The sequence below is a fragment of the Solibaculum intestinale genome, from assembly GCF_040096205.1.
GTDB classification, from domain to species: Bacteria; Bacillota; Clostridia; order Oscillospirales; family Acutalibacteraceae; genus Solibaculum_A; species Solibaculum_A intestinale.
Genome location: NZ_JBBMFD010000009.1, coordinates 1 through 103893, shown reverse-complemented (window position 1 = coordinate 103893; position 103893 = coordinate 1). Strand labels below are relative to the sequence as shown.

The following is a 103893-nucleotide window of genomic DNA, read 5'->3' as shown; positions in this document are numbered from 1 at the left end:
GATGAGGAGTCCGGCCTTTACTACCTCAACTCCAGGTACTACGATCCCGAAACTTGCCGGTTTATCAATGCGGATGGATATATCAGTACAGGAAAAGGTCTACATTGCTACAACATGTTTGCTTATTGCTCAAATAACCCTATCATGCTCTGCGATCCAACAGGAAATTGGCCGACATGGGGAGAATTTTTTACTGGTTTGGCAGTTGCAGCTGTAATTGTAGCAGGTGCAGCAGCAATTGTCGCAACGGCTGGTCTTGCAGCTCCTGCACTTATAACTACGGCCGGTATTACAATCAGTTCAGCTGCTGTAACCGCCACAGCAGCCGATATTGCTGTCTCTGCATTAGCTGTATCTGCAGCTGCTACCGTAGTTGCTAGAGAGACTTCTTCTATAAAAGCGAAAAGCGAGCCAAAAGACATTGTTATTGCAAAGCCCAAACAATCGGAAAAGAAAACGTATCATATACATCATATTGTAGCACAAAAACATGCAAGGCATAATAATGCGAGATTCATGTTAGAGAGAGCAGGTATAGATGTAAATGATCCGGATAATTTGGTTGCAATAGAAGCTTCTTACCATCAACACCTTCACACTTATGCATATCTTGACTACGTTACAATAGTTATTAGACGCGCCTATATTAGTGTTCCAATAAATTACGCAGAACAACCGATTCGTGAAGCCTTAAAATTTTTAAAAAACCAAATACGCTCCATGGCTGCTATGAATAAATATTTTTAAATTTTCCTAGAACGCAGAATGCAATACTGCATAAGCCTTTGCTTAGAACTTTTGGCTCATGTAACTAGGAACATCTGAAAAATTTATAACGGGCGATAAGGAACCGCATCTGTGATTTCTTCATTGGTAGCTGATAATTCAGAATGCGGTTCTTTTCGCCTGTCTAAAAGCAACGATCGTTTTCGTGTCACATTGCGTAATTACAGCAAATGGATGGTGAAATCAACATGCAAATGAAAAAAATCTATGAATTCGGGATGGCATACAGTATGTCTCACAATGAAGATTTCTTTTGTTCTTTAGGGGAATCTGTTGAAATTTACTCTCGGCAGTCCGGAAAGCTCGAACATAGATTCAGCGACTTGAACTATCCAAACCATAGTAAATTTTTAACCCAAAATCAGTTGATTGTAAAAAGCTGTTCCGGTTATTATCAGCTTTACGATTTAAATACCTGGGAAAAAACGAAAAGAATATCGATTCCAAATTGTAAGGAAGCTCAAGATGACCCGTTCCTTATCACTCCGGACGAAAAATTTCTTATCGGTTCTATTTTCTCTTTCCCCCCAAAAAAATTAGCCGCATACGATTTTTCTGCACAAAAATGGATTGATTTAAATTTTATAGATATCCGTATAAGCGGGCGGGGAATTTTATTTTATGATTCATTCCTGAAGAAAATTATATTTGTATATTCCGATGAATCAAAAATAAAAGAAATGGTTGCACTTATTCCTTATCCGTTTACGGGGGAATACCAATTTTGCACCTTTTATTGTTCACACGGAATCCTATCGTGTGACTATTGTCAACAAAAGCTTGCAATAAACGACTTTTTTTCTCTTACGATTATAGATGTCCTAACCGGCGATACCATTTACTCGATTCCCAAACCGAGCCTTACTTCTGGTGCAGTTTCTTGGTCTCCAACCGGTCGATTTTTAGCGTTTATTGAAAGCAGTCATACAATTGAACTATACCGAACAAGCAACTGGAATTGCATAAGTAAGTTTGAAGAGCCTGGGGTGCAGTCTATTCAGTTTGTCGATGATGATTATCATATCCTCGTTTCTAAACAGCGTAAAAGCTATTATGCCGAGATTATCGGAAATGACGGCATCTTCTGACTATCATTCCAAAATATAAATGATTGGTTTCTTTGGTTCAAAACTGCTACCGTAGTTACTACTATGATGAGGAATCCGGCCTCTACTACCTCAACTCCAGGTATTACGATTCTGAAACTTGCCGATTCATCAATGCGGATGGGTATGTTTCTACAGGACAAGGGCTTATGGCCACAAATATGTTCTCCTATTGTGGTAATAACCCTGTTATGAACATTGACGAAAGCGGTTTATTCTTCGACCAAATTGGTAAATTCTTTAGCGATATAGGTAATATAATGTCAAAAACTTTCGCAAAAATTTTTAATATAGGTCGGAAGTCTGTGGAAATAAATTATGGAGGAGGATATGGAGTTGGTGTAAAGACTAATGTATTCGGTGTTGCAAAAGTAGAAGCAACTGGAATTGCATATGGTCAATATTATAATCTTAGCGACGAGGGATGGAAATCCGTAGGACGTTCTTCCATATCGGGTTCAGTAGGAATTACTGACAATGTTCAATTATCAGCAGGTGCCTCCTATGAAGCGCCTTACGAGGAAGTTCAAAAAAAGGGACTTATGTTTGCTGAAAATGGTAATTCCTCTTATTGGGCCGAAGTTGATTTCTTTGGAATGTCGTACGGTGCAGTTAAAAATGAAGATAATTCAGACGCTATTTTTACTTTGGGAGCAGGAATATATGCAATTGTTGGCGTAGAAGGGGATATTACTGTAAATATCAGTGAAATCATACGAGAATGGGATAATCCGAAAAATGAGGAGTGGTAGTATGAAAACATATATCAAAAAATATTGGCTTGTAGCATTATCCATTATTTCCTTTATTCTATTTAATCTTATATCAGCCATATCTGGAATTTCTTTAAATGGAACTATAATTGGTATTATCTGTGTTGATTTTTTGCTAATCCCACTTTTTATTTTCGCCTGGCTCCAAACGAGTAAGCTAAAGAAAAAATATCTATTGATTTATATTTTTATAAGATTTTTCATTGTCGTTTTTATCTTATCATTAGTGATCGCCACAATTTCAATGCTTTTAAATCCGGAATCACTATAGCCTTTCTCCAAATAAAAATGTACAGTTATGATCCTGACCAAAAGAGGAGCAGAAGTTTTTGTATCTGCTCCTCGTTCTATACCGGAACAAATCCATACACATATACGATTACCTTGAAAGCAATTTGTTGGGATGGTGATAAATTATGAAAAATATAATAGAACAATTGAGTTGGAATGAACCATATGATGTTCAACGACAGGCTATTCAAACCATACTTTCCAATGATACATTTGACTTTACGCTTTTGTTCCAGCCAAGTAAAAGAAAGGACTGTTGGGAAAACTGCGCTAATATTTTAGTCCTTTTAGACGACGACAAGTTAGAAAATTTGTTGCCGGGACTGTTCGAGTGGCTGAAAGATCTAAATTGGCCTGGTGCGAAAACAATTTTAGGAAGGCTTAAAGAGATGCCGGCTGAAAAAAGGAATTTTCACTTAATACAAGCCAGGAATAAAGCCATTCAGGAAAATGATCAAGAATGGTTGGAAAATTTACAGGAATTTTAGGATTCGATTTATTTTGTATGTCAGCAAGTCCTACAAAAGTCTCAAGCAATTAAAAACGGAGCAGATGTTTTTAGCATTTGCTTCGTTTTTATATTAATGTAAACGATGGCGTCTGCTTTGAGGATGCGGTCTACGGGTACACAGATGCCAACTGGAAGGACAAGCTGACCAGTTACAATGGCCAGACCATCACCTACGACGAGATCGGCAACCCTCTCACCTATCGGGACGGCATAGCCTTCACCTGGCAGCATGGGCGGGAGCTGGCCACCTTCTCGAAGGCCGGGACAAATGCAACCTACCACTACAACGACTCGGGGATCCGGGTGAAGAAGGTGGTAAACGGGGTTGAGACGGAATACTATTTGAATGGCTCGACGATCCTGACCCAGATCACCGGGGACGACCGCTTGGATTTCCTGTATGACGACACGGAAAGCCTGCTGGGATTCCTTTATGATGGGGAAAGCTACTACTATGTGAAGAACCTGCAAGGGGACATCATCGGAATCCTGGACAGCAACGGCAGCCAAGTAGTAGAATATGCATATGACGCATGGGGCAAGGCGGAGCTTGTCTCCGGGACGATGTCCTCAACTCTGGGCCATCTCAACCCCTTCCGCTATCGGGGCTATTACTACGATGAGGAGTCCGGCCTTTACTATCTCAACTCCAGGTACTACGATCCCGAAACTTGCCGGTTTATCAATGCGGATGGGCTTATATATGCAAAAGAAGCGTTACCTACAAATCTATACAAGTACTGCGATAATAATCCTATAAATAATATTGATTTAGATGGGTATTGGACTTTTGGCTTCAACGCTAATATTAATGCACTATTTGGAATAGGTATTTCATATTCGATTGGTGTATATTGGGACGGCTACGGCAATCTGGTTGTCCAAACTTCCAACAGCGATTTTACAGACGATAGCGGAGGATTTGGATTATTTTCTATTGGCGCTGGCATAGCAACTCAAGCTACGGTAGTAGATACCGTTTATGACTTGGAAGGAACCGGACTTTCCATAGGGGGTTCAATTGGTGCTCCCGCATATCTTGGTGTTGATGTTCTATTTTTGGGGGATAATGCAAATATTGGGAGTAATCCGAATGCATATCCACAAGGTTTAGAATGTAATGTAGGTATTGGCGCCGGAATTGATGGCCATGCATTTAGAACACAAACTCATACAATATCAGGGCATTTGCGATCTCTAGTAGACCAAGTAGATGCTGAAATTGGTTTGACACCACAAGAAAATCAGATTTTATTAAATGCAGTTAAGACACACCCTAACTATACATATGCTGATGTAAAAAGAGCAGCAAATTACTACTTTCCATTAAAGATATGAGGTGAAACTATGAATACATTAAAAAAAAGAAACTTTTTTAAAACATGGATTTTATCATTGTTATGGATAGTAGGTGCAATTATTTTTATAATCATTCTTACTGTATTAATAAATTGTTCTATTATTCATTTAAACACTGCTTATTTGACCTTGATTGTTGGCCTTGGTTTTGGAGGAACTGGACTCCAACTAGCAATTGGGTATACAAAAATTAATGATTGGAGTTTTCCTTTGAATTTTGGAATACCAATAAAACCGGTGTATTGTGCTGGAATATTAATAACTTTTTTAATTAGTATTTTTTCTATAAGTCATTCAATTGTACATTTGCTGTAATAAATAAAAGATGGGAAAATTTTATGAAGGTTATGCGTTATCATTATATGGCCCTGATTTGGTTTGCAGTTTGGTTTGTCATAATTGTTTGTGTTGCCTTGCTTACACAACGGGATGGAAAAATATATCCTCCCCTCATAACAGGGCTTGCAATGGTAGATTCCGGAGGTATGACCGTGATCTATATCCGAGGTTTCTGGAGAATTACGGATTGGGGAAAAGATAAAGCAAGAGGACAATTAATCTATTTCCTTCTTATGTTGTCATTGGGCCTCTTCACCATATTGTATGGTTACAGCATTATTAAATATCTCATTGAACATGCTTAATGCCAAGGAACCAGCAAGGCTCGCCGTTTGGCAGGCCTTAGTCATGTAATGTCTATTACCACTTGGTGATAATCTTTACACATGCCCGCTTCTTCCTGGACAGCGACGGCAACCAAGTAGTAGAATATGCATATGAAGCATGGGGCAAGGTGGAGCTTGTCTCCGGGACGATGTCCTCTACTCTCGGCCATCTCAACCCCTTCCGTTATCGTTGTTACTACTATGACGAGGAGTCCGGGCTTTATTATTTAAATGGCAGATACTATGATCCCGAAATAGGCCGTATGGTCAATGCAGATAGTATTATCCTTTGCAAATTCAACAACAAATCTCTTCTCTTATTGCAGAAACAATCCCGTCAAATATATTGATCCATCGGGCCGAATGGTCGTTACGATTGGTACTGGTGTATCCGCCTATTGTGGGGCCGGTGGACAGGCATCCGGTTTTTACGCCTTTGATGGAGAAGGCAACTATGCCCATTTTGGATCTGCGGGCTTTTTAGGAGGCACTCTTTCTGCAGTGCAACATTAAATGTAGGAATTATATGGGGAGCGGATACCGTTTATGAACTAGAAGGTATGGGAATTAATGCCGGAGTAAACGGCTCTTATCGTTTCTTAACCGGAGGTGTCGATGTGTTGTGGGTAACAGATAATTATACTCCCGTTGGAGTTCAGATTGCAATTGGAGTTACAACTCCTGCTGGTTCCCCAGCCAACTTTCAAACAGGATTTAGTAATTCTGAAATGGTTATGGGAGCAAACATGTTTGAAAACTTTGATATACTATTCAATAGAAAAGATGAAATGCATCTAGTTTGGAATAGTACTCATTATTATATCTCTCACGGCTTTGTAATGAAAGGCTGTCAAAGCATATATTATAGTACAGTACTATCTGACGGAAGGTTTGTTGTTACCGACTGGTCACGAGATGTAATGTTCGGTCAGGAATATTACGTGTGGGTAAACGGCAAATATCAATACAATAAAGATTTATTCTTCTCCGTAATGACTCTTTTTGAAGGATAAAGAAAGAAGGGAATAGTATATGAAAAACGTAATTAAGGTTGGCCGAATTCTTTGCTCTCTTCTTGCTATTGTCATGTTCATATATGGCATGATAAGTTTTATGATAACTTCAATACAGTCGGTCCGTGACTATAAAAATGAAATATCGCAAGGAAGAGTAACAAGCAGCGGCATCATTGTTTATGATGCAGAAAGAATGAAAGCTCCTGCGGGCCCTGATGCTTCAAAGTATTGTGCAATTGGAATAGGAGGTATGATTCTATTGATACTGGTAAATTTGGATAAATTGATTCATTCTGGAATGGAACAATACTCCTATTTCAAAGAAGAAAGACAAAACCGCATTGCTGAAAAAGTGCATAAGGAAGATAAATGGAAGTGAAAGCCGTACATAAAACAGATACGGTAATATTTTATTTTCTTCGTTTTCTTCCTCCTTATGGTCTCTTTTTCAGATTATTCTACTGCATCAATGGTGATAGTGCCAGACATTTGGCCGATTCGTTCTTCTCCGGAGATAACTTGTCCCAATTCAAAGAGAGAGGAATTCTCATTGTAGTCGCCATAAAACATCACCACATCTCCCCAGGCAGCGTAATAGGCCAATGTCCCGGCTCCACCTTCCGCTAGGGGACAAGCGCTGATGTCCAGTTCCTCAGGCGGGTAAAAAATTTTCTCGTTGGTGCTGTAATCTTCTACTTCGACGGTAAGGGGCAGCTGCTCATAAAGGGAAACGGCTGCCGTACCGTCGTTGAGCTCATAGACGATCGTTCCTTCTCCAAACTGTACCGAAATCCGTCGCACTGTATTTTCCGGTTCTTCTGAAAGCGCAGGCTCTTCTTCCATGGCCGAAGCCGGATTGGCCGGTTCAGCAACGGAAGAATCTGGTGCTGAAGGTACCGACGATCCACAGCTTTCCGTTCCACAAGCGGAAAATCCCATTGCCAACAGGAACAATGCCGAAAGGCAACATAATTTTCTCATCTTTCCATCCTCCCATCATCAATATCCAAGTTCCGCCATCCAGCTTTGGATCTCTCCCTGTGAGGAGGAGGCATCCTCCTCGTAACAGTCGAAGATGTTATCCGAAATCGTGGCACCGGGCGCGGCCTGCGTAATAAGCTCTACACTGTTTGCCAAGCCACCGGTGCCGTGGGAGCAGAACAGATACACCTGCTTGCCGGAGAGATCATTTTGTTCCAGGAAAGTGAGCAAGGCCATGGGAACGCCATACCACCAGTTTGGATAACCGAGGAACACCGTGTCGTACTGATCCAGACGTTCTACCTCTCTTGTAAGCTCTGGACGGGCGTTATCGCCCCGTTCTTGGTTGGCCCGTGCTAAGCATTCGTCCCAATCACTGGGATAGGGATCCGTTACCTGGATGGAAAACAGATCGCCGCCGGTTTCCTCCTGCACCCAGCCCGCCAGCTGCTGCACATTTCCGGGCGGAATTACACTGGGAGAAGAAATTGCATCCACGTCGTCTGCTAATACGGCGTTGTCTGCCCAGGAGAAGTAGGCCACCAGGACATTGCTGCCGGGTTCTTCTTGGCCGATGCTCGTATGGCTTTCCTCTCCTCCTGCTTCCGTAGAACTTGCATTCGACGTTACCGGCCGGGATACGGTCTCGGACAGCTCAAAAGAGGTTGCCCCTGGATCATCCTTGTTATTGCAAGCGGCAAGAGAAAAAACCAAAGTAAATGCGAATAAAAGAGAACCGATTTTTTTCATTTGTACTGCCTCCTGTCTGACACCGCAGAGAAGCACGGGAAAACTGCGGTCTCAAATTTTATAGGGAAGGTACTCCCCATACAGCTTTATTTTTATTATAAGATGGGTTTATTTGAAGGTCTAATACCTATATTTCATCTTTTTATATGTGTTTTTTGCATGGATAAAAGCAAATGGCTCCAAGCAGATAAAGCTTGGAGCTGTTTTTCACAAGATTACCAGTTCTCTTCTTAGGAGGGCAGGAAACCATCAAAAAGCCCCCTCGGATTTTTACTTACACCGCCCGTTTGCTTTCCAGCCTTTCCTCCCCTACGATTCACATACAGATTCCTTCCTGCTCTTGCATTGCGTTGCCGATGCAGTCCCTATCCTAAGACATCCGCTTCATCGAAAAAACCAAACGCCCCGCACATGATGTACGGGGCGTTATCGTTCCTTTTACAAGGAATATCCGATTGTCACTTACTCTTATTTGGTAAGAGTGAAGGAAACGCTCAGATCAGAATCGATCCACTGGCCGTCAGCACCCTGGTACTTGAGATCCAGAGTACGCTTGCCGGTAGAACCCATCGAGATGGACAGCGTCCAGGTGCGGACTCCGTCATCATCCACATAGGAAGTGGTGGAGCACAGGCCAGCGCCGTTCTCGTTGAAGAACGCAACCTTGGTCACGTCATCATTGGTCTTGATCTCGAAGGTAATCGGTTCGTTAACCTTCATGGAACCGGAAACGATCTTAGCGGAGATCGCCTGCGGATCGTTGCCCTGAGAGGGAGCAAGAGGCTCTCTGCTGACGGTGAAGGCGATGGTCGTACCGGTGGAACCCAGCTGATAATCTTCGCCAGCCGTCAGGACCGTCATGACACGGTCGCCCGGAGTGCCAAGAGCGAAGGTAATGGTGAAGGTCTTGGTGCCGTCGCCATTGTCAACGCCGTCGTAAGAACCAGCAACCGCCAAGGGATCGCCGGACTCGTTGGCCAGGCCAACTCTCGTTACGGAATCATCCGTATTGACGGTAACCGTGATGGTCTCGTTGACATCGTAAACAGCCTTATCAGTAGAAGCCGTCACGTCGTTGAGCGGGTTGGTCGGGACATAGATATCGGTTCTCTGTGCCGGCAATTCCGCCTCGTCGCCGAGGTAGAAGCTGGCAAATCCACACTGGTTGTAGGAAATGTTCTGGTTGGCAACACCATTGCGGTACATCGGATCGTGCATCAGAGTACGGATACCATACTCAGTCGGGGCCAAAGTGGTCACGATGGCCAGCTGATCGCCAGCAGAATTGGTGTAGATCAGCTCTTCACGCCAGTCACCATAGAAATCCGCCTTCAAGGTCGGAGTGCTCTTGGAACCAGTAGAGCGCAGGCCGGTCTGCAGGTAATTGGATACTGCAAAGGTCTCATCGTCGATGTCATGGATATTCGCACCGTTGACCGCCATATGGGTCAAGCCGCTGCCAAACCAGACGGCGTTCTCACCCTGGCCAATGCCGCGGGCGGTATTGGTGGTGGTCAGCACTTCGCCGGTCACCATGCTTCTGACGTTCTTCGTAGCGCTGGAGTCGCCAGCCTGGGCGCCCGGCCACTTGTTGGAGAAGTTACCTGCCACAGAACCTTCGTCGTCGTTGCCGGTGAAGGAGCCGTAGAGGATGGCGTTCTCATAAACCAGTTCGCCGTCTTCGCCAATGCGCAGGCCCTTCTGCGGATCGAAGGTGTTCGGTCCAGGCAGCCAGCCGAGCTGCTTACCAGTGTTCTTGTCGTCCCAGATGTACTCTTCGATACCGGTGAACTGCATGATCTTGTTGGTCTTGTCGACCGGGAGCAAGGCGCTGCGGTCACCGTGGTTGAGCGGAGCCCATCTGTTGAGAGGATTGTTGCGGGTTTCGTCGCTGATGATTTCATAGCCAGCTTCCATCAGTTTGCCGTCCATGGCTTCCACGGTCATGAAGACGTCGCCGTTGATGACGTAAGGCAGGAGCAAGCCTTTCTCTTCGTCCAGCTTCAGCTTCATAGCCTTCAGCACGAACTCATCCTTGCCGTCGCCGTCAAGGTCGGCGCACTCAGCAAAGTGGTTGCCGCGGCTGTAGTAGAGCTCCTTGTCATCGCCGAGGACGCGGCAAGCCGGATCTTCGGTGTCAAAGTATGCCTTCTCAACGAGCTCGCCATCGACAATGTAGTAAGCGGAAGCAGTGGTTCTCTGATAGTAACCACGCTGAATGACAGCATAGTAGTTCTCGCCGTCGAGGGAACCAGTAGCACCCGCCCAGCGGTTCGGACGGTTACCCTGTGCATCGCCCCAGACAGAATGTTTCCACGGATTCTCCAGCCAGTACTGTTCTTTTTCAGCCATGATCTGGGTCTTATAGCTGTCAAGGGTATCGGTGCCAGGAGCCGGCTGCGTGATGTAGCAGAAGTTGCCGCGCTGGGTCATGGGATCCATCGCCCAGTCTTCCCCGTCAACGCTGCCCGCCGTGTAAGCAAAACGATACTCGTCGCTGTCAACGATAATACCTTCGCCGGATTCTGCATCCCACTCGAAAGCGGTGACATATTCCTTACCATCCTTCATCTCGCCCATGCGGCCGACATGATAGGATTTAATCCAGGCCTTCTGAGCCGGATCGTTCGGGCCGTCGTTACCGCCGCCAGCTGTGGGGCTGCGGTAGCAGATGTCGAAGCTATTGAGAACGCCCCAGTAGGTGTCCAGCGCTTCGTCGTTGCCCTCTGCAAAATACTGCTTGAATGCATCGGTGGTGGACTTCAGGCCGTCCTCGCCGCCGACTACAGTTTCAAGGGTGTTCGGATAAATAACATCCTGCGCTTCCTCGCTCCAGTTACCGATACGGGTACCGGGGTTGGTCTTCAGGATCAGTTCGCTCTTGCCATCGCCATCGAAATCCTGCACAAACAGGTTGGTTTCATGGTCGTTGGAAGCTGCAACGTTGTAACCCATGTCTACGCGGAACAGCAGGGTGCCGTCGAGCTTGTACACATCGATGTACTCGGTGCCCGCAGTCAGGTTCTTCGGGCTGTAGATCGGGTCGGAATACATCGGGTCTTGGCTGTTGGTACGCCATTTCACCACGATTTCATACTGGCCGTCGCCATCGAAATCACCCACGGACATATCCTGGGTCGTGAACTTGCCGCTCATGGTGGTCATGATGGAGCCGTCCTCGTTATGGGCATAGGGGAGGCTGGTGCCGCAGTCAAGCTCTTCCACGTACTGGATGAACTTGGCTTCCAGCTCATAATACAGCGCATCGCTGATGATGCCGTTGTTGAGCACGTTCCTCGGCTGCCAGTCTTCGCCATTGTACTCGTTGAGCTTGGCAATCCAGCCGTTCAAATCTTCCTGGGTGACTGCCGTCTTGTTGTCATGGGGCTCGCGGAACGCACGAAGCAGATCCATGTCAACACGGTACCAGCTCTCCTGATTGTCTTCCGAAATCGCCCAGGTCTTTGCATCGTTTCCACCAATGGTGCTGCCAGGGCCGACGATCTTGCCGCGGTACTCGAAGTTGACCAGCGGGATGGGATCGGGAGCGGGCTTCATCTGGATATACTGCACAGCGCCTCTGTTTTCCTGGCCGGATCTTCCCTCCAGGGAGGACAGCATCGGCACGCACAGGCCCTCTTTGCGGCCTTCTACGCCGTCGATAACCGGGGCAACTTCATACACGGAGCTGATGGTGCCGTCGGGATCGGTGTAGTTGGTCGGAGTGGTGTTCTCTTTGACGACGCCGGGGTTGGTGTCATAATCGCTCTCCGGCTGAACGTCATGGGGATTGATGGTGGCGATCAGCGCACCGTCACGGTAAACATTCCAAGAGATGCCGTCGGGCTCGTTGCCCAGGAAACGCCAACTCAGGAAGATGCCGTCAGCCGTCTCAGCTGCCACCAGGCCGCGATCCAAATACTCCATCGAGCGCAGCCCGTCCGAGCTCAGATCGGTTGACGCCGCATTGGTAGTCATCATCAAACCAGCCGAAGTCAGCATCGACATGGTCAGGACCAATGACCCAACGCGTTTTACGTGTTTGTTCATTCGTCTCCCTCCTAGAATTGTAGGTTTTTCATCCAGCGGATCCGCTTCCAAAATTACGCAGGGAAAACAAGAAACCGCATTGGATACAACAAAAAAGTCTCTCCCGGTCAATTGTCTTTTAAGCCGCCTGTATTTTGTCCCAATATGGATCAATGAACCGCTCATATGGATCAATTAACCGACAGCCCTATTATAATCTTGTCTTCTCATGAAGTTAAGCAAAATATATAATATTTTTGTTATTAAACATTGCTTTTTGAACACTATTCTACTCAAAATGTGAAATCACGCGAAAAAGTAACGTCGTCAGGCCACAAAACCAGCGATAATCTCAGCCTTTTTTATGCATTATCGTGATCTTCCGTCACCAATTGTGCCCAATTACTCGTTTTTTTGCTTCCACTTTTTGCCGTGCTTTTTTATAAATTGCGGTTATTGAGCCTCTGCGATTTGAATAACTTTTATGAAAGATATCGAAAAATTGTTTAGATAGTAGAATGCGCCAAAAATGATGGATAAAAATGGGGTTTTATGACGGTTATATGGTTAACATGTATCTTTCGTGCGTCTAATCGGTTAGATAGGTCCATATTTCCTCTATGACAGACGCTTTTTGTAGATCTAGGCCCGTGCTTTCATTTACCCACGGCTGCTGGTCGCTCGCCCCATTTTTGTCAACAGGCAAAGCAACAAAGGAAGCCATTGGGGGTCATTCCCAATGGCTTCGCAGAATCTGCGGTTTTGGCTTGCGTAAAAAGTAGGAGGCAAAGGGGATCGCCGGTAAAAATTAGATACCGCTTTTGATCGCCCAGCCCTGGCTTTCCGACTGCAGCGCGACCATACGCGAATAAATCCCGTCTGTCCTGAGCAGTTCTGCAGGGGGGCCTTCTTCCGCAACCCGTCCGTCCGCCAGCACCACGATCTTATCCGCGCCTGCCACTGTGCGCATGCGGTGGGCGATGACCAGTACCGTTTTCTTTTGGATTAGCCGGGAAAGGGCGGACTGGATCAGCGTCTCGTTTTCCACGTCCAGGGAGGCTGTGGCCTCGTCGAGAAGAATGATCGGCGCATCCTTTAAAAAAGCGCGGGCAATGGAAATGCGCTGGCGTTCCCCGCCGGACAGTTCGCAACCGTTCTCCCCGATGCGGCTGTTCCATTTGTCGGGCAGCTTCTGCGCAAACTCCTCACAATTGGCCAGGCGTGCCGCCGCCAAAACCTCTTCGTCCGACGCGTCCTTGCGCCCGATGCGGATGTTTTCCAGGATGGTATTGTCAAACAGGGTTACGTCCTGGAACACGATGGAATACAGCGAAAGAAGGGTTTCCGGGTCGATCTGGGAAATGTCCATCCCGCCTACAGTGATGGTTCCTTTGTTTACGTCCCAGAAGCGGGAGGCCAGGCGGGAGACTGTGGTCTTTCCACCGCCGGAGGGGCCTACCAGCGCCGTTACCTGCCCTTGTTTCGCGGTAAAGCTCACATCTTCAAGCACGGTTTCTTCCTGATTGTAGGAAAAACCCACGTGGTCGAAGACGATGTCGTACCCTTGGTTGGAAAGGGTGGTTTTGCCGGTTTGTACCGGATGGTCAAGAATTTCATTCATGCGAGCGATGTTCGTACGGGTGCTGATCACCGCCGCCAGGTTCTGCAACGCCCCCTGCAGCGGATCGTAAAACCGCGACACCACCAGCAGGAACAAAAAGAAGGTCAGCACGTCCAGCGACCCGTCTATGAGCAGCATCGAGCCTACCAGCGCTACCGTGGCAATGCCCAGCTTTAAAATGAGGGAAGCGGAAACGACGAATGCAGCCGTGCCGAACTCGCTGATCACCGCCCGGTGTTCCACCGCCTTGATTTTTCGGTCCAGCCCCTCCAGATATGCCTCTTCCGCGTTGCACGACTTAAGATCCCGTACGGTTTCGATGCACTCCTGAATCCCATCGGCACAGGCCATCTTTGCATCCATGGACTTGCGGTTGAGCATTTCCTGTACCTTTGCCGACAGCCAGACAATCGCAAAGGAGACCGGCAATACCCAAAGAGCTGCCAGGGCCATGCGCCAGTCAAAGAAAAGTATACCGATGGCAACCAGCACGGTGGATGCGACCGCGCCGAACAGCTCGGGGATAAAGTGAGAGAAGCTTTGCTCTAAAAAGGTGCAGTCAGCCATAATGGTACTGGTCAGATCCGCCAGATCCTTTTTCCCAAAGAAGGACAACGGGATCCTGCGCAACTGTTCGGCCAGGGAAATGCGCCGCACGCCGCTTTCTTTATAGGTGGCGAAATACGTGGCGTTGTACTGGAACCATGTAGTCAGCAGGATGATCCCCACACAGATAACACAGCCTACTATATAAAATACCGTTCTCTGCGCCGAAATCCCGCCGGCCATCAGGTCGCTGACCAAAAAGTACAGCAGCCCGACTGGGAACATGAAGGAAATGTTTTGCAGCGCGCAGGCGATGCATCCTTTAATCAGGTCCTTTGCGCCCTGTTCGGATAGTGCGTATTTCTTCTGTAGCTTTTCAATCATTGCCTCAGCCCTCCTTTGCTACTTTCCATTCGACGGAAGTCTGATAATCCTTCCACATCTTGCGAAACAGGCCGCCGGCCTCCATCAGTTCCCTGCAAGTGCCCGACTCGGTGATTTCCCCTTCTTTGAGGACGAAAATCCGATCCGCCCCCACCACGGTGGAAAGGCGGTGGGCAATCATAATGACCGTTTTTCCCTTCGACAGCTCTGTAAAGGCCCTCTGCACCCGGCTTTCATTGTCCGGATCGGCAAACGCCGTGGCCTCGTCTAAGATGACGATGGGGGAATCCTTAAGCATCACCCGCGCAATGGCAATGCGCTGCTGTTCCCCGCCGGAAAGGTATACCCCCTTTGTCCCGATTACCGTATTCACCCCATTGGGCAACTTTTCCACGATGTCCATACACTGAGCTGCTTTCAGCGCCCGCATCACCTCGTCCCGACCCGCATCCGGCTTGGCCAGGCGCACATTTTCCAGAATGGACGCCTTAATCAGCTTGCTGTCTTGGAATACGTAGGACACCGTATCCATCAGCTGCGTTTTGGAGATGTCCCGGATATCCACACCGCCGATGCGTACCCGGCCCTCCTGGGGGTCGAAAAAGCGGGCAATCAAATTGGCAAGGGTGGTTTTGCCTCCCCCGGAGGGGCCTACGAAGGCGACGGTCTGTCCGGGACGGATAGAGAGGGAAACGTGTTTGAGGGCGTCGGTTTTCCCGTCGTAGCTAAAGCGCACGTCCTCCAGGGTAACTGAGCTGTCCTTAGGGGATTGGGGAACGGCGGCTTGGGACAAGGGCGTAAGGGTAAGCACGCTGTCGATCCGTTCCAGCGCGTCGTTGACAATCATGGCGTTCTCGCTTTGGAACATGATTTTAGTCAGGGTCAGCGAGATAACGGGAGTAATAATAATGTAAAAAAGAAGGTTGAGCAAAAATTCGTTGGTCACCCCGTCACGGGTGAAAAGCAACCCGGCCGCAATCAGGAACACGAACACGCCGTTGATGGCCGCTGTGTAAAACAGCATCGGCGTCCGCAGCTGCTTGGTGTAGGCGATGACCCACACCCCATACCGGTCGATGGCGTCCTTGAACTTTTTAAAGGAAAACACCGTCTGCCCAAAGGTCTTGACCACCGGGATACCGCGGACGTATTCCACCGCTTCGTTGGACATGTCATCCAGGGCATCTTGGTATTCCTTCATCTTTTGCTGCATTTTCGAGCCGGTCATACTCATCATAATCAAAAAGCCCAGCGCCACCGGAATCAGGCTGAGCAGCCCCAACCGCCAGTCAAATGCAAGCAACAGCACCAAGAGGCCGCAAGGTGTTGCGATTGCGCCCGCTTTATCGGGCAGCTGGTGGGCCAGGTAGGTTTCCGTAGCCGCGCTGGACTCGTTGACAATTTTGCGCAGCTTGCCGCTGCCGAACTCCTGCACAAATCCTAGCGGCAGCTTGACAATGTGGCGCATGGCCTCGCAGCGGATGTTGGTGGCCACCCGGAACGCCGCCACGTGGGAGCACATTAGCCCTGCAATGTAAACCAGCACCGCTACCACAGCAAACAGAACCGCCATCCAGCCGTTGACGGCTAAGTTTTGCGCCTTGTCAAAGTCCGGCATCACCTGCAGCACCTCTTGGATCATTCTCCAGATGTACCAAAATGGCACCAGCGCAATGAGCGCGCTCAGCGCGGAAAGCACCCATGAGGCATAGGTAAAATAGCGATGCCCTCCCGCGTACTGCATCAGCCGCGAGAGATTGGATTGTTTTTTCATGCAAATCCCTCCTTATGGTTAGTTTAAGCTAACTATACGGCAAAAAAGCAGGGCTTTACAGCCCCATGATTTTTTGCCAGCCTGCCGTGTAAAATTCCCGGAGTTCCTTCACATAACCCAAAGCCTGCTCCTTTGGCATATCGTGAACCACCATCTCAAAAAAACCGGAAAAAAGCCCGCTGACTAGAATGTGCTCCAACTGCGGGTCGATGGCTTTTACCGGATGCCCCAGCCCTTTGAGGACCGACAAGAACCGGTGCGTCGCATCCACTTCAATTTTTACCAGATCGTGGATGAACCACTCGTACCGCGTCCCCTCCGCACAGCAAAGAAGCAACTTAAACGCATCGAAATGCTCGTAAATGTAGTCCACCATCCAGTCCATACAGTCCCCAGAAATTTCGCCCATGTGAGCAGGCTGCTCCTTGGGTGGAAGCGTGGCAAACGCATCCTGCGCTTGATTGAACCGTTCCATTAGGGCCTGGTATGGCTCGCAAACCAACGCGTCAAACAGCTCCTCCTTGCTTTTGTAATACCCATAAAAGGCGCCGGTCGTAACGCCTGCTTCCTTAACTATGTTTCGCAGGGACGCGTCACGAAACCCTTTGGCAAGGAATTCTTTTTTCCCAGCTTCTAAAATATGCGCACGGGTAGTCGGGGTAGGCTCGGGAAGGAACAAACACTCACCCCCTATATAACAGTGTTATGTGTTGCGGTTTTAGTATAATAGATCCTTTCCCTCTTGTCAAGGCGGAAATGCGGTTCCACCGTCATAGGCGCTTCGCCTTGCTTGTAGCGACATGAACGATTAATACACCTGAAAAAATAAAAGTAAAACCAGATAACCGGGAATCCAATTAGCGCCCACAAAAGGTGGTAGCGTTTTTCCTTCTTCTGATAAAGCAGGAGGCCGCATATAGAAAAAGCTGAGATAGCACAAAGCCGCGCACGCCGCCTCATTCCTCCACAATGCGATACAGCGTAAATTTCGAGTCGGTCAGCTGGCTGGTAAGCGATTCTTTGCCGGAGGTAACGGAGAAAAGAAAGCCTGCCACTAGGACCAGCAATCCTGTACATAACCATTTATTATCCCCTCCTTGATCCCAAAGGGATCGTCTCCGATTTTGCATTGCCATACCAGCTGCCGAATGGCCCACGAAGGATTGACGTCCACCCCTATATTTTATCACCGGGCAGCTTCCACTGTCTACATTTGAAAAAAGAGCCGGCGCTGGCCGCTTGAATCGCGGTTTCGAACAATATGGAAAAGGGCGTCCCTATTCCCTGCTATGACAAAGTAGAAAAACGAGGGTACCACATTGAAACGGTACCCTCGTCCAACTTCTTAAAATAGGGGAAGTTTAGATTTCGCTGTTGCGTTTTCTCCGCACAGCCAAGCCTGTCACAGCTAAGGCAGCTAACAGGAGAAGGGCTACTGTGGCTACCGGCATTGCAGAGACACCGGTGGAAGGATTCTCATCCGAAGGAGTGGTGTCCTCAGTCCCACCGGGCACATCCGGATCGGTGGCGGAAGGCTCGTCCGGATCGGGCGTAGCGGGTTCATCCGGGTCCGGAGTAGAAGGCGTTTCTTCCTCTACCTCCTGGATGGTAAGGCCAGCCATGGCGGTCAGGCCATTGTATTCGGCGGCAACCACTTCGGCACCTGCCTGGAGGAAGGTCAAAGTGCCGTCCTCATTCACACGGACCAACCCGTTGGTCACGGTGAAGGTGACATCCTGATTATCCAGCGTGCGCTGCACCCCGTAGGGATTGGTGGCACAGACAACCGGCTGTACCGTATCGCCTACCTTACCGGTGGGGATGGAGAGCTCGATGGAGACCACGTCTGCATCGGAACGGCCGATCTGTACGGTCGTCTCAGCGCTCCGGCCCTGATAGGTAACCTGGACGGTTTCTTCACCCGCCTGCAGAAGATGGATTTTGCCGTCTTGTGTCATCTCGGCCAGGCCGTTTTCAAACTGGAATTGTACGCTCTGGTTGTCCAGCGCAAAGGATACGCCATAGGGATCGGTGGCTGTTACCGTGGGAAGCACGGTCTGGTCGGCTTTCAGATCCTCCGGCAAGGTAATCTGCAGGCTTGCCACATCCGCAAGAGAGGGATCCAACACGTTCAGCTGCATCATTGCGGTTTCACCGCCGCAGACAGCCGTAATGGTAGCGGTGCCCTGGCCGGTGACGGTTACTTCGCCCTTTTCATCCACGGTAGCCACCGCGGGATCCGAAGAACTCCACTGGATGTTTACCAGTTCATGGCTGTTGAGCTGCGTGATGTAATTAGAAGGATATTCCCGGAAATCACCGTAAAGATTGAGCTGGAGTGTCGCGCCTTCAAAGGTGTTGAGGGTATCGCCGATCAGGGCGTCGTGCTGCAGATAGACGCGGGTCAGCAGGGGATTGTAGGTATATTCGGCGGAGCCGTCAGTTACCTGATAAATACCGCTGCCCAGCAGGTTGCCCTCTTCCGCAGTGACATAGCCTTTGCCGGCGGCGTTGCCGGTGATGATGTAGTCCACATCGCCTACATTCCAATTGTGCAGCGTGTGCAGGTGTCCAAACAGCACGTCCACATTTACGTCGGGGTTTTCCGCTTTGTACGCGGTGAGGATGCTCTCAAAGCGTTCGGCTTCAGAAGCACTCATGTTGTGTTCGGTGGCAAAGTCGTCCCGGGTTACCACATGGTTGAGCACCACCACGTTAGGAAGGGTGTTGGCCTGCAACAGCTGCTCAAGGTAATGATACTGGGTGGAATCGGTGTACTGGACGCTCTGGCCATAAGCGGAGTTGAGGAAGACAAACAGGGTGTTGCCGTATTCCAGGTGATAAGTGGGGGAACCAAAGGTCTGATAGAACAGCTCCAGGTTGCCGTTGACGCCTTCATGGTTGCCCGCCATGACAAAGTAGGGCTTGCCGGTGGCTTCGATGTAGTTCTTGCCGTCGGTGTATTCCTGCTGGGAAGCGCCGTCTACAATGTCGCCCATCTGGATGACAAAGTCGCTTTCCTCTTCGCCGGCACGGCTATAGATCCGGTCGGAATAGGTGTTGCCCTGGGTGTCGGGGATGATGGAAACCTTAAAGTTCTCCGGATCCTCCGGCTGGGCAATCGGATCGATGGTGATGGTGTCGGTATAGGTGGCCATGGCATTGCCGTCTACATCCTTGCCGTCGATGGTCAGCACGTAGCTGCCCTTTTGGAGCTTTTCAGCGGGCAGGGCATAGCCGTCACCGGTTTCCTCGTCATAGTACACCGGCGCTTCCTGGCCGTTTAGCGTCACACGGATGCTTTGGGGATCCACGCCGCTCTTAGCGTCCTCCATACAGAAGCTGATCCGCGGCTGAGGGATGCGGACTGTTACGCTGCCGATGGGGGTCACGTCGTGCACGGTGGGACCCTCGGTATCCGGGGTCAGGTCCACAGTGTAGGTATTGTCGATATAGGGCACGGATTCATTGCCCTGATTGTCCTTGGCTTTGACGATCACTCGGTAGGATTGGCCATCTTCCAGCCCGCTTAGGCCAAAGCTGAGCTTTCCGGTTTGAGCGTCATAGGTATAATCGGTTTTCGCTATGCCGTTGACGGTTACGGTGATGGAGGAAGCATCCACACCGGAACCGCTGTCGCTAATCCAGGTGGAGAACTCCATGGAATCTTGATAGTAGCCGCCGCCTTCGGGCGTGGTCTCGTTGAACACCGGGCCGGAAAGGTCGTTGGCCTCATCGGTGTAGATAAACTTCAAATCGTCGAACAAGAGGGTGGTGGTATAGTCCTGATCGGGAGTCAGGGCGCGGTTGGTGTTGGAGAACCAGAAATAGTTGAAGACCAGAGTCATAGGCCAATCCTGTGGGATCTCCGCCTCTACGTATTTCCAACCGATCCAGTCGATGGAGCCCACCAGGTTCAAGCTCTTGTCGGTGCCGGTGCCCGGGCCGGTGCAAGCGGATTTGAACACAGCGGTGAGCATGACATTGATGTTGTCACTGACACCGTCGTTGTTTTCATCGCCGCTGTAAATCCACATCCCGAACTTTTTCGGCATGGCTTTGGCGGTGTAGCGTTCTTCCATTTGCGCGCGCAGCTCCTCGTTCCACACGCCGGTGCCCGCATAATCACTGGTGTCGTCCCACAGAGGGATGAAGTTTGCCGTCCCATTGGTGGTGCGCTTCTGGTTGGCGGCATCCCAGGCCCACATGGAGGTATCGTAGGTGACCCGGAAGCTGTTCTCGCCGTTTTTCACGCGGCTGCCTTCCATCTCGGCGGTTTCAAACCCGAGCATGTCGCTCTTGCCACCGTACTGGGTCTGGCGGCCGTAAAGATAACTGCTCATGTAGTATCCTTCGATGGGGGAATCCTCAAAGTCGTCGATAATCTGTTCCTTGAGGCCGATGATGATATGGACGCTGTAGGTCTGCCCTAGGAAGGTTGCGGTGAGGTCCGCTTCCCCTTCCGAAGCGGTGACGGTGAGCACGCCGTCTTCCAGCGTACCAATGGCATCCCCGGTCAAAGCCCACTGGGCGGCGGAAGAATCAATGTAAATTTCCTTGTTGGCGCTGTCATACGCCTTAAGGCGAAACGCGCGGGTATCGCCCTGCTGCAGGGTGACCGTCCCGGTGGCGTCCAAGCCCACCGAGCCAAAGGTATCCACCACCTGGATGGTAGCCGTCCCCACTACGCCGTCCACGGTTGCGGTCACCGTATCGGTGGTGCAGGACGCCGGTGCGGTATAATGGCCGTTTTGGTCGATGGTTCCCTTTTCCGCGCCCCAAACAATTGTCTTCCCTTCCGAGGAAAGGCTGCTGCCGCTGGTGTCCGCTAGGCGCACAGAGAAATCGTAGGAAGAGCCGGGATACAGCTTGATGTTGTTCTCATCCACCACCACGTTGCCCACAGTGGAGCTCTTCGGTGCGGTGCTGACAAACAAAAGGGAGTTGGAAACCGAGCGGGAATTGCCGTCGCTGGGATAGCTGACGGTAACCAGCTCGTCACTGCCGGCACGGCGTGCCAGCATCTCAGTGGAGCCGCCGCCGTCCATATTCAGCACGTCTACGCAGCCCAGCTGGTTCATCATATAGTTGGTGATATCCTTAAAGCTGGTGCCGTCGCTCTCGGAGAAGTTGGTGCCCGGCTTTGCGACGCACAGCACATGCATGGTTCCGTCCGCCGTCATGCCGATGACGGTGCGGGAATTGTTATCGGTGCCGCTGTTGTTGACCATGTCCTCATTGACAACGCCGTCCTTGGCCAACAGATGGAAACCGTTGACCGCCGTGTAAACCTCGTTGCACAGGGTGCCGCGGTCGGTATACACGCCGTCTGCCTCCGCATAAGTGCCGGTGTAAAGGTTGCAGCTGTAGGTGACGGCCTCGCCCACTGCAAGTCCAGCAACCTCCTGCGCTTTCGTACCGTATCCGGCGTACACAATGCAGTCGGAAGGAATGGCAAAGCCGGACTCGGTATAGGTCTGCACCACTTCGCCGGTATACTGGGTACCAGCGTGAATGTAGCCGTCAAAATCGTTTAAGCGGATCAGCGCGTATGCCTGCTGGTCGGATACCCCGCCGGCACCGTAGCTCATCACATGGTCGCGGGTGAGATAATAGGTGAACACCCGGGTATCGTTGCCGGTGCAGTACTGGTTGCGGTTGATGTACTGGACCTCAGCTTTGTAGTCCTCGCCCACCTGGATATCGGCCACGCTGCGCAGAGGATCGATGTTCGCTTTGCCGGATTCATCCACAAAAAACACCGGCGTAGTGGTAGTGTGGCTGGAATTGGGCTGGCTAACCAGGATGTTCCCGTTTTGCACCTGGATGCCGCTGTTGATTCCCCAGTCCATGTCATAGGAATCGGCATTGATGGCGGCTACCACGTGGTTCCCCTTAAGGATCTCACGCTGGGCCTGGCCGCCTACCGTCTCCATTGCGTTGACGGTATCCTGTGCCTTGGCGGAGATGATCTGCAGATTTTCCGTCCCCGGCGTCACCGTCAGATGGTTGACGCGCAGGCGGTGACCTTCCTGCCCGAGATAGTTGACAATGTCCTCTTCGGAATAATGCACGCCGTTGATCAGGTTTTCATCCGCGAGGATATTGGTGACCTGTCCGGACGGTTCCGCCGCGGCAACGCCTATTGCTCCCGCTGACGACATCAGTGCCGTAGAGAGGAGAGCAACCGCCATAAAGGCGGTTAGAACGCGCCGCAGACGATTCTGCTTTGTCTTTCGCATAGGTATCTGTTCCACTCCTTTCATTTGTGAACCGTTACAATTTGCTGTAAGGTTCACTGGAACAAGTGTAACAGGGGACAGGCATTTCTTTGATCAAGGTCATGTAAGGGTTTGCTATTGTTCTTGTAAAATCTCACTACCGCTTTTTATACCTATTTATATAGTGCCCTTCTTTACCATCCTTTCTTCCAAGCCGGAGGGTTACTGCAAAGCCCCCGTTTGACCGTCAAAAGGGCGACTGTTTCCACTTGCAAAACAATACAGCACCGCCCCAGAAAAGCATCTGTACGTTTTCTGGGGCGATGCTGTGAGAGAGGAATATCCCTTTTCCCGGCCGCGTGCTATTGGTCCTTTCCTTTTGGCATTCGATCCGGATTTCGGGAGAGCACCTTTTTAAATTGAAAGGAAAAAAGAATCACAGTAAAGGTAACCGCCAGGAAATCCGCTACCGGTTCGGCCATATAGACCGCCATGGTTTTATCAGAAGGGAACAGTTGGGGCATAATATAAATGAGCGGAACAAGCAAAATAAATTTGCGCATGACGGCCACCATGATGGACGCTTTTGCATTTCCTAGCGACGTAAATGTCATTTGGCAGGCCATCTGGATACCCATCAGAAGCATGCAGGCCATATAGGTGCGCAAGGCGGTTTTGGTAAAGTCCAGAAGATCCGGGGACGAGGTAAACATAGCGGCGAACACCTGCGGAAAAAGCATAATGCAGGCCCACAGCAGGGTGGAATAGCAAAGGCTTGCCTTTAACAAAAGCCGGAATGCACCCTTGACCCGGTCTACCTTCCCAGCCCCGTAATTGTAACTGATAATGGGCTGCGCCCCTTGCCCAAGGCCTTGCAGAGGCAGCATGGCAAACTGCATGACACTGGTCAGAATCGTCATGGCTCCTACGGCAGTGTCGCCGCCGTACCGCAGCAGGGAGGAGTTGAAGCAGACGGAAATCACGCTTTCACTGGCCTGCATCACAAAGGAGGAAAGGCCGAGAGCTAGGCTCGGAAGCACAATGCTGGCTTTTAGTACCAGATTTGCTTTTTGAATTTTCAGGTGGGTCTTTTTCCCAAACAAAAAGGCTAGCACCCAGACACAGGACATGGCTTGGGAAAGGATAGTCGCTAGCGCCGCGCCCTCGACACCCATATCAAATCCAAAAATAAAAACCGGATCGAGGATGATGTTGGCAACCGCGCCAATGAGCACAGAAAGCATGCCGGTCCTCGCAAAACCCTGGGCCGTAATAAAAGCGTTCATTCCCAGAGTCAGTTGGACAAAAACTGTGCCGACAGCGTATATGTTCATATAGGAAACACCGTATTCAATGGTGTTCTCACTGGCGCCGAAGGCCATGAGAAAATCCCGGTTCCAAACCAGAAGGGCCGCCGTCAGCAAAACGGAAATAATGAGCTGCACTACAAAACAGTTGCCCAAGATTTTTTCGGCGGATTTGTGATCCCCTTTCCCCATAAAAATGGATGCCCGGGGCGCGCCGCCATAGCCGACAAATGCGGCAAACGCCGTGACAATCATAATCAAGGGCATGCACACGCCCACCCCCGTCAGCGCCGCCTCCCCTACCTCTGGAATATGGCCGATGTAAATACGGTCGACGATGTTGTAGAGCATGTTGATAACCTGGGCGGCTACAGTGGGCAGGGCCAATCTAAGCAATAGCCTGCCAAGCGGCTCCTTTCCTAAAAACTCCTTATCTTCATTCATACCTTTCCCCTCCTTATCAGTGCTCTTTTTGTGTTTTCCATCATCTTTTGGTTGACCCTGTCAAACAAGTCCTTTTCTTCCTGACTCAAGCCAAAAAACACTTCCTGGTTAAACTGGCTGCGGATGGCCTCCACTTCTTTGGTAACAGGCGCCGCGTCCGGCGTCAGAGAAAGGTGGATTTTCCTGCGGTCTTCCATATCCTGCCTGCGCCGAAGGAGAGATTTTTGAATCAATCCCTCCACCGCTTGGGATACGCTGCCCTTCGACAGCATCCGCAGCTCTACGATATCTGCGGCGGTATCTTTCCCGGGGTTATTAAAAAGGAAGCTGATGACAGTCGCTTCCACTAGGGTAAGCTGGTAGTCCTGGCAGACACGTTTGAGCATGCACTCATGCAGCTTAACCATGCGGCGGATGTTTGTCAGAAAGTCGGCCGGCCGGCTCATGCTTATGCCTCCTTTTTCACCTTTTTACAAAAAGTTTTTTAAAAAACAGTTTATTTAAAAACTATTATACCTATGATTCCAGGCATGTCAAGAAAAGCGACCCCTTGTAAATGAGACGGATCGCTGGGATCGGATGTACGATGGCCGCATAAAATTTAAGGCAACTGGTGACACTGATGGAAAGAAAGCAATGCGGCAGTCAATGTGCGGGAGGGTTGCGCTGCGTATGGAGAAGCACATTTTAATTGTAACCACCACCCACGATTTTCTCTGGAAGTTCGAGCGCGACAATGTAGACTTGCTCCAACGCATGGGGTATGTGGTTCATTACGCCGCCAACCTAAACGAGCCGGCCTACCGTTCGGATGAGGCCCGGTTCCAGGAAATGGGGGTTTGGGCACATCACATTGATATTGCCCGGTCGCCCTTTTTGTTTGCACAGAACAAACGGGCGCTGCGCCAGCTGCTGTGGCTGGTTCATCGGTTCCGCATCCAGGCTATCCACTGCCACACGCCGGTCGGTGGGGTGCTGGGGCGCTTGGCGGGAAGGCTTTGCGAGGGGCAGCGGCCGGTTGTCATGTACACGGCGCACGGCTTTCACTTTTATAAGGGCGCGCCGGTTTTCAACTGGCTGACCTATTACCAGGTGGAGCGGCTGCTGGCCCGCGACACCGACGTTTTGATCGTTATCAACGAGGAGGACTACCAGGCCGCCCGGCACTTTCGCCTTCGAAAAGGAGGACGGCTCTACAAAATCCCAGGCGTGGGGCTGGACACGGAGGTGTTCCGCCCCTTATCGGAAACCATGCGGAACGATCTGCGTGCCAGGCTGGGGTTGCAGACAAAAGATTTTTTCCTGGTCTCGGTGGGTGAACTCAACGAAAACAAAAATCAAGTGGTAGTGCTAAAAGCGTTGGAAAAACTCCGGCAGGAAGAAGCGGACGGGTTTTCCTATCGGTATGGGATTTGCGGAGACGGCTTTCTGCGAAAAAAAATGGAGCGATGGATTGAAGAACGAAAGATGCAGGATACGGTTACCTTGTACGGCTTTTGTCCAAACGTGGCGGAGGTCCTCGGCTGCGCGGATGCGGCGGTGTTCCCTTCCAAACGAGAAGGGTTGGGCATGGCTGGGTTGGAGGCACTGGCCATGGGGATTCCCGTTATTGCGGCGGACAACCGGGGAACGCGCGAGTACATGCAGGACGGAAAAAACGGGTTTGTCTGTCACAGCGGCGATGTGGACGGATTTGTGAGGGGGATCCGGGCGGTCAAAAGCCTGGATGAAGAGCGGAGAAGGCAGATGAAAGAGCAGTGCCTTCGTTCGGTGGAAGCGTTCGGCCTGGAACATGCACACCAGGTGATGCGCCGTATTTATCTGGACGTAGACGGGAGGATCGAGCCAAGTTCCTATGGGACAGCTTATCAAAGTCAGCATTATCATGGGGGTGTTTAACCCCAGCGACCGCGACCGGTTTCTCCGGGCAGTGGCCTCTTTAATCGGCCAAACCTTTTCCAGGTGGGAACTGATTTTATATGACGACGGATCCGACCCAGCCCATCAGCCGCTGATCCGGGAGGTAGCGGGGTTGGACCGGCGGATCCATCTGTTGCGCGGGGAGCGAAACCACGGCCTTGCCTTCGCTCTCAACGAGGGAATCCGGCTGGCAAAGGGCAAATTCATCGCCCGAATGGACGACGACGACATTGCAAGACCAGACCGGCTGCAAAAACAGGTGCTGTTTTTGCAGGAAAACCATCGGTACCAATGGGTGGGGTCCAACGCCCTGCTCATAGACGAGCAGGGCGTATGGGGGATGGAAACAAAACCGGAGTGCCCAGAGGCCCGGGACTTTTTGTTCAACTCCCCGTACATCCATCCTTCTGTTTTGTTTCGCAAAGAAACGCTGATGGCCTGCGGCGGTTACCGGACGTCCAGGGATGTTTTGCAGTGCGAAGATTACGAACTGTTCATGCGGCTGCACCAAAGGGGCTTTCGCGGGTTCAACCTACAGGAGCCGCTGCTATGGTATTGGGAAGGACGGGACTCTTTTCGTAAACGCACCTATTCCAGGCGCGTAAGGGAGATGAAGGTGCGCTACCGAGGGTTCCGGGAGCTTGGGGTGCTCAGCCCGGGTACGTTTCCTTACGTGCTCAAGCCCTTGGCGGTGGGAGCGATCCCGGCGTCCCTCCACCGGCGCATCCGCAGGCGGATGAAAGAAAAAAAGGAAACCTAAGGACAGCAGAAAGAGGGGAAACGGGGATGACGCAGCCAAACAGCGAAAAGCTTTCGCAGTACCAAGCCTATTTAAAGGAAAACCCACGGCTCTATGAGGCGGTCCTATCAACCAAAGCGGCAACGGACGACCTTGCGGCACAGGTCGCCCAGCATGTACTGGCCCCGGCGCTGGGAGGATTTGTCCAATGGCTGTTAACAAATGCCGTGCGCAACGGGATAAAGCGGCTGTACTTTCTCGCGCGGGACGGGTACTGGATGCATCAAATGGCCTTGCGCCTGTGCAAGGCGCTTCCATTGCCCATCGAGTGCCGGTATTTGTGCTGCTCGCGGTATTCCCTGCGTCTTCCCACCTATCATTTGGACAAGCAGGCAGCCCTTTCCTACGTGTGCCGCGGCGGGCTGCATGTAACCATGGGGACTATTTTACGGCGGGCGGGGCTGACGCAGGAAGAACAGGACGAGGTGGCGCATGCGCTGTCTGTCTCCTTAGGGGAGGAAGTCCCCCATGCAAGGCTGGGGCAAGTCCGCCGCCGGCTTTCCAGCTGTGCGCTTTTTCTTTCCTACATGCGGGCCCATTCAAAAAGGGCCTTTCCCGCTCTTACTGGTTATCTTCGGCAGGAAGGGCTGCTCGACGGGGAACCCTATGCTGTTGTGGACAGCGGATGGGTGGGATCCATGCAGAAAACCCTCGGCGATGCGCTGGCCCATTTGGGATGCAGCCGGCCGCTGGAAGGGTACTACTTCGGGCTGTACGAGCTGCCAAAGGGAACCGACCCAAACTGCTATCACAGCTATTGTTTCGGCCCTACCGGGCCGGTTGGGGAAAAGGTGTACTTTAACAACTGCTTATTTGAAGCGGTGTTCACCGCTCCCCATGGCATGACCCTTTCCTACCGGGAGGAAAACGGCCGATATGTCCCTTGTTTTGGATGCATTCAAGAAGAATATAAAAAGTTCTTAGAAAAAACCGGAGAAGTCTACACCGCGTACGCCCTCCAGCTTGCCAAAGCATCCGGCAGGGCGCTCCTTTCCCCTGCAGTAGTACAGGAGGACCGGGCGACTGTACGGCGTCTGCTGCGCGCCTTTATGGCGGCGCCTTCCAAGGAGGAAGCGGCGGTGTTCGGCAGCCTTCCGTTTTCCGACGACGTGCTCGATCAAAACGAGCGGCCTCTCGCCGCCCCTATGACGGAAGAGGAGCTGGCGTCCAGCCACCTGCTCGCAAAGCTGCTCTCCCGGGCGGGAAAGAGGAACGGCGCGCAACCGGATAGCGCCTGGTTTGAGGGAAGCGCAGCCGCCTATTCGGAGCATCCCGCCCGGCACCTGCGGCAGTACGCCTGGTTTCAGTACCTGCGGCACTGGCGCAAGCAGGCATTGTACCAAATGGAAAGGAGGAAGCGCCTGTGACCCGCGCCCAGCAAAGAAAGCAGCACGCTTTTGTCATCCGGCAGCTGACGGCCAGGGAACTCAAACGCAAATACGCCAGGTCTTATTTGGGGATCGTTTGGAGCGTGCTCAACCCGCTTTTGTCCATGGCGGTCCTTTCCTTGATTTTCTCCCAGCTGTTCCGCCGCTCCATCGACAATTACCCGATCTATTATCTGACCGGTTACATCCTCTGGCAAGCCTTTACCGGCGCTACCACCTCGGCAATGACGACGCTGGTGGACAACAAGGCGCTGCTGCTGAAGGTAAAGTTCCCCATGGAGCTGTTCGTTTTGACTAGGGCGTACACGGCGCTGATTAACCTGGGGTATTCCCTGGCGGCCTATGTGGTGATGCTGGCGGTTTTCCAGGTCACACCCAAATGGACAATGGCCTTCTCAGTGGTGATTATCGCCTGTTTGTTTTTGTTTGCTTTGGGGCTGTCGTACATCCTGGCGACGGCTTACGTGTTTTTCGGAGACGTCCGGCATCTTTACACGGTGGTGCTGACCCTTTGGATGTACTGCTCGGCCATCTTTTATCCGGTGGAGCAGCTGCAAGGCCCCATCCGCGCGGTCATAGACGCAAACCCGCTGTACGTATACATCCACTGCCTGCGAAAAGCGGTGATGTCAGGGGCTTTGCCCACCGGCTTCGAACTGGCGCAAATGCTGCTGTGGGGGGTTGGAACGGCCGCGGTGGGATACTGGGTGTTCCGGCGCAGCAAAAACCGGATCATGCAACGGGTCTAAAGGAGGCATACATGGGTATTTGGGAAGGGCACAGGCGGGCAAGCCGGCGGATGCCAAGAGACCCGGCGGTGGACATTGAGGTCAGAAACGTCACGATGGAATTCCGCCGAGCTAAGGATGAGGCGACCAGCTTAAAAGAGCTGGCGGTGCGCACCCTCCGCCGGCAGCATTCATACGAAACCTTCCGGGCGCTGGACCGGGTCAGCTTCTCCATCCGAAAAGGAGAGGTTGTGGGGATTGTGGGAACCAACGGCTCGGGAAAAAGCACGCTTTTGAAGATCATCTCCGGCGCGCTGGTCCCTACATGCGGCCAAGTGCTGGTAGACAAAAGCAAGGTACAGCTGCTTACCCTGGGCACTGGGTTCGACCTGGAGCTGACCGGGCGGGAGAACGTCTACCTCAACGGGGCGATCATCGGGTACACCAAACGCTACATTGACGAAAAGTACGACCAGATCGTAGCGTTCGCGGAGCTGGAAGGGTTTATGGAGGAGAAGGTGCGAAACTATTCCTCAGGAATGGTATCGCGGCTGGGGTTTGCCATTGCCACCGTCCGGGATACGCCAGAAATTTTGATTTTGGACGAGGTGCTGAGCGTGGGGGACTTGTTCTTCCGCAAAAAGAGCGAGGCGCGCATCCGGGAGATGATCCACGGGGGATCGACGGTGCTGATCGTCTCCCATTCCACCTCCGTCATCCGGGGGAACTGTTCCAAGGCCATCTGGATCGAAAAGGGAAAGCTGCGGGCGATGGGAGACCCGAAAAGCGTGTGCGACGCGTACGAAGGGATGAAAGGAGGGTAACCGTTTTGCGGGCATGTGTGTATAACCTGCTGGTCAACCGGGTGCCGGGCATCCGGGACCGTTACCAAAAGCGGCGAAACCAAAAGGGTACCAGCCGCTTGACGGCCCTTTTGTTCCTTTTATGGCTTAACGTGCAGTACTATCTGCTGTTTCGAAGGGAGCTGGCTTTTCCGGAGCGCTATCCGGTCTACGAAGAGCGGCGGCTGCCGGAGGGGGAAAGCGAGTCCTCCCGCTCTCAACGGGAAGATCCAGCTTCCTTTGCCGAGAAGCTGTCCCGCTGCGACGTGGTTTCCTTCGACGTATTCGACACCCTTTTATTACGGGTGGTGTCCGACCCCACCGACGTGTTCTTCTTTGTAGGGATGTCCCTCTCCTATCCAAACTTTCGGGCCATCCGGGTGGAAATGGAGAAAAAGGTGCGGGAGCAAAAGCGCAGGGATACGGGGAGCGGCGAAGTCACTCTTGCAGAAATTTGGGATGGGGTGGCGCCCGAAACCGGGATTGACAAGACGCTCGGCATGCAGACCGAGCTTTGGTGGGAAAAGGCATGCTGCATTGCCAACCCCTATATGAAGCAAGTCGTGGAGTGTCTTAGGGCAAAGGGCAAAAAAATCATTGCTGTTTCCGACATGTACCTCAGCAAAGGCCATATCCGTTCCCTGCTGTCATCCTGTGGATACCCGTCCGTTCTTGATTGCTTTATCTCCTGTGAATACGGCGTCTCCAAAGGAGAGGGAACCTTGTTCGACCGGGTGCAAGAACAGGTCGGGCGGTCGTACTCCTACGTCCATGTGGGCGACCACGAACATGCCGACTACCACCAGCCCCGGCGCCATCACATGCAGGCCTTCCTTTCCCTCAACGTTAATCATATCGGAAACCGATACCGCCCAAGCGATATGTCCGCCATAACCGGGGCTGTATACCGGGGCCTTGCCAACGCCCATCTCCACAACGGCCTGACCGCCTATTCCAAAGAATACGAATACGGGTATCTTTATGGGGGCCTGTTCGTTACGGGCTACTGCCGGTTTATCCACCGGTATGCAAAGGAGCACGGTATGCAAAGGCTGCTGTTCCTTTCCAGGGACGGTGCGGTGTTGCTTAAAGCATACCGGATGATGTACCCCCAGGAGGCCGACACTGCTGTATATGCGTATTGGTCGAGGCTGGCGGCGGTGAAGCTGGCGGCCCGGTATTACAAATGGGAGTATTTCCAACGGTTTTTGTATCACAAAGTGGATCAGCAGATCCCGTTAAGCCAAATTGTAAAAAGCATGGAGCTGTCCTGCATGCTCCCGGATTTATGCCGGCGGACTCACACAACCCCGGAAACGTTTTTGACGAATAAAAACGTCCATTCCGTTCAAAGCTATTTCCTAGAAGCCTTTGAAGACGTGCTCGCGCAGTACGAACCGCAGCGGGAAGCGGGAAAAGCCTACTACCAAAAGCTTTTACACGGCTGCGACCGGGCAGCGGCGATCGACGTCGGCTGGGCGGGCAGCGGCGCGGTCATGCTCGACTGTATGGTCAACCGCGTCTGGGGGCTGTCCTGCCCCATTACCGGTATCTTGGCGGGAGGCCCGTCCGCCCTCAGTCCCCAGGCGGACGGTGCAGAGCCCTTCTTTCTCAACGGGAAGCTTGTCAGCTACCTGTATTCCCAACGGGAAAACCGGGACCTTTGGAAGTTTCACGACCCGGCGCAGAGCCACAACCTTTACTGGGAGCTGCTGTTGGGTGCGCCCCATGGAAGCTTGAAGGGCTTTTATTGGGATGGGGACGGGAAGGCAACATGCCGGTTCCAAGCTTCGCCGAAAGAACCGCAGCGCATTGAGGAAATCCATCGGGGGGTGCTGGCGTTTGTAGAACAATTTCTCGAAGCAGAGCGCCGGCTTGCCATGGAAATCCCCATCAGCGGACGGGACGCTTACGCTCCGATGCTGCTCGCCTGCAGCCGAGGCAACCGGAAGTTTCGAAAAGGGTTGGAGGAGCTTTTGGATGATGTTCACATCGGATAAGGAAAAGGGCCGGCGGGCGGTGCTGTATCACGCGGTCAGCTCCTACCAGCTGCTGGAAGTCATGCTGCACCGGCTGATAAACCACGAAAAGGAAAAAGCGGTTTTGATTCTGCCGGACTTTATTACGCAAAAATATCCCAAGTACCAGAGGCTGGAAAGGCTCGGCCTGTTTGACGAGGTTTACCTCTTCCCCTACCTACGCATTCCTCATCGGGAGGAGGCAAGGATTTTAGAGGATGTCAGCCGGTGCTGCCAGCAGCGCATTCCCTATGAGATCACCGATTTTTCCGAAATTTACGTGGCCGGGGCGCACTTCTACTTCTCCCTTTACCTGATTGAAAACCACATCCCGTTCTCCTTTTTCGAAGACGCAGCGGGCATGCTCAGCCGGTGGAAGGAACACGATGAGGCTTTGAGCAAAACCTTTCCCATCCATGCGGCCATCGCTAGGAAATACGGGCTGTTCGACGGACGAAACCCCTATATCCGCCGGATTTACTGCCTGAAGCGGGCGCAGACGGTGAATGTTTCCGGAGAACGCTATGAGGATTTTTCTGTGGAAGAGGCTCTTCAAAATCTCTCCCGCCAAAAGCGCAAACAGGTGATCCGCTTTTTTATCAAGCGGCGCATCTGCACAAGGGCCGACGCCATCCTGCTCACCCAGCAGTACGCAAACCTGGGGATTATGACTCAAGAAGAGCAGCACCGTCTGTACGAAGGAATGCGAACGGCCATCCCGCCGAGTACTCGTCTGCTGATCAAGCGCCACCCGGACGACACGCTCCATTACCAGGACATCTTTCCCCATGCAAAAGAAATCAAGGAAGTATTCCCAGCCGAGCTGCTTCCCTACGTTTTTACACGAAAGCCGAAGGTGATCTACACCTTTGACTCCACCGGTTGCGAAAATCTCCATACACAGTTTCAAATTAGAAAGGTAAGAAGGGAACTATATGCCGAATAATCGAATTTTACTCCTTGTCAATTCTGTTTATCAATTACTGACGGCAGTGCATATGAAGTGTACTCTATTGCAAGAGGCAGCGATAGACCTGCTAGTATCCGACATTACCCCCGCGCTTAAAGGGTACATTCCTCGTCTGAGGGGGACGGGGCTGTTCGAACGCGTCCTCTTCGCAAACGTAAACGATCTTAATCGGTCGTATCCTCTAACGAAGCTGGACGCGTTAAACGAAGCGTTCGCAGATAGCAGACGCATCTTCCAATGGGTACTCAGCGACGACTTGGACGTATACGACGCGGTTTATTTTGCGAATTTTGACCTGTTTACCCGGATGCTGGCCAACTGGTACTATGCGCAGCTGTGCGAATTCGTATGGTTCGAGGACGGGTTTTCTTCTTACGTGATCGATTATCTAAAGGAGGACCGGGCCGCCGTTAACCGTCACAGGGAAGGGCGGCGGATCCAGGATAAGGTCAGGCGGGTGCTGCTGTACGAGCCGCGGCTGGCGATGCGGGGGGACGGGCTTCTCAACTGTCCGTTGCCCAAAATCTCGAGAAAAGACACCGCCTTTCGTTCCCTACTCAATGGGATTTTTGACTACCATAAGCCCGAAGACCCTGCAGATTTTATTTTTTTAGAACAGTCCTTCCGGGCGGAGGGGATCCAAAGCAACGACCTTGCTTTGATGAAGGAATGCCAAGAAACGGTGGGGCCGGGGCGGTTTGTTGTCAAACCCCATCCCAGAAATCCGGAAAACCTCCCCCTTCAAATGGGCCTAACCCGCCGGTATGACGGGGACGCGCCGTGGGAGCTGTTTTTGCTAAACGAGGGGGCGGCAGACAAAACCGTCCTGACCGTCTGCTCCAATGGGGCGCTGACGGCAAGCCTCGTCTTTGGAATGGACATGAACACGGTGATGCTGTATCGGCTGTTTGACGGGAAGGTGCTGTGGAAAGAGGACGAGATCCTCAAACGGTATTTGCAGACGTTCCAGCGGCAGTTCGCAGGGAAAAACTATTACGTCCCGCAGACTGTGTATGAGCTGCAGCATATTTTACGGTATTTGGGAGGGCAGCATGGAGAACAATCCCATTAAGGTTTCGATTATCATACCGGTGTACCAGGTGGAAAACTACCTGGAGCGAGCGGTGGACTCGGTTCTCGCCCAGACCCTGGAAGAAAAGGAGATTATCCTAGTGGACGACGGGAGCACAGACGCTTCCCCGCAGATCTGCGACCGGTATCAAGAACAGTATCCGGGCCTAGTACGGGTGCTACACAAGGAAAACGAAGGGCTTGGACTGACCCGCAACGCCGGAGTTCGCATGGCTAAGGGGGAATACGTGGCCTTTTTGGATTCCGACGACAGCGTGGAGCCGGACATGTATCAGGAACTGTACGACAAAGCGGTGGAGGGCGGTTACGACTATGTGATGTGCGACGTAAAGATCATCTACGTGGACGAAGGCCGAAGCTCCGTAGTGTCCTCTTACCCCAGGGAAACCATCGATCTCGCCGATTACATTGCCAACGGCAACAACATCACCTACAGCGTCAACAAGCTCTTTCGCAGAAGCATCTGGGAAGAAAACCAGTACGAAAAGATGCTGTTTGAGGACATTTCCCTCATTCCCTCTTTGGTCACCCGGTACCATCATGTGGGCTACATCCCCAAGCCTTTTTACAATTACTACCGCCGGTCCGACACCATTTCCACCACCTTTGCGGGAGAGATGGTGGACATCATTCAGGCGTTTAGCAACTTTCTCGACCGAAGCGACCCGGCCTACCGGGAAGAAGTCGTCTACTGCACGGCAAAGCAGCTTTACTGGAACATGCTGCAGTCCAGAGTGCTGTTCCAGGCGGACTTTATTGGGCTGCTTCAGAAATACAAAAAGGATTTCCTGTTAAACCCGTATCTTGCCAAGGACAAGCAGAGGAAAAAGCTGCTGGAATTCTTGGATTATGAGGTTATCCCGGAAACCTTCTTCTGTGTGCATTTGGGAAGGCCAATCCCCCTGGGCTACCTGGAGGAGATCCGCACCGATTTCCCAAAGGCGCGGCTGATTCAAGTGGACGAAATCAACTGCTCCGAAAAGGAGCTGCCCGGCTGTGTACTAAAAGCGCTGGAAGCGGGGAACCTTGGGTTTGTGGAGGAGTATTTGGCGCTTCGGCTGCTGTATAAGGAAGGCGGCATTGTGTTGAGCCCAGACATGCGGGCCAATCTCAACCTCAAGCGGCTGCGGCTCAACCGGGTCTTCTTCGGCTTTGACAGTGAAGAAGATCTGTTGGGCGGCTGCTTTGGGGCGCTGAAGGGGCACTACGTCATCCAGGCGCTGCTGGATTCCTACCGGGATGAGTCCATCTTCAACAAAGCCATGCTCCCTTTAAAAGACCGCATCCGGGATTTTCTGATGATACACTTTCAGCTGAAGGCAAACGGCCGCAACCAGCTGCTCAAGCACGAGGTCCAAGTGTATCTGCCAAGCGTGCTGGCGTACGACATGAAGGACGGGGACAACTGCTGCAAAAAAGCGCAGTACCCGGTTGCACAGGGGTACGAGGTGGTAAGCGATGCGGTGCTCAAGATGTGGTCCGACCGGCTGCTGGAAAACTGGAACCTATATAAGCAGGAGCGGGGCACAAAGGCGGCTGGGGGTGCAAGGCCGTCCCCGGCTGCGAAAGACCCGCCGACCCTTTCCCTGCAGGAGATGGACCGGCGTATTCAGGAAGTGGTGGACACGTACGAAAATTCAACCTGCTGGCGGCTGACAAAGCCGATTCGGGCCGTCGCCAGGCTGCTCGGAAAATAAGGAGGGAGTTTGGATGCATACGGTTGCAATCATTCCGGCGCGGTACCATTCCAGCCGTCTGGCCGGCAAGCCGTTGGAGGACATCTGTGGAAAACCGATGATTTGGTGGGTGTACCGCCAGGTAAAAAAAGCGAAGGGGATCGACGAGGTCTATGTGGCCACCGACCACGAACGCATCCGGCAGGCGTGCGGCCATTACGGCATCCCCTGCAAGATGACTTCGCCGGATCATCCCACCAGCACCCAGAGGATTTACGAGGTGGCCAGGCAGGTGAAGGCGGACGTATACGTCTGCGTCAACGGGGACGAGCCGTTGATACAGCCGGACTTGATCGAGCGGGTGCTCCCCCCGTCGACGGAGGGCTTCTTTGCCACCAACCTGATGGCCAAAATTCACCGGCCATCTCATGTGGTGGATGAGTCCAACATCAAGGTGGTGACCGATACGCAGGGCAATGCGCTGTTTATGTCCAGAAGCCCCATCCCCCACCCTAAGGCGGCCCTACAGTTTGACTACTATAAGCATCTGGGGGTGCTGGCCTATTCGCTGCAAGCCCTCGCGTTCTTTGCACAGACGGAAAAAGGGGAGCTGGAAAAAATCGAGGACGTCAACGAGCTCCGCTTCATCGAGCATGGGAAACCGCTGCGCATGATCCCGGTGGAGGCGGACACGCTGTCGGTGGATACGAAAAAGGATTTGGAATACGTTCGAAGCATCATTCGGGACCGGCTGGAGAGAGGAGAGGAAGAGGCATGAGCATTCAAGTTCTGGACTGCACGCTGCGCGACGGCGGGTATATCAACGACTGGCAGTTTGGAAAAAAGAACATCGCGTCCATTTTGGACAAGCTGGAACAGGCAAACATCGACATCATCGAGTGCGGGTTTTTAACCGGCATGGTGCAGGATGAGGAATGCTCGCTGTTTCACGACGTTGAGGGGATTGAAGCGGTGCTTCCCCGGCGGGAACGGACGTCCATGTATGTGGCGATGATCGCCATTGGGGAAAAAGAGCTGCACCCCTCCTCCCTGCCGCCTTACGACGGAAAGAGCATCGAAGGAATCCGGCTGACCTTTCACAAGGAGGAGGTGGGGCAGGCCGTCGAATGGGCGAAGATCATCATGGAAAAGGGATACCAGGTGTTCATGCAGCCGGTGGGGACGGTGTTCTACACCGATCTGGAGCTGCTGGAGCTGGTGGAAAAAATGAACCGCCTCAGACCCTACGCCTTCTATATTGTCGATACGCTGGGGAGTATGTACCGCAACGACGTGTCCCACCGGTTTTACCTGATCGACAAAAATATGGATCCGGGCATCCGTCTGGGGTTTCACGGGCACAACAACCTGCAGCTCGCCTTTTCCAACGCCCAGATTCTGGGAAAAATTCAGACCAAACGCACCCTGATCCTGGACGCCACCGTGTACGGGATGGGGCGGGGCGCAGGCAACCTGCCGACAGAGCTAATCACCCAGTATATCAACAAAAACATCGCGTCCCGGTACGATGTGACCATGGTGATGGACATTTACGACGAATACATCTGCGCGATCAGGAAACGGTACGAATGGGGGTATACGGTACCGTACCACATCGCGGCGAGCCACGTCTGCCATCCCAACTACGCCGCTTATCTGATCGACAAGCAGACGCTGACCATGAAGGACATTGAAAAAATCATCCAATCCATCCCGGGAAAGCACAAGGTATTGTACGACCGGGGGCTGATTGAACGGCTTTACACCCAGTTCCAAAGCAAAAAGATCGATGACAGCGCTTGTGTCGGGGAAATCACCGCGCTCATAAAAGGGCGACCTCTTCTCCTGCTGGCCCCGGGCAAAACCCTAACAACCCATGCCGACGCCATCCGGTCGTTTATCGAACAGGCGCATCCTTTTGTCATATCGGTCAACTTTGTCGATTCCCGCTACCAGGCGGACGCCTGCTTCGTAAGCAACCACAAGCGAATGGACGTGATTGAGCGGGATCTTCAGCCGCCGGCCCGGATGCGCGTCATCCTCACCTCCAACATCCCTTACCGTGCCGGGGAGGACGACTTGTTTGTCGATTACGATCAGTACACCAACGACGATGAGATGATTTCCGACAACGCGGGGCTGATGCTGCTAAAACTGCTGATCCGGTGCGGGGCGAAAGAGGTGTTTTTGGCGGGGTTCGACGGGTTCCTCCCCAGCGCGAAGGGGAATTATTACCGCCAGGAGCTGGACATTCCTCTCAAAGAAGAGGAGGCGCTGGAAAAGCAGCGCCGGATTCGAAAGCAGCTCAAAGAACTGTCCCGTTTCCTCAATCTTACGTTTTTGACCCCTTCGGTTTACGAGCAGGAGGAAGCGGATGTATAAGTGCGTTTTATTCGACATGGACGGTACCTTGGTCAATTCCTATGAGGGGATTTACCGGGCGTACCGGCAGGCATTTGCGTGTTTGGGCCTGCCCTTTCTGGGGGACGCCTTTGTTCAGACCGCTATCGGCGCACCTCTCCCCTTTGTGTTCGAGCATCTGTGCGGCATGAGCCGGGAGCGGGCTGTACAGGCCATCCGCTGCTACCGGGAATATTACGCAAAACAGGGGTGGCGCCAGGTGCAGGTTTACGACGGGATGCGGGAAACTCTGGGCGAACTAAAGGAGGCGGGCTGCTTTCTGGCGACCGCTACGCTAAAAAAGGAGACGTTTGCCAAGCAGATTCTGCAGGAAACGGGGCTGCTCTCCTTGTTCGACGCCGTGTGCGGGATGGACGAGGACGACCGGCTCACCAAGGCCGACCTCATACGCCGGGGCATGGAAGCGGCAGGCGCTCTGCCGGAGGAAACGGTCTTGGTGGGCGACAGCGAATTCGACCTGGCGGGGGCCGGACAAGCTGGAATCGATTTTTTGGCGGTCACCTACGGGTTCGGGTTTCGCACGCCCCAAGCCCGCGCACAGCTAAACGGCCGCATGCAGGCGGAAAGTCCCCGTAACATTGCCGCGCGGCTCAGGCAAGCGAGCGCGAGGGTATGAAAAGCGCCCGGGAAAATTTCTCCGGGCGTTTCTTTCTGCGCTTTTGATTTTTCAAAGAATCAAGTAAGCGGCTGGTTCCAATGGTTGCGATCCTTGAAGGCTTTCAGCTGGTCTTGGTAGGCGACAAAGCTTGTTAGGTCCATCGTGCCTGTGCTATCGTCATACGTACCGTCTGGATTAAAAAGCATCACAATTAGTTTAGAGTGTTTCCCAAATCCAGTATATATTGCTCTACCATAATCATCGGAAACGATATAAACTATGGGATTTCCCCTGCTTCTTGCATCGTCACCAAGATAAGAACGATATCGACGATACACCACTTCTTCATCCATCGGCCCTTTTGATTTTGCTCGTACAATCTCCACCTTTACGCATTTCTCTTCAGCAGTGGATTTTAGATGAAATCTCTGAACAGATCCGCTCGTCTGTGGAGTACAACAGCGACGGGAGCCTGGTTACCAAGGTAACCGACGCACGCGGCAACGGAACCACCTATTCTTATGGGGGCAACCCGGGGCTTGTCACCAAAGTAACCGACGCCAAGGGGAATGAAACCAGCTATACCTACGACTCCAACACCGATGCGGTGACCTCGGTATCCTCCGGGAGCACCGCCAACAGCTATACCTACGAGGACGACCAGCTCACCAAGATTACCCACAACGGGTTCGACTATTCCTTTACCTATGACGGCTTTGGCAACACCACTCAGACCAAGGTGGGGAGCCAAACGCTGATGGCCAACACCTACGGCCCCTACAACGGCCTGCTCCAGCTTGGCACCTACGGCAACGGCAAGACCGTGGGCTATACCTACGACGAGTTCGACCAGCTCATCGAGAAAAGCTATGACGGGACTGCTGCCTTCCGGTACAAGTACGACGCGAGAGGGGCTCTGTTCGAGCAGGAAGACCTGCTCAACAACATCACCACCCGGTATGAGTATGACCTGATCAACCGCCTGACCGGTGTGCGCACCAGCCACGGGCAGGAGCTGCTGGTCCGTTACGACGACAAGAACCGGGTGGACTTTAACCTCAGCAAGGTGCTGGGCGTTGCCACCAAGACCCAGTTCCTCTACGGGGACACCTCCCAGCAGCAGAAGCCCGGGCTCATCTATGGGGTGAAGGTCAACGGCAATCAGGTCCTCAGCTACGGCTATGACGGCCTGTCCCGTCTTTCCACCCGTACCCTGAACACCTCCACCCCCTTTGTCACCCGGTACGAATACCTAGAGGGAAGCGCCCCCAATTCCACCACTGCTCTTATTAAATCCGTGCAGAATGGGGACAAGACCCTCTATTATTCCTATGACGAGCTAGGCAACATCACCGAAATCCGGGACAACCTCTTCCCGAACCTTTACCCATTGGTGCGGTATGAGTATGACGAGTTGGGGCAGCTGGTAAAGGCATATGAGTACGACAGGGGTATGTGGGCCTACGGCTACACCTACGATGACGGCGGGAACATCCTGAAAAAGAGCGTCTATGACCTGACGGTGGATGACGAAGGGACCATTGTTGACCATGAGATCGTCTATGGGTACAACGATGCCAACTGGAAGGACAAGCTGACCAGTTACAACGGCCAGACCATCACCTACGACGAGATCGGCAACCCTCTCACCTACCGGGACGGCATGGCCTTCACCTGGCAGCATGGGCGGGAGCTGGCCACCTTCTCGAAAGCCGGGACAAATGCAGCCTACCACTACAACGACTCGGGGATCCGGGTGAAGAAGGTGGTAAACGGGGTTGAGACGGAATACTACTTGAATGGCTCGACGATCCTGACCCAGATCACCGGGGACGACCGGTTGGATTTCCTATATGACGACACAGGAAGCTTGCTGGGGTTCCTTTCCGATGGGGAAAGCTACTACTATGTGAAAAACCTGCAAGGGGATATCACCGGCATCCTGGACAGCAACGGCAGCCAAGTGGTAAACTATGTCTATGATGCATGGGGCAAGGTGGAACTTGTTTCCGGGACGATGTCCTCTACTCTGGGCCATCTCAACCCATTCCGTTATCGTGGTTACTACTATGATGAGGAATCCAGCCTTTACTACCTCAACTCCAGGTACTACGATCCCGAAACTTGCCGATTCATCAATGCGGATGGGTATGTAGACACAGCTCAAGGCATTCATTCCCAGAATATGTTTGCTTATTGTGCAAACAATCCTATTAATAGGTCTGATTTAAATGGGCAGTTTTGGGGTCTCGTAATTGGTATCACGTTTGTTGTTGGACTTGTAGCATCTTTGTCTGGTTGTTCCTCACAACCCGCACCAACTTCAAATACTGGGGCAGCACAGCCATATGTAAATATGCCTGGAAGTAGCGATAAAAACTCTCCAAATTGTTATGCATATGCAATTGGATCACCCGTCAATGAACAACCTGGTGGGAGAAGCGGGAAGTCACCCACTAAATGGAATGATGTAAATGATGTTGGAAAATCTGTTGAGGCAGACCTGAAATCTATGGGAAAAACAGTTCGAAAAATTGATGGACCTAATGCAAAGGTTTATGACAATGAGTTTAAGATTGCATTAAGAGTGGGGACACAGCCATATGCATACAATCCATATTCAGGCGAACTATATTACGACTATCATTTCATGCGTCAGACAGATACAGGCCAATGGGCTGAAAAACATGGTATCGGTGGTGCTTCAGTTTTGTGGGATGCTGGAATGACACCAGATACAATCCCATGGACACTGAATGGTGTTCCATATTATGACAGTCCTATTATTTATTATGCAGTTGGGAATTGAGGTTGATTATGAAATATTTTAAATGTTTTTTCTTATTTATGATGCTACTATGTACGTTATCTGCATGCAGTAAAGGAGAGAGTAATTTGAAAGGAAAAATGTACTCACCTGATCGAAATATAACGGATCTTGTATCAAAGACATATAGCAATTCACAATTATTGACTATAACTCAACTTGACGTGACTATGGATGAACTAAATAAACAATATCCGATTGAATGCTTAAGAAAAGTCGGAAACGCCTGTAGAGTGTCATATCTTGGAAACGATAGTGTTGCTGTGATTTTTTTTGATAGTAACGAAAATAAAATTTTAGGGAGGGTCTATAATTTAAATCTGACAAAAGCTGATTTTAATGAGTTAGCAATCGGACAATCCTTAGAAAGTGTACAAAAGATTGATCCACATGGAGAATACCTATTTTTATATACTGGCAGCAATGATGCTCCCAAAATTTCCACGCACTATACGAAAGATGGATATTGTATTACCGTAGAGTATAGCGAAGAAAACACTATTTTGAGCATTTCAACTAACTTAATCTAAAAATATTAAAAGCGTTATTAACAAGCAAGGCCCGCCAAATGGCGGGCCTTTGTCATGTAATATCTATTACCACTTGGCGATAATCTTAGCATATACCAGCTTCTTCTCATAACTGTACTTGCTGATCACAACCATCACCGGATCCCCAACATGGAAGTCCTCGTCGCATTGCCCCGCACTGTAGGTGCATAGGCAGTCCATGTTGTCGTCCAACCGGCAGAATACCCCTCCTTTGTATTTCCCGGTGATGAACGACGCCCGCCGGCTCCCAATGGGATGACGGATCTCCACCCCTTCGAATGGGTGCGGCTCCACCTCCTTCAAGGAAAAGGCCAGCTGATCCCTCTCCTTGTCGTACCCTTTGATGACAACCGGGCATTCATCCCCAGGCCGGTACCGTTCGTGCAAATCCATTACCGTGTAGGATACGTCCTTCATGGACAGGGTCATATCGTACCCATAGCATTCCGCTAGGATGTGGGAATACCCCACCGCCAGAATCCGGGCCGTCGCCTTGTCCCCCGCCTGTACCTGGTCGCGCTGGAAGGTGTACCTGCGGTAACGCATGGCCTGGCGGCGGGAGGCCACACAGCATTCTTCTTCCTTGTCAATGTCGGTGACCACATAATCCATCACGGCGCCGCCCATGGACCGCAGCACATGAGTAGGCTGGCTGCTCTTTTCATCAAACCAAATCTCCCGTTCCGGGATCAATACCTTCACCCGGTAATCAATCACCACCAAGCTGAAGACCTCCCGGTCGAATTGCCGGCCGTTCTCCGGGTCGGTCAAAGACACTACGTTGGAATCCATCCCGGTGATTTTCCCGGTTAAAATGGAACCGCTCCGGCAGGACGCATAGATGGCATTCCATTCCTTCTTCTGCGCTTCGGACAGTCCCCGGTCCCATGTCACATCCAATTGCCTAAAATCCATAGCTTTCCTCCTTTTCTTGCGGCTTTCCAATATAGAATCGAATTTTGCCGTCGGTTTGTATCACAAAACAATGGTCACAAAACACCTGGAGCGCTTCCTGCTGCCCGAAGTCTTCCAGTAGGAATACCAGCATGCGGTACTTGTGGTGGATCCCCTCCAGCATGGCGTTGACAATGGGTTCCCTCCCTGGCGCTACCGGGCAAATATCATACCGGATCAGTTTCCCAGCCTTTTTCTTAAAGAAGGTGATGAGGAATGGGGGCGTCCCCCGTTGCTGCATCTCAATCCCGTCCCCAGCCAGACGGAGCATCACGTCCACCGCCAACAACATCTCTTGGGAAACCGTGGTGTCCTCCGCCTGGAGCAGATCCTCCCCTTTTTGCACAATGCATCCCATTGCGATTAACTGCCGGATGGCTTTCCCTATGTAAGCCGGAACCTCCGACTCCATCCGCAGCAGCTGTTTCGCCTGGTCTACCCGTAACGTTCCATACATCCGCAAAAGCTTGAGCAGTTCTTTTTGAGGCTTGGTCAAATATTTGATAGCGCATCCTCCTTTCTTTTGGACGGAAGAAAGAAATCGGAATCCTCCAGGTATTCCGGAGGCAGGGACAAAATCAGCGAACTGTCTTTGGCACAGATGCCGTTGAAAATCACCGACATGAGGTAGGCCGTGGGGTTTGCCACCTTTGCTTTGTTTTCCTTCATGCAGTCCAGCGCCCCCATCAGGATTTCTGCGTCCAGAAGATGCAGGGCGCTTCGCACCTTGGCTTGGGGCAGCCTTGCATTCCCCACCTTCAAGAAATCTGAGTAATACATCCGTTCAATGGCGGCGCGGAACATAGTTTGAATGTTTTTCTGGAAGAGGCTAAGATCGCATTGCTCATAAATCCCTTCCAGCTCTTCCGCGTCCTCCTCCACCCCTCTTTGTTGGATGGATGGAAGATCCGTCTGGTTCCTTTCCTGCTTTCTAATCTCTTTCTTTTTAGGCTGCCGATCCGGCAGGTCTAGACCTTCCATTCCAACAGGTCCAGAAGTGCCGTTTTTACACATCAAGGCATGCGGTTTCGGCAGGTCTTGATGTGCCGGATCGGCAGATCTGTCCGCCTGGTCCTGGTTTTCCTGCATGACGTCCGGCTCTTCCAGCCGTCCTACCTGATTGAAATCCTCCACAAATTCCGACGCCTCCTGGTCGGACAGCTCCAGTTTCAACACATACAACAGATTCGGGTATCCGCGGCCTTGCCGCTGCTCATAGAGCAACCCTTGTTCCATCAGCTCTTTAAACGCCGCAATCGCTTTTTTGTAGCTGATATTCAGGGTGTTTGAGACCTCTTCCCGGGTATAGATCAGATACACTTCGCCGTCCTCGTTGACCCATCCATTCTTCTGGGACAACGACAACCGGTTGAGCAGCAATGCATACACAAATTTGGCTTCCAGCGACATGGCCGTGTATTTCGGGTTGGCAAGCAAGGCAAAAGGGAACCGCAAGAAATCTTCCTTGACCACATCGCGGATCCGATAGCTCCGTTCCATCCTTCTTTCACTCCTTCCTTAACAGGTTATACTTGTAAATATAATAATCTGAGGTATAATAATTCCATGGAGGTGTCTGCCATGAAGAAATTTGTCGACCGGGAAAAAGAACTGGCCACGTTGGAATCCGAGTATGCCAAGGACAGGGCGTCTTTCGTCGTCCTATACGGCCGCCGCCGCGTTGGGAAAACCGCCCTGTGTTCCGAGTTTATCAGGGGAAAACATGCTCTGTATTTTCTTGCGACAGAAGAGTCGGAGGCGCAAAACCGCAACCAGTTTAAAGAACTGGCCGCGGAATATTTGGCGAACCCCCTACTCAAAAGCGCATCCGTCGATAACTGGGGGATCCTGTTTGACACCATTTCCCAAACGCCGCTCCTTCAAAAGAAAGTGATTGTTCTGGATGAATTCCAGTATTTAGGCAAGGCCAATCCTGCCTTTCCGTCCATCTTTCAAAAGATCTGGGAAAAACTGAAGGATACCAACATCATGGTCATCCTGTGCGGTTCCCTCATCACCATGATGGAGGATCAAACCCTCAATTACGGCAGCCCTCTCTATGGCCGCCGAACCGCGCAAATTAAACTCAAACAGATCCCGTTTCAATACTACCAGGATTTTTACCCGGGTAAATCCCGTAAGGAATTGATCGAATATTACAGCATTACCGGAGGCGTTCCGAAATACATCGAGCTGTTTTATGACGATACCGACATTTATCAGGCCATTCAAAACAATGTCCTGAACCGTTCCAGTTTCCTGTATGACGAACCCACCTTCCTGCTTCAGAAGGAAGTGACGGAAATCGGGAGCTATTTCTCCGTGATCCGCACCATTGCGCAGGGGAACCATAAACTATCGAAGATCGCCGGCGCATTGGAGGTCAAACAGACCAGCTTGTCTAAATATCTGCGGACTTTGATCAATCTGGACATCCTGGAGAGAGAGGTCCCGGTTACGGAAAAGGATCCGGAAAAGAGCAAAAAAGGGTTATACAAGATCAAAGACAATTTCCTTCTGTTCTGGTTCCGGTTTGTCTACCCCAACATCGGTTTTTTGGAATCGGACCAGGAACAGATCGTCATGGATAAAATCCGAAAGAACCTAGTGGACAACCATATCGCCTTTGTCTATGAGGACATCTGCCGGCAGCGGATGTGGCAGTTGGCGGGGGAAGGCACCTGGGATTTTACCTTTGCCCGTGTAGGACGGTGGTGGGACAACAAAGGGGAAGAAATCGATGTAGTGGCCACCGACGACGATGGAAAAAACATCATTTTTGGGGAATGCAAATTCTGGAAAAACCCGGTTGGGATCAATATCTTAAACGCCTTGGAGAAGAAGGCCGCTTTGGTAGACTGGAATCGCACCGGGCGTAAGGAGTGGTATGTCCTGTTCAGCATCAGCGGATTTACCGATGAACTCAAACAACTGGTTGACAAGAGAAAGAACCTTCTCCTGATCGAAGGATGAGATTAAATCTCATCGGGAGAAACTTCGGTGAGGGTCTTACAGTCGATGCCTTTGGAAAGGTCAATCGGGGGATGCAGGTCCAGTTCCTCCGGTGTGGGGATGTATTCGCCGCTTTCCTCCGGCTTTGGGATATGGGCTTCAAAATCCTGCGAGGGACTTTGTGCAACGGTTGCACAAAGTCCTTCTTTTTTGCGCCAACCGGGGACGTAATCCACCGCCTTGACCGACCGTAACCTCTCAAAATCCGGATGCTCTTCCGGGACAATCTTAAAAAGCTTCAGCGGCAGTTCCCCGCGCATCAAAAAGAGCGCCTGATCCCGGGGCAGCCGCCTTACTTCATCGGCCATCATGAGGGGACGCCCGGTGGAGGTCTTGGCGTGTACATAAGGCCGGGTGGTGTTGAGTACCGGGGAAAAAAGCGGCGTCATCGGGACGTTTGCGTTATTCACTCGCACCGTCACATCCCCGCACTGGGCCGACCAGAAATCCGCCGTCATTTTGTCGTTGCAGCCAAGGAGCAATTGATAGTCGCAGTCGCCTACGATCTCCTCCCACTCGGTTTTGGGGTACCGGTCGGCCAGCTGCGCCACGCTCTGCACCACACACTGGATGTTGATGTTGCGGGACCGGGCGGTACTCAGGATCTTTTTAAAATCGATGACGTCGATGTTACAGAATTCATCCAGCAGGACATTGACGGTCACCGGCAGTTTGCGGGTGGGCTGTTTCCGCGCAGAATTGGACAGGCGGACAAACAGAAGCGAAAAGAACAAGGAGGACAAAAAACGCAGGGAAGAATCCTGATCGGAGATGATGCAGAAATAGGCGCAGGGTTGATTCCCCGGCAGTTCCAAATCGATTTCGTTGTATTTGGTGATGCTGTCCACCAGCTTGTTTTGGAAAACATTGAGACGGCTGCCTAAACCCACGAAAATATTTCCCCAGATGTTGTGAGGGGCTTGGCGGAAGATGCCGTAGGGAGGCAAAGCCGGATGCCCTCGGGGCAAGGACCGGAACCGTGCATCCAGTTCGTTGACACTGGTGGTTGCGAGGATCTGATAAATCGTCCCCAGGCTTCTCTGTTCTGGTGGAAGAAGCTCCCCGGTTCCCGGAACCGTCATGGTTTGGACATAGAGGATCAGCGCCATCAGGAGGTTTTTCTCCGCCGTCGCCCAAAAATCCTGACTTTCCTTTTCGGTGGAGGTGTTGCGGATGATGGTTTCCGCTATCTGCTGTACCAGGTTCACGTCGGCAGCCGAATCCATCAGGCAGTTCCAGGCGTCGGAAGCTTCTAAATCCAACAAATTGTATGCCCGCACCTGATACCCGAGGGCGCGGAAATGGTCGGAGAATGTTTCGTAGTATTCCGCCTTTGGGTCGGCAAAGATGATGCTTTCCCGCCGCCTGGCCGCCTGCAACGCAAATGGCATACAAAATCCCCGGCTTTTGCCGGAACCAGGAGCACCGTATACGATAATGTTGTTGTTTAACCCTCTCTGATCTTTCAGCCCCACGTAAGTACCCTTGTCTGTTTTTCCAAACAGCGGCGCCGTTACTTCCTTGAGTGGGCCGGCCTCCAACACTTCTTTGATATGGGATGGTTCCATCCAGCCGGAGGTCCCGTGGGTCCCTTCCGGCAGGATTTCAATTTTTCTCTGCTTGTCCAACTTGGTTTTGTACCCGGATATGAGGCTGTACCCTTTTTTGGTAAAGAGGCAATAGAGAATAACGAGGAAGGCCGTAATCCCTAACCCGGTAGGAGAAAAGAGAGCGCCTAAGTTTACAAATGGATCCCAGGTAAACAACGGCTCGTTTGAAGAATTCCAAGTGTTGTCGATCCCTGCTGAAATGGAATGGATAACGGCGCCGTAGAAATAGGCGGCGAGGAACCCGATCCCAATGGCTTTCGGAATATCCTTTTTGTGTTTCTGATAAAGCTCACTGCATTTGCTTTCCAGCTTTTCGAGCTTGGAAGAAAGCCGGAACATGCACATACCCTCCTTTCTGGGTAAGAAAAGGCGATTGATTTGGAGAAGGAAGGCTGGAAGGGATCTGAAGAAGCCCCTCCACCACCTCCAGCTCCAATGGGTGAAGGATCACATTCCTTCCTTGTAGGTATTTTCCCACCGCTGTAAGCTGGTTGGCGAGCAGGATAATATGAGCGGTAACCCCTTCGTTAACCACAGATTCAAATTGGTTGAAATCGCAGCCGATCCCAACGAGATACGGCTCTTTTGTGGTGCGATGGACAGCATCGCAGGGGCGATCAGCGGCGGGCATATATGCGGATCCAAGCAGCTTTTTTGCCAGCCGGGTGCGGTAATCCGGCTCCAGCAGGATACGCAGTTGCCGAAGCCCCCATTGAGTGAGAGGGACGTATCCCACACCGCAGGAAAACATCCGGCTTGCCTGCGCAAATGTTTGGGTAGTTGACTTCGTTTTCCTATCCCTGGAGTTTTGAGATACCGTTATGACTCCATCCAGGCTGGGTTTTCCCGTATATACGACAAAAGGTTTGCGCCCCATCAAAAGGCGGTCGGCCGTAAAAATGCGCTCCTCTGCCATAGGATACAGGCCGTCGTTGCCGTCGGATAGGTAATAAGGGATCAAGGCGATGTCTGCGCCATAACAGATCCCTGCAAACCGGGAACCGCCCAGAAGGTTGGATGCCGCCTTCCGGCGCAGGGCAAAGGACGGGAGAAAAGAGGGGATTTTGCTGCCTGCCTCTAGTGCATCCAGAAAAACGTTGGCGCCCATCCGGTAAAAGAACAGGACAAGCTCCGCCATCTGTAACCGTCGCGTCAATACTGCTCCCTGTCCCCGGTACTGCCTGTCCGGCTCATAGTGCAGGCCGATGGAATCCAGAAACGCGTAGCCTTGGAGGGTTACACGATAACTCTGCCCACACCGGCTTTGCCGCAGGTATCCAATGCTTCGCAGAAGAGCAACGGCCTCTTCTGCGAGGTATTTGCCGCACGCAACCGGCAAGTCTTTGCACCAGGCACACAACCGAAGCGCTTCGATTTCCTCTACTGAAAAAAGCATCATCCGCACCTCCCAACGTAAGCCTGCTTGTTTTGGACAAAATATATAGAGGAAAAACCTGATACGCAAAGCAAAACCGGTATGCTTTCCTGTGCTTGTTGCATCGGTCTCCCGGCCATCCAAAAGGGAGCCCTTTGGGGCCGGAAACAAACAGGGGTCAAACCTCGTTTGCCTGCATACAAAACAGGAAATCCCCCGCCTCTTCTACGGGCAACACATATATGTGGCAGCAGGCTTCCGGGCTTAAACGGGTAAACAGGCCAAGGGATAATTCAAATTGGTTGTCGTCCGGGAAAACCCGGCCTTTGAGTGCATTGATGACCGACTGGAAGGCTTTGTTGTCGTGGTCGAAAGCACGGCAGGTCTCCACATCGCAGTGTTCCACAATGGCAAGAAATGCTTGGTCGTAGAAAGGGACCGTGCCTCCGCCCGATTGAAAGCGGCGCAAAAGCCGGGTAATGCTGTCGGACAGATAAGCCGTCCCACCAAAAAAGTGGTCACGTGGAAGAAGGGTATTAAGCCGGATGTGCAGCCATCCGGTGTCCAAGACCGTTACATACCCATACACCTCCTTTTTGATGAATTCGCCGTCCGTGTACGAGGTGGAAACAGGGATGCGTGCCTGTTCCACCAGGCGCCTCATTTCAATGCAGGCCAGCTCCATTTGGTGAATACCGGCATCCAAAAAGGTATTGAATCTCTGCTGGGAAACTTGTTCTCGAAGCAGAGCCTCCACACATTTTTGGGCGGACAATATGCAGTTGTTCATCTTCAGGAGCGTCCCTTTATCCTTGTCCATCCGCCGTCCCCGCCTTTCGTTTTTCCAAGTCCGCCCGGTTGGTGGTAATCAGGTCATATTCCTTTTGAGATGCCCGGATCTCCACATGGACGCGGGTTTTCCCTGCACACAAAAGCCCTTGCCCTCGGCTGCACCGTACGATCTGCATGGTTTCTTCGTCCGAAAGCCCCAGCTTCTCTTGCAGCTTTACTGCTTCCGCCTCTTCCATTTGCAGCAACAATTTCAGACGGCTGTTGTTCAAAAGAGCGTCGCCGAATTTGCCGTTGCGCAGCGCAAAGTAGTCGATGGTATTCTGCGTGGCAGAAATGAAGACGCCGCCGTATCCACGTACTGTTTTAATCAGCTCGATCGCAAAATCCGCCGCCTGCTCGTTGCCCTCTTCTCCCGCGATCTTCCACAATTCATCCCCGATTATGGCGACTTTCCGAATACGTGAGCTGGTCAATTCGTCCCGGATAAAGGAAGTCGCTAGATAGGTACAGGCACTCACGTCCTCTTTTTGCGCCGAGCTGGTGTCCAGTACCACAAAAGAGGAATGAACATCTACGTTGGTCTGTCTTCCAAAGCCGAATTCCGTTAGCTTTTTCACCACAAGCGCGATGTTTTTCAAAGACGGGTACTTCAAGAGGACGGGATACAGGTGGGTAAAATCCGGCATATCCCGAAACGATCCATCCTCCTTGAGAAGGGAAGAATTGTCTTTTGTAATGCCGAACTCTTTGTAACATTCCAGAATGGCGGTATCCAGTTGATAGGATTCCTCCGGCGTCATGTTGGGATAGTGTAAGGCAAGATAGGTATGGATCACCTGTACTTTTTCCAAAAGGACCGAATCGTTCCGGGAAGCCCCGTCCCTCATATCGCTGTCGATATCCAAGGTCAGCTTTCGGATTTCCATGAGATTGATGCTGTCGTCCGATCCCGGTGAGATCTTTAGATATTGCCCGCCAATGGCTTCGCAGGCCGCACGGTATTCAAACCCTTTTTCCGGTACAATCATAAACACCTTAACGCCGCACATCCGCAGCCGCATAGCAAGCAACAAAAGGGTAAATGTTTTGCCTGCGCCGCTGGCTCCGAAGATTGCCAGGTTGCCATTGCTGTACCGGTCCGTGTTGTAGAGGTCCAGGATCGTAGTAGAATTGTTATACAGGTTGACGCCCAGCAAGACACCGGTATCGTCGCAAAGCTCAAACGAGGAAAATGGGAAAGCCGAAGCTGCCCCAAAGGTAAGGATGTTCCTTCGGGATAGCTTTGCAATCTCCGGGTCCAGCTGTGCCAGCGGCAGCATGGAACGGTAACAAGCTTCGTGCCGGTAGTCGGCCCTACGTATGATCAGGTCCATGGACTTACACTGGTTTTCCACATTGGACATACGCTTTTCCAGCGTTTCCTCATCGTCTGCAATGACTTCAATTAAGGTATGCATATAATAGAAATCCTCATTTTCCCGGTTCATCTGATTTTTGATATACATACCGCTGTCAATGGCGTCGTCCAATTCTTCGAAGTCGGTGCGGGTTTCTCCCACATCCCGCATCCGGGATCGGTTAATCATGGTGGTCTTAGACACCTTCGGGAGCATTTCCTCCTTGTTTTTCCGTTCCAGGAAAAAGCTGATGGAAACCCCGTCGCCCATCTCTATCAAAGGGGAAAGCCACGCGAGCCCTACCTGGGTAGGATAGCCATACCCGGCCACAAAGAAATAGGCGTGATAGACACCGTCGATCAGCACGTACTTTTTCGAGGTCAGGTCGCATTCGTTGGGCGATAGCAGGTCTTGTAAGGACATCCGGCCGGCTTCCTCTTCCTCCGTCCACTCCCCTGTATAGCCAGGCTCCCCGTAGACCGGGGAAAACATCCCGGCCAAAGCATCCAAATCCCTATGGCGCGCCTGCTTTTTATTGAGAATGGTGTAGAGGGTTTTCAACAGGAAATTATCGTAATCCTCGTGCCGAAGCACTTCCAGATTGCAGTAGTCCAGATATTGATAAGCTGTTTCCGCTTGGTCGGCCAGTTCCCCGGCAATGGCCTCAAAATCCTGCGCGCTTCCCTGGTAGGGGAAGGACATATAAAACTTATGTGTTACGGTCTCATGTTCGGCCATATAGTTGACCAGCTGGGCGTCCTCATAGATCATTTCCCGGCAATTCTCGTTGATTTCCATTTCATAATGCCGTTCCATCTGCTTACAATAAGCGTCGATGTCGGCACGCTGGGTACGTACAAGAATTTGGAGAAAGGAAGGGGAAATCTTGAGATAGGACGCTAGATAGTGAATGATGTTGAGCTGTTCCATGGCGCTTTTTAAATGGAAATTACAGGGCAGCACTTCCAACAGCTTTACATTCCGATTGTCTTCTGTGCGGATGACTCCTTTTTCAATATCCGTCACAGGCGCCAGCTTCTGCGTTCCATTTGGATACCGGGCATAGGAGCCGGATTCCATTTTTTTAGAACCCAACAACAGTGTTTTTAGATCCGGCAAGCGTTTTTTCTGGGGCATATAGCCGTTTCACCTCCGTAGATAAGAATTTTTCGGTTCCGTCTCCAGTTCCAATACACTCGCACAAAGGTAAGCAAGCTGTAATCCCGGATTCCCATCAGAGCAAAACCACACAAAGGGACGATCACGATCAAACATCCCACAAGGTTCCACACCAGGCCGAAGGGCAGGATGGACAGCAAAAGCATCAGGGTGGGAATGCCGAGAGCAACTGCTTCCACCGTATTGCGAATGGGGAACATCCCTAAGATTTTTCCGGCATCGGTAAAGTTGGTTGGAATATGTACAGGTTCCATGCTTTTCTCCTTTCTATGAAAGATAACCGGTAGGATCTACGTCCTCGCCGTCTAAGCGGACTTCAAAATGGCAATGGGGGCCGGTGGCCCGTCCGGTCTCTCCAACTTTTGCGATCAACTGCCCGCGCTGTACCTGCTGGCCTTCGCTGACAAGCAGTTCGCTGCAATGGGCATACAAGGTTTGCAGGCCGTTTCCATGGTCAATTATGACGTGGTATCCATAACCGGTCGTATTGTATTTAACGGTGATAACCGTGCCGGCCTCGGCTGCATAGATACCGGTTCCCGTGGGCCTGGCAAGATCAATTCCGGTATGGAAATTACCCGGTTCCCCGGTAATGGGATCGGTCCTGGAACCATAGCCGGAGGTCAGAACACTCCTCCAGTCTACATCCGGGAATGGGCTTGCCAGCTGCCCGGTTCCCGTATCCGGAAAAACCACAGAGCTGGAGCTTCCCTGTCCAGTCAGCGTCTTATACATCAATTCCGCCCAATTGCGGTCGGTCTCTGAAAAGCTCTCCAGAATTTGCTCCGGCGTCAGATAGGTAATGGTCAATAACATCTCCGAAGGAGAAGACCCTTCCGCCTCTGAACTGGACTCCCCTGCTTGCGAACTTGCTTCCTCCACCGTCTGAGCAGGATCGGAAGAAGCGGCTTCTTCCTCTTCTTCCTTTTCAGTAACGGTATACGGGATGGTGTCGGCCACATAGGATCGGATACTTTCCTCGTTCATGTTCCGAAGATCGTTCCCACAATGTACAGAGTAAAGGGCGATAAACCAATTCTGTTCCATAGGGCCGCCTTCTATGACCACTTCATAGTCCACGTTTTCCGACGTATCTTCTTCGGAATCTTCTGAGGAAGATACATCCGGGCTGCTCTGGGCTTCTTCCTCTCCATCGTTTATCACCGAATCTTGTATTTCCTCTACCCTTTGGGTGCAATACTGCTCATATTGGGCGTAATATCCGGCTATGGTCTCCGCCTGGGCCGTTAGGTCTCCAACCTCTTGATCAGAGGTGCTGTCATAACCGAACATCATGGACGGCAGGCAGCAAAAGATAATGACCGGCAGCATGATAATCACCAGCACAATCACCAGGATATACGGCCAGAAACGTTTGGCTGCTTCTAGTAGAGCGGCCTGCCATCCTCCCCTTAGGGCGGCAAGGATGATCCTTCGGATGGCGTCCGCAAGCTGGGCAACATCACCCAGTCTTTGTGCACCGCTTTTACTCATTGGAACCCTCCTCTTGCTTTTGAGGCTGTTCCGGCACACCTTTCGGTTCCGGTTTTTGTCCTTGAGGGATCGGCCGTGCCGAATGGAACCCGTTCGGGGTAAAGGATCGATTTATCGGCCTGGAGGCTCCTGATGTTCCTGCCCCTGGGTATGTAGAGGGACGGGAGGATGCGGGAGCGCTCGGACGGGAATTCTCCTGTGTGCGCCTAAATGCCGGTTGCCCAGAGGATGTGGGGTTTCGACTTCCTGGGAAGGCGCGGACATTCGGCTGCGCTGGGCTTGTTCCAGCGGCCCTGGTGGAATCGTTTCCAGGGCTATGGCTTCCCGATTCTGCTGCCGGTGCTGCGGCAGGCGCAGGCGACGGTGACATATTCCCTGTGTTTTGTGGACCCGGGCCGGGGCTGTGGAAGGCATTGTTTCCACTGCGGGAAGGCGGAACCGTCCCAAACCGGTTGGCATTTACGGTTGTCCCGCCGGCAAAATGGACGTTGGATTTTGATTGTGCATTGGAATGGCCGAAGGACTGGCTCCCATTCTGGCTGGACTGACGGGTGTTTGTATTTGTCGTCGTATTGGCGGCTCCAAACCGTGTATTCTGATTGTTTTGTGCGGACGTCTGATTTTGTGCAGAAGATTGATTGGAATGGGTTTGCGAATTCCCTCCGGTATAGCTGCTGCTCTGATTGCCGAAAGAGGTGCTGGAATCTCCAGCATAATGCTGTGTGTTGGCTCCACCGGTATAGTTGTTGGCGGAATGATAACCTGCAACCGCCGGACGGCCGCCACTGCTTGGCCGAGATGGAGATTTTGATCCAGACGCCTTGTGGATTACGGAGGAAAGGACGGTACGGGCTGCTGTCATAACCAGCATGCCCCCGGTCCCCCTGCCCAACGGATCTCCAGTGATGGCTGGATTGAGGCCGATTTTGCTGATGGTATTGTCCACCTTCCTGGCAACTCGCACCAATCCTACCAAAAGCACGCACCAAGGCAGCACCAGGTCACCAGAGGGCATGGTGGCTAGGCCGGATAAGATCAGCTGTAGAAAGAGGACGTTGAGAACCAGCATCAGGATCATGGAAGCAAAGCAGCGGATATATCCGGCGCAGATTTCCTTGGTGCTTTTGCTGCCGCCCATAGCAAGGCCCAACGGGGCCAGAAGCGTCAACACCGCTACAATGGCGTAGCGTTCCCCGATTTCCAGGAAGAGCTTAATGAGCTGCAATCCCAGGATAAAGCCGATGATTATGACCAGCACCCACGCCGCGCCTACGGCAAAGAAACTTTCGTCCGGCATAGTGACCGCGACATGTGTCGGGATACCGATTAAGTCAATGACTGATTTTCCGATGCCGAGCCCAATCGTGCAAATTTCTTTGGAAAAGATCAATAGGAACCCGAAGATGCCAGTCCGGCAGAGAAGGATGACCGGGGATTCCCCTTCAAACCCCAAACCGGAAAACATGGATTTCATACATTGAAACACGCAGTTCCCGATAAGCAGCCCCCAGCCCACCGCTACAAATACAGAATAGAGGTCGAGGACAATGGGGACGGATTGCTCAAAAAAAGTTAAGTCTGTATTAAGTACGCCCAGCAGGGCGTTGGCCACATAGGTAAGGAGGTCGATAAACAGGCTGTAGATCCACTGTACCAGCCCTTTTATAATGCCTTCCAGCATTTTGCCTCAACCTCCTTACGGCAAGGTGTTGTATCCGTCGAGTAAAGGACGCACGTAAGCGATGAATGCGCCGATGCCGTTGATAACCGCCCACGCAATCCACACGCGTTTTAGCCAATCCCATGCCTGATCCACTTTGTGCTGGTTGTTGGACATCTTCGCCCCAATAACCGCTACAGCCGACATCAATCCGGCCAGCGCCGTACTGATCCCGGCAATGCTGTTGTATACGGTCCGGATGATATCGTCGGCCACCGTAAACATGTCCCCACCTGCTGCATACACCGTCGATGTGCAATACAATGTTAAAATTGAAATGAAAACAACAAGGCGGGCGCATTTTTGAATTACCTTCTTCAAACGCTTCCCTCCTAATTGGTCAATGGGACCTTCTGTATCTGCGCCCCGCCGTTTGACAGGACAAATTGACGGATGCGTGCCATTTCCATGGCCCGGTTTATCGATCGGTTGTCCGACTTGATAAAACCATGCAGCAAAATGATGGATCCTTCCTCCGTCAAAGAAAAAACAATCCGGACCATCTGTTTCACCCGGCTGCGCAGTTCATACAATCCCTTGTATCTCCCATTTCGGATCGCCTTGACATGCGGCGGCTGCAATGGATGGTCATGAAGCTGTAAAAGCAAGGAGTGAATCTTCTCCTGCTGTTTCGGCGCAAGGGTTTCAATAAATTGGTCTACTGGGCGATGCCCATTGCAATCCACATAATGATAAATTTCACGGGACATTCTCCGTTTTCGCCTCCCTTTCCCGTAATGCATTGTCGAACAGCTCCAAAAAGGCTTCCATATAGCATTGGAGCGCAGGGGGATTGGCCGCCAGGAGCTGAAGATGGTCGGGTGTTTTCCACATGAGGAATCCATACATAACTACAAGATAAAGGTACATGCCTATGTAATCTTCCATGTCCATCAGCTTATGCAGCGTCTGATGGACACTTAAAATCCCTCCCTGCCAGTGTGCAATGCGGATGGATAGCTTATCAAAAAAGGATGGAAAAATCGATGCGGCAAAATTCCCGATTTGTATGCGATTGGGCTCATTTAGATTATCGATGAAATACGATTTCCGCAGTTGATCCAGTGCCCAGGAAATTTGATCTGGATTTGCCGTCACATTTATCACTTCAGACAAATCCACAAAAGATAAATAGTACTTTCTCATTCAGCCACCTCCTGATAGGAAAAAGAGCAAGGCCAAATTTGTTTGGCCTTGCTCTTCATCATTTTCAATGGTTATCCTATTCTTTGTTTCTGTTTGCGGATCACCAGCAACAAGACAAAGGCTGTTGCGGATACCACCAACAGGGCAATGGGCCAGGCCGGGAACTCCTCACCCGTGTCTGGCACTTCCGGTATGGGTTCGTTCTCCACCTCCAGTTCGATGGTCTGCCCATTCTCCGTTATTTGGACCGGCAAGGGTGCAGAAAGGTTCTGATATCCGTCTTTTGCAGCCAATTCCCGCAGCTCATAGGTCCCATAACGGATTCCTTCCAGAAGCAAAGCTCCATCCTCGCCAGTAACACCGCGGGCAACCTCGTTTCCAGCTTCGTCGTAAAGGCCGAATTCTACACCGGACAAAGGATTGCCGGTCAAACCATCTTTTTTGACAATGCGGATGTTTCCGGTAATCCAGTAATTTTCCTTGGTGTATTCCAAGACAGTATCTTCGGGTTTCAATTCAATTTCGGTGGCTGCTTCATCGAGAACATACCCTTGCGGTGCTTTGATTTCACGCAGATAGACCGTTTGGCCCCAAATGTTGTTTGTAAACCGGATGACGCCGGTTTCGTCGGTGATCCCGGACTGTAGAAGGGTTCCCTGTGCGTCAAACAGGCCAAACTCCGCGCCTGCCAACGGTAAGCCGGATTCGTCTATCTTGTGTACCACAATCTCCACCGGCCGGCGCTCATTCTCCCATTCAAAGGTAACGCTTTCGTCCCCTGCTTTGATCTCAAACTCTTCGATCTTGTCGTTGACCAGATATCCTTCCGGGGCCGAAATCTCCCGGATAAACACGGTTTGTCCCCATAGCTGCGGGCTGAATTGGATATATCCATTCTCATCGGTGGCCTTCTGCTCGATCAAATTCCCTTCTGCGTCGTATAAACCGAACACGGCTCCGGCCAAGGGCAGCTTGGTATACCCATCTGTTTTGTAAATCTGAATTTCACAAGGTATGCGGTCGTTTTCATACTGGAATTGCAGTTCGGTTTCTCCAGGCTGGATTTCTACCGTTTCCACATGATCGGACAGCTGGTATCCTACCGGGACTTCCAGCTCTTTGATCTGGAAGGTTTGTCCCCACACTTGCGGAGAGAATCGGGCATAACCATCCTCACCAGTGACGGCCTTTTCCACTAGGTTTCCCTCTAAGTCAAACAAGCCGAATGTGACGCCGGGCAAAGGCTCTCCTGTATGGCTGTCGGTTTTATACACGCGGATTTCACAGGGGATGCGGTCGTTGACAATGGGGATTTCTTGTGTCAGGCCATCGGTTTCTACGGTAATCTGCGGGCCGGCCTCCAAAGGATAATATCCCGTCTTCCCTTCCAGTTCCCGGACGGTATACTCGCCGTACCGAATGTTCTCAAATGTAAGGGTTCCGTTTGCATCGGTCCGGCCGCGGGTGACCTCATTGCCTTCTGAATCGTAAAGCCCGAACAAGATCCCCTCCATGGGCTGGTCGTTAAACCCGTCCCGTTTGACGATTTTGATGCTGTTTTCGATCAGTTTGTTAAAGAAGGTGACGGTACTGTCTTGCCCATAGGTCAGTTCCACTTCCTGGCTGCCGGGCTTAATGTATCCGACGGTTACGTCACTATCCAATTCCATGACGGAATAGTTTCCCACCAACAACCCTTCCACATAGATTTCTCCGTTTGCATCGGTATAAAACGTTTCGTCATAGGCAAAATCTTCCCCCGCATAAGGGATACCGACGATCCGGAAGGGGACACCTTCAATATTTTGCATGTCGGTGCTCTGTTTGACGATTTTGAGATTGGCTTTTTGGGACACATTTTCAAAATTGTTTTCAGAAGTCTCTGAATAGACAACCGTTACTTCCTGGGGATCCGGGGTCACAAAGAAGGCCGGGACATCGTCCTCATATAAGGTATAGCTCCCGATGGGGACGTCATGGAATACAGCGACACCGTCTTTGTCGGTGGTTGCCGTCCAATCAATTTCATCTCCGGCATAGGAAGTACCTTTCAGACGGAACACCATTCCTTCTACAAAATGGTTGTTTAGATCGTCGGTCTTTACCACCTTAACGTCGCCGGCCTTTTTGTCGTTATAAAAATGAAGTTCCGGCTGATCTCCGTATGTGAAAGTAACCTCTTGGCTGTCCGGCAGAAGATATCCAATGTTGACGCTGGATTCTACCTCCGACACGGTATAGGTACCGCAGGGCGGAGCGTCCGGATCGGTTTCTTTGACATCCACAACGCCTTGTGCGTTGGTCGTGTAGGTCTTCTCCCAAGGCTCGCCGGTGGAGGTAGTTCCTTTCACAAGGAATTGGATGCCCTCCAGATTCTTTCCATTGTACGATTCCTTGACAATTCGCAGAGGAATCTTATGGAGGGCGTTATAAAACTGCGTCTGTGTGGTTTCGTCCCCTTTGATGACCACCACTTGTGAGGCGGCAATCTGGTAATTGCCGTTGACCGTTTCTGCAACTTCTTCTACGGTGTAGGTTCCAATGGGCAAATCTTCCACATAGATTTCTCCGGAAGAATCGGTATAGAAGGTTTCATCGTAGAGAATCCCCGCGTCGGTGGTTCCAAAGATGTGAAAGCCGATGCCTTCTATAAAGTTGCCGTCTTCCGACGCTTTTGTGATCGAAAGGTTTCCCTTTTTAAGTTCGTTATAGATTTCAACCGTACTGGTTTCCCCGCCGTTGACACGGATATTTTCATCGGTGGGGGCGACGATCCAATCCGGGATGCCGGTCTCTGGATATCCTAATTCTGTGACGGTATACGTTCCGGTGTAGAGATCGGTCAGTTCAATGCGGCCCGAGGCATCTGTCTCATGGATTTGGTCGTATGATTTGCCGTTGTCGCATTGACCAACCACGCGGAATTGGACGTCCTGGGTCATAACATCCTGTTCGGAGGATTTTTCGATGACCAATCCGCCCTTCTGGTACTGGTTGAAGAATTCCACAACAGTGGTCTGGTTCGGTAGGACTTCTACCGTCTGGCTCTCCGGTTGGTGGTAATAGTCCGGGACATTGATTTCAGAAATGGTGTAGGTGCCGGCGGTAAGACCAGGAACGGAGATCCGGCCGTCTTCCCCGACGGTTACTTCCTGATTCACTCCGTTTCCTTCAATCCGAAACTGCCATCCTGCAACCGAAATATCCGGATCGGCTTTTTTGACAATATCCAAAGTACCGGTATTCTCAGTCTGGAAATTGACATAGAACTGAACCGGGTCTTTAACGCCGGTACACATGGTTTGATATCCGACATGTCCCCAGACCAGGAAGGGGTTGCCGTATACCGGAAGGTCTTTTCGGTAAAGGATGCTGACCGGCTCGGTGATGGGATTGGAAGTGGTAAAGGTATAGCTGTTTCCATTGCGCGTGACAGAGATACCGTGGGTGTCCTCGGACAAGGCTTGTAAATCCACATCCGACAAATTTTCATCGGTCAATGTCACGGAATACAGCCCGGACTGGGCATCATACTGCATCGTATGGGTTGGGGCTTCATAGGAGCTGACGTTTGCAAAGCTGGGGATCTTGGAATGCTGCTCCATTTGTGTGAGGATCCAGTTGTAGGCAGCTTCCGCCGGCCGGTCTTTCAGCTGATCGTAAAACTGAGTGGCTGGGATGGGGCCGTTGTCCTGCAATGTTGTGGGGGACGTGCGGAGGTTTTGCTGGTATTCCCAGATGATGGCTTGGGTGGCAAAATAATAGTCGTCCTCGTTAATGCCGGAAATAGGCAAAGGCTTTCCATGCTGGAAGCCATACACGGTTGCCAGCATAATGCCTTCCTGGGCAACCCGGGGAAGATTCATGAAAAACCGGCTGTTTTCCCCGTTGACGCTGGTGTATCCATTGTTGGACGAACCAAAGGATACGCCCACTTCAATGCAGTAGACCCACTGTTCGTCTACGTTGAGTTCCGTATACAGGTACATGTGGGGATGATCACGGTCGCCGGCCGACGTGGAATAACTGGTGTTGCCTTCCTCGTCATAGAGCATAACCGGATAGTTGGCCGGGCAATGGAACGGCAGCCCATCCGATCCCATGATTAGCCGGCCGAACCGGGAACTACACACGACGCCCTCGGTGGATTCCCATGCGGAGGCCACTGTCCCGCTGAAAACAAGGGTAAACAAAAGGATGATACTGATAACGGCGGATAAAATCCGGTGAGATAATGTTCTTTTCATAAAAAACCTTCTTTCTCAATAACAAAAGCTCCCTGCCGGAATATCCGGCAAGGAGCTTTTTCTGGTTTTTAGTGCAGCATATACACGAGATATTGACCGCCAGAACCCTCTATATAGATTGCAAAGTCCTGCAATCCCCATTTGTTTTTATCGTATTCCACCATCTCATACAGTTGCCGTCTCACAAGGGCAGGATTTTTGCTGCTGGCGGACAACGTATATGGATTCCACCAAGAACAATTATCCGGCGTCCGAAACGTGCCGTCCGGATGGGTAGGACGATGGACCATGCCGAGGGTTTCCCCATACCGGATCAGGTCGGATTGAATAGCGGCGATATCAAATGGATAAACATAGGGCTTCAAGTCGTCTGGAATGGGGTCTGGTTCTGGAGTCGCCGAGGAGGAAGGGGATGCTTCGGAGGATTCGGATGGGGCAGGCGGCGATGAAGAGGGGTCTGGAGCCGATGGAGACGAACCCCATCCCCCATGAGAATCGCTGCTTTCTGAGCTTGACGGGGGATTTGAAGAAGGAGGATGCATTTCACCGCCGCTCCCCTGGTCGGAGGATTGCCGGGAGGAAAGATGCGAAAGATCCTCCCGGTATCCTGGTTTGGAACCTTCTGAAATTTGGGAAGATTCCCTGCTGGTATCACTTCCTTTTGATGAGAATGTCGGGTCTGGGTTTCCCGCTGTCGATCTATCGTCAGATGATGCTGATTCACTGTCCTGCCCACTTCTTTCGACGAGCATAAAAGCAGAGCTTGTTCCACTGGGCAACGAGGATGTAGAACTCTCAGGGGTGTTTTGATTCCCGCATCCCGCTATTCCCAGCAACAACATGACCGCCATGGCCGTATATTTCCATGCTGGTCTCATCATATACACCAACTTTCGTTAACCCTTCTATATATTAAGCCTGTTGGCAGGCTTGCTTTGGGTATGAAATTTATTTTTGATATTGCTCCAGGAAGCTCTGAAACAGTCTTTGCGCCTCCTCATAGGACAAAGTGTCGGGCAGCTGAATGGTCATTTTCCGGATATTTTGCTTGTCCATTGCCGCTTCATAAAAAACGCGCTGAATCGTCTTTTGAGAAGCGGTCCCTTCCTCTACCAGCTTTTTGACAGCATCGGCCTGCTTCATTTTGATCTTTCCATACTGTGGCATAATCTGATAGAACAGAAACGCTTGAAGTTCCTCCGGGATATATGACAACTTGACACCGACACGGAAAGACAGGGTTCTTTGATCCACCGCTTCCAGCAATGGTTTGATGAGATAGGTCAAACGAATGAGATAAGCAACCATACGCCGGCTTTCCTTATTCTCTTTTCCTGCCTCCGCCAGCGAATCTTTCCGCATAGAGGGATCGTCTGCATCCGATAAGTCGTTTCGCTTTCCTTGGGAGCTGGTCAATTCCAGTTTCATCCGATAGGCATAGGCCCGTTCGCTATAGGATAGGTTCCTTCTTTGGCGAAGATTTGTGTCCAACATAATAAGGGCTGCTTGCTGGTCGTCAATGTCCTCACGGATGATGGACGGGATTTCTTTTCGACCGCAAATGACTGAGGCGCGATAACGGTTGCGGCCGGCAAGGATTTGATATTTTTTACCTTTCGTTGGACGCACGGTAATGGGTTCCAGCACACCATGCTCCCGCACACTCTCTACCATCCGGTCCATATCTTCTTCGGAATACGGGAGAAATGGCTGCGGCCTTCCTGTGATCTTTTCAAAGTTATCGTCCTGATATTCCTCCAAACAGTCGGTTGGTAACAACACACAGGGATAGGATGATTCCTCTTTTCGCTTGACTGCTTTTTCTTCTATTCCATCGGAAAAGAAATCGCTGTCTTCCTCTAGAAGCGAAAGGTTTTGTACCTGGTCTACAATTGCCCTTCTACGCATGGGACATCACCTCTTCTGCTACTTCGGCATAGGCCGCCGCTGCGTCGCTGTTCGGTGCGTACTCGTGGATGGACATACCGAAGCTAGGCGCCTCGCTTACCGATGTGCGTTCCGGGATGATAGGGGCAAAGATATGGATATTCCCAAAGTCCCGGTAAACCAATTCACGGAAGCTTTGATTGTTCTTCGTCCGGGCACGATATTTTGTAAAGAGGATCCCCTCGATAGACAGGTGAGGATTCATGCGTTTTTTCAGGCCGTTGATGATGGGGAGCACTTCCCCCAGCCCTTCACAGCCGAATATGTTGGCTTCTACAGGAATCAAAACGGAATCCGCACAGGCCAAGGCGTTATGGCAAAACAAATCAAATCCGCTGTGAGAATCCAGAAAGATATATTCATACTCCTCCTTTATAAAGGAGAGCGCGTACTCCAAAAGATGCTCACAATTGGTGGCGCTGGGTAAAAGCTTTACCAGCCTTGCCAGCTTTGTGGTGGATGGAATCAGATCCACTTCGCTGGTATGGATAACGCAGGAATGAACCAATTCCGACAGCTCTTCATCGTCAATGTCATCATGATCGATGAGATAAAAGAAGATGTCGTAGATGGTCTTGCACGCTTTGAGTTCACTTTGACGCACCCCAAAATGGGTAGTCAAGCTATGCTGCGGATCAAGGTCCACCACGCAGACCTTTTTCCTTTTTGATATGTATGCGCTTATGTTTACTGTGGAGGTCGTTTTTCCGTCCCCACCTTTACAGGTGGCGGTGCATATTACCTTACACATACTTTCACCTTTTCTGTCCTTTCTGCCGTACTGGAAAATTACAAAATTAGATAGAAATTTTCTATTCAACTTCCTTTCCTCACTCCTATTTTGCCCTTCATTTTGACCGCTACTGATACCGCTATAGCGGTGTAGAGTAAGGAAAAATTATAATAAATATACAGATAATACGTCGATATAAAGACAGAATATACGGTTTTTACTACAAAAAACGTGAAAATATGCGTTAGACGTCGGGCTCATAACCCGAAGGTCGTAGGTTCAAATCCTGCCTCCGCAACCAGCAGACTGAGTCTGGACGCAATTTGCGTTCCAGGCTCTTTCTTTTTTGAAAGCAATATGCTCTCACGCAGCATCTAAAATTCCCCTTTAATCAGAATAATCCGAACTTGTTTCCAATAGAAAACAGGTTCGGATTATTTGTTTTTGCCCGTTGCGAAGCAGCCCGCTTCCACAACCGGGTGAGCGCAAGCCAGCTTCTAAACCAGGAAGGCACCGCAAAGAGACAACCGATAAGGAAATGCGAATACCATTATCAAAACGACGCTCTGATTTTCCGGATTTTAGATTAATTTTGGTATCTTATCAGAGGGCAACTATGATATAATAAAAACGATCCTTTTGGATGATTGTAGACGCATTGGGTACCGCATGAGTATTTCAATTGGGATCAGCGAAAAGAAGATGTTGCATGTCTGTAAATATAACCTTCACAGAAGATCAGATTACAGGATTATTTGGTGAACTAGCAGCAGAAGATGAAGAAAAAGTGCGATTTAAAAATAGCTTTTTTAAAAGCACAACATACGAAAAAATTCACAACGATCGTCCGCTAAGAATTCTGGTGGCGCATAAAGGCGTTGGAAAATCAGCTTTGTTTAGAATGTCTTATGAAGAGAACTTGGAGCATAATGTGCTATCGCTATGGATTCGTCCCAATGATATTGCCGATTTGTGCCAAGTGGATGAAGATAAAAATCCATTGAGCTTAATAGAAAAGTGGAAATCTGGGCTTAATTCCCGCATTGTGGAATTAGTGATGCAACAATTTCACATTGAGACGGATTATCCACTTGCAAATGCCGCTATTGAAAAGGGAATGAAGCTGATAGACAAAATTACAGCCATAGTAAAAGGAATCGACGGTAAAGTTGATATAGATAAATCCAAAAAATTAATTGCAAAAAAATATATTTCCAATCACAAAATCGTGATCTATATTGACGATTTGGATAGGGCCTGGGAAGGTACGAACAGCAATATTAAAAGAATTGCAGCACTTTTAAATGCAGTACGCGATCTTACGAACGAGTCTCCCTGTTTGCAGTTTCGAATTAGTCTGCGTAGCGATGTTTATTTTTTGGTACGCACTGCCGATGAATCGACAGATAAAATTGAGGGAAATGTAATATGGCTTACTTGGACCGAACATGAATTGTTGGTTTTTTTAGCAAAGCGTGTACAAAGCTACTTAGGAAGGCCTATTTCAGAAACTACTTTACTGAAAAAGCCACAATTTGAAATAGTTAAATATTTATATCCAATTATGGACAGCCATTTTATGGGAGAAGGAAAATGGAACAATCGCCCAATTCATTATATCCTTTTATCTCTAACAAGAAGAAGACCGAGAGATTTGATTAATTTATGTACGCAGGCAGCACGCGAAGCCAGCAATAATCGCAATAAGACAATTAAAACCACTGATTGGGAATGCGTTTTTTCCCGGTATTCGCAAAACCGTTTGCAAGATACGATCAATGAACATCGATACGAATTGCCAGAGATAAGGCGCCTTTTGTTGGGTATGAAACCAAGCCACGAGCAAAAGAAATTGTCTGGCTCTCACAAATATCCTGAGGAACAAATCATAAATAAGATATCTGGAATCATGCAGAGTGGCAAATTTGTGTTTTCTGATGGGCGCATCGCCTCAGCAAAAGAACTGCTTACCTTTATGTATAAAATTAATTTTTTAGTAGCTAGGAAGGATTTGCGCGACGGATACATTGACCGCAAATATTTTGAGGATAACAATTACCTTTCAACGGAATGTGTCGAGTTTGGATATGAATGGGAAGTACACCCAGCATTTCGTTGGGCACTATATCCAGAAGCAAGGAACATCTTCTCTACCATTGATTTGCCGACTTTAATATGAAACTCATGTTTTAGTAGAGTTTGATTCATTTTGCAGCGCAGCATCAGGTATTAATTACTATTTGCTTACTGTCCGCCATAGAAAGACGCCGCCGTTCCCCTACGTCCATTTTCTGCGCTTTGGACGGTTTGCGCCGGTTGCAAATTTGGACGAAGGGTGTTATACTTTGTAGGAACAAACCTGCGATGGAGAGGTAAAACTGCAAAGCGGTCGCACAGAGAGCCGGCGGGGCTGGGATGCCGGCGGATACGAGGCAGACAAATGGGCTCCGGAGGGCGCGGCGAACAGGGCCGTTTTACGGCCAGTAACCGGCGACGCAGCATCGGCGTTATAGATGAGGGATGTGCTGGCATCCCGCTTTTAAGCACAGGCTTTCCCTTTGAGGAAGGCAAAACAAGGTGGCATTTTTACAGGTTTCGCGCCTGTCCTTGGGCTTTTGGCTTACAAGGGCAGGCGCTTTTTCTTACGAAAAGGGAGGTCTTTTGAATGGCGAAGCAGCTGGTAATGGGCAACGAGGCCATTGGCCTGGGCGCCCTGCGCGCCGGTGTGGGGTTTGTATGCGGGTATCCGGGAACCCCGTCCACCGAGATTCTGGAAACGGTGGCCAAACACAATCCGGGCGACGTGTATGTGGAATGGTCGGTCAACGAAAAAGCGGCGATGGAGGCGGCGGCCGGAGCAGCCTACGCAGGTGCCAGGGCGATGGTGACCATGAAGCAGGTGGGGCTCAACGTGGCCTCCGACCCACTGATGAGTCTGGCCTATATCGGCGTTAAGGGCGGCATGGTGATCGTGGCGGCCGACGACCCGGGCCCCATATCTTCCCAAACCGAGCAGGACACCCGGCATTTCGCACGGTTTTCCAAGCTCCCGGTTTTTGACCCCGCTTCTCCGGAGGAAGCGTTTGAAATGATCGCGGACGCCTTCGATTATTCGGAAAAATACCAAACTCCCGTGCTGCTGCGGCCTACCACCCGGGTCTGTCACGGGTGCGCGTCCATCGAGATGGACGGCGGCCGTAAAAAAATCACGCCGCAAGGGTTTCTCAAGGATTCCAAATGGGTCATCTTCCCGCGGCTTACCTATCAAAACCACAAAAAGATCGAGGCGCGCTGGCCGGTGCTGGGGGAGGACTTTTCCGCTTACCGGTTCAATGAAGTGACCGGCGGCGGCAAAAAAGGCATTGCTGCGGGCGGTGTGAGCGCTTCCTATGCGAAGGAAGCCCTGGCGCAGATGGGCAAATGTCCAAAGTTTCTCAAAGTGGCAACCCCACATCCCTTCCCCGAACGGCTGGCCCTCTCCTTCCTGGAGGGGCTCGATGAAGTGCTGGTACTCGAAGAGCTGGATCCGGTGATCGAACGGGAGCTTGTCTATTTGTGCGGCAAGCATCATCTGCCGGTAAGGATTTGCGGCAAGCTCACCGGGCACACCCCCAACGCCGGGGAAAATTCCACCGAAATCGCAAACACAGCCATTCGTTCCTTCCTGGGGCTACCACAGGAGGAATCAATGGGAGCGCCTCTTCCCTCTCTGCCCGTGCGCCCACCGGTTCTCTGTGCGGGATGTCCCCACCGGGCGTCCTTCTACGCGGTGAAGGTGGCGATGAAGGGGAAAAAGGCGGTCTTTTCCGGGGACATCGGCTGCTATACCTTGGGAAACGCCAGCCCTCTCGACATGGTGGACACCTGCCTTTGCATGGGCGCGGGGGTGACGGTGGCACAGGGGCTTCACCGCATCGAGCCGGATGCGGTGAACTTCGCCTTTATCGGGGATTCCACCTTCTTTCACACGGGGATTCCCGGCGTGATCAACGCCGTATATAACGAAACCGACATCGTCCTGGTTGTGCTGGATAACGCCACCACCGCCATGACCGGGCATCAGCCCCATCCGGGCACCGGCAAGACCATGATGGGAGAAATCTCCCGGAAGGTAGACATCGCGGGGGTGCTGGGAGCGGTCGGCGTCGGGCATGTGGCCAAGGCCGATCCGTTGGATCTGAAAGCGGCGGTAGAGGCGGTCAGGGAAGCGGCGGCGGTCAAGGGCGTATCGGCGGTCATTTTCGAGTCTCCCTGCATCGCGGTGACAAAGCCGGGACCCACCTACCGGGTGGACGCTCAAAGATGCACCGGCTGCAAGCGGTGTATCCGGGAGCTGGGATGCCCGGCGATGGTTTTGGAAAACAACAAGGTGAAAATTGAGCCGTCCATGTGCTACGGGTGCAGCGTGTGTGCCCAGGTCTGTCCCTTCGGGGCGATTGGAGGGGAAGCAAAATGAAAAACTGCATGTTGGCGGGCGTTGGCGGGCAGGGAACCGTCCTCGCCTCCAAGATCATCGCCCAGGCCGCTATGAAGGAGGGCCTTTCGGCCCACACGGCGGAAACCATCGGCATGGCCCAGCGGGGCGGCTGCGTGGTCAGCCATGTTCGCATCGGAGAGGACGCTTTTGCGCCTCTGATTCCCAAGGGGACGGCGGATGTGGTCATCGGGTTTGAGCCGGCGGAGGCGGTGCGCTGCTTGCCCTATCTGAAAGAAGAAGGCGCAATGGTGGTGAGCACCAAGGCGGTGCAGCCGGTAACGGCATCCCTCTCCGGGTCCCCCTACGATGCGGAGGGGATGCTTGCCTTTTTAAGGGAACGGGTAAAACGGCTCATACTGGTGGACGGCGAAGAGGTCTGCCGCCAATGCGGGTCGGCGAAGGTGTTGAACGTGGCTTTGCTTGGCGCAGCGGCGGGCGCCGGCGTTCTTCCCGTGACGCTTACGCAAATCGAGGATACCATCCGGGAAAAGTTGCCCGAGCGGTTCCTCTCCATGAATCTGAAGGCGCTTGCGGCGGGGGCCGAAGCGGTGACTGGGGGAAGGAAACAATGAACATGAAGCAAGAACAATTTGATCTTATCAAAAAACAGCTCGGCCGTCTTGCTGCTGTTGACGGCGGATTTTATCAGAAAAAGTTTCGGGACTTTGACGTAACGTCCATCCAAAGCCAGGAGGATTTCGAGAAGCTCCCCTTTACCAACAAGGACGAGCTGCGCGAGGCGTATCCGCTGGGTTTGCAGGCGGTGCCGGATGAGGAGATCGTACGCATTCACTCCTCCTCCGGCACCACGGGCACCCCCATCATCATCCCCTATACCAAGCAGGACGTGGAGGACTGGGCGGTTATGTTCGAGCGGTGCTACCGCACGGCGGGGCTTACCAACCGCGACCGGGTGCAGATTACCCCCGGCTACGGCCTTTGGACGGCGGGCATTGGGTTCCAGGCAGGCGTAGAGCGGCTGGGTGCCATGGCCATCCCCATGGGACCGGGCAACACCGACAAGCAGATTCAGATGATGATTGACTTAAAATCCACCGTGCTGGGAGCCACCTCCTCCTATGCGCTGCTGCTGGCGGAGGAGATCACCCGGCGGGGCGTCAAGGACCAGATCCATCTGAAAAAGGGAATCATCGGTTCGGAGCGGTGGGGCGAGAAAATGCGCAAGCGCATCGCAAACGAACTAGGCGTACAGCTTTACGACATTTACGGGCTGACGGAGATTTACGGGCCGGGCATCGCTATGAGCTGCGACGAGGAATGCGGCATGCATTACTGGGATGACTACGTCTACTGTGAAATCATTAACCCCCACACCCTGGAGCAGGTGAAGGATGGGGAAATCGGCGAGCTGGTCATCACCACTCTGCGCAAGGAAGGGGCTCCCCTCATTCGCTACCGCACCCACGACCTGACTAGGTTCTTGCCGGGCGAATGCGCCTGCGGGCGAGCCTATCCCCGCATCGACACTCTCATCGGCCGCACCGACGACATGGTGAAGGTCAAGGGGGTCAATATCTTCCCCGGCCAGATCGACGAGCTTTTGCGAGACATCGAGGGTGCCAGCAGCGAATACCAGGTGATGATCGACCATTTAAACGGCAAGGATATTATGACTTTGTTCTTTGAAACCGACGCGGCGGGTGACCGGGAGCCGCTGGAAACCAATGTACGCCAGCATTTTAAGACGAAGATCGGCATTACCATTGTACCGAGAGCCGTATCCATCGGGGAACTGCCCCGCAGCGAGAAAAAGTCCACCCGTATTTTTGACAACCGGTATTAAGCGATGGCGGAGTTTACGAGAGTTCCTTTCACGCGGGCGGATTACGGTGAGCTGGTGACACGGCTGGAGGCCATGGCGGAGGAGGGGTACCGGGCATTTAACGCCCGCATCGTCCCCGACACGGCGGCGCCCATGCTGGGGGTGCGGGCCCCGGCGCTGAAGGCCCTGGCAAAGCAGATTGCTAATGGGGACTGGAACGGGTATCTTTTGGCGGCGCAAAGCCCGCGGTATTACGAAGAAATCCTGCTCTACGGATTGGTGCTGGGGTTTTTAAAGGAACCGACCGAGATCGTGATGGAGCGGGTACGCGCCTTTGTCCCCAGGATCGACAACTGGGCGGTTTGCGATAGCACCTGCATGGGACTCAAAACCGTGGCAAAGCACCGAGAGGAATGGGGGCCGTTTTTAGGCGAGCTTTTGTCCTCGGAGAACCCCTGGGCCGTCCGGATGGGGCTGGTGCTGCTTTTAAGCCAGTGCCTCACCTCAGACACGGTAAGGCGGATTTTGGAGGCAAGCGGAAGGATAAAAAGCGAACATTATTATGTGCGCATGGCAAACGCCTGGCTGATTAGCGTATGCTACATAAAGTTTCCGCACGAAACCGGGCCTTTTTTGCAGGACTGCCCTCTGGACGACTGGACTTTCAACAAGGCGCTTCAAAAGATCACCGAATCCTACCGGGTGTCTCAGGAGACCAAGGCGGCCATCAAACGCCTGAAGCGGTAGGCGGATGCGTATGGTTGCTTCTATGAGCTCTCGCCGCATCGTTCCAAACATCCCGGGCAAGTCAATGCCCGCGGCATGAGATATTGCAGGCACGACATACGGCTTGCCTGTGCCTTTATCCACTGCCTGTAAATGGACGGCAGCGTTTTCCTAATGGTAAGATGCCGATGGCCTATCGGCACACAAAAAAGGCCCGGAAACCCATGGGTTTCCGGGCCTTTTTATTCTTCTGCTTATGCTTTGCCAGCGCAGCCGAGAACCGTGTTGATCTTATGAGCAACCATGTCCTTGATGGCGGCACGAGCAGGCTTTAAGTACTGCCGCGGGTCAAAATGATCCGGATGCTCGGCAAAATGCTCGCGGATAGAGGCGGTCATCGCCAGACGCAGGTCAGAGTCAATGTTGATCTTGCACACGGCCATCTTAGCGGCCTGGCGGAGCATTTCCTCAGGGATGCCGATGGCGTCGGGCATGGCGCCGCCGAACTTATTGATCTTCTCCACAAACTCCGGAATGACGGAGCTGGCGCCGTGCAGCACGATGGGGAAGCCGGGCAGGCGCTTGGACACTTCTTCCAGAATGTCAAAACGCAGCTGAGGCTTCTGGCCGGGCTTAAACTTATACGCGCCGTGGCTGGTGCCGATGGCGATGGCCAGCGAGTCTACGCCGGTGCGCTCCACAAAGTCCTGCACCTGGGCGGGATTGGTATAAGAAGCGTCCTCGGCGGAAACGTTCACCGCGTCCTCAATGCCGGCCAGACGGCCAAGCTCGCCTTCCACGGTGACGTTGCGCTCATGGGCGTATTCCACCACTTTGCGGGTCAGGGCCACGTTCTCTTCGTAATCGTAATGAGAGCCGTCGATCATGACGGAGGAAAAACCACCGTCAATGCAGCTTTTGCACAGCTCAAAGCTGTCGCCATGGTCGAGATGCAGAGCGATGGGCAGGTCGGTTTCGATCAAGGCGGCCTCTACCAGCTTCATCAGATAGGTATGGCTCGCATATTTGCGGGCGCCGGCGGAAACCTGCAGGATCAGCGGGGCGTTCAGTTCCTTTGCAGCCTCGGTGATTCCCTGAATGATCTCCATGTTATTGACGTTAAACGCACCGATCGCATAACCGCCATCGTACGCTTTCTGGAACATTTCTCTGGTGTTTACGAGAGGCATTCATCCATCACTCCTATTTCTTTTCTGGCAGCGAGTGGCTGCCGGGCCTTTGGCGGAGCCGTCCGCCTTAGGTACCCTTTATTATACTCTAAGAAAGACAAAAAAGGAAGGGACTTTTTGCTCAAAATTATGCTTTTTCCCCGCTTTTCCCGCTCTGACGCACCCAGTGATAAAGGACCTGCTGGGCAAGCCCCGCGCAAGAGCGGTATTCCTCCGGGAAACCTTGGGGAAAATGCTCAAGAAGAGCCCGGCGCATCCAAACGTCCACGGGAAAGGCCTCCATCCGTCCCAGGCCGTAGAGAAGCACGCATTCGGCTACCTTGGGGCCCACTCCCATGACGGTTTGCAGGGCGGCTCTGGCATCGGGCATGGGACCGGCTTTAAGCGCCGTTTCGTCGAGCTCTCCGGACGCCATACGCCTGGCGGCGTCCAGCAGGTAGGAAGCCCGGTAGCCGCAGCGAAGGGGGGCCAAGTCCTCCTTTTTCAGGGCGGCGAGGGTTTCCGGCGAGGGAAAGCCGAAATGCCCGTCCTCCAAAGCAGGACCGAAACAGGCGCACAGACGCTCAATGATCCCCTTGATGCGGGGGATGTTGTTGTTGGCGGATAGAATGAAGGAACAGAGGGTTTCGAAGAAGGGCTGGCGGAGAATGTGGATGCCAGAGGCGAAGGCACAGGCCTCACGCAAAACCGGGTGGAGAGCCATCTGCCGGCGCAGAGCTTCATAGTCCCGGTCCAAGTCAAAATAATTCCGCCAGAAGGCAGCCTCGTCTTCTTTGAGCGGGGTAGCCGGGGCAATGAGCAGGTTTCCGTCCCGGTAAGAAACAAGCGCCGCCCGGTCGGACACCACGCCGAAAAAGCCGGTTCCCCGCTCCTCCCAGCGAAAGCACTGGCCGCACAGAAGCGTCGCCCGAAGGTCGAGATCCGGCGCCTGCAAGACAATGGTACCGTCAAGTTGAACCGCGGGAAGGGGCATCGTATTTTCCTACTTTCATTCACAGGTTTGTAACCGTTATTATAGCAGCTTTGTGGTATAATTGTAACATTACGCAGAAAACAAATTTACCCATAGGACGTGATACATCCATGAGAGAGGATATTTGCACCATTCCCGTGAGCGAGGTGTTCGAGCCCAAGGACGGATGCCCCATCTGCCGGATGCGGGACACAGTGGAGACGCGGATGGTGGAATACATCATGGGCGCTGCCATGATGGAGCCGGACGTGCGTATGGAAACCAACCGCCGGGGCTTTTGCGAGGACCACTTCCGTAAAATGCTCGGGCAGAAAAACCGGCTTTCTTTGGCGCTCATGCTGGAAAGCCGGCTGATTGAAATCAAAGAGCAGGTATTTGACAAAAAAAGACTTTCCTTTCTCACCGAGGAAGCGGGCTGCTTTGTGTGCGACAAAATCCAGTGGGGCATGGAACGGATGCTGGATACGGTATGCCGGCTTTGGGTACAGGAAGCGGAATTTCGCGCCCTGTTCGACGAACAGCCCTTTTTGTGTCTGCCCCACTATGAGCAGCTTGTCAGCGCGGCGGGAAAGCTTAAAAAACGGGATCGGGCGGCCTTCTGCGAAGCGGCGGCCAAGGTATCCGGACGGTATCTTCTGGCGCTCAAGGAGGACGTTTCCCATTACTGCAAAATGTACGACTATCGCAACGCGGGCAACAATGAGGACTGGGGAAATTCCCGGGACGCGGTGGAGAGAACCATACAGTATCTGGTGGCCCGGTCGGTCAAGGATTCCCGCTGACGGCGGAAAACAAAGGAGCAAACATGAACTATTCCTATCTGTTGTTCGATTTTGACGGAACGCTGGCCGATTCCTATGGAATGGTGCTGGCAATCACCCACACCCTGCTCAGGCGTCACGGCATCACCAAGGTGGAGCCGGAACACTTTCGGGACCGGGACGATCTTCCGGTGGCCCAGAAGGTGCGGATGCTTTCCTTTATGATGAAAATACGGCCGGAGTTCATTGCGCTCTACGGCGAGAATCTGGAGAAAATCCACTTGTTCGACGGGATGCTGGAGTTACTCCTCGCCTGCTCCAAAAGGGGCTATCGGATCGCGGTGCTCTCCTCCAATGCGGTGGAGAATATCCGCTCCTTTTTCCATCGGTATCCCCTCCCCTTCGAGCTGGAAATCGTTTCTTCCAACGGGCTGTTCGGCAAGCACAAGACCATCAAGGAGTTTGCCAAGGAGCACGGGGTAACGGTGTCTGATCTTCTGTACATCGGGGACGAAATCCGGGATGTGAAGGCCTGCAACCGGTGCGGGGCGGATATTGCGTTTGTCCGATGGGGGCTGGACGCCGGCGCAAGCCTGGAGGAGTGCAAGGTGCAGTACGAGGTGGACACGCCCCGGGAGCTGGCGGAGCTTCTGCTTGGAAAAGAGAAGGCCGCCGAGAGACCCTGACGGATACAGCCGACAGCAACATTGCTGTCGGCTGTTTTTTATCGGCGTTGTCTCAGAGACGCCTGTTCTTTTTGCCGGCGCGCACGTGCGGCTGGGGTGAAAGCAAACCCAGCTTTTCCAGCCGCCCCTTCTGTTTTCCACAGGCGGGTTTTCACAGGGCAACGGGCGGCTGACCAGACAACGTTTAACTCTGGGTATCGACAGAAGTTTACATAAATTTTAGGATCCTCTTTTCCTGTGGAGGAAATCAAAAGGATTTTCCACCATCCCTTTTTGATTTCCGCCGACTTTTCCACCTTTTCCACGGAGTTTTCCACAACTTTTATGTTAACTCTCCTATACCCCGTGTATATGCATTGCATTTTCCTTGTCCGGGCGGGCTTTTTTCCGGAATCCCCTTGCATATTCACCGGATATACAGACAAAAATACCAGCAGATGGGAAACACGTGGTTTTCCTTTTCACAGGCAATGTGGAAACTTGTTGAAAAGTCTGTGGAATTTGTGGAAACCCCAGGAAGAATACGAAGAAGACGAGGTGGTTTTGCATGATTCGAGGGGTAAATAAACATATTATTGAGGTTTCGGAAACGGAAAACGAGTATTTTGAGCGGGCGATTCTTTTTGTGCGGCCGGATATGCTGCATTTGAACGACGCTGAGCTGCGCCGCCGGGCGACCAAGCTGCTCATCGGTATGGGCCAGCCGGGCGGAAGCCTCAAACGAGCGGGCCGGCTGGTGATGATCTCCCGGATGGTCTGCTGCGCTCTCATCGGCGCGGCCATTGCAGCGCTGATTATGAAGCTGATGTTCTTTTAAAAAGACGATGAAAGCAAAACGGGCCTGGAAACGGCATCCAGGCCCGTTTTGCTGCGTTTATGGAAGGGGCAGGCCGAAGCGGGCGGTGGGTCATAACAGCGGACATTCCCCCATACAATATAGCATCCGCGCACGATGGATGCGGCATGGGATTGGAGGAGTGATCCGAGCGTGATTGGAAAGAAAACGCCGGCAAGGCCGGTGGCCATACGGGGGCTTAGTCCGCAGGAGGTGGAAAAATCCCGGAAAACACACGGTTCCAACGAGCTGACACAGAAGAAACGAAACGGTTTTTTCAAGCAGTTCCTGGTGAGCTTCGGCGACCCCATCATTAAAATCTTACTGGCGGCGCTGGCCATCAATGTGATCTTTTTGTTCCGGGATTTCAACTGGTACGAAACAGCGGGCATTGCGGTGGCGATCTTTTTGGCCACCTTTGTTTCTACTTTGTCGGAATACGGAAGCGAATCGGCCTTTATCAAACTACAGGAGGACGCGCAGAAAATCCAGTGCCGGGTCAAGCGCCTGGGGGGCATCCAGTCGGTGCCCATGGGGGAAATCGTGGTGGGCGACCTGGTTCTTTTGCAGGCAGGCGAACGGGTGCCGGCGGACGGAGTGGTGGTCTCCGGGGAGCTACATATCGACCAATCGGCCTTAAACGGCGAAAGCAAGGAGATTACCAAAAAGCCTGGGTTCGATCTGCCGGAGGACTTCGACCTGATGTCCCGCAACCAGGTGTTCCGGGGGAGCATCGTGTGCGCGGGGGAAGGCGTGGTGCAGATCCGCAGGGTGGGCGACGCCACCTTCTACGGGGACATGGCCAGGGAGATGCAGGAGGAAACCAGGGAAAGCCCGCTGAAGGTGCGGCTGGCGGGGCTTGCGAAAATCATCAGCCGGCTGGGATACTGTGCGGCGGCGCTGGTGGCGTTTGCGGACCTGTTTCACTCCTTTGTGATGGATAACGGCTTTGACGCGGCCAGAATGGCGCTGATGTTTTCCGACTGGCCCACGGTACTAAGCCATCTTTTGCACGCGCTGACGCTGGCGATTACGGTGGTGGTGGTGGCGGTTCCGGAAGGGCTTCCGATGATGATTACGGTGGTGCTGTCCTCCAACATGCGGCGGATGCTCAAAGACCAGGTGCTGGTGCGAAAGCTGGTGGGCATCGAGACCTCCGGAAGCCTGAACATCCTGTTTACCGACAAGACGGGAACGCTGACCAAGGGAAAGCTGGCGGTGAGCCAGTTTGTGTTCGGAGACGGGAAAGAGCCGAGGAAGGCAGGCGGAATCCAAAGCTGCAAGGGGCTTTACGAGCTTTTGGAGCTCAACTGCGTCCATAACTCGGGGAGCGTGGTATCCGACGGGAAAGCGCTGGGGGGCAACGCCACCGACCGGGCGCTTCTAAACTTTGTTCTCCCCCTTTCCAAAAACGTACAGGGGTACACGAAGCTGGAAACGGTCCCTTTTGACAGCGCGCATAAGTTCTCCGCCGCCCACATCAAGGGCAGGCAGGACCTGATCCTCATTAAGGGCGCGCCGGAACGAATCGTGTCCGCCTGCACGCGGTATTACGACGAGAAGGGGCGGATACGGCCGCTTTTGGACAAAAGCCCGCTGCGGCACAAATGGAACGAGATGACCCAGAACGCGGTGCGGGTGCTGGCGCTGGCGGTGTCCGACACGCCGGTAACCCAGAAAGGGGAATTCAAAAACCTGTGCATGATCGGGCTTGTGGGCATCCGCGACGAACTCCGGCCGGAGGCCCGAGGCGCCATTAAGGAGGTGCAGGGGGCGGGGGTCCAGGTGGTGATGATTACCGGGGACAACAAGGAGACGGCCACGGCCATTGCCAGGGAATGCGGCCTCATCAGCACCCACAGCCAGGGAGCAGTCCTCACCAGCAGCGAGATGGCGGCTATGGACGATGGGCAGCTCAAAGGGGTTTTGCGAAACATACGAGTGGTGGCAAGAGCGCTGCCCACCGACAAGAGCAGGCTGGTGCGCTTGTCCCAGGAGATGGGGCTGGTAGCGGGAATGACGGGGGACGGCATCAACGACGCGCCGGCCCTAAAAAAGGCGGACGTGGGGTTTGCCATGGGCGCGGGCACGGAGGTGGCCAAGGAAGCGGGAGACATTGTCATATTGGACAACAATTTTGCCTCCATCGTCAAGGCGATCCTGTACGGGCGGACCATTTTCAAGAGCATCCGGAAATTCATCGTGTTCCAGCTGACGATGAACCTATGCGCGGTGGGCGTGTCCATCATCGGGCCGTTTATCGGCATCGACACGCCGGTGACGGTGATCCAGATGCTGTGGATCAACATCATCATGGATACGCTGGCGGGGCTTGCCTTCGCGGGGGAACCGCCGCTAAAGGATTACATGAAGGAGGCGCCCAAGCGGCGGGACGAACCGGTGCTCAACCGCTATATGCTCAACCAGATTGTGTGTATGGGACTGTTCACCATATGCGTATGCGTGGCGTTTTTAAAGCTGCCGTCCATCGCGGGGCTGTTCCGGCCTTCGCCGGATTACATTTACCTGATGACGGCGTTTTTCGCGCTGTTTATTTTCTGCGGGGTGTTTAATAGCTTCAACGCCCGGACCCACCGGCTCCACCTGCTTAGCCACATTTCGAGAAACAAGTCCTTCTTGGTGATTATGCTGGCGGTGGTGGCGGTGCAGCTGCTGCTCATCTACTTCGGCGGGAGCCTTTTCCGCACGGCGGGGCTTACTGCGAAGGAGCTTCAAACGGTGCTGTGGCTCTCCTTCCTGGTGGTGCCGGCGGACCTATTGCGCAAGATTTTCCTGCGCCTGGCCCACAAGAAAGGCGACTTATAAGGCGAGCTTCGGCCCTCTGGGAAACCAGGGGGCCGAATTTTTTTGCAAAAACAATTGCTATACTTCCTATTAGTAGTATCAGGCCCTGTTTTTTTCCGGAAAAGGAGGTATCCTTGCGGAAAAAGGAGGCGGTTTTATGACAATGGAGCGAATCAAGCAGCTGCGTCTGGAGGCGGGGATTTCCCAGGAACAGGTGGCCACGTACATCGGGACCTCGAAAAAACGGTACCAGGCAATGGAAGCAGGCACGGCGCGGATTCGGATTGGCGATATGGTGGAGCTTTGCGATCTTTACCGGGTCAGCGCAGATTATCTGTGCGGCCGGAGCGACCGGAAAGAAGCGAGAGCGGACGTGGTCTTTTCCCACCGGGAACGGCCGAAGCCTTGTGAATAAGAAAAGCAGCCGGGTATTTTTTCGCCGTCCATGGAAACAATATCCTGTGAACTGCGGATGCGCAATCACCGCGTCCGGTACTTTCAAGGGTAAGGATGGTACGTTTCATGGCTGCAACACAGAAAAACCGTCAGAATGTCGGTCTTGCCGAGCAGATCGGAGCGCCTGGAGAACTCCAGTTTCGCAAGGCGCCGGCGATCAAGCGGCAGGTGGAGAGCGACCTAAATATACTGCGGCGGCATTACCGGGAAGAATTGCAAAACGACGACCGGCACGGGGTGGCCGAATGGCTGTGCGACAACTTCTACCTGCTGGAACGGGAGGGGCGTTCCCTTCTGCGGGTGATGAAGACGGCGCGGCCTCTGCCTACGCGCCGAGAGGACCGGATGTGGGCAGTGTACCGGCTGTGCGAGCTGCTGTGCGCGAAAACAGGGGGATTCTCGGAGGAGACGCTGACCGGGATCCTCAAAGAGGCGGGAAAGGTACGGCCGCTGGAGGGATGCGAGCTGGATTTCATCGAGCCGATGCTCAAGGCGGCGCTTCTGCACCAGGCGGCCAAGTGCTGCGAAGGAAAACGGGACGGGGCGGCAGCCTTACGCATGGGTGCGGCGGTAGGGTCTATCCAGGAAATCCCGAACTTGGACTTTGGGCTTATCACCGAGCCGTTTAGCCCGGTGGAAGAAATCCTGCGCAGGGACCCTACGGGGACCTATCCGAAGATGGCGGAGGAATCAAGGGCCCTTTACCGGGGCAGGATCAGCGATCTGGCCATCCGGCGGCGGGTTTCCGAGATCCAGGTGGCAGAGGAGGCGCTTACAAACGCGCAGGCGGCTTCTGAAGAGCGACAACGCCACATCGGCTACTGGATTTTGGAGGAACGCACGTTTCTTCACAAGCGCAGGCGGCGGGGCGTGACGGCCCTTACCGTCAACGTGGTACTGGCGGCGGCCATCGCTGCGCTGGCGGGAGTTTGGTGTGGAGCGTATTGGAGCATCCCGCTTTTGTTCTTCCCGCTCTGGGAGGCGGTCAAGCCGGCGGTGGACTACTTCGCCCTCAAGGGAATCCCGCCCACCATTCTGCCGCGGATGGACCTTCGTGAAGGCATCCCGGAGGAGGGGAAAACGGCGGTGGTCATCTCCACCTTACTCTCTACGGCGGAAAAGGCCCAGCCCCTGCGGCAGCGGCTGACGCGGCTTTGTTTTACAAACGGCGGGAAGAATATCCTTTACTGCATCCTGGCCGACTTAAAGCAGGCGGACACGCCTACGTTGCCGGAGGACGTATCCGCCATCGCGGCGGCAAAGCGGATTGTCCGGGATTTAAACCGCCAGTACGGAAACCGTTTTTTGCTACTGGTGCGGCCGCGGGTATACAGCAAGACCCAGCGGGCCTACAGCGGATGGGAAAGAAAGCGCGGCGCCATCACCCAGCTTTGCCGGATGGTGGCGGGAGAACGGCTGAAGCTTTTGGAGAGCGAAGGGGATCTGGGACAGCTTCCCTCGGTGCGCTACCTTCTGGCGCTGGACGCGGACACCGAGCCGCTGATGAACACGGTGTCCGAGTTGGTGGCGTGTGCGCTGCACCCGCTCAATCGGCCGGTTTACGGAGAAGAAGGCGGACGGGTGACGGCGGGGTACGGCATTCTGGCGCCCCGGATGGAGACCGACCTTGCGTCCTCCGCCAAGACCCCGTTTTCCCGGATTATGGCGGGGTTAGGAGGCGTGACCGCCTACAACACGGCGGTGGGGGATTTGTACCAGGACCTGTTCGGCGAAGGGATTTTTGCCGGCAAGGGGCTCATTGACGCAAAGGCGTTTTATACCCTGCTGGACACCGCCATCCCGGAAAACCAGGTGCTCAGCCACGACATTTTGGAAAGTGGGTTTCTGCGCACGGCCTTTTTGTCCGACGTGGAGATGACCGACGGGTGCCCGTCGGCCATGCTGCCGTGGATGGCGCGGTTGGGCCGGTGGATCCGGGGGGACTGGCAGAACATGCTGTGGCTCTCGAAGGGCTATCGAACAGCAAATGGGAAGAAAAACCCTTTGGACGGGCTTTCCCGCTACAAGCTCTTTGATAACCTAAGGCGCAGCGCGACCCCGGTAATCGCTTTGGGCTGCGTGATCGCGTCGGCCTTCTTTTCGGGGGACGTGGCGGCGGTCCTGGCGGGAGCGGGGCTTCTCTCCTGTGTGGGAGGCGGGCTGTTCGGTCTGGTTTCCGGGCTCATTCACGGCGGGTTGTCCATGCTGTCACGCAAGTATTATTCGAAAGCCATGCCCCAGGCCATGCACGCGCTGGCCCAGGCGGTGTTTGGGCTGATTATGCTGCCCAAAAACGCTCTGCTTTCCCTGTCCGCCATCAGCCGGGCGTTGTGGCGGCTGTTCGTATCCAAGAAGGGGCTGCTCGACTGGGTGACGGCGGCGGACGCGGAGCATGGAAACGACTTGGGAAGCGCCATACGGCAGACCTGGGTGTGCGAGCTTATCGGGCTGGGGCTATTGCTGTTCGCGGCCGAAGGACTGACCAAACTGGCGGGGCTTGCGTTTTTGTTCTTGCTGCCCTTGTGCCTGTTTACCTCCCGGGGGGCAAAGCCGGTGGGCAGTCCTCTTTCCTTCAAGGACCGGGAAAAACTCCATTCCTGGGCGGCGGCCATGTGGCGGTATTACGACGAGCTGTGCGGCCCGGAGGACAATTACCTGCCGCCCGACAACTGTCAGGAGGCGCCGGTGGCCGCCGTCGCCCACCGCACATCCCCGACGAACATCGGGTTTCTGCTTTTGTGCACGGTAGCGGCACGGGATTTCGGGCTCATCGAAGGCGAGGAGCTGGCAAGCCGGATGGAGCGGATCGTTTCCTCCATTGAGCGGCTGGAAAAGTGGCATGGGAACCTGCTCAACTGGTACGACACGAAGACCCTGCGGGCTATGGCGCCGCGATATGTGTCCACAGTGGATTCGGGGAACTTTGCCTGCTGCGCGGTGGCGGCCCGGGAGGGGCTGCTGGAATACAAGGGTGAGGACGGGCGGATTGCCGAAATCGCCGGGCGGCTTCACAAAATCATTGCCGAAACCGACCTATCCCCTATGTATAATCCGCGGCGCAAGCTTTTTCACATCGGGTACGATTTGCAGGCGGGAGAGCTGACCTCGTCTTATTACGACCTTTTGATGAGCGAAGCGCGCATGACCAGTTACTTTGCGGTGGCAATGAGGCAGGTGCCGAAGAAACACTGGGGCGCTCTAGGACGGACGCTGGCACGCAGCGGCGGGTACACGGGGCCGGTCAGCTGGACGGGGACTATGTTCGAATATTTTATGCCCCATCTGCTGCTGCCGTCGCCGGAAGGGTCTTTGGGGTTCGAGGCGCTGCGGTTTTGCGTGTACTGCCAGCGGCGGTGCGTGCGGGGAAAGGACGTGCCCTGGGGCATCTCCGAAAGCGGGTTTTACGCCTTCGACGCACAGCTCAATTATCAATACAAGGCCCACGGGGTGCAAAAGCTGGGGCTCAAGCGGGGGCTGGACGCGGAGCTGGTCATTTCCCCCTACTCCGCTTTTTTGACGCTGCCTTTTGAGCCGGTGGCGTCCATGGCCAACCTCAAACGCCTGGCCAGGTTGGGAATAAGGGGTCGGTGCGGGTTCTACGAGGCAGTGGACTTTACCAAGAAGCGGGTGGAGCACGCGCCCTTCGCCATTGTGCGCAGCTACATGGCGCACCATGTAGGGATGAGCCTGGTGGCGGTGGCCAATCTGCTCAAAAACGACATTTTTCAGAGGAGGTTTCTCAAGGACCATCAAATGGATGCGGCAAGAGAGTTATTGGAAGAAAAAATCCCGTCCGGAGCGGTGGTGTTCGAGGATATCGACCGCAGAGAGGTGCCGGAAAAGCCAGGACGGGTTACCGGCACAACAGAGGAATTCACCCAGCTAAATCCGGCCTCTCCCCGGATGCAGCTGCTGCAAAACGGAGAATGGACGCTTTGCATTACCGATACGGGCGCGTCGATCTCCAAATACCGGGGGCTGGATTTAACGAGGCGGTCTTTCGACCTTTTGCGCCGCCCGCTGGGGATTTTTGCTTTCATCAAAGCGGGCAATGAGATGTTTTCGGTGACCAAAGCGCCCCTTTACCGGGGCAAAGCTTCCCACCGGGTGGAATTCGCCCCTTCCTACACAGCCTTTTACGCAAAAAAAGGAGAAATCGAGGCAGGGATGATGGCGGCTTTGCATCCCCGCATGGCTTGCGAACAGCGGATGTTTCAAATTAGGAACCACGGGGGCTCCCGCAAAAGCGTGGAGCTGCTGCTGTACCTGGAGCCGTGCTTGGCAAAGGACGCGGACGATCTGGCCCATCCCGCTTTTTCCCGGATTTTTGTGGAAAGCGAGTACGACGAGGGAAGCGGGGTCATCCTGTTTTCCCGCAAAAAGCGGGGAAGCCAGTCGAGCGTGGCTCTGGCGGCGGGAATTTTGGAGGACATTCCCTTCTCCTACGATTGCAGCCGGGAACGGGTCCTGTCGAGGCCGGGAGGAATTTTTTCTTTACCGGAGGCGTTTGAAAAAGGGCTCAAAAAGGGGCAGGGCGTGCCGGACCCGGCGCTGTGCCTCAAGTGCCGGCTGGAGCTGCCCGCCAAGGGGCAGAAGACGGTGACCCTCTGCCTGTGTGCGGCGGGAAGCAGCGAAGAAGCGCTGGAACGGTTTGCCGCGGTACGGCAGGAAGGGCCGCTCCAGCCCCAAAAGGCGGCGGTCTCTCCCCTTTCGGGCAGCGGCATGGAAGCACGCTTAGGACAAACCATTCTCCCGAAGCTTTTCTTTCCTTTGCGGGACAGCCCGGAGATCCTCGAAGCCCAGCGCCACAACCGGCTGGGGATTCCCGCTTTGTGGGGAGCGGGCATTTCCGGGGACAATCCCATTGTTCTGGTAGAGATGGATACGGCGGCGGACGCGGCCCGCCTGCAGCCCTATATCCGGCTGCTTTCCTGCCTGCACCGGGCGGGAATCCCGATGGATTTGGCGGTTCTCTTTGAGGAAGGGGGCGACTATGCCCAGCCGGTCCTGGGTGCCATCAAGGACGCGGTCAAAGCCGAGGAGGCCGAGCCTCTTTTGCACGCAAACGGCGGGGTACATCCGGTGGACCGGATGCGCTACGGCGAGGAGCTGATTACGTTACTCAAAGCGGCGGCCTGCCACATTGCGCCAAAATCCATGATTCGGGAGGATGCGCCGGTTCCCAATTTCATTCCGGCGGCCTTTTCTTCCGCCGAACCGCGGGTGGAAGCAAGGAAGGCGCTGCTCCCGGTGGAAGGTGGGGTCTTTACCGAAAACGGGTTTACGGTGGAAATGCCCCCTTCCCTTCCCTGGGTGCTCATTCTGGCAAACCAAGCGTTCGGCACCTGCCTGTCCGACCGGGCGCTGGGTTTTAGCTGGGCGGTAAACGCCCGGGAGAATAAGCTCACCCCCTGGTACAACGACACCCGTACCGACAACCGGGGCGAAATGGTGCTGCTGCGCATGGACGGGCACATCTACGACTGCGTGGACCAAAGCCGGGCGCATTTTTCCCCAAGCGAGGCGGTTTATACGGGAACGGCGGGAAGGGTTTACACGACCGTGACGGTGCGGGTCCCCCAGAAGGGTTGCGCAAAGGAGGTAACGCTGGAAATGGAGAACACTGGTACAGAGGAAATCCAAGTACAGGCGGCGTATTATACCGAGCCGGTCTTAGGCGTCAACCGTACCACGGCGCGGCAGCTGGCGGCAAAGTGGGAAAAAGGGGTTCTAACCTTGCGAAACCCCTTTAACAGCGCCGTACCCGGCGCTATGTGTCTGACCTGCGAGGGCGGGGCGGAGGAATGCACCTGCGACCGGGGCGCGTTTTTGGCGGGCCGATGGAACGAACGGGTGCTGGCTCCCGTCCCCGATCCCTGCGGGGTGGTGATCGTACAAAGGAAGCTGCCGCCCAAGCGGCGGGAGACAGTCAAATTTATCCTTTCCTGGGGCGCGGGCGAGGAAGCGGCTAAGGAAATCCTTTCGACGAAGCTGCGGTTTTCGCCCCCCAAGGTGCGCATTCAGGTGAAAACACCCAACGAAGCCTTCAACCAGCTCATCAACCGGTGGCTGCCGCATCAGGTGCTGTCCTCCCGCTTTTTGGGACGCACCGGCTTTTACCAGTGCGGCGGCGCGTGGGGATTCCGGGACCAATTGCAGGATTGCCTGGCGGTCATGCTCAACCGGCCGGACCTGGCGCGGGTGCATTTGATTCGGGCGGCGGCGCATCAGTTTGAAGAAGGGGACGTGCTCCACTGGTGGCATCAGCTGCCGAAAACCGGCGGGCGGATGCACGGGGTGCGCACCCGGTATTCCGACGACTTGCTTTGGCTGCCTTATGTGCTGTGTGAATACCTGCTGATAACGGAAGACGAACGTATTCTGACGGTACAGGTGCCGTATTTGGCGGGGGCGGAGCTAGGCGAGGATGAGCAGGAGCGGTACTTTGAACCGGCACAGTCCCTAATGAGCGGGGACATGTATAACCACGCGGTCAGCGCCATCGAACGGGCCATGCAGTGGGGCAGCCACGGGCTTCCCAAAATGGGCGGCGGCGACTGGAACGATGGGTACAACCTGGTGGGCGCAAAGGGGCAAGGCGAGAGCGTTTGGCTTGCCATGTTCTTAGCGATGGTGCTCGAACGGTTTGCGCCGGTATGCGAAGGTCGGGGAGAGGCCGACCGGGCGGACCGATACCGCAGGGAAGCGCAACGGCTGAAAAAAACGGTGGACGAAACCGCATGGGACGGTGAATGGTACCTGAGGGCCTTTTACGACGACGGCACGCCTATGGGTAGCCGGCAATCGGACGAGTGCCGGCTCGACAGCCTTTCCCAGTCCTTCGCGGTGCTGTGCGGGATGCCGGACAAGGAACGGCGCAACCGGGCGCTGGACGCCTGCCTGCGGCTGCTGGTGGACGAGAAGGGCGGGTATATCCGCCTGTTTTACCCGCCTTTTGACAAGTCGGTCAAGAATCCGGGCTATGTCAAGGCATACCCGGCGGGACTGCGGGAAAACGGCGGGCAGTATACCCACGGGGCGTGCTGGCTGACCATGGCCATGCTCAGGGAGGGCCGGGTGGAGGATGGATACCGGCTGCTTACAATTTTAAACCCGGTCAGCAAGTACCTGGATGAAGAACGGGCGAAGGCTTACAAAACCGAGCCCTATGCCATGGCGGCGGATGTATATGCTCATGAGGGCGCCCAAGGACGGGGAGGCTGGAGCCAGTACACGGGCGCAGCGGCCTGGTATTACAAAATCCTCGTCGAAGAGCTGCTGGGGATTCGTATCCGCGGGGATAAGGTGGAGTTCTCTCCCCGGCTGCCGGACGGCTGGAAAGGGTTTGAAGCCCAGGTGACGCTAAATGGAAAGCGGATTTGCTACAAAGACGGTAAGGTGACCCAGGAAGCGGCCGAATAGCCGCAGGGAAACAGGAAAAGCCCCGCAGCCTTGGAAGATCCTCCCTTGGCTGCGGGGCTTTTCGCCTCACCACTCTATCAAATTTTATCCTTATAATACAAGTGCCGAGGCAGGCCGTCCACCATAATGGGGGTCAGCTCCGCCTGAATGAGGGGGCGCACGTAATTGACAAAGTCAGGGGTGACATAGGTGCCGTCCTCATTGATCCACTCCCGGGGGACCAGCTTTTCTACGTTGGCGATTTTGTGCACGTCGTAGATGTCGGTAGTGCACTGGTAGGGGTCGTTGGAAAGGCGCTTGAGGGTAATCATCTTCCCGCTTTCCCCTTCAAACGCCGCCTTGACCGCCGCGCCACCTACCTGGAAGGCCTCGGTGATGTCCACCCGCGAGACAATATGGGACGCACATCGCTGGAGGGTACTGAATTCAATGGCGCGGGTTTTGCAGCCGATTTCCTTGGCCGCTTTGTTGGCAAGGAAGCGGGCGGTGCCCGCCAGCAGCTTATGGCCAAAGGCGTCCACATACTGGGCGTAATCGGTCAGCTCGCAGACATAGCGGCCATCCGGCAGCTTAATGCCCTCCGACACGGCGATAACCACCGACTCCTTCTCCTTTTGGATTTTGTCCACCCGGTCGATGAAGCAGTCGATATCAAAGCTGATCTCCGGAAGGAAGATCATGTCGGGTCCTTCGCAGTCCTCACAGCGGGCAAGCGCCGCCGCGCCTGCAAGCCAGCCGGCGTTGCGGCCCATGATTTCCACGATGGTGACGTTCTTCTGATCGTACACCAAGCCGTCGCGGATGACCTCCTTGAGGATGGAGCTGATGTATTTGGCGGCGCTGCCGTACCCGGGGGTGTGATCGGTAGCAGCCAGGTCGTTGTCAATGGTTTTGGGAACGCCAATGAAGCGGATGTCAATGCCGCGGATCATGGCGTAATCAGACAGCTTCTTAATGGTGTCCATCGAATCGTTGCCGCCGATGTAAAAGAAATACTCGATTTGCAGCTTTTTGAGGATAGCAAAAATTTTCTTATAAGTTTCTTCGTCCTCTGCAATGTTGGGCAGCTTATACCGGCAGGAACCCAGATACGAAGACGGTGTTCGTTTGAGAAGCTCGATATCTAGGTCATTGCGGATGTGCTCCGACAGGTCCACCACCTTTTCTTCCAAAAGCCCCTGCACTCCGTGCAGCATGCCGTATATTTTTTTCGCACCCCGGTCCTTCGCCGTTTTATAAACGCCTACCAGACTGGAATTGATTACGGCGGTCGGTCCTCCCGACTGCCCGACGATGACATTGCCTTTCATATGTTCCGCCTCCCGCGATTGCCTTAGTCAATGGCTATATTATAGCATAATTATACAGAAAAAACAATCATATATTTCAAATATTATGTTGAAATCACAACAGCTCGGTTTTTCTTCATAAAAAAACAAGGCCTATCTCTAGCATATCACAGTGTAAGGGGCTACGTCTGTCGATTTTAGAGAAGAGGAATTTCTTTTCCGCCGGCACAAGAACGGGAGGGCCTTCGCCCTCCCGTTCTTTCTCTTTTAAGGCGCCGCCATCTGGAAGGCGGTATCCACGTCCTCCAGAACCTTCACGTTTACCGTAAATTCCCGTTCCGGCGTATTCCCCGAACGGCGGCGGAACACCGTGAGCTCCACTTGTTCGCCTGGCTGTTTGTCTTTAATCAGCTGCTTAAACACCGACACATCCGTGAGCTTGTGCCCGTTGCACTGCGTGATGACGTCCCCGGTCTGCACGCCGGCGTTTAAAAGATCGCTGTCCGACTGGATGGAATAGACATAGAGGCCTTCGGGCAAATTGTTGGCCACGGCACGAGCGGCATCGATTACCTGGAAGGAAGCGCCGATGCGAACCCGGCCCAGAATTCTGCCGTTGACCAGGAGCTGGTCAATATAGGGTTGGGCCTGGGTGATGGGGATGGCGAAGCCGAGGCCTTCATAGGAGCTGCCGGAAATCTTCACGGTGTTGATCCCGATGACCTGGCCGTACTGATTGATTAAGGCACCGCCGGAATTGCCGGGATTGATGGCGGCGTCGGTCTGGATATATGGAATTTCGGAATTGCCGTTGACGATGACCTCACGGTTGATACCGGAGATATGCCCCACGCTCAGGGAACTTTGCAGGTTGGGTCCGCCCGGGTTGCCGATGGCATAAGCGTCGTCCCCAATGACTATGCTGTCCGAATCCCCGAAGTTGGCGGGGACAAGACCCGGCGCGTCGATGCGGATGATGCCCAGATCGGTCTTGGTATCGGCAGCGATGAAGCTGGCCATATATTCTTCCCCATTGGCAAGTTTTACTTGGAAGGTGTTGCTGGCGCTGCCGAGCACGTGGGCGTTTGTAAGAATATAGCCTTCTGCATTCATGATGATGCCCGAACCGTAGCTGTTGGAGCTTTCCTCAAAGGTCCCGCTCTGGGGGACGATGGCGGTGATGGCCACCACGGAGGGGGAAACCTTTTCATAAATCTGAGTGGGAGTCAGGATACCGTCCTCGGAAATCGGCTGGGAGGTGACGGGGGTATCGCCGATCTGAAACGGCGGAGCACTGGCGGTACCTCCCTGAATGCCGTGGTTATCGTTGTTGTCCGGCTGGCTGGGAGCCGAGCTGCTGGAGGAAAATCCAGCGAAGGGATCCTTGCCGGTGACCAGGTTATAGATGCCGAGGCCCCCAAAGCCCAGCACCGACGCGCCGAAAATGCAGCACACGATGATGGCGAGCACCTTGAAGGTTCTATTTTTCTTCTTTACAGGCGCTTCCGGTTGAAAGCCCATAGGGGAACGGGGCGGATAGGGCGGCGGGGGCGGATTCTGTCCAGAAGTCCCCGGCTGCCAGGGATTTCCGGTATTTGGATAGGGGGGCGGCCCCGAAACAGGGGCACGGTAGGCAGGCGGGTATTGCCCTCCCTGGCCGTAAGGCGGATAGGAAGGGGGCCCATAAGGCGGGGAGGTTTGCTGCCCGTAGGGCGGCAGAGCCTGAGGGGGAGATTCCGTCTGCTGCCCTGTAGGAGAAGCCGGCGGCTGCGGCTCTTCCCCGAGCGCGGCAAACCCTTCCGGGATGTCGTCGGTTTCTCGAGGTTGTGAGGAAGGGAGAGGAGAAGATTCTTCCCCGTTCATCTGTGCCGCCGGGCGGGGCGACTCCTGGGTGGACGGTGGGTTCACCGGCTCGGTGGAAGCCACCTTCTGCAACTCTTCCTTCACCGCTTCCAGCGGCGCGGTATCGGCCTTGATCTGCCCCGATCGGGCGCTTTCCTGTTTTTCCTTTTCCTCAAATTCTTTTAAAACATCGTATATGTCCTTCATGTACCTGCTCCTCTCCGATTTCGCCCCACAAGGGAAACGACGCACCTGCGAAAAACGCTACTATTGTTATGTCCAGTTTTTTGCCGCATTTGCAACGAAATGAAATTTACTGGGCATCCTTCGGAGGCTTTTCCCCTTTGCCGGTGCGTTCGATTTTGGCCGGCTTTTCCGGTTTTTCCGCCTCTTGCTTTATGGCCGGAAGCCAGAACTCAAATTCTGCGTATTCACCTTCCACGCTGCGGGCGGTAATGTCCCCTCCATGCAGCTGCATAAGCATACGCACGATGAACAGCCCCAGGCCCACGCCTTTTTTATCAAGGCCACGGGATTTGTCCGTTTTATAAAACCGCTCGAAGATTTTCCCCAGGTCGGCCCGGGCGATTCCCTGACCGCTGTTGCGGATGGTAAAGTACACCCAGCCATTTTCTTCCCGGATGGAGATGGCGATATAGCCGCCTTGGTTGGTAAATTTGATGGCATTGTCCACCAAATTAAAGATAATCTGATGAATCCGGTCGGGATCCGCCTTCACATGGATTTCGGGCAAGTCTTCCAGACCGCGGACCTCAATGTTTTTATCATTGATAAGCTTCTCACAGGAGAAGAAAACACGCATGACCATATCCGACAAGCTGAAAAGAGAAGGATTGATCTTCAGCTCGCCCGCTTCCATACGGGAGATGTCCAGCATGGAACGAACCAGGCGGGATAAGCGCTTGATTTCATCGGAAACGGTGCGCAGGTACTGCTCCTGCTTTTCCTCGGGGATGGTTCCGTCGAGAATGCCGTCGATAAATCCGCCGATGGTGGTCATAGGAGTGCGCAGCTCATGGGAAACGTTTGCCACGAAGGAACGGCGCATTCCCTCCACCGATGCCAGCGAGGACGCCATATTGTTGAGCGCGACGGCCAGCTCCGCGACCTCATCTTGGTTGTTGACGGGGATTTTCGCGGAAAAGTCCCCTTCCCCGAACTTGCGTGCGGCCTGCACCATCTGGCGCAGCGGCTTTGCCATCTGATAGGTGAGCGCATAGGTGGCAAGGAAGGAAAGAATCAACACCAGCACAGCGGCCAGCAGGAACATGCGCAGGTTATCTCCAATGTAACCGGACAGGTCTCCGGTGGGGGTGGATAGAAGCACTGCCCCGATGACTCCCACTTCCCCGGCTTTGATGGGTTCTCCGGCGGTATAGTAGGTCTCCGTATAGTTGTCCCCTAGGCGACCCACGGTGTAGGAGGAACCGGCAAGGGACTTCTGAGCCACGTCGGCGGGAATTGCTTTATAAAGCATCTCATCCGGGTCCATTTTGTCGTTTGCGGTGGCAAACAGGAGAACCTGCCCTGCCGGGCTGATGATGCGCACATCCGAATTGGAGGCGGAGGCCATCACAAGAATGGCGGCATTCATGGATTCGGGAATGAAGCCCTCCTCAAAAAATAGAGAATACCGCTTCGTCTGGGGATTCCATTGAATCTGAGCCTGGTTTTTCAGCGCCAGCTCCCCCAGGATATCCGCCATGTCTTTGGCGTTGCGGGTGAGCATCTCCTGCTTGTCGTTAACCCAGTACTGCGCGGCAAAGGAAATGAGCAGAGTGCCTAGAATGGTCAGGCAAATCAGGATGATGGAGGTGATGACGGTGAAATACCGGACAAAAATACTCTTTCGCATTATTCGCGGACCTCGAATTTATATCCGACGCCCCAGACGGTTTTCAGACTCCATTTGTCCGACACGCCTTCCAACTTCTCGCGCAGGCGCTTGACGTGTACGTCCACCGTCCTGGAGTCGCCATAGTAGTCAAATCCCCACACCTCGTCGAGAAGCTGGTCGCGGGTATAGACCCGGTTGGGGTTGCTGGCCAGATGATAGATCAGTTCCATTTCCTTGGGCGGAACGTCAATCTGCTTGCCGTCCACCTTCAGCTCGTAATTGGTCATGTTGATGGAAAGCTTGTCGAAATGGACCTCCTTGCTGTCGCTGGCGGTTTCCGCGGGCGCGGCGCGGCGCAGCACGGCCTTGATGCGGGCCACCACTTCCTTTGCTTCAAAGGGCTTGACCACATAGTCGTCCGCCCCCAATTCCAGGCCCAGGATCTTATCAAAGGTTTCCCCTTTGGCGGTGAGCATGATGATGGGGGTCGACGCCTTCTTTCGGATTTCCCGGCAGACCTGCCAGCCGTCAAGCACAGGAAGCATGATGTCCAGCAGCACCAAGTCAGGCTGCTCCTTCTCAAACGCCTCCAGCGCCTTTCCGCCATCGTACGCCAGCGCCACGTCGTAGCCTTCCTTTTCCACGTACAGCCGCAGAAGCTCGCAGATATTGGTATCGTCGTCCACAATTAAAATTTTCGTATTCGCCATGAAATTATCCTCCCTTTTGCACCTCTTGCCTCTATGCCCGCCGCATTTCTATGGTCTTGCGGAATCAATTGTCCATAAGACCATTATAACAAGCATCCGGGCCAAGTGATGAAATATTTATGAAGGAACCGTAAGCGGTTTATTTCCTGCGGCCCATCATTCTCCGATGATTTTCACTAACACCCGTTTTTCCCGCTTTCCGTCAAACTCGCCGTAAAAAATCTGCTCCCAGGTTCCAAAGTCCAGACGACCATTGGTGACGGCCACCACCACTTCCCGTCCCATAATGGTGCGTTTGATGTGCGCATCTGCGTTGTCTTCATAGCCGTTGTGCCGGTACTGATCGTAGGGCTTTTCAGGCGCCAGGCGTTCCAGAAAACGCTCGAAGTCCGCATGGAGGCCGGATTCATCGTCGTTGATGAACACGCTGGCGGTGATGTTCATGGCGTTGCACAAAAGAAGGCCTTCCTTAATGCCGCTTTCCTGCAGGCACTGCTCCACCTGGGGCGTGATATTGACAAACGCGCGGCGGCTGGGAATGCGAAAAAACAATTCTTTTCGATAGGATTTCATACAGGTACCATTCCTTTCTGTTTCGAATCGGGCGCTCCTCGTTTTACCGCAGGGGCTACTCGTACAACGTACCGAGAGAGCTGCGGAAGATAGGCATAGTATACCACGAATTGAGGCAAAGAGCACGGGGTTTTACGGGCAAATGCTGCACACTCTTTGCACGCTTAATGCGAACGTATGTGCTATAATCAATTCGCAAACATAAGTTCGGCAACGGCGGCGGCTCGTCAGGTTGGCTCACCCTTCTTTTCGTTTCCACACCACGCGAAACTGCCGCCCGCGTCCTTCCCCGCCGCTTCTTCGGCGGGGAGATGTTTGCCAAACGGCATGGGAGGTGAATGCATGGCACAATACGACTGGAACAGCCTGGAGGCGGATTACGTCAAGGGCGGTTATCGAAGTCTGCGCGCTTTTGCTGAGGAGAAATCCATCAGCTATCCGAGCCTCCTGCGGGAGGCAAAACGCCGTCCCGGTTTTGTAAAAAGCAAGCGGGGACGAAAACCCCATAATGCGGCACGTCCAAATGGACCGCTCCAGCTGCAAAACGCCTGGAACAATCTTCTGGAAGCGCTGGAATCCATTACGGACGCAAATAGCGAATGGGCACAGCAAATCTCCCCTCGCAACATCTACGAGCTGGCCTGCGCGCTCGAACGCATCCAAAAAGGATGTCAGGATTCCCTGGCAATGCAGGAAGACGGTGCAAAGGCGATTTCCGAGGCCATCGGCGCGCTGGCCAGGAGGCTTTCTTAAATGAGCTTCCAATGGGGCCAATTCAGCGATTACGCCGTGCGCTCCATTGCCTTAAGCGATGCGCGCCTGAATATCTGGGACGGCGCGGTCCGGTCCGGAAAAACGGTTTCTTCCTTACTCGCGTGGCTCTATTTTGTCACCCAGGCACCGCCCGGCCCGCTTCTGATGGCGGGAAAAACGGTGACCACCCTCAAGCGGAACATTTTGGACACCTTGTCCGACATGCTGGGGGAACGGGATTTTAAAGTGCGCCTGTCTGCCAGAGAGGCCGTTCTCTTCGGGCGCAAAGTTTATCTGGCGGGCGCATCCGATGCACGGGCAGAGGGGAAACTGCGGGGAATGACCCTGGCGGGAGCCTACGGCGATGAGCTGACCCTTTGGCCCCGGTCCTTTTTCCAGATGCTTTTGTCGCGTTTGTCTATAGAGGGCGCCCGGTTCTACGGCACCACAAATCCCGACAGCAGCCGCCACTGGCTTTACACCGATTATCTGCAAAAGCCGCAGCTCAATCTGCTGCGCTGGCATTTCTCCTTGGCGGACAATCCAAATCTGCCGGAAAGCTACAAGGCGGCGCTTAAGCTGGAATATACCGGCATGTGGAAGCGGAGGTTTGTGGACGGAGAGTGGTGCGCGGCCCAGGGGGCGGTATACGATCGGTTCGAACGGGAGGCGCATGTCTGCGTGCGCGTGCCGGGGCCAAAGGCCCGAACGTTTCTTTCCTGCGATTACGGGGTTCACAATCCCTGTGTGTTCGGCCTGCTGACTGAGGAGGAGGGGCACTATCATTTGGCGCGGGAATATTACCACGACGGAAGGGTGCAGGAGCAGAAAACCGACGAGGAATACGCAAGCGACCTGCTGGCTTTCGCCCAAAACGAAGCGCGCTGTGTGGTGATCGATCCTTCCGCTTCTTCGCTGATTGCGCTGCTGCGCAAATCCGGCTGGCAGGTAATCCCAGGAAAAAATGCGGTGCTCGAGGGGATCCGGCAGGTAAGCGCCCTTCTGAGTGAAGGACGGCTGACCGTCGACCCGGGCTGCGTACATACGCTGCGGGAATTCGACTGCTACTGCTGGAACGAAAGCAGTAACCGGGACGTGCCGGTGAAAGAAAACGACCACTGCATGGACATGCTGCGCTACGGTATTCTGACGGATCTGCGCATGCAGAGCAGGCGGCGGGAAAGCTACTCGGGCAAAAACAAACAATGAGCCGGGGATTCCCGGCAAAGGGAGGTTTCGATTTGAACGCGACCGCTTTCTACGAGGAGCTCGGCGGCCTTTATGGAAGCCGGGTACTGGAGGAATTCGGCGAGATCATCCGGCTGTACGACTTTTACGAGGGCAAGGGGCAGCTATGGCCGAAAAACGGGCAGCTGGATTATCTGCCCACCGTAAAACGCACCAACTTTATCAAAAAGCTCATCAAGGCCGAGGCCCGCTTTCTCTTCGGACGCACGCCGGAGCTTTCCGTGCGCGCCATTCGCCAGGAGGACGACGGGATTGCACGGGAAATGACCCTGTTTTTAAACCGCCTGCTGCGAAATAACCACTTCGGCGACCGACTGGTTCGGGCGGCCAGAGATTGCTTTATCGGAAAACGGGTGGCGCTGCGGCTGTGCACCGATGAGGAGGACATTTCCATCGGGTTTCGCCCGTCCTTGGAGTTTCTGTTCGAGCCCAGAGAGGACGACGCGGACCGGCTTAAAAAAATCATTTTCTTTTACCAGCTTAACACAGAGGTTCCTCACCGCAAGCAGCGGATTTGGAAGCAGAAGTTTGAGATGGTAGAAGGACGCTGCTTCCTGGACGAAGGGGTGTATGACGGGGACGGACGGCTTTTGGAAAGCCGGTATGAAAACTTCGATACGGGGCTTACCTTCATACCGGCGTATGTGATATTAAACGACGGGCTGTGCGGAGATTTGAGCGGAGAAAGCGATGTGGCGGAGTTAATCGAGAACCAAAACGCCTACAACCGCCTGACCTCCGACGACATTGACGCGCTGCGGTTTAACCTCTTTCCCCAGCGGGTGGCCACCGACGCGAGCGTTTCCTCTTTGGACAAACTGGTGATCGCGCCGGGTGCGCTGATCGATTTGCAGACCGATCCGACCATGATGGACGGAAAACAGGCGTCTATGGAGATGCTGGAGCCCAAGTTCGGATACGACGACCGGATTGAGCACACACTGTGCCGCATCAAGTCGGACATGTACGAGCTGCTGTCGGTGCCTGACCTTTCCACCGAACAGTTAAAGGGGACGCTGAGTTCGGGCCAATCCATCCGCGCCATGTACTGGGAGCTGTTATGCCGGTGCGAGGAGAAATGGACGGCATGGGAAGCGGCTCTGCGCTGGATGGCCTACGGTGTGTTTCACCTGGCTAGGGAGACGGGAATCGCCTCCTTTCCTCCCATTGAATGGGAACTGCACATCGAGCATGGGTATCCCCTGCCCGACGACGAGGAAACCGAACGGGTAAACGACCTCAAGGAAGTGGAGGCACAGGTACGCAGCCGGCGCTCTTACATGGAAAAATGGAAAATCGCGGCCGATCCCCAAGGAGAGCTGGAAAACATCGACGGTGAAGCGCAAACCCAATGACAGGAGGGATCGCTATGGAAAGCTTACAGGAAATTTTGAGCGAACTGGGACTGGAGATGGGCGAGGAAACCAGAGAAACCCTGTCTCTTGCTTTACAGGAGTTGGTGGACGAAAAGGCCGCCTCTCTCGCGGCCGAGCAGGCCGCACGCCAGGAGGAGACTCTGGAGGAACAAGACGCCAAGCGGCAGGCTCAGGCGATTGCCGCCCAGGAAGCGGCAAACAGCAAAATTGAAGCACTTAAAGCAGAACGTCGCAAAGACCAGGCTTTGCTTATGCTCTATCGGGAAAAGGCCATTGAGCCGGAAACGGCGCTGGCGCTTCTCCATCTGGATACCCTGGAGATTTCAGACGACGGACAGGTGGAAGGACTGGACGAACAGGTCGCGGCTTTGAAGGAACACGACCGGTATCTGTTTCATTCACCGGTCGTCACCGGAAGCAAGGGAAACTTCATCCGGCCTCATCCGTCGGCGCCGGTACGCTCTTTAAGCGACGCGCTGGCGGAGCATTACCACAGATATCCCTATTAAGGAAAAAGAAAGGACTTGGATCCTATGGCTATTACGTTAAACGACATCAAGCTTAACACGACCGACAAACTAGTGGCAAGTGTGGTCGATGAATTTCGACGTTCCAACTTCCTGCTGGCGAACATGCCTTTCGACGACACTCTGCTGCCTCTGGGCAACGGCTCTTCCCCGACTTACAGCTATTACCGCATTGTAACCCAGCCTACCGCGGCCTTCCGGTCTATGAACGGCGAATATACCGCCAGCAATGCGGTGAAGGAAAAGATCTCGGTGGAGCTCAAGGCCTTTGGCGGCAGCTACACCATCGACCGGGTGCTGGCGGCGGCCGGCGGGTTTGTGGATGAGGTGGACGTGCAGACCCGGCAGATGATCCGGGCGGCTCAGACCTTGTTCAATGCCACTGTCATCAATGGCAACACCACAAGCAACGCGGCGGCCTTCGACGGCCTGAGCAAGGCGCTGACCGGCAAATCCACCGAGTATAACGCCCAGAGCGGTTCGGCGAATGTGGATCTGTCCGCCTCGGGCATCGACAGCAACTACAAAACTTTCCTGGATAAGCTCGACGAATTCATTCTGTCTCTCGACCAGCGGCCCACCGCGCTTCTGGCCAATGCCGGCTTGATTGCCAAAATCCGCGCCTGTGTGCGCCGCTGCGGCATCGAATACAAGGCGGCGGCCTTAGAAGGCGGCGACATTCCCACCTATGACGGGATTCCGCTGGTGGATGCAGGCCAGATGGCGGGCGAGGACGGGGCTACCGACGTGATCGCCACCACATCGGGCGTTACCGAGCTGTACGCGGTGCGCCTGGGGCTTGACGGGCTGCACGGCGTATGCATGCACGGAGAATCCCCCATTAAGGTATGGGTTCCCGATTTTACTACGGCGGGTGCCGTAAAGAAGGGCGAAGTGGAAATGGTGGCGGCCATCGCTCTGAAGAACACGGCGGCGGCCGGTGTCTTCCGTAAAATCAAAATCGCGTAAAAGAGGTCTTTATTTTGAAAGGAGCACCATTGTATGAGTACGACAAACCAGGTTTTTAACACGGTTGCTTTGATGAAGGCGGCGGCCCTCACAGAAGGCGACTGCGTTATGACCCGCGGCTATTATGCCGCCGGCGACGGGGGCAGCGGTGTTTATGTGGTGACCAGTTCTGCGGCGGCGGCTGACAACGGCTCCGTCATCGCTCTCAACAACGGTAAAAAGGCAGAGCTCGTCATTGAGGGGGATACCATCCACGTCAAGCAGTTCGGCGCGAAGGCGGACGACATCTCTTTTGACAACGTGGCCTATATCAATGCGGCCTTTCATTGGCTGGCACGAAACGGCGGCGGTACATTGGTTTTTCCTCATGGAGAAACCTTTTCCGTTAAGATCAATTCCAACATAGATTATCTGCGGCTGGGTGCCTCCAACGTCACGATTCTCGGCAACGACTCCACCTTGCAGGTACGGGCGGACTCCGGCGATTTCCAGTCGCTTTTGTACATCGATACCAGCGAAAATGTAGCAATCGACCGGCTGCATTTTGACGACAACGTCCTCAGCAATACGGGTTATCCGGTGACTGGCGACGAAGTAAAACGTCAAATGCTGATTCATTATGAGAGCGTGACCAATGCCGAGCTGCACAACTGTCACTTCTATACCGGCGGCATCTGGTGCGTCCAGGGTAAACTCTCCGGTTTGACCATCGACAGATGTAACTTCTATTTCCGTACTAAGGAGAACATCGGCTGGTATGACGTCAGTACCCTTTATTTGGTTGGCGAACGTATTACAATCCAGGATTGTATCTTCGAAAATCAGATGGAAACAAAGGTACCTCAGACGGCGGTGGAATCCCATGCCACCAAGGTGCGTTTCCTGCGCAACCGCTGCGCCGGATACCAGGGCTCTCTTCTCATCGCCTGCCCGACTTCCAGTGAAGCCGGTGCTTACGCGGATGTGCATGCGGATGACATTGTGGTACAAGGCAACGAGATGATTTGCGCCAATCCCGGTACTGGAAACGGCAGCGGCATCTGTATCTGGCCTTTGTCTGAAAAGAACATCACCAACATTCGGATCCTCAACAATACCATCGAGACCGATTACTGCGGCATTCTTAACAAATACATCGATAACGACAGCGTCATCGACGGCTTGATGATCGCCAACAATTCCATCACTTATGTGGGCAATGAGGAGAGCAATATTGCGAGCCAATATGAATTCAAGGTGCATGGCAAGAACGGCGTCAAGCTGTTGGGAGCAACGGTCATTAAGAATGTGGTCATCTGCGACAACACCATTTTCAATTTCCCGGAAAGCGCTGTGCTGGTAACCAGCATGGAAAGCGGCACGGTGACAGGGCTTATGCGCAAGTATCGCAACATTCGTATTTACGATAATCTGGCCTACAACTGCGGATATAACACCAAGTACTACTACTTCGGTGCAATCAGTCTGATCGACGGGGTGGAAACGGGCGAAATTGCAAGAAACTTCTTCGATTTTGATAAAAACGCCGATACCTGCCTGCGGCCCATCTTCGCCTACTGTGACGATGTCCAGGACAGCGCCGTCAAGATTACGGTCAGAGGTAATGTGGTCAGCGGGCTCTATCCGGAACAGTCGCTGGATATGCCGGAACCGGACGACCGCTATGACTATGGTCTGGCTCCTACCAACAGCGTTTTGATCTGGGACGGCATTACCCACTTTAACAAGGGCGATATCTTTGACTACAACAACAAACGGTACCGCTGCACCTCCAATTTCGTGATGGGCATTCCCTCGGCGTCCAATCCTTCTGACGTTTCCGGCACCAATGTGACGGTGGTGGATTTGATTGCGGTTCGACAGCTCAAGGTAAGCGACGCCTCCGTCTTCCGACGCGGCGATGTGATCAAGCTGGGCGGCGGCTTTGTTCCCACCCGTCAGGCAATTATCGCGGGCGTGGATTATATCACCAACATCATTTATGCGGATGGCCTCGGTTCTTCCTGGTTTGAGCTTAAGTCCGGTGGGACGGCGGCGGGTTCCCCGGTCTATTTTGTGACGAATCTTGCGACCTCCTGTGAAGAAATCTAAAGGGTTTCTCTGTCTTTTGAGAGGACGGATTTTCATTCCTGTTTTCTCATAAAAGCGGCGGCCGGGTCCGCGCACGGCCTGGCCAGCCGCACGGCATTTTTTCGCGCGCAGAAACGGAGGAGGATATGACCCCACTCGAACAGCTTCGAGCAAACTTATGTGAAACGCAGGATGAGGTGCGGTTCTTTTCGGACAACGAGCTGCTGACACTGCTGATGCAGAACAAGGAAGATGTAAGGGCCGCATCCTATGAGGGACTTCTCAAAAAAGCCCAGGCGGACGGCGTTTCCCTTCCCGACGGCACAAAAACCGCCGATGCCAGAGGATACTGGCTATCCCTCGCCAAGCAGTACCGTCCCTGTACGAACCGATGTCTGCAGCGAGCCGACGAAGAGACGAGGTGAACGGCAATGATAAAGGGATGGCGGCACCGGTTTTCTTTTGTGCGGGCCATACGGCCGTTGCTTCGCACCGTTTTGGTTTACCGCCCGGCGTTAAGCGTGCTAGGTGAGCCGGATTACGAGGCCCTATCCTTTGTATATCGGGGCCTTGGCTACCGGTTTTACAAATTCGAGCGCATTACCTCACATTTATCCATTCCCGGGCGCATCGCCCGGGAGCGGACCCAACGCATCCTGCTCCCCTATCCTGCGGCTGCGCAGGGACAGGGGCCAACGGGAGCGGCTGCGGACTTCCCAACGATTCTGCCTGGAGACTTGTGTAAAACGGACGCGTCCAGCTACACGGTTCGGGCGGTACAGCATGACAATGAACTTTATCTGACTCTGGTGGTAGAGGAAGTGACCATAGATGACGCCACTCAAACAAATTTATGAGACGTTGAAGCAGGCGGGCATTCCCGTCTTTTTTCCCGGTCAGCACAACGGAATAGGCATGACGCCTTATGTGGTGGTCCGGGAAGGGGAAACAAAGCCAAACGGCGGGGATCTAACCGGTACGACAGCCTTCGAACTATTTGCCTATGCGCCCATCCACAATTATTCCGGCCTGTTAAGCCTGATTGCGCTGATCAAGCAGGCTATGAAGCCTCTGTATCACATCCGCCCCACCGGGCGGGTCTACGGGCAGGGAATCGAATCGGACTATCAAATGCATCGGGCCATTTTGGAATACGAAGCGCAAAGGAGGCTATGACAGATGAATCTGGACACCTGCCGGTTGGAAGCCGTAGCGGTGGGTTCGCTCATCGCGGTACAGTTCACACTGGAAGGAGAAACCTCATTTCTGGCCTATTCCAAACGTGCGCAGATTACACCGGTGGTATCCAAGGGTAGGTATCGGGAACTGCGGGAGGATACCATGGTTGCGGCGGTGAAGCAGACGCCCGACATCCTGCTGGGGTACGACATCGTTCTGACCGACACCTGCCTCAATCCCCGGGCTTTTGCAGCGGCAGACGGCGGAAAAGCCACTCTTGCCGAGCATGTTTTTTCCTCTTATTTGGCGCCGGAAGCGGGAAACAATCCTGCGCGCACCCCGTTTCATTTGCAGCTTTTCGCTGCACAAAAGGACGAAAATGGAAATGATGCGGGATATTTGCAGCTGTCTTTCTCTGCGTGCACCGGCTGTCCGGCCTCCTTCTCCCTTTCCCAAGGCGAGTTTTTTTTGACCACCTACACCATACAAAGCCGTCCTTTCGGTGCACCGACTTCGATGAGCATCACCCGGCTTTCCTCGCTGCCCTTCGGGCGCGCTTAAGAAAGGAGACGACCAAGTATGACCAATAATGACGACGGAATCCTCTCCATGGAAGCGCCGGCTATTCAGAAGCAGGCACAGGAGGATGCGGCTTTAAAAGAAACGTCCCGGCGGCTCGATGAGATGCAGGCACAGCTGTGGGCGGACGAACGGCGTTTGACGGGGGGTGGCTGCCTGTGAGCTGGTTTTCCTTTCGAGGGATCGAAAGCAGCACCATGGGGGTGCTTTTACTGGAGCGCAAATGGGACCTATGTGGAAAAACCCGCAGCCAGTTTCTTTCCATTCCCGGACTGGACGGTTCCTTGACGGTACCTCAGGCGCGCGAGGACATTACCATGACCTTGCGCTGTGCGGTGCTCAGCGACGATGACGCCGACCTGCAAACGGCATCTCACGAGCTGGCGGCTTGGCTGTTCGGCAGCGGCGAGCTTGTCTTTTGGGATGCACCGCAGCAGACGAGAAGCGCTTGTGTCCTTTCCGTCTCCAGCTTCGAAGGCTTTGAAAAGTGGGGCGAATTTCAGGTGACCTTTCGCTGCGCACCCTATGCCATGGGAGCTGAAACAACGGTGGGAATCAATCAGTCGGTTTCCTTTGAGGGTACCGCGCCTTCCAGGGGCGCTTTCTCTTTCTCCCTGTCCTCGGCTGCCGACCTGATTGTGCTTGCCTGCACGGCAAAAAACGTGACGCTGCGGGGCAGCTTCCAGGAGGGGGACGCCTTTGTCATCAACACGCAGACGGGAGCGGTATGGCGCAACGGACAGGTTCAAAACGAGCTTCTGCAAGTCGGAAGCCGCTTTTTTGAGGTTCCGGTAGATACCACGTTTTTGCACTTGCTGTGCAAAAACGGAAATCTTTCTAATTACCCGGAAGGGGTTTACACTTACCGGCCGAGGTGGTACTGATGGAATTCATTCTGTATTTTTTTGACCGGACGGAAAAGCTGACGGGGCTGATGCAAAATGGGGCCGGCGGCTCCCTTCTCTCAGTTGTCCATGACGAAGCGAAACAGACGCTGACGGTCACGTTGGCGGCGGCCGCGGCACAGGCCGCCGGACAAGGCGATTATATGGGATTTACCGACTTAGACGGACAGTTCCAGCTGTTTGAGATCAAGCGGATACAGGAGCGGCACCAGGAGAGCGGAGTTCTGTGCGAGCTCTACGGCGAACATGTGTGTTACGAACTGCTGGCAACGGTGGTAGATGACTTGACCCTATCCGACACCTCGGCGCAGAAGGCCGCCCAAGCCATTCTGGCATCCACCCGGTGGCAGTGCGGCAACTGCGACAATTTGCCCTTTTCCTCCATTTCCTTTTATTATGAGAGCGCACTCGCCTGCCTGTACCGGTTACAGGAACAATGCAAGGCACGCCTGGTCTTTCGCCTAACCCTCGATGGCAATCATATTACCGCCCGGACCGTTTCTATAGTTGCGGACACACCAAGGCAGACAGGCAAACGTTTTACCTGGAACCGGGACCTTTTGCAGATTACCCGGCAGGCGGACACTACCAGCCTGGTCACCGCCCTATATGGCCGGGGAAAGACCATCGGCATCAAAGAATCCCCCAGCCAGGCGGCCAGAGGCGCCCGGCGCACATTTGCTGACGCGGTTTGGACAACGCCGGACCATCCGGTGGACAAGCCTGCCGGTCAGGAGTGGGTGGGTGATCCGCAGGCTCTGGCACGGTGGGGGTATGGCAGCGGGACAAAGCAGCATCTTTTCGGGGTGGCGGTATTCTCCGATCTCGACGATCCGGAAGCTCTTTTAAAAGCTACGTATGATGAGCTTCAAAAACGATGTATACCCTCGATGCGCTATACCATGAAGGCGGTGGACTTAGAAACCCTCGCCGGTCTTTCCCATGAAGCGGTGCGGCTCAACGACGAGGTGACCGTCATCGACGACGGGTTTGACCCGCCTTTAGAGCTGACGGCGCGGGTTACCGGGCTCAAACGAGACTATCTCAATCCGGCGGACACCGAGCTGGTCATTGGAGATACAGCCCCCGCTTTGGGCAGTCTTCTCGCGAAAATGGAAGCAGAAAAAAACCGGCTTTTGGAAAAGGAAGGGGCCTGGGATGACACCACCCAGAACGCCGGACCGGACAGTCCAGTGGACACCTCCCGGCTGGAGGGCGCCATCGACACGCTGCAAAACAAAATTATTGCCTCCGGCGCCTACGAAAGCGCTACCGTTACCGACAGCGGAGGAATTCTTTTGGAAAACAACCAAGCGGACAGCCCGGACTACGGAGCCATTTACCTGGGGCCCGGCCTTCTGGCCATTGCCAACCGAAAAAACGGCATGGACTGGGAGTGGCGCACCTTCGGTACGGGAGCAGGGTTTACGGCCAGCGAGCTGATTGCCGGGGTGCTGGACGCGGGGCTGATTAAAACCGGGCGTCTGGAATCGGTCAATGGGTCTTCCTGGATTGACATGCAGTCGGGCGCCTTCTCATTTGATAACGGAAAGCTGTCGTTGGATGGAGAGGGAAACCTTTTGGTCGCAGGGTATCTGAACGCGCAAAGCGGGGAACGCAAGGTATCTGTCAATAAAAATCCGATTTTTGGACCAACCATCACCTTTTCGGTGGGAGAAAACGACGCGGGCTACCTCTACGCCGACGATTTTAATTCCCTTGTCATTGAGGCCGGCCGGCTTCAGCTGTCCACCAATGCTTTGGAAACCCCGTCCGGGCATACCGGCTATACGGGAACGGTGGAGGTGGGCGGAAAAACGCTTCGTTTTGACAGCGGGATTCTTTACGAAGTAACCGGATGAGGGACCTTTCCCGACAGAAGTCAAAAAAGAGGACCTGAC

84 protein-coding genes are annotated in these 103893 nt (G+C 53.3%); 49 read left to right on the top strand and 35 right to left on the bottom strand.

The features are described from left to right. The 10 genes from WMO26_RS07135 to WMO26_RS07095 form a co-directional block, all read left to right on the top strand. Positions 1–747, top strand: a 747-nt coding sequence (locus WMO26_RS07135) for an RHS repeat-associated core domain-containing protein (protein WP_349219258.1), incomplete at its 5' end; no start/stop codon positions are given. A 227-nt stretch (positions 748–974) separates the two neighbouring features. Further along, the gene (locus WMO26_RS07130) at positions 975–1874 is read left to right on the top strand and encodes a hypothetical protein (protein ID WP_349219256.1); all 900 of its coding nucleotides are present in this window, start codon (positions 975–977) and stop codon (positions 1872–1874) included. Positions 1875–1897: 23 nt separating this feature from the next. Continuing rightward, on the top strand, positions 1898–2644 hold the full coding sequence (locus tag WMO26_RS07125; protein WP_349219254.1) for an RHS repeat-associated core domain-containing protein: 747 nt from the start codon (positions 1898–1900) through the stop codon (positions 2642–2644). A gap of 437 nt (positions 2645–3081) precedes the next feature. Beyond that, positions 3082–3444 carry a DUF5071 domain-containing protein gene (locus WMO26_RS07120; protein ID WP_349219252.1) on the top strand — a complete coding sequence of 121 codons (363 nt, stop codon included), beginning with the start codon at positions 3082–3084 and terminating at the stop codon, positions 3442–3444. A 77-nt stretch (positions 3445–3521) separates the two neighbouring features. Beyond that, positions 3522–4805 carry an RHS repeat-associated core domain-containing protein gene (locus WMO26_RS07115; protein ID WP_349219251.1) on the top strand — a complete coding sequence of 428 codons (1284 nt, stop codon included), beginning with the start codon at positions 3522–3524 and terminating at the stop codon, positions 4803–4805. A gap of 9 nt (positions 4806–4814) precedes the next feature. Next, complete coding sequence (locus WMO26_RS07110; protein ID WP_349219250.1) at positions 4815–5141, top strand: hypothetical protein; 327 nt, start codon at positions 4815–4817, stop codon at positions 5139–5141. Positions 5142–5640: 499 nt separating this feature from the next. Next, entirely contained in the window at positions 5641–5841 is a 201-nt protein-coding gene (locus WMO26_RS13595) for an RHS repeat domain-containing protein (protein ID WP_353963366.1), read from the top strand. Further along, a complete protein-coding gene (locus tag WMO26_RS07105; RefSeq protein ID WP_349219248.1) occupies positions 5762–6004 on the top strand; it encodes an RHS repeat-associated core domain-containing protein in 243 nt (80 codons plus the stop codon). The genes WMO26_RS13595 and WMO26_RS07105 overlap by 80 nt, the downstream gene beginning before the upstream one ends. Before the next feature lie 47 nt (positions 6005–6051). After that, a complete protein-coding gene (locus tag WMO26_RS07100) occupies positions 6052–6504 on the top strand; it encodes a hypothetical protein (RefSeq protein ID WP_349219246.1) in 453 nt (150 codons plus the stop codon). A 19-nt stretch (positions 6505–6523) separates the two neighbouring features. Next, positions 6524–6886, top strand: coding sequence for a hypothetical protein (locus WMO26_RS07095; RefSeq protein WP_349219245.1), 363 nt, complete (start codon positions 6524–6526; stop codon positions 6884–6886). Between the two features lie 74 nt (positions 6887–6960). Here WMO26_RS07095 and WMO26_RS07090 read toward each other — a convergent pair whose 3' ends face one another. The 9 genes from WMO26_RS07090 to WMO26_RS07050 all read right to left on the bottom strand — a co-directional run bounded on the left by WMO26_RS07090 (position 6961) and on the right by WMO26_RS07050 (position 25010). Further along, complete coding sequence (locus WMO26_RS07090; RefSeq protein ID WP_349219243.1) at positions 6961–7488, bottom strand: cyclophilin-like fold protein; 528 nt, start codon at positions 7486–7488, stop codon at positions 6961–6963. A gap of 18 nt (positions 7489–7506) precedes the next feature. Then, the gene (locus WMO26_RS07085; protein ID WP_349219242.1) at positions 7507–8238 is read right to left on the bottom strand and encodes a flavodoxin; all 732 of its coding nucleotides are present in this window, start codon (positions 8236–8238) and stop codon (positions 7507–7509) included. A 468-nt stretch (positions 8239–8706) separates the two neighbouring features. Then, positions 8707–12288: a rhamnogalacturonan lyase family protein gene (locus WMO26_RS07080; protein ID WP_349219241.1), complete on the bottom strand. Its 3582-nt coding sequence runs from the start codon at positions 12286–12288 to the stop codon at positions 8707–8709. A 787-nt stretch (positions 12289–13075) separates the two neighbouring features. Then, positions 13076–14818 carry an ABC transporter ATP-binding protein gene (locus tag WMO26_RS07075; protein ID WP_349219240.1) on the bottom strand — a complete coding sequence of 581 codons (1743 nt, stop codon included), beginning with the start codon at positions 14816–14818 and terminating at the stop codon, positions 13076–13078. A 4-nt stretch (positions 14819–14822) separates the two neighbouring features. Continuing rightward, the gene (locus WMO26_RS07070) at positions 14823–16592 is read right to left on the bottom strand and encodes an ABC transporter ATP-binding protein (RefSeq protein WP_349219238.1); all 1770 of its coding nucleotides are present in this window, start codon (positions 16590–16592) and stop codon (positions 14823–14825) included. Positions 16593–16647: 55 nt separating this feature from the next. Then, entirely contained in the window at positions 16648–17271 is a 624-nt protein-coding gene (locus WMO26_RS07065; RefSeq protein WP_349219236.1) for a TetR/AcrR family transcriptional regulator, read from the bottom strand. 682 nt (positions 17272–17953) lie between these two features. After that, positions 17954–22834 carry a phosphodiester glycosidase family protein gene (locus WMO26_RS07060; RefSeq protein WP_349219234.1) on the bottom strand — a complete coding sequence of 1627 codons (4881 nt, stop codon included), beginning with the start codon at positions 22832–22834 and terminating at the stop codon, positions 17954–17956. A 341-nt stretch (positions 22835–23175) separates the two neighbouring features. Beyond that, positions 23176–24564: an MATE family efflux transporter gene (locus WMO26_RS07055; protein WP_349219233.1), complete on the bottom strand. Its 1389-nt coding sequence runs from the start codon at positions 24562–24564 to the stop codon at positions 23176–23178. Further along, positions 24561–25010: a MarR family winged helix-turn-helix transcriptional regulator gene (locus WMO26_RS07050; RefSeq protein WP_349219231.1), complete on the bottom strand. Its 450-nt coding sequence runs from the start codon at positions 25008–25010 to the stop codon at positions 24561–24563. Before WMO26_RS07050 ends, WMO26_RS07055 begins: the two co-directional genes overlap by 4 nt. A 226-nt stretch (positions 25011–25236) precedes the next feature. On the opposite strand from WMO26_RS07050, the gene WMO26_RS07045 reads away from it, so the two are divergent. Genes WMO26_RS07045 through WMO26_RS06990 form a run of 12 tightly spaced genes read left to right on the top strand, consistent with a single transcriptional unit; the run spans position 25237 to position 39034 of the window. Next, positions 25237–26463 carry a glycosyltransferase family 4 protein gene (locus tag WMO26_RS07045; RefSeq protein ID WP_349219229.1) on the top strand — a complete coding sequence of 409 codons (1227 nt, stop codon included), beginning with the start codon at positions 25237–25239 and terminating at the stop codon, positions 26461–26463. Further along, a complete protein-coding gene (locus WMO26_RS07040) occupies positions 26420–27244 on the top strand; it encodes a glycosyltransferase (protein WP_349219227.1) in 825 nt (274 codons plus the stop codon). The genes WMO26_RS07045 and WMO26_RS07040 overlap by 44 nt, the downstream gene beginning before the upstream one ends. A 26-nt stretch (positions 27245–27270) precedes the next feature. Next, on the top strand, positions 27271–28650 hold the full coding sequence (locus tag WMO26_RS07035) for a hypothetical protein (RefSeq protein WP_349219225.1): 1380 nt from the start codon (positions 27271–27273) through the stop codon (positions 28648–28650). Next, a complete protein-coding gene (locus WMO26_RS07030; RefSeq protein WP_349219223.1) occupies positions 28647–29420 on the top strand; it encodes an ABC transporter permease in 774 nt (257 codons plus the stop codon). Before WMO26_RS07035 ends, WMO26_RS07030 begins: the two co-directional genes overlap by 4 nt. Before the next feature lie 11 nt (positions 29421–29431). Beyond that, the gene (locus WMO26_RS07025; protein WP_349219222.1) at positions 29432–30223 is read left to right on the top strand and encodes an ABC transporter ATP-binding protein; all 792 of its coding nucleotides are present in this window, start codon (positions 29432–29434) and stop codon (positions 30221–30223) included. A 5-nt stretch (positions 30224–30228) separates the two neighbouring features. Next, a complete protein-coding gene (locus tag WMO26_RS07020) occupies positions 30229–32241 on the top strand; it encodes a hypothetical protein (RefSeq protein WP_349219221.1) in 2013 nt (670 codons plus the stop codon). Next, positions 32222–33205 carry a polysialyltransferase family glycosyltransferase gene (locus WMO26_RS07015; RefSeq protein WP_349219219.1) on the top strand — a complete coding sequence of 328 codons (984 nt, stop codon included), beginning with the start codon at positions 32222–32224 and terminating at the stop codon, positions 33203–33205. Before WMO26_RS07020 ends, WMO26_RS07015 begins: the two co-directional genes overlap by 20 nt. Next, on the top strand, positions 33195–34301 hold the full coding sequence (locus WMO26_RS07010; protein WP_349219218.1) for a polysialyltransferase family glycosyltransferase: 1107 nt from the start codon (positions 33195–33197) through the stop codon (positions 34299–34301). The genes WMO26_RS07015 and WMO26_RS07010 overlap by 11 nt, the downstream gene beginning before the upstream one ends. Beyond that, a complete protein-coding gene (locus WMO26_RS07005) occupies positions 34282–36018 on the top strand; it encodes a glycosyltransferase family 2 protein (protein WP_349219216.1) in 1737 nt (578 codons plus the stop codon). Before WMO26_RS07010 ends, WMO26_RS07005 begins: the two co-directional genes overlap by 20 nt. A gap of 13 nt (positions 36019–36031) precedes the next feature. Continuing rightward, a complete protein-coding gene (locus WMO26_RS07000; RefSeq protein WP_349219214.1) occupies positions 36032–36775 on the top strand; it encodes a 3-deoxy-manno-octulosonate cytidylyltransferase in 744 nt (247 codons plus the stop codon). Beyond that, positions 36772–38379 carry an aldolase catalytic domain-containing protein gene (locus WMO26_RS06995; RefSeq protein ID WP_349219212.1) on the top strand — a complete coding sequence of 536 codons (1608 nt, stop codon included), beginning with the start codon at positions 36772–36774 and terminating at the stop codon, positions 38377–38379. The genes WMO26_RS07000 and WMO26_RS06995 overlap by 4 nt, the downstream gene beginning before the upstream one ends. Further along, on the top strand, positions 38372–39034 hold the full coding sequence (locus tag WMO26_RS06990) for an HAD hydrolase-like protein (RefSeq protein WP_349219211.1): 663 nt from the start codon (positions 38372–38374) through the stop codon (positions 39032–39034). The genes WMO26_RS06995 and WMO26_RS06990 overlap by 8 nt, the downstream gene beginning before the upstream one ends. Before the next feature lie 59 nt (positions 39035–39093). Here WMO26_RS06990 and WMO26_RS06985 read toward each other — a convergent pair whose 3' ends face one another. Beyond that, a complete protein-coding gene (locus WMO26_RS06985) occupies positions 39094–39402 on the bottom strand; it encodes a hypothetical protein (protein ID WP_349219210.1) in 309 nt (102 codons plus the stop codon). A 62-nt stretch (positions 39403–39464) separates the two neighbouring features. On the opposite strand from WMO26_RS06985, the gene WMO26_RS06980 reads away from it, so the two are divergent. Continuing rightward, positions 39465–41825 carry an RHS repeat-associated core domain-containing protein gene (locus WMO26_RS06980; protein ID WP_349219208.1) on the top strand — a complete coding sequence of 787 codons (2361 nt, stop codon included), beginning with the start codon at positions 39465–39467 and terminating at the stop codon, positions 41823–41825. Between the two features lie 86 nt (positions 41826–41911). Further along, a complete protein-coding gene (locus tag WMO26_RS06975) occupies positions 41912–42373 on the top strand; it encodes a hypothetical protein (protein WP_349219206.1) in 462 nt (153 codons plus the stop codon). Between the two features lie 66 nt (positions 42374–42439). On the opposite strand, the gene WMO26_RS06970 is transcribed toward WMO26_RS06975, so the two are convergent. From WMO26_RS06970 to WMO26_RS06960, 3 genes are read right to left on the bottom strand one after another with little or no spacing between them, the layout of a single operon-like run. Next, entirely contained in the window at positions 42440–43309 is an 870-nt protein-coding gene (locus tag WMO26_RS06970) for a hypothetical protein (RefSeq protein ID WP_349219205.1), read from the bottom strand. Further along, positions 43299–43844: a DUF5697 family protein gene (locus WMO26_RS06965; protein ID WP_349219203.1), complete on the bottom strand. Its 546-nt coding sequence runs from the start codon at positions 43842–43844 to the stop codon at positions 43299–43301. Before WMO26_RS06965 ends, WMO26_RS06970 begins: the two co-directional genes overlap by 11 nt. Continuing rightward, on the bottom strand, positions 43841–44848 hold the full coding sequence (locus tag WMO26_RS06960; protein ID WP_349219202.1) for a replication initiator protein A: 1008 nt from the start codon (positions 44846–44848) through the stop codon (positions 43841–43843). The genes WMO26_RS06965 and WMO26_RS06960 overlap by 4 nt, the downstream gene beginning before the upstream one ends. Before the next feature lie 81 nt (positions 44849–44929). Between WMO26_RS06960 and WMO26_RS06955 the strand changes: the two genes are divergently transcribed. Next, positions 44930–46321 carry a DUF234 domain-containing protein gene (locus WMO26_RS06955; RefSeq protein WP_349219201.1) on the top strand — a complete coding sequence of 464 codons (1392 nt, stop codon included), beginning with the start codon at positions 44930–44932 and terminating at the stop codon, positions 46319–46321. Between the two features lie 2 nt (positions 46322–46323). Here WMO26_RS06955 and WMO26_RS06950 read toward each other — a convergent pair whose 3' ends face one another. The 14 genes from WMO26_RS06950 to WMO26_RS06885 all read right to left on the bottom strand — a co-directional run bounded on the left by WMO26_RS06950 (position 46324) and on the right by WMO26_RS06885 (position 64018). Beyond that, positions 46324–48309: a VirD4-like conjugal transfer protein, CD1115 family gene (locus WMO26_RS06950; RefSeq protein WP_349219199.1), complete on the bottom strand. Its 1986-nt coding sequence runs from the start codon at positions 48307–48309 to the stop codon at positions 46324–46326. Continuing rightward, a complete protein-coding gene (locus WMO26_RS06945; RefSeq protein ID WP_349219197.1) occupies positions 48260–49369 on the bottom strand; it encodes a hypothetical protein in 1110 nt (369 codons plus the stop codon). Before WMO26_RS06945 ends, WMO26_RS06950 begins: the two co-directional genes overlap by 50 nt. Before the next feature lie 154 nt (positions 49370–49523). Further along, the gene (locus tag WMO26_RS06940; protein ID WP_349219195.1) at positions 49524–50165 is read right to left on the bottom strand and encodes a DUF6100 family protein; all 642 of its coding nucleotides are present in this window, start codon (positions 50163–50165) and stop codon (positions 49524–49526) included. Next, the gene (locus WMO26_RS06935; protein WP_349219193.1) at positions 50152–52671 is read right to left on the bottom strand and encodes a VirB4 family type IV secretion system protein; all 2520 of its coding nucleotides are present in this window, start codon (positions 52669–52671) and stop codon (positions 50152–50154) included. Before WMO26_RS06935 ends, WMO26_RS06940 begins: the two co-directional genes overlap by 14 nt. Continuing rightward, the gene (locus WMO26_RS06930; protein ID WP_349219192.1) at positions 52641–52967 is read right to left on the bottom strand and encodes a hypothetical protein; all 327 of its coding nucleotides are present in this window, start codon (positions 52965–52967) and stop codon (positions 52641–52643) included. The genes WMO26_RS06935 and WMO26_RS06930 overlap by 31 nt, the downstream gene beginning before the upstream one ends. A 13-nt stretch (positions 52968–52980) precedes the next feature. Next, entirely contained in the window at positions 52981–54207 is a 1227-nt protein-coding gene (locus tag WMO26_RS06925) for a M23 family metallopeptidase (protein ID WP_349219191.1), read from the bottom strand. Next, positions 54200–55888 (bottom strand): hypothetical protein, encoded by a 1689-nt coding sequence (locus tag WMO26_RS06920; RefSeq protein ID WP_349219190.1) that lies wholly within the window; start codon positions 55886–55888, stop codon positions 54200–54202. Before WMO26_RS06920 ends, WMO26_RS06925 begins: the two co-directional genes overlap by 8 nt. A gap of 15 nt (positions 55889–55903) precedes the next feature. After that, positions 55904–56248: a hypothetical protein gene (locus tag WMO26_RS06915; RefSeq protein ID WP_349219189.1), complete on the bottom strand. Its 345-nt coding sequence runs from the start codon at positions 56246–56248 to the stop codon at positions 55904–55906. 11 nt (positions 56249–56259) lie between these two features. Further along, on the bottom strand, positions 56260–56637 hold the full coding sequence (locus tag WMO26_RS06910) for a type II toxin-antitoxin system RelE/ParE family toxin (protein WP_349219187.1): 378 nt from the start codon (positions 56635–56637) through the stop codon (positions 56260–56262). Continuing rightward, entirely contained in the window at positions 56627–57073 is a 447-nt protein-coding gene (locus WMO26_RS06905) for a hypothetical protein (RefSeq protein WP_349219185.1), read from the bottom strand. Before WMO26_RS06905 ends, WMO26_RS06910 begins: the two co-directional genes overlap by 11 nt. A gap of 71 nt (positions 57074–57144) precedes the next feature. Further along, the gene (locus WMO26_RS06900; protein ID WP_349219183.1) at positions 57145–61320 is read right to left on the bottom strand and encodes a SpaA isopeptide-forming pilin-related protein; all 4176 of its coding nucleotides are present in this window, start codon (positions 61318–61320) and stop codon (positions 57145–57147) included. 68 nt (positions 61321–61388) lie between these two features. After that, positions 61389–62171, bottom strand: coding sequence for a hypothetical protein (locus tag WMO26_RS06895; RefSeq protein WP_349219182.1), 783 nt, complete (start codon positions 62169–62171; stop codon positions 61389–61391). A 97-nt stretch (positions 62172–62268) separates the two neighbouring features. Continuing rightward, complete coding sequence (locus WMO26_RS06890; protein ID WP_349219181.1) at positions 62269–63228, bottom strand: ParB/RepB/Spo0J family partition protein; 960 nt, start codon at positions 63226–63228, stop codon at positions 62269–62271. Then, entirely contained in the window at positions 63221–64018 is a 798-nt protein-coding gene (locus tag WMO26_RS06885; protein ID WP_349219180.1) for a ParA family protein, read from the bottom strand. Before WMO26_RS06885 ends, WMO26_RS06890 begins: the two co-directional genes overlap by 8 nt. A gap of 691 nt (positions 64019–64709) precedes the next feature. Between WMO26_RS06885 and WMO26_RS06880 the strand changes: the two genes are divergently transcribed. The 5 genes from WMO26_RS06880 (at position 64710) to WMO26_RS06860 (ending at position 71007) form a co-directional block, all read left to right on the top strand. Further along, on the top strand, positions 64710–66179 hold the full coding sequence (locus WMO26_RS06880) for a P-loop ATPase, Sll1717 family (RefSeq protein ID WP_349219178.1): 1470 nt from the start codon (positions 64710–64712) through the stop codon (positions 66177–66179). Positions 66180–66665: 486 nt separating this feature from the next. Next, positions 66666–68456 (top strand): indolepyruvate ferredoxin oxidoreductase subunit alpha, encoded by a 1791-nt coding sequence (gene iorA / locus WMO26_RS06875; RefSeq protein ID WP_349219177.1) that lies wholly within the window; start codon positions 66666–66668, stop codon positions 68454–68456. Further along, complete coding sequence (locus WMO26_RS06870; RefSeq protein WP_349219176.1) at positions 68453–69049, top strand: indolepyruvate oxidoreductase subunit beta; 597 nt, start codon at positions 68453–68455, stop codon at positions 69047–69049. The genes iorA and WMO26_RS06870 overlap by 4 nt, the downstream gene beginning before the upstream one ends. Continuing rightward, positions 69046–70281 carry a phenylacetate--CoA ligase family protein gene (locus WMO26_RS06865; protein ID WP_349219174.1) on the top strand — a complete coding sequence of 412 codons (1236 nt, stop codon included), beginning with the start codon at positions 69046–69048 and terminating at the stop codon, positions 70279–70281. Before WMO26_RS06870 ends, WMO26_RS06865 begins: the two co-directional genes overlap by 4 nt. Before the next feature lie 3 nt (positions 70282–70284). Beyond that, the gene (locus WMO26_RS06860; RefSeq protein WP_349219172.1) at positions 70285–71007 is read left to right on the top strand and encodes a DNA alkylation repair protein; all 723 of its coding nucleotides are present in this window, start codon (positions 70285–70287) and stop codon (positions 71005–71007) included. Positions 71008–71240: 233 nt separating this feature from the next. On the opposite strand, the gene fba is transcribed toward WMO26_RS06860, so the two are convergent. Next, on the bottom strand, positions 71241–72176 hold the full coding sequence (fba, locus tag WMO26_RS06855; RefSeq protein WP_349219171.1) for a class II fructose-1,6-bisphosphate aldolase: 936 nt from the start codon (positions 72174–72176) through the stop codon (positions 71241–71243). Positions 72177–72303: 127 nt separating this feature from the next. Then, positions 72304–73149 carry a DNA-3-methyladenine glycosylase family protein gene (locus WMO26_RS06850; protein ID WP_349219169.1) on the bottom strand — a complete coding sequence of 282 codons (846 nt, stop codon included), beginning with the start codon at positions 73147–73149 and terminating at the stop codon, positions 72304–72306. A 110-nt stretch (positions 73150–73259) separates the two neighbouring features. Between WMO26_RS06850 and WMO26_RS06845 the strand changes: the two genes are divergently transcribed. Both WMO26_RS06845 and WMO26_RS06840 read left to right on the top strand, forming a co-directional pair. Then, a complete protein-coding gene (locus tag WMO26_RS06845; RefSeq protein WP_349219167.1) occupies positions 73260–73931 on the top strand; it encodes a DUF6062 family protein in 672 nt (223 codons plus the stop codon). A 23-nt stretch (positions 73932–73954) separates the two neighbouring features. Continuing rightward, a complete protein-coding gene (locus WMO26_RS06840; protein WP_349219165.1) occupies positions 73955–74596 on the top strand; it encodes an HAD hydrolase-like protein in 642 nt (213 codons plus the stop codon). Between the two features lie 38 nt (positions 74597–74634). Here WMO26_RS06840 and WMO26_RS06835 read toward each other — a convergent pair whose 3' ends face one another. After that, entirely contained in the window at positions 74635–74901 is a 267-nt protein-coding gene (locus WMO26_RS06835; protein WP_349219164.1) for a hypothetical protein, read from the bottom strand. 242 nt (positions 74902–75143) lie between these two features. Between WMO26_RS06835 and WMO26_RS06830 the strand changes: the two genes are divergently transcribed. From WMO26_RS06830 to WMO26_RS06815, 4 genes are all read left to right on the top strand, one after another. After that, positions 75144–75413: a hypothetical protein gene (locus WMO26_RS06830; protein WP_349219162.1), complete on the top strand. Its 270-nt coding sequence runs from the start codon at positions 75144–75146 to the stop codon at positions 75411–75413. A gap of 171 nt (positions 75414–75584) precedes the next feature. Further along, positions 75585–78257, top strand: a complete 2673-nt coding sequence (locus WMO26_RS06825; RefSeq protein WP_349219160.1) for a calcium-translocating P-type ATPase, PMCA-type — start codon at positions 75585–75587, stop codon at positions 78255–78257. Positions 78258–78393: 136 nt separating this feature from the next. After that, the gene (locus WMO26_RS06820) at positions 78394–78651 is read left to right on the top strand and encodes a helix-turn-helix domain-containing protein (protein WP_349219158.1); all 258 of its coding nucleotides are present in this window, start codon (positions 78394–78396) and stop codon (positions 78649–78651) included. 107 nt (positions 78652–78758) lie between these two features. Continuing rightward, positions 78759–86114 (top strand): GH36-type glycosyl hydrolase domain-containing protein, encoded by a 7356-nt coding sequence (locus tag WMO26_RS06815; protein WP_349219155.1) that lies wholly within the window; start codon positions 78759–78761, stop codon positions 86112–86114. Between the two features lie 77 nt (positions 86115–86191). Here the strand turns inward: WMO26_RS06815 and WMO26_RS06810 are convergent, their stop codons facing one another. The 5 genes from WMO26_RS06810 to WMO26_RS06790 all read right to left on the bottom strand — a co-directional run bounded on the left by WMO26_RS06810 (position 86192) and on the right by WMO26_RS06790 (position 92386). Next, entirely contained in the window at positions 86192–87424 is a 1233-nt protein-coding gene (locus tag WMO26_RS06810; RefSeq protein WP_349219153.1) for a 6-phosphofructokinase, read from the bottom strand. A 246-nt stretch (positions 87425–87670) separates the two neighbouring features. Continuing rightward, on the bottom strand, positions 87671–89452 hold the full coding sequence (locus tag WMO26_RS06805; RefSeq protein ID WP_349219151.1) for a S1C family serine protease: 1782 nt from the start codon (positions 89450–89452) through the stop codon (positions 87671–87673). A gap of 106 nt (positions 89453–89558) precedes the next feature. Then, the gene (locus WMO26_RS06800) at positions 89559–91121 is read right to left on the bottom strand and encodes a HAMP domain-containing sensor histidine kinase (protein ID WP_349219149.1); all 1563 of its coding nucleotides are present in this window, start codon (positions 91119–91121) and stop codon (positions 89559–89561) included. Next, complete coding sequence (locus WMO26_RS06795) at positions 91121–91813, bottom strand: response regulator (RefSeq protein ID WP_349219147.1); 693 nt, start codon at positions 91811–91813, stop codon at positions 91121–91123. The genes WMO26_RS06800 and WMO26_RS06795 overlap by 1 nt, the downstream gene beginning before the upstream one ends. Positions 91814–91969: 156 nt before the next feature. Beyond that, positions 91970–92386 (bottom strand): secondary thiamine-phosphate synthase enzyme YjbQ, encoded by a 417-nt coding sequence (locus WMO26_RS06790; protein ID WP_349219145.1) that lies wholly within the window; start codon positions 92384–92386, stop codon positions 91970–91972. A gap of 342 nt (positions 92387–92728) precedes the next feature. On the opposite strand from WMO26_RS06790, the gene WMO26_RS06785 reads away from it, so the two are divergent. From WMO26_RS06785 to WMO26_RS06725, 13 genes are all read left to right on the top strand, one after another. Then, a complete protein-coding gene (locus WMO26_RS06785; protein ID WP_349219143.1) occupies positions 92729–93139 on the top strand; it encodes a hypothetical protein in 411 nt (136 codons plus the stop codon). Then, positions 93140–94348 carry a PBSX family phage terminase large subunit gene (locus tag WMO26_RS06780; RefSeq protein WP_349219141.1) on the top strand — a complete coding sequence of 403 codons (1209 nt, stop codon included), beginning with the start codon at positions 93140–93142 and terminating at the stop codon, positions 94346–94348. Positions 94349–94380: 32 nt separating this feature from the next. After that, positions 94381–95742: a phage portal protein gene (locus WMO26_RS06775; RefSeq protein WP_349219139.1), complete on the top strand. Its 1362-nt coding sequence runs from the start codon at positions 94381–94383 to the stop codon at positions 95740–95742. Between the two features lie 14 nt (positions 95743–95756). Continuing rightward, complete coding sequence (locus tag WMO26_RS06770; protein ID WP_349219137.1) at positions 95757–96272, top strand: phage scaffolding protein; 516 nt, start codon at positions 95757–95759, stop codon at positions 96270–96272. A gap of 24 nt (positions 96273–96296) precedes the next feature. Continuing rightward, positions 96297–97259 (top strand): major capsid protein, encoded by a 963-nt coding sequence (locus WMO26_RS06765; protein ID WP_349219135.1) that lies wholly within the window; start codon positions 96297–96299, stop codon positions 97257–97259. Positions 97260–97292: 33 nt separating this feature from the next. After that, positions 97293–99350, top strand: coding sequence for a glycoside hydrolase family protein (locus WMO26_RS06760; protein WP_349219133.1), 2058 nt, complete (start codon positions 97293–97295; stop codon positions 99348–99350). A 125-nt stretch (positions 99351–99475) separates the two neighbouring features. Beyond that, the gene (locus tag WMO26_RS06755; RefSeq protein WP_349219132.1) at positions 99476–99754 is read left to right on the top strand and encodes a hypothetical protein; all 279 of its coding nucleotides are present in this window, start codon (positions 99476–99478) and stop codon (positions 99752–99754) included. Positions 99755–99760: 6 nt separating this feature from the next. Beyond that, entirely contained in the window at positions 99761–100186 is a 426-nt protein-coding gene (locus tag WMO26_RS06750) for a hypothetical protein (RefSeq protein ID WP_349219131.1), read from the top strand. Next, a complete protein-coding gene (locus tag WMO26_RS06745; RefSeq protein WP_349219130.1) occupies positions 100161–100505 on the top strand; it encodes a hypothetical protein in 345 nt (114 codons plus the stop codon). Before WMO26_RS06750 ends, WMO26_RS06745 begins: the two co-directional genes overlap by 26 nt. A 3-nt stretch (positions 100506–100508) precedes the next feature. After that, positions 100509–101069 carry a hypothetical protein gene (locus WMO26_RS06740; RefSeq protein WP_349219128.1) on the top strand — a complete coding sequence of 187 codons (561 nt, stop codon included), beginning with the start codon at positions 100509–100511 and terminating at the stop codon, positions 101067–101069. 18 nt (positions 101070–101087) lie between these two features. After that, positions 101088–101249 carry a hypothetical protein gene (locus tag WMO26_RS06735; RefSeq protein ID WP_349219127.1) on the top strand — a complete coding sequence of 54 codons (162 nt, stop codon included), beginning with the start codon at positions 101088–101090 and terminating at the stop codon, positions 101247–101249. Continuing rightward, the gene (locus WMO26_RS06730; RefSeq protein ID WP_349219126.1) at positions 101246–101971 is read left to right on the top strand and encodes a distal tail protein Dit; all 726 of its coding nucleotides are present in this window, start codon (positions 101246–101248) and stop codon (positions 101969–101971) included. The genes WMO26_RS06735 and WMO26_RS06730 overlap by 4 nt, the downstream gene beginning before the upstream one ends. Further along, complete coding sequence (locus WMO26_RS06725; protein WP_349219124.1) at positions 101971–103854, top strand: phage tail spike protein; 1884 nt, start codon at positions 101971–101973, stop codon at positions 103852–103854. Before WMO26_RS06730 ends, WMO26_RS06725 begins: the two co-directional genes overlap by 1 nt. Positions 103855–103893: the final 39 nt, after the last annotated feature.

Bases quoted from the DNA above. Each gene is read 5' to 3' on its own strand.
- WMO26_RS07130 (WP_349219256.1), top strand. From the start codon at position 975: ATGCAAATGAAAAAAATCTATGAATTCGGGATGGCATACAGTATGTCT.
- WMO26_RS07120 (WP_349219252.1), top strand. From the start codon at position 3,082: ATGAAAAATATAATAGAACAATTGAGTTGGAATGAACCATATGATGTT.
- WMO26_RS07110 (WP_349219250.1), top strand. From the start codon at position 4,815: ATGAATACATTAAAAAAAAGAAACTTTTTTAAAACATGGATTTTATCA.
- WMO26_RS13595 (WP_353963366.1), top strand. From the start codon at position 5,641: ATGTCCTCTACTCTCGGCCATCTCAACCCCTTCCGTTATCGTTGTTAC.
- WMO26_RS07105 (WP_349219248.1), top strand. From the start codon at position 5,762: ATGCAGATAGTATTATCCTTTGCAAATTCAACAACAAATCTCTTCTCT.
- WMO26_RS07100 (WP_349219246.1), top strand. From the start codon at position 6,052: ATGGGAATTAATGCCGGAGTAAACGGCTCTTATCGTTTCTTAACCGGA.
- WMO26_RS07095 (WP_349219245.1), top strand. From the start codon at position 6,524: ATGAAAAACGTAATTAAGGTTGGCCGAATTCTTTGCTCTCTTCTTGCT.
- WMO26_RS07090 (WP_349219243.1), bottom strand. From the start codon at position 7,488: ATGAGAAAATTATGTTGCCTTTCGGCATTGTTCCTGTTGGCAATGGGA.
- WMO26_RS07085 (WP_349219242.1), bottom strand. From the start codon at position 8,238: ATGAAAAAAATCGGTTCTCTTTTATTCGCATTTACTTTGGTTTTTTCT.
- WMO26_RS07080 (WP_349219241.1), bottom strand. From the start codon at position 12,288: ATGAACAAACACGTAAAACGCGTTGGGTCATTGGTCCTGACCATGTCG.
- WMO26_RS07075 (WP_349219240.1), bottom strand. From the start codon at position 14,818: ATGATTGAAAAGCTACAGAAGAAATACGCACTATCCGAACAGGGCGCA.
- WMO26_RS07070 (WP_349219238.1), bottom strand. From the start codon at position 16,592: ATGAAAAAACAATCCAATCTCTCGCGGCTGATGCAGTACGCGGGAGGG.
- WMO26_RS07060 (WP_349219234.1), bottom strand. From the start codon at position 22,834: ATGCGAAAGACAAAGCAGAATCGTCTGCGGCGCGTTCTAACCGCCTTT.
- WMO26_RS07055 (WP_349219233.1), bottom strand. From the start codon at position 24,564: ATGAATGAAGATAAGGAGTTTTTAGGAAAGGAGCCGCTTGGCAGGCTA.
- WMO26_RS07050 (WP_349219231.1), bottom strand. From the start codon at position 25,010: ATGAGCCGGCCGGCCGACTTTCTGACAAACATCCGCCGCATGGTTAAG.
- WMO26_RS07045 (WP_349219229.1), top strand. From the start codon at position 25,237: ATGGAGAAGCACATTTTAATTGTAACCACCACCCACGATTTTCTCTGG.
- WMO26_RS07040 (WP_349219227.1), top strand. From the start codon at position 26,420: ATGGGACAGCTTATCAAAGTCAGCATTATCATGGGGGTGTTTAACCCC.
- WMO26_RS07035 (WP_349219225.1), top strand. From the start codon at position 27,271: ATGACGCAGCCAAACAGCGAAAAGCTTTCGCAGTACCAAGCCTATTTA.
- WMO26_RS07025 (WP_349219222.1), top strand. From the start codon at position 29,432: ATGGGTATTTGGGAAGGGCACAGGCGGGCAAGCCGGCGGATGCCAAGA.
- WMO26_RS07015 (WP_349219219.1), top strand. From the start codon at position 32,222: ATGATGTTCACATCGGATAAGGAAAAGGGCCGGCGGGCGGTGCTGTAT.
- WMO26_RS07010 (WP_349219218.1), top strand. From the start codon at position 33,195: ATGCCGAATAATCGAATTTTACTCCTTGTCAATTCTGTTTATCAATTA.
- WMO26_RS07005 (WP_349219216.1), top strand. From the start codon at position 34,282: ATGGAGAACAATCCCATTAAGGTTTCGATTATCATACCGGTGTACCAG.
- WMO26_RS07000 (WP_349219214.1), top strand. From the start codon at position 36,032: ATGCATACGGTTGCAATCATTCCGGCGCGGTACCATTCCAGCCGTCTG.
- WMO26_RS06995 (WP_349219212.1), top strand. From the start codon at position 36,772: ATGAGCATTCAAGTTCTGGACTGCACGCTGCGCGACGGCGGGTATATC.
- WMO26_RS06990 (WP_349219211.1), top strand. From the start codon at position 38,372: ATGTATAAGTGCGTTTTATTCGACATGGACGGTACCTTGGTCAATTCC.
- WMO26_RS06970 (WP_349219205.1), bottom strand. From the start codon at position 43,309: ATGGATTTTAGGCAATTGGATGTGACATGGGACCGGGGACTGTCCGAA.
- WMO26_RS06960 (WP_349219202.1), bottom strand. From the start codon at position 44,848: ATGGAACGGAGCTATCGGATCCGCGATGTGGTCAAGGAAGATTTCTTG.
- WMO26_RS06955 (WP_349219201.1), top strand. From the start codon at position 44,930: ATGAAGAAATTTGTCGACCGGGAAAAAGAACTGGCCACGTTGGAATCC.
- WMO26_RS06950 (WP_349219199.1), bottom strand. From the start codon at position 48,309: ATGTTCCGGCTTTCTTCCAAGCTCGAAAAGCTGGAAAGCAAATGCAGT.
- WMO26_RS06945 (WP_349219197.1), bottom strand. From the start codon at position 49,369: ATGATGCTTTTTTCAGTAGAGGAAATCGAAGCGCTTCGGTTGTGTGCC.
- WMO26_RS06940 (WP_349219195.1), bottom strand. From the start codon at position 50,165: ATGGACAAGGATAAAGGGACGCTCCTGAAGATGAACAACTGCATATTG.
- WMO26_RS06935 (WP_349219193.1), bottom strand. From the start codon at position 52,671: ATGCCCCAGAAAAAACGCTTGCCGGATCTAAAAACACTGTTGTTGGGT.
- WMO26_RS06930 (WP_349219192.1), bottom strand. From the start codon at position 52,967: ATGGAACCTGTACATATTCCAACCAACTTTACCGATGCCGGAAAAATC.
- WMO26_RS06925 (WP_349219191.1), bottom strand. From the start codon at position 54,207: ATGAGTAAAAGCGGTGCACAAAGACTGGGTGATGTTGCCCAGCTTGCG.
- WMO26_RS06920 (WP_349219190.1), bottom strand. From the start codon at position 55,888: ATGCTGGAAGGCATTATAAAAGGGCTGGTACAGTGGATCTACAGCCTG.
- WMO26_RS06910 (WP_349219187.1), bottom strand. From the start codon at position 56,637: ATGTCCCGTGAAATTTATCATTATGTGGATTGCAATGGGCATCGCCCA.
- WMO26_RS06905 (WP_349219185.1), bottom strand. From the start codon at position 57,073: ATGAGAAAGTACTATTTATCTTTTGTGGATTTGTCTGAAGTGATAAAT.
- WMO26_RS06900 (WP_349219183.1), bottom strand. From the start codon at position 61,320: ATGAAAAGAACATTATCTCACCGGATTTTATCCGCCGTTATCAGTATC.
- WMO26_RS06895 (WP_349219182.1), bottom strand. From the start codon at position 62,171: ATGGCGGTCATGTTGTTGCTGGGAATAGCGGGATGCGGGAATCAAAAC.
- WMO26_RS06890 (WP_349219181.1), bottom strand. From the start codon at position 63,228: ATGCGTAGAAGGGCAATTGTAGACCAGGTACAAAACCTTTCGCTTCTA.
- WMO26_RS06885 (WP_349219180.1), bottom strand. From the start codon at position 64,018: ATGTGTAAGGTAATATGCACCGCCACCTGTAAAGGTGGGGACGGAAAA.
- WMO26_RS06880 (WP_349219178.1), top strand. From the start codon at position 64,710: ATGTCTGTAAATATAACCTTCACAGAAGATCAGATTACAGGATTATTT.
- iorA (WP_349219177.1), top strand. From the start codon at position 66,666: ATGGCGAAGCAGCTGGTAATGGGCAACGAGGCCATTGGCCTGGGCGCC.
- WMO26_RS06870 (WP_349219176.1), top strand. From the start codon at position 68,453: ATGAAAAACTGCATGTTGGCGGGCGTTGGCGGGCAGGGAACCGTCCTC.
- WMO26_RS06865 (WP_349219174.1), top strand. From the start codon at position 69,046: ATGAACATGAAGCAAGAACAATTTGATCTTATCAAAAAACAGCTCGGC.
- WMO26_RS06860 (WP_349219172.1), top strand. From the start codon at position 70,285: ATGGCGGAGTTTACGAGAGTTCCTTTCACGCGGGCGGATTACGGTGAG.
- fba (WP_349219171.1), bottom strand. From the start codon at position 72,176: ATGCCTCTCGTAAACACCAGAGAAATGTTCCAGAAAGCGTACGATGGC.
- WMO26_RS06850 (WP_349219169.1), bottom strand. From the start codon at position 73,149: ATGCCCCTTCCCGCGGTTCAACTTGACGGTACCATTGTCTTGCAGGCG.
- WMO26_RS06845 (WP_349219167.1), top strand. From the start codon at position 73,260: ATGAGAGAGGATATTTGCACCATTCCCGTGAGCGAGGTGTTCGAGCCC.
- WMO26_RS06840 (WP_349219165.1), top strand. From the start codon at position 73,955: ATGAACTATTCCTATCTGTTGTTCGATTTTGACGGAACGCTGGCCGAT.
- WMO26_RS06830 (WP_349219162.1), top strand. From the start codon at position 75,144: ATGATTCGAGGGGTAAATAAACATATTATTGAGGTTTCGGAAACGGAA.
- WMO26_RS06820 (WP_349219158.1), top strand. From the start codon at position 78,394: ATGACAATGGAGCGAATCAAGCAGCTGCGTCTGGAGGCGGGGATTTCC.
- WMO26_RS06815 (WP_349219155.1), top strand. From the start codon at position 78,759: ATGGCTGCAACACAGAAAAACCGTCAGAATGTCGGTCTTGCCGAGCAG.
- WMO26_RS06810 (WP_349219153.1), bottom strand. From the start codon at position 87,424: ATGAAAGGCAATGTCATCGTCGGGCAGTCGGGAGGACCGACCGCCGTA.
- WMO26_RS06805 (WP_349219151.1), bottom strand. From the start codon at position 89,452: ATGAAGGACATATACGATGTTTTAAAAGAATTTGAGGAAAAGGAAAAA.
- WMO26_RS06800 (WP_349219149.1), bottom strand. From the start codon at position 91,121: ATGCGAAAGAGTATTTTTGTCCGGTATTTCACCGTCATCACCTCCATC.
- WMO26_RS06795 (WP_349219147.1), bottom strand. From the start codon at position 91,813: ATGGCGAATACGAAAATTTTAATTGTGGACGACGATACCAATATCTGC.
- WMO26_RS06790 (WP_349219145.1), bottom strand. From the start codon at position 92,386: ATGAAATCCTATCGAAAAGAATTGTTTTTTCGCATTCCCAGCCGCCGC.
- WMO26_RS06785 (WP_349219143.1), top strand. From the start codon at position 92,729: ATGGCACAATACGACTGGAACAGCCTGGAGGCGGATTACGTCAAGGGC.
- WMO26_RS06780 (WP_349219141.1), top strand. From the start codon at position 93,140: ATGAGCTTCCAATGGGGCCAATTCAGCGATTACGCCGTGCGCTCCATT.
- WMO26_RS06770 (WP_349219137.1), top strand. From the start codon at position 95,757: ATGGAAAGCTTACAGGAAATTTTGAGCGAACTGGGACTGGAGATGGGC.
- WMO26_RS06765 (WP_349219135.1), top strand. From the start codon at position 96,297: ATGGCTATTACGTTAAACGACATCAAGCTTAACACGACCGACAAACTA.
- WMO26_RS06760 (WP_349219133.1), top strand. From the start codon at position 97,293: ATGAGTACGACAAACCAGGTTTTTAACACGGTTGCTTTGATGAAGGCG.
- WMO26_RS06755 (WP_349219132.1), top strand. From the start codon at position 99,476: ATGACCCCACTCGAACAGCTTCGAGCAAACTTATGTGAAACGCAGGAT.
- WMO26_RS06750 (WP_349219131.1), top strand. From the start codon at position 99,761: ATGATAAAGGGATGGCGGCACCGGTTTTCTTTTGTGCGGGCCATACGG.
- WMO26_RS06745 (WP_349219130.1), top strand. From the start codon at position 100,161: ATGACGCCACTCAAACAAATTTATGAGACGTTGAAGCAGGCGGGCATT.
- WMO26_RS06740 (WP_349219128.1), top strand. From the start codon at position 100,509: ATGAATCTGGACACCTGCCGGTTGGAAGCCGTAGCGGTGGGTTCGCTC.
- WMO26_RS06735 (WP_349219127.1), top strand. From the start codon at position 101,088: ATGACCAATAATGACGACGGAATCCTCTCCATGGAAGCGCCGGCTATT.
- WMO26_RS06725 (WP_349219124.1), top strand. From the start codon at position 101,971: ATGGAATTCATTCTGTATTTTTTTGACCGGACGGAAAAGCTGACGGGG.